Raw genomic sequence first — 111,325 nt, forward strand, 5'->3', positions numbered from 1 at the left:
AAATGAAGCCCAGCTTGATAGACGAATTAGCTTGCGCGAATGCGGTGCGGCTCCACAGGCTGCCGGCGCCGGCTGCGCTTGCGCCGCCCAGGGCGCCCAGCATCTTGAGGACGTTTCTGCGATCCATGTTCATGTCTCCTTTGCTTTGTTCTGTATTGTTCTGCTTTGTTGTGCGGGGCTCGCCCCAGGGAACTTCAGATCAATCAGGCCTATGTCATGCGATGCCGATGTCGCCCGCGCCTCCAAACGCGGACCAGCCGCCATCCACCGGCAGGGTTGCCCCCGTGATGAAGGATGACCATTCCGAGGACAGGTACGCCGCGGCATGCGCGATCTCCCTGGGATGGCCGAGGCGGGCCAGCGGTGTCCGCCGTTCTATCTGTCCGGTGTTCACCTTGTTTTCGCGTATCAGGGTCTCGACCAAGGGCGTGCGGATATAGCCGGGAGCGATGCAGTTCACGCGGATGCCCAGGCTGCCCCACTCGCTGGCCAGCGATCTGGTAAGCATGATTACGCCAGCCTTGGACGCGCCATAGGCGTTGCGGCGGGGAAAGCCGCCCAGGCCGACGATGGACGAGATGTTGATCATCGATCCAGAGCGGCGTTGCGCCATGTGTGCGCCCACGGCCTTGCACATGAGGTAGGTGCCGGTCAGGTCTACATCCACGATCCGCTGCCAGGATTGCGTGCTTTGCTCCAGGGTCGGGGTGTAGGTGTCGGGTATGCCGGCGCAATTCACGAGCACGTCGATGGCTCCCATGGCGGTCATGGCTTCCGCCGTGGCGCGCAGGCAGTCTTGTTCCACGCAGACGTCCGCCTGGAGCCGGGTAACGGTGTCCCGTTCCACGGCGTCGAGCGGCTGGAGGTCGGCCGAACTCACTTGCGCGCCGAGTTCCAGGAACAGATCGACCACCGCCGCTCCGATGCCGCTGGAGCCGCCGGTTACCAACACATTCTTCCCGGTCAGGTCAATTGAGGGCATGTCAGGCATTGGCTCCGGACCACTTGTAGATGTTGTTGCGCTGGACCGCGGAGGAGCCGCCGATGATGGGCAGCAGCAGGGCGTCCCGGACGTAGCGCTCCGCGTCGAAATCCTTGACGTAGCCATAGGCGCCGAAGATGGTCTGGCATTCCAGCGCGACCGAGCGGGCGGTTTCCGTGGCAAAGAGCTTCGCCATGGATGTTTCGACCCCGCAGCGCTGGTGTTCGTTGGCCATCCAGGCTGCGTGGTAGAGCACGAGGCGCGCGGCGTGCAGTTGCGTCTTCATGTCGGCCAGCTTGTGCTGAATGGACTGGTAGTGGTTGATGGTCTTGCCGAATTGCTGGCGTTCGCCCGCGTAGGCCCATGCATCGTCGAGCGCGGCCCGGGCGACGCCGATGCCGATGGCGGCGACTTCGAGTTTTTCCACGTCCAGTCCCGAACCCACGATCATCTGCCAGCCGTTATTCCAGCCGGCCTCGCCGCCCATCACATTCTCGAATGGCACCTCCACGTCCTCGAAGATCACGTCCGTGGTCGCGGCTCCTTTCATGCCCAACCCTTCGATGGGCGTGATCGTCACGCCTTTGGTGTCGGGCGGGATCATGATCATGGACAGATTCTTGTAGCGCTCGCCCTCGTTGCCGGAGCGCACCAGCGCGTAGATGTAGTCCGATATCGCCGCGCCCGAGCAGAAGCGCTTGGCGCCGTTGATCCGCACGGAGTCCCCCACACGTTCGGCGCGGGTCTTGACGCTGGCCAGGTCGGCGCCGGCATCCGGTTCCGTCCAGCCGTAGGCAAAGACGAGGGTACCGTCCACGACCTTGGGCAGAAGTTCGGTCTTCTGCGCCTCGGTGGCGCATTCGACCAGATTCATGCCCGCATAGCAGGCGCTCATGATGTAGGGCACCGATACCGCCAGGCTGCGCCTGGACAGTTCTTCGATGACAACCATGGTGGCGAGGATGTCGCGGCCCGCGCCGCCATACGCTTCGGGTACGGTGAGTCCCATGACGCCGAGGCGCGCGAGTTTGTCGAAGACCTCGCGCGGGAAGTGGTTGCGCTTGTCCCAGTCGGCGGCGGCGCCGCGCGGCATTTCCTTCTCGACGAACCGCTCGAGCGTATCGCGCAACTGCCGGATGTGGTCGGGTTCCGTGAAGTTCATCAGTGGTTCTCTACTTTCCAGAGAAGACCGGGATGCGCTTCTCGCGGAAGGCGTTTACAGCTTCTTGATGGTCCTGGGTGGCACTGGAGAGCGCCTCGTAGGCCAAGGAGGCGTCCAAGATCGTGTGCGCCAGTTGCTTCAGTCCGATGTTTGCGGACATCTTGGTCCATCGGATGGCCTTGGTCGCTCCCGCCGCCAGCCTGTCGGCGAACTGTTCGACGCGTTGCTCCAGGTCCGCCGCGGGCACCACGTGATTGATCAGGCCGATACGCGCCGCTTCGGTCGCTGTCATCAGGTCGCCCGTCATCAGGTATTCCTTGGCGCGCGCATAGCCGATCAGCTGCGGCCAGATCACGGCGCCGCCGTCGCCGGCCACGTAGCCGACACTGACGTGCGGATCGCCGATCTTCGCGGCGTCCGAGGCGAAGATCACGTCGCAGAACAGCGCGAGCGTGGCTCCAAGTCCTGCCGCGTGCCCATTCACTTTCGCGATGACGGGCTTTTCGCAATCCAGCAACGAGAACACGATCTGCTTGCCTTCGCGGGCCGTCTTTTCGAATGCGCCGGGCTGGTCGATCATTTTCTGCAGCCAGGCCATATCGCCGCCAGAAGAAAAGGCCCGGCCCGCTCCCGTCAGGATCACGACGTCACATTCCGGGTCGGCGGAAACATCGACGAAGACCCGGGCCAGTTCTTCGTGCATGGCCTCGTCGACCGCATTGAGCTTCTCGGGCCGGTTCATCGTGATTTCCAGGACGCGCTTGCGGCGTTCGAACGTCAAGCTCTTGTACTCAGCAAAGTTCATCTAGACCTCGTTTGGAGTAGCAGGAGACGCCAGGTGTCTCTTGCTTGGGGGGGCGCCTGGAATAGCCGGCGCACGCGCTGCGTTGCGGCTAGCCGTTAGGCGGTTGACTCATTCTGGCAAAAAATGAACGATGAGTCATTATTCATTTTTGTTTTTTTGATGAGTGTTTTCCCTAGGGGCGCGCCGGCGCGGGCCAGACGTCTCCTTGCCGCTGCGGTATGCCCGGCACGGCGCTTTTAGCGCCTGATTCGCTTGTTCCGTGATTTACGCGGCCGACCAGACCGCCACGCGATTCCGTCCCGCATGCTTCGCCCGGTACAAGGCCTCATCGGCCTTTGCCATGACCTTGTCGATGTCGGCATCATCCGATGGCCACAGCGCGATGCCGATGGACACCGTGACATGTCCCACCGCCTGCGGCATGGTGTGGTCCGCCGTCGCCGCCCGGATGCGTCCGGCCACCCTTTCCGCCGTGTCGCGCGAGGCGTTGGGCATCAGGATCAGGAACTCTTCGCCACCGACGCGACACGGCGCGTCTTCTGCCCGCACACAGGTCTTGAGGATGGCGGCCAGCGCGATCAGCACCTGATCGCCGGCCGCGTGGCCGTAGGTGTCGTTCACGCGCTTGAAGTGGTCCAGGTCTAGCGCGAGCGCCGCGAAAGGCTGCCGGGTCTGGCGCAGCGTGGCGATCTGCAGCGCCAGGCCCCTGCGGTTGAAGAGGCCCGTCATCGGATCGGTGATGGTGTCCGTGTTCAGCTTATCGAGCCGCCGGGTCTGGGAGCTTTGGCTCATCGTCACGGCGTTCCGGAGGCGGGCCGCCTCGTAGTACCAGCCCTTGATCCGGTGCAGGTCGCCAGCCGACGCGCCGGGCTGATCCCGTTCGATGACCTGGGCCAGCTCCTCCAGCGGCCGCGAGATCCAGCGGCCGAGCAGGTAGATGGCCAGGAACATGATCAGCCCCACCGGCAAGGCGTAGAGCACGATCCTGCTGGTCAGGCTTTGCAGCGGGCGCAGCGTTTCGTCCAGCGGGCGTTGCGCCACGACACCCCAGCCGGCGTTCTTGAGCGCGGCGTAGCCGGCCAACAGGTGCGCGCCGCGGGTGTTGACCACGGGCATCGCACCGGTCTCGCCCCGCAGCACGGCTTCGACCACGGCATTGCTTCTTTCGCTGGTGCCGATGCGATCCTTGTCCTTGTGGTAGATGATGGTGCCGTCGCCATCGACGACATACAGGTAGGAGCCGTCGCGGTAGAAGTGCTCGCCCACGAGTTTGTCGAACTCGTTGCCCTGCCGAAGGTGGATGGCCGCGAGGATGGTGCCGGCATGGTTGCCCTTGGCATCACGGAAAGGTTCGGAGAACGCCAGTATCAGCCGGCCCTCCATGCCCACGTAGGGCGTCGATATGTGGCCCTTCAGATGTTGGGCGCCTGTGGTCAGTTGCTGGCGTACCAGCGTCCTGCCTTCGAAGCCCGCGTCGGCGGGAGCGGTGGCGAGGATGGTGCCGCTACTGTCTGCGATGGCGGCCGTCATGACGCCGTCCGTCTGCTGCACCAGGCGCGCGAGCTCGTCTTCCATGGCGGGTTTCGAACCCAGCAGGCCAGGCGCCCGCTCGGCGGACAGGAGCAATTGCCGCTGTATGGATTCGATGTAGATGTCGGTGACTTCCGCCAGCTTGATCGCGTAGGCCCGGTTGGCCTCGAGGGTGTTGGCGATCAGCTGCTCGCGCTGCACCAGGTAGGCCGCGTACAGCGTGTTGACGAAGGCGATGAGTCCGCTCGCGAGCGCCAGCACGGTGACAAGGCGGCGCAGCTTCAGTCTGGGCATCGCGGCAGTGGTCAATGCGGAGCTCCTTCAATCATTCACTCTGACCATTGAATCGGGGCCTTCCGCGCTTGGCCAAGCCTGGGCGCGTGTAGAACTTCAGTTTTGCGGCAAGCCTGCGGCAAGTCAAGAATCGCGTGAACGGGCGCCCGCGGATAGCGCTTCGATCAGGTGCTCGATGAAGGCGGCCGTCGCCTCGGGCAAGCGGGCGTGGCTGGCGGTCTGCACCTGCAGCGTGCGTTCGGCGAAGACGGCTTGCTGCAAGGACACGGCCACCAGCGCGCCGCTGCGCAGCGGCTCGGCGAGTGTGATCTCGCCGGCCAGCGTGACAGCATGGCCGGCCTCGACGATGGCGCGGATGACCGATGACGAGTTGCTCGAATAGGCGATGTCGAAAGGCGGCCCGTCGTTGCCTGCCGCCGAGCTGTCGAACAACAGGCGCACGGTGGTGCCGGAGTCGGTCAGCGCGATCGGGTAGCGGCGCAGGTCGTCCAGGGACACGCTGGCGCGTTTGGCAAGAGGATGGCCCGGGACCATGATGGCGCGAACGGGCGAGACGATTTCGTAGCGCACGGCGATGCCGTTGCCCGCGTTCAGGCTGAAGGCCAGGCCCACGTCGATGCTGTTGTCGCGCAGGCGTTGCGTCACGACGCCGGGCGAAGCGATGTGTACCTGGAACGCCACATCGGGATGCAGGGCGCGGTACGCGCCCAGGATGGGCGGCAGCACGTTGCGCGCCACGGCTTCGTTGGAGCCTATGCGGATGGTGGTCAGCTCCGCGTGACGCAGGCTGCGGATATCGCGCAGCACGTGCTCGGCATCCATGGCGACGCGGCGTGCATAGTCGGCCAGCATTTCGCCGGCGCGGGTCAGCTCCATGCCGTGAGGCCGGCGTTCGAACAGCGCCGCGCCGCAGTCATCCTCCAGTTTGGCGACTTGCCGGCTGATTGCCGAAGGCGCCACGTGGAGGGTGGCCGCGGCGTCCTTGATGCTGCCTGCGCGTACGACTTCCAGGAAATAGCGGTGCGCGGTGCTGAGCATATTGATTCTCAAAATGGCAATTGGCGTGCTAATTATTGATATTGATTGCCGCAAAGGCAATTCCTAGAATGGGCCGGTCAGGGCCGCCAGGACACATGGGCAACAGACCCGGCCGACGGCTCTTCAACCAAGGGGAATCGCATGGCTAGTGTTGTATGCAAATCGGGCCGCGCCGCCGCGCGCCCGCAGGGACTCGGCATTCTGAAGCGCGCCTTTGCCGCGCTGGCGTTATCGGCGGCTACCGGGGCGGGGGCGGCCGATTTTCCGCAGCGCTCGCTCCAGCTGATCCTGTCGTTTCCACCGGGCGGCGCGACCGACGTGCTCGCTCGCGAACTCAGCCAGAAGCTGGGCGACTCGCTGGGCCAATCTGTGGTGGTGTTGAACCGCCCCGGCGCGGGCGGCTTGATCGGCATGCAGGCCGCTGCGCGTTCCGAAGCCGACGGCTACACGCTGTACATCTCGTCGGTGATGTCCAACTCCATTTACGAAGCGCTCAACGGCAAGCAGCAGGTGTCGCTGGACGGCGACTTCGATGCGGTGGGCGCGATAGCCAGCGCCCCGCACATCCTGGTCACGCCGGCGACGCTGGGCATCAAGGACTATGCCAGCCTGGTGGCCTATCTGAAGGCGGCGCCGGGCAAGTACAACTACGCGTCGATGGGCGCGGGCACCCTGTCCAACCTGGAGGGCGAGATCTTCAAGGAGCAGGCGGGCGTGGACGCGTTGCAGATCCCGTACAAGGGCAGCAGCCAGGCCTTGCCCGAAGTGATCTCGGGCGCGTCGGTCTTCATGTTCGATAGCGTGACCAGCTCGCTGCCGCATAAGCAGGGCGGCCGCATCGACGTGCTGGGCGTGGCCTCCGCCAAACGTCTGCCGGTCATGCCGGACGTGCCCACGCTCAAGGAACTGGGCGTACAGGGCCTGGAGGCAGAGAACCTGTTCGCGTTGATGGCGCCCAAGGGAACGCCCAAGGACCGCCTGGACATTGTGGCCCGCGCGCTGTCCAAGGCGCAGGGCGATGCAGGATTCCGCAAGGCCATCGAGGCGCAGGGCTTCCAGATCAGCGAGATTCCGGCCCAGACTCTGCCCAAGTTCATCCTGGACCAGCAGGCGTTCTGGCGCGACAAGGTCAAGGCCTTGAACATTACCGCAGGCAAGTAGCGGCCGCCCCGGCTTTCTTCCTGGCCGCCCGCGGGCGGCTGGTCCCAAACTTCCGACCCGACTCCCATGCCCATTCCGAACGATCCCTTCTGGCAGCTGCCCTACGCATCGCAACGCATGCCTTTGCTCGCGGACAACGTGGTCAGCACGTCGCAGCCGCTGGCCAGCGCTGCCGGCCTGCAGATGTACGCAAGGGGCGGCAACGCGATCGACGCGGCGCTGGCCACGGCCATCGCGCTGACCGTCGTGGAGCCGTGCATGAACGGGATCGGCGGCGACATGTTCGCCATCGTCTGGCATGGCGGGCGCCTGCATGGGCTGAATGCGTCGGGGCGCGCGCCGGCCGCCTGGGAGACGGCCAGGTTCGCGCATCTGGATGGCATGGACCCGATAGGCTGGGGCAGCGTGACGGTACCCGGTGTCGTGTCGGGTTGGCGCGCGATCTGGGAGAAATTCGGTTCGCTGCCGTTCGAGGATTTGTTCGAGCCCGCCATACGCTACGCGCGGGACGGCTACCTGGTTTCGCCCACGGTGCATCGCCAGTGGCAGAAGCAGGTGCCGCGCCTGAGCGGGCAGCCGGGCTTTGCCGAGTCCTTTGCGCCCGGGGGCCGCGCGCCCTTGCCCGGAGAGCGCTTCCGCAGCCCCGGCCAGGCCGCCACGCTGGAGAGCATCGCCCGCAGCAAGGGCGAGAGCTTCTACCGCGGCGAGCTGGCCGCGGCGATTGCCGCCCACGCGCGCAACACGGGCGGCTATATCACCGAGGCCGACATGGCCGGCCATACGGCCGACTGGGTGGAGCCGATAGGCATGCGCTACCGCGACCTGGAACTCTACGAGATCGGTCCCAACGGCCAGGGCATCGGCGCATTGATGGCCTTGGGCATGCTGGAACGTTTCGACCTGGCGGGCTGCGGGCGCGACAGCGGCCGTGCGTTGCACCTGCAGATCGAAGCCATGCGCCTGGCGTTCGCGGACCTGTACGAACACGTGGGCGATCCGGCCCATATGCAGGTGTCGAGTGCGCAGCTGCTGGATCCCGCCTATCTGGCGGAACGGGCGAAACTCATCGATCCGGACCGGGCGGGCGAACCCCGGGCCGGCAATCCGCATAGCGGTGGAACGGTGTATCTGACGGCGGCAGACCGGCACGGCACCATGGTGTCGTTCATTCAATCCAACTTCAAGGGATTCGGTTCCGGCGTGGTGGTGCCGGGAACGGGTATTGCCATGCAGAACCGGGGCTGGGGCTTTTCGACGAAGGCGGGGCATCCCAATGTGGTGGCGCCAGGCAAGCGGCCGTTCCACACCATTATTCCCGGCTTCCTGATGAAAGGCGGACAGCCTTTGATGAGCTTTGGCGTCATGGGCGGCTCCATGCAGGCGCAGGGCCATCTTCAAGTGACCAGCCGGCTGGCCGACTTCGGCCTGAATCCGCAGGCAGCCAGCGATGCGCCGCGTTGGCGCATCAAGGATGACAACGTGGGCGTGGCGGTGGAATGGAACTGCCCGCCTGAAGCTATCGAGCATCTGCGCGCATGCGGCCACAGGGTCGACGTGGCGCCGCGCTTCGATCTGGAGTTCGGCAGCGCGCAGATGGCCTATCGGCTGGAACAGGGAGGCTATCTGGCCGCGTCGGATCATCGCAAGGACGGCTACCCCATGGGCTATTGACGCCGTCTTCCTGGACGATGTTTGGTCGAGGAAAATCCCCGTTTCGTCGAAAACTGCGTGATGTCTCGGGGCCGGTTGATGACAATCGGCACATTTCCGGCCCGAACCGATGCTGCAGCGGTCTTATCCCGGGGCTGGCCCGTCGCGTCAGCGCTGCGCCACCGCGCGCCGCAGGCGCTGCGACGCGACCCGTCCCAGCACGACGGGGGCAACGCCGTTGTTGAACGCGACCTCGGTCTGCGCGCCGGGAAGCTGCGAAAGATGGGAGACATGTTCCAGATTCATGATCACCGAGCGAGACAAGGCGCAGAAGGGCGGACTGGGCAGTTGGGCCGCCAGGCGCTTGAAGGTGATGTGCATCAGCTCGTTGGCGTGCGCGGCGCTGCAAAGCATCACGTAGTCGCCTTGCGCCTGCGCCATGGTCAGTTCATGGATCTTGATGAGCTTGGTGCCGTTGCGCGTCCGCAGCGTCAGGTGGCCGCCAGCGCGCGGGCGCAGCCGCGCCAACGCCTGTTCGAGCCGGCCCGGCCGCACGGGCTTGAGCAGGTAGTCGACGGCCTGGACGTCGAAGGCGCGGGCGGCGTAGTCGCTGTGCGCGGTGACGAAGACGACGGCGGGCGGAGCGTCCAGCTGGTCCAGCAGATCGAAGCCGGTGGCGGCAGTCAGTTCGATGTCCAGGAACAGGGCATCAGGACGATGCTCGCGGATCAGCGCTCGCGCCTGTTCCAGGCTTTCGGCTTCGCCCGCGACATGGACGTCGGCCGAGGCTTCCAGCAGCCGGCGCAGGTAGCGCCGCGCCGGGGCTTCATCGTCGATGACAAGCACACGCAGCATTTTCCTCCCTGGCGCCATGGTGTGGCGGGTATAGTCGTTCGGTCTGGCACGCGGGTAAATATAAGGCCTATGCAGTTTCCAGAGAACCCTTTGCCCGTCCGGGGAGCGCATCCATGAAGTTCGCATCGATCGGCCAGGGCTTGAGCCCAGGGGAGTCCTCGCTTGGCTTCTGGCGGGCGCAGACGCTGGGTTGGCTCTTTCTTGCGATCGTGGGTTTCTTCATCCGGCTGGCGGTGTTCGGCAATGCCACCGCGGCCTTTTGGCTTACCGTGGCGCTGGAGCCGCTGGCCTTCGTCCTGACCAGCGGGGCGGCCGTGCTGCATGGCCGCCGTGCGGGAAAAGGCGATCCTCCCTTGCTGGTGCTGGTTTGCGCGGTGTTGTTCTGCCTGACCGCCTCGGCCTTGCTGGCCTCGATCGCCTACGGCATCCATAGCCTGTTTTTGCCCGGCGCGATCCGAGTGTTGCCGGGCAACCAGTACCGGCTGGGCTTTCTCTACTACATGGGCATGCTCTCCATCTGGACGCTGATCTATTTCGGCGTGTCGGCCGAGCTGAACGCGCGCAGTGAGCGCCTGTCCAAGATGAAGGCCGAGACGCGCTCCTTGAGGCTGGAGCTCGAACATCTGCAGCTGCAGATCGAGCCGCACTTCCTGTTCAACTCGCTCAATACCATCGTGGCCGAGATCGCCGAACGTCCCGCCATCGCGGAGGAAATGACCCGCAGCCTGGCCGAGTACCTGCGCTATTCGCTGGACCGGCGCGGGCGCGGCCTGTCCATACTGGAGGAGGAGATCGAGGCCGCCGAAGCCTATGTGCGCATACAGGCGCTGCGCTTTGACCAGCGGCTTGAACTGCGCAGCCAGATCGATCCGGCCACGCTACGGATCAGTGTTCCGCGCATGACGCTGCAGGGCCTGGTGGAAAACGCGATCAAGCACGGCATGCGTTCGGAACACGCGCATTTTCCGATCTGCATACGCACGCGTCTGCAGGGCGATGAACTGCTCATTGAAGTGGACAACCCCGGCCGGCTGCACGCGCCCTTCGATCTGGCCAGCGGCGGAGGCGGGCTGGGAAACCTGTGCCGGCGGCTGACGCTGAGGTATCCGGACAGGCATCAGTTCGTGCTGGAGCAGCGCGGGGAAAGAACTGTCGCGCAGATCAGGCTGCGGGGCGAGCCGGTGCCGGCCTAGCGCGCAGGCTTCAGCGGTACGTCGCGAGCAGGATGCTGGTTTCGGTGGCCGCGATGCCCTTGATCAGGCGCACGCGCTCCAGCACCTTGGACAGATCGGCGGTGGAATCTGCGCGTATTTCGGCCAGCAGGTCCCAGCGGCCGTTGGTGTCGTGCAGCTGCTCTACGCTCGGCTCGCCCAGCAGGCTGGCCAGCACGGCGCGCGTCTGGTTGCCGTCGACGGTAATGCCCATCCAGGCGCGCAGGCCGCCTTGATCGGAGTCGGGACGCAGCTTGAGCGTGTAGCCGGCGATGACCCCGTCCGCCTCCAGCTTGCGCAGACGGTTGGAGACCGTGCCGCGCGACACGCCGGCCTTGCTGGCCAAAACGGAAAGCGGCGTGCGCGCGTCGCGCCGCAGGATGCCGATCAGTCGGGTATCGATTTCATCCATGACAGGTCCCGCTTTCAATGCTGCCGGAACAGCCGGCCGTAGCCGTCCATCCGGTCGTGGATCCCCGCCAGCCGCAGGCAATGCCACATGCTGGCCTGATTGCTGCCGATCACGGGCTTGCCCAGCCTGTCCTCCAGACGCTCGATGACGGCGGTGGAGCGCAGCGCGCCGCAGCTGATGAAGACGGCGTCGGCATCGGGGCGATCCACGGCGCAGGCGAATTCGTACAGATAGTCAGGCGAAACCCGGTTCATGGTCTCGTCATCGGGCAGGGCCAGCCCCTGTAGCGAGACGACTTCGTGGCCGATGCTTTCGAAGTAAGCGCGCTCCAGTTGGTTGACGGCATCGTCATAGGCGGTGGCAACCGCCAGGCGGCGCGCGCCGACCGCGGCCAGCGCCTGCGTGACGCCGTCCAGCAGCGTGGCCACGGCCGCGCCGGGGCGGGCCTGCGCGAGCAGCGCGCGCACTTTGTCGTTGCCGATCACGAAGCTGCCCGCGGTGCAGTTGTAGCAGACCACATCGATATCGCGGCGTCCCGGCGCCAGGCCGCCCAGGGCCTCAAGCAGTCCGTCTTCCATGCCGGCCAGGCTTTGCACGGTGCAGGCCGTTGCCATGGCCACGCGGGCAAAGCTCAGGCCCACGCCCTCGGGCGCCATGGCGTGCATCTCGCCCTCGGTCAGGCCGGCGTTGGCCACGCACAGAAAGGCGAGACGCGCGCGGGGGTAGGGGCCGGCGTCGTAGCGCACGGGATTCATTCCGTCATCCCCGCGGCGTCGAAGCACTCGCGTATGACGGTGGCCGCCTTGACGAAGTTGGGGTGTCCGACCATGGCGTAGTTGCGCGGGCGCGGCAGATCGATGTCGACGGTCAGCGCCACGCGGCCCGGCCGCTTGCTCATCACCACCACGCGGTCGGACAGGAACACCGCTTCGGAGATGCTGTGGGTAATGAACATGACGGTCTTCTTGCTTTCCAGCCATACCCGCTGCAGCTCCAGGTTCATGGCTTCGCGCGTCATCGCGTCCAGGGCGCCGAAGGGCTCGTCCATCAGCAGGATGTCGGGGTCGTGGATGAGCGCGCGGCACAGCGCCACGCGTTGCTGCATGCCGCCGGACAACTGGTGCGGCAGGCATTTTTCAAAGCCCTCCAGTCCGCTCAGCTTGATCAGTTCGCGCAGCCGGGTCTCATGGCGCGCGGCCGGAAGTTTGCGCATCTCCAGCTGCAGCGAGATGTTCCCGACGACGTCGCGCCACGGCAGGAGCGCCGCACGCTGGAACACGATCCCCACGTTGGCGCCCGGCTCGGTCACGCGCTCGCCCAGCACGCGGATCTCGCCGGCAGTGGGCGGCGTCAGGCCGGCGACCGCTCGCATCAAGGTGCTCTTGCCGCAGCCGGACGGGCCGAGCACGGAGAGGAACTGGCCTTCGGGTATGGCAAGGTCGATGCCGTCGACCGCGACATAGGAACCGAAGCGCTGGACCATGCCGCGGATGTCGATCGCGGTATCGGGCGCGCCCGCTGCGGGAGCGAGCGCCAGGGCTGCGTGCTGTGCCATGTCTATTCCCTGTTGTAGTCGTTGGTGTAGAGCGTGCTGGTCGGCACCGGGCTCGCGATCTGGTTCGATTGCACGAACTGATCGACCATGACCTGCCAGTCCTTTTCCGCGGAGACGCCGAACGGCAGTCCCTTGGTGTTGGGCGTGCCTGCGGCCTGCAGTGAGAGCTGCAGCTGGCGCACCAGCTGATCGCGGTTGCGCGCCTGTTCCGGCCGTTGGCGTACCAGGGCGTCGACCGAGGCGGCCGGATCGGCCTGGGCGGCCTCGTAGGCCTTGCGCGTGGCGCGCAGGAAGCGCCGCGCGGTGTCGGGATTGGCCTCCAGCCATTTGGTATTGGCTGCCAGCCCGCCTTCCAGCGCGTTGACGCCAAAGTCGGCGTAGAAGAAGTAATGCACCTTTGCGCCCTGCGCTTCCAGCGGAGGGATATGGAAGTAGGTCACGCCGGTGATGGCGTCCGCGCGGCGTTGCAGGAACAAGGCGGTCTTGGTGCCCACGGCGGGGGCGATGACATTGATCTTCTTCTGGTCCACGCCGTTCAGGGCGGCCAGCACCGGGAACATCTGCGCCGTCGACTCGGATGCGCTCATGCCCAGCACCTTGCCTTCCAGGTCCTTGGGCGCGCGCACCGGGGCGTCCGCGTGGCTGATGATGACCATGGGCGAGCGCTGGTGCACGGCGAAGATGGCCTTCAGCGGCATGCCCGCGGCGACGCCCTTGAGCATGGTGCCGTAGTCCATGAAGCCGACGGGATCGATGCCCTGCGCCACCAGCTTCGCGGTGTTGCTGGAGCCGCTGCCTTCGCCGATGCTCAGGTCTATGCCTTCGGCCTTGTAGAGGCCTTTTTCTATGCCGTAGTAGAGTGGTGCGTGCGTGCCGTAGATGCTGTAGTCCAGGCGCAGGCTCAGTTTTTCCTGGGCGCTGGCCGCGCCTGCGGCCAGCAGGCAAGCCAGGGTCCAGCCAAGTCGGGTGGTGAATTTCATGGTGGTGTCTCCGGAGGGCGGGGTCAGACAGAGGGCAGGGCGTCGCTGCGCACGCTGATGTGCCAGGGAATGAGGAAGCGTTCGGAAAACTCGACCAGGTAGTAGAAGACCAGGCCGATGAGCATGAGCGCGACCAGCACGGCGAACAGCAACGTGGTGTCGAGGTTGGCATTGGCGGACAGCAGCACGTAGCCCAGGCCGCTTTCGGCGCCTACCCATTCCCCCACCACCGCGCCGACCGTGGCGAAGGCTATGGCGACCTTCAGGCCGGAGAAGATCTGCGGCAGCGCATAGGGCAGCCGGATCCGCAGAAAGGTCCGCAGGGCGCCCGCCAGCATCGAGCGGGCCAGATCGTTGAGGTCCGCGTCCACTGAACGCATGCCCGCCACCGTGCTGACCACGATGGGGAAGAAGGCCACCGAGAATGCGATCAGGATCTTGGGAAACAGGCCCAGGCCGAACCAGATGATGATCAGAGGCGCGACCGCCACCTTCGGAAACGCCTGCGACACCACCAGCAGCGGCATGATGGCGCGCTCCAGCGGGCGCGACCACACCAGCAGGATGCCCAGCGGTATGCCGACGGCGATGCTCAGCAGAAAGCCGCCCAGGGTTTCGACGGACGTGACCCAGGAGTGATGGCCCAGGAATGCCCAGTCCGTCCACAGCCGTTCGAGCACGCTCAGCGGCGGCGGCAGCAGGTAGGCCGGCAGGCCGAACAGCGGTATCGCGAAATGCCACAGAAGCAGCACTCCCATGACCGCGGTGGTTGGATACATCCAGTTCTTCAACACGGCAATTCCCCTTGTATGTTGTTGGCGCGCCGGTCTTGTTGTCAGGCGTCGATTTCGATCAGCTCTCGCGGATAGCGGGTGAGCACCTCGCAGCCGTCCTCGGAGACGGCCACGCTTTCGCTGGCCATGAAGCCGCCTTCGGGCATGAACAGCGACGGCACCAGGTGGAAGGTCATGCCGGGCTCAAGCACCGTGGGGTCGCCCGGACGCAGCGCCAGGAAGCGGCCTTCGGCCCAGTTGGGAGGAAAGCCGATGCCGATGCCGTAGGCGGTGCGGTGATCGAAGTACTGCCCCAGCCCGGCCCGTTCGAAGACCGCGCGGCAGGCCTGGTCCACCTGGGCGGAGGTGACGCCGGGTCGGATGGCGTCGATGGCGGCGTCCAGCGCGGCGATGACGGTGCCGGCGAGGAAGCGCTGCCGCTCGGAGGCGCGGCCCACCACGCAATTGCGCGAGATCATGGCGTGATAGCGGTTGATGTTGGCCGCGGCCTCCAGGAACACCAGGTCGCCCTGCTTGATCTCGCGGCGCTGCCAGGTGGTGAAGCAGACGCCGCTGGCGCGGCCCACGGCCACCAGCGGCACGCGGGTGTATTCGCTGCCGGCCTTGGTGGCGCCGTGCAGCATGGCGGCGGCGAGGTCGTTTTCGGTGGCGCCGACCGCGATCGCGCGCACCGCCGCGTCGATGCCGGCGACCGCCGCGTCCGCGGCCTGGCGCATGAAGCCCAGCTGCGCCGGGGTCTTGATCTTGCGCGCCTCTTCCATCGGACCTTGCCAGTCGGCCAGGCGTGCCCCCAGACGGGCTTGCAGCTGCTTGTAGGCGGCCACGCTGAGGTAGCCCGAGGCGGTTTCCAGGCCGACGCGGCCGCTGGGCAGGATGTCCTTCAGATAGCTTGCCAGCACCTCGACCGGATCGCTGATGTCATCGATGGCGACAAAGCGCGCGATGTTGCGGTTGCCGGTCGCCACGGCGTGGTTGACCTGGCGCGAGACCATGGCAATGCCGCCGTCGGCCGAGACCACCAGGCACTGGAAGGTGAAGTAGCCGATGGAGCGGTAGCCGGTCAGCCAGTAGATGTTCTCAGGGTCGAACAGGATGGCCGCCGACAGGCCCTGGGCCTGGATGTCCCGTGCCAGCAGCGAGAGGTTCGCGGCATAGGTTTCCGGGCCGAACGGCAATTCCATGGGTGCGTAGTTTTCCGACACGATGGGTCCTGGATGAAAGTCGAGCGTTCATCCTAGGAACAATCTACATAACTGCCTAATACCAATAATTGCCATGTCTATAGCTAAATAGTTATAGTCTGCGCATGAACGTGCGAGAGATAGAGATCTTCAGGGCGGTGATGCGCGAAGGCTCGGTGTCGCGGGCGGCGCAGGTGCTGCTGATTTCACAGCCCGCGGCCAGCAAGTACATCGCCCAGCTGGAGCGCCGCGTGGGCGTGGCGCTGTTCGTGCGCAAGGGCGGGCGTCTGCTGCCCACGCCCGAAGGCCGGGCGCTTTACGGCCAGGTCGACCGGCTTTTTTCTGGCCTTTCGCAGCTGGATAGCTTCATCAAGGACCTGGGCAGCGAAAAGCAGGGCCACCTGACCGTCGCGTCCTTGCCCTTGCTGTCCTTGACCGTCATGCCGGATGTGCTCGCCAGTTTCATGGCGGACCGGCCGAATATTTCCGTGGCTTTGCAGACGCGCAGTTCGGCGCGCATCGTCGAATGGGTGGCGGCGCGCCAGGTGGATATGGGCGTGTGCTTCTACGGGGGGCAGCATCCGGGCGTCGTGGCCGAGCCGCTGGTGAGCCTGCAGCTATATTGCGCCATTCCTCCCGGCGACCCTCTGGAAAAGTTCGACACCATCCGCGTGGAACAACTGGCAGGCCGCGATCTCATCATCTACGACAACCTGGACCACACCCGCTTCTGGCTGGAAGCGCTGCTGGAGCAGCAGAAGGTCTACGCGCGGCGGCGCGTGCAGGTGTTCTGGACCTCGGTGGCGATGGAGCTGGTGATGCGCGGCGTGGGCATCGCGCTGGTAGACCGGCTGACCGCCGCGCGCATTCCGGGCGGACTGGATCAACTGCGGCCGCTGGAGCCGGGCGCCTCGTTCGACCTCAGTCTGGTATGGCCCGAACATTGGCCGTCTTCGGTCATCGCGCTTTCATTCGCTGACGCGTTGCGCGAGCATCTGCGCGATCACGCGGCCTAGCGCGCCGCGCCCGCGGCCAGGAAAACTGGAGGCGCGGGCTGGAATCGAACCAACCTCTGCGGATTTGCAATCCTGCTGCATAGCCACTCTGCCACCGCGCCGTTTGTTTTGTCCTAGGACAGATATAATTATGTTCGAGTACAGACTAAAGCGCAAGCGGCAACCCATAGACAGAGGACAGCAATGCAGTTCCAGTTTCCCATCGTCATCATCGACGAGGACTTCCGCTCGGAAAACACGTCCGGCCTGAGCATCCGGGTATTGGCCGAGGCCATCAAGGCCGAGGGCTTCGATGTGCTGGGAACGACCAGTTACGGCGATCTCAGCCTGTTCGCGCAGCAGCAGAGCCGTGCCAGCGCTTTCATCCTGTCCATCGACGACGAGGAACTCGCCCAGGGAGAGGGGGTTGCGCCTGCGCTGCTGGCGTTGCGGGAGTTCATCAGCGAAGTGCGGCGGCGCAATGCCGACGTGCCGATCTACGTGTACGGCGAAACCAAGACCGCGCGGCACATTCCGAACGACATCCTGCGCGAACTGCAGGGCGTGATCCATATGTACGAGGACACGCCGGAATTCGTGGCGCGGCATTTGATCCGCGAGGCCCGGGCCTATCTGGAAGGCGTCAAGCCGCCGTTCCTGAAGGCGTTGCTGGACTACGCCGAGGACGGTTCCTATTCCTGGCACTGCCCGGGCCATTCGGGCGGCGTGGCGTTCCTGAAAAGTCCGGTGGGCCAGATGTTCCATCAGTTCTTCGGCGAGAACATGTTGCGCGCGGACGTCTGCAATGCGGTGGAGGAACTGGGGCAGCTGCTGGACCACAATGGCGCCATCGGCGCGAGCGAGCGCAATGCCGCGCGCATCTTCAATGCGGACCACTGCTATTTCGTGACGAACGGGACCAGCACCAGCAACAAGATCGTGTGGCACCACATGGTGGCGCCGGGCGACGTGGTGCTGGTGGACCGCAACTGCCACAAGTCCATCCTGCACAGCATCGTCATGACGGGGGCGATTCCCGTCTTCCTGCGTCCCACCCGCAACCATTTCGGCATCATCGGTCCGATTCCGCGCAGCGAGTTCGACGTCCAGGCGATCCGCGAGAAGATCCGCGCCCATCCGCTGCTCAAGCACCTGGACGCCGATGAGGTCCGCCCGCGGGTGATGGCGCTGACGCAGTCGACCTACGACGGCATCATCTACCAGACCGAGGAGATCAAGGCGGCGCTGGATGGCTACGTGGACGCCTTGCACTTTGACGAAGCCTGGATGCCGCATGCGGTGTTCCATCCGTTCTATGGCGCCTACCACTGCATGGGCAAGCAGCGCGCGCGGCCCAGGGAATCACTGGTTTTCTCCACGCAATCCACGCACAAGCTGCTGGCCGGGATCAGCCAGGCCAGCCACGTGCTGGCGCAGGACTCCCTGACGCGGCAGCTGGACCGGCATCTTTTCAACGAAGCCTATCTGATGCATACCAGCACCAGTCCCCAGTACGCCATCATTGCCAGCTGCGACGTGGCGGCGGCCATGATGGAGCCGCCCGGCGGAACGGTGCTGGTGGAGGAGAGCATCGCCGAGGCCTTGGACTTCCGGCGTGCGATGCAGGAGGTCGGCACGCATTTCGCCGACGGCGACTGGTGGTTCAAGGTCTGGGGGCCGGAGACGCTGGCGCCGGAGGGCATAGGCTCGCCCGAGGACTGGATCATCCGCGGCGGCGATGGCGATTCGTCCTGGCACGGATTCGGCGCGCTGGCGGATGGTTTCAACATGCTGGATCCGATCAAGTCCACCATCGTGACGCCCGGGCTGGACCTGGATGGCAACTTCGCGGACAGCGGCATTCCGGCCTCCATCGTCACCAAGTTCCTGGCCGAGCATGGCGTGATCGTGGAGAAGACCGGGCTGTACAGCTTCTTCATCATGTTCACGATAGGGATCACCAAGGGCCGCTGGAGTTCGCTCCTGACGGCGTTGCAGCAATTCAAGGACGACTACGGGCGCAACCAGCCCATGTGGCGGATCCTGCCGGAGTTCTGCCGCAAGTATCCACGCTACGAGAACATGGGCTTGCGCGATCTGTGCCAGCATGTTCATGCGACCTATGCCAGGCATGACATCGCCCGGCTGACCACGGACATGTACCTGACCGACGTCACTCCCGCGATGAAGCCCTGCGATGCCTATGCCTGCATCGCCCAGCGGCGCACCGAGAGGGTGGAGATCGACCATCTGCAAGGCCGCATCACCACCAGTCTGATCACACCCTATCCCCCGGGCATACCTTTGCTGATCCCGGGCGAGGCATTCAACCGGACCATCGTCGATTACCTGAAGTTCTCGCGCGAGCTGAACCGGGAGTGTCCCGGGTTCGGCACGGACATCCATGGCTTCGTGGAGCTGCGCGACGCGGACGGAAACTTGCGCTATTACGTGGATTGCGTGCGGTAGGCACGCTTTATGCGGACCGGGAATCCATGTCAAACTTACGCGGGGAGTTGGCCCGGCCAGGAGTTGGCCCGGCCGGGAGTCGGCCCCATTGACTTGACGCGGCCCGGCCGCTGTCCGTGCCAGGAACGGAATTGTCTTAGGACGCTATGAAAATACAAGGAAAGACCGCCGCTGAGATCTTCGATTGCGTGCGCGGGCTGGCTCAATCGGGCCAGCTGCCGCCGGGCCAGGCGTTGCCGCCGGTGCGCGATCTGGCGGTCGAACTGGATATCAACCGTAATACGGTTGCCGCGGCCTACAAGCGGTTGGTGACGGCGGGCATCGCGCTGACCCAAGGCCGCCTGGGCACCATCATCCGCGACCAGTCCGGCCCGGGCGAACAGGAGGGCGCGCTGTCGGACTCGCCGTTGGCCGACCTGGCCAGCGGCAATCCCAATCCGGCCTGGCTGCCGGACCTGAGCGCCGCCCTCGCCATCCGGCCCTATCAGCCGCGTCTCTATGGCGAACCCACAGTCAACGCGGGGCTGGAAAGCTATGCCCGCGCCTGGTTCGCGCGAGACTGCCCGTCGCCTTTCGAGATCAACCTGACCCACGGCGCGGTGGACGCCATTGAACGGCTGCTCAGCTCGCACCTGGTGGCTGGGGATAAGGTGGCGGTCGAGAATCCCTGCTTCCTGAGCAGCATCAACATGCTGCGCATCGCCGGCCTGCAGGCGCTGGGCGTGCAGGTCGACGCCGAAGGCATGCAGGCGGCAGCGCTGGAAGCGGCGCTGGCCAAGGGCGCGCAGGCCGTGATCCTGACGCCGCGCGCCCACAACCCCACGGGCTGCAGCCTGAGCGAAAAGCGGGCGAAGGCGCTGGCGCGGGTGCTGGCCAAGTATCCCCATGCCATGGTCATCGTGGACGACCACTACGCTTTGCTGTCGGGCAAGGAATACCACTCGGTGCTGCCTGCGGGCACGCAGCGGTGGGCGCTGGTGCGCTCGTTCTCCAAGACGCTGGGTCCCGATGTGCGCTTGGCCATGGTGGCCAGCGATGCGGCGACGTCGCGCCAGTTGCGCCTGCGGCTGGCTTCCGGCACCAGCTGGGTCAGCCATCTGCTGCAGGACATGGTCGAGGTCACGCTGGGCCGGCCCGAGGTGGCCAAGCAGATGGCCCAGGCCCGCAAGGATTACGCGCAGCGGCGCAAGGCCCTGGAAAGCGCCTTGCTGGAGCAAGGCGTGCCGTGCGCCGCGGACGGCGACGGCTTGAACCTGTGGGTGCCGCTGGATACCGACGACCAGGCGGTTGCGCTGGCTCTGGCCCATCGCGGCTGGCTGGTGCGCCACGGCGATGCCTTCGGGGTCCAGGAGCCGGTCAGGGGCCTGCGCATCACCATCTCGGCGATCGAACCCGGCCAGTGCCGCAAGCTGGCGCGGGATATCCGGGAAAGCATGCTCTAGCCACGGCCGGGCTCAACGCCGGTCGGCCATGGCTTGTCCCAATCTGACGGCGCGCCCTGTCTTCCAGCCGGGATGGAAGCGCCAGGCGCTGCCCGGCATCAGCACCACCACGGTCGACCCCAACTGGAAATGTCCCATCTCGGCGCCTTGCGGCAAACGCAAGGGAGCCAGGCTGCCGTAGTCCCATTGCTGGATGCGCCGGCCATGCGGCGCCACTTGGCCATGCCAGGCCGTGGCGATGCTGCCGACGATGGCGGCCCCCACCAGCACCATGGCGTAGACGCCATGGAGGGGATGCTCGAACCAGCAAACCAGCCGCTCATTGCGCGCCAGCAGGCCATCCATGCCCTGCACGATCTCCGGCCGGACGGAGTACAGCGTCCCTGGCACATGGCGCATGCCCAGCAGGCGTCCCTCGCAGGGCATGTGCACCCGGTGATAGTCGCGCGGACTCAGGTAGATCGTGGTGAACCAGCCGCCTCCCAACGCGCGCGCCAGGTCCGCATCGGCCAGCAGCGCAGCCGCGCTGTATCGGCGCTGCTTGGCCTGGATCAGCTGTCCCAGGCTGATGCGGCCGAACTGGCTGACGGTGCCGTCCGCGGGGCTGGTCCAGTCCGCATCGGCCAGCTTGCGCGCGCCCGGGCGCAGGGCGCGCGCGAAGAAGGCATTGAAGCTGGCATAGGCCTTCGGGTCGGCGTGCAGCGCTTCGTTCAGATCGATGCCGTACCACTTGGCGTAGCCGCGTATCAGCGGCTGGGCTACCCATGGCTGGCGGCATGAGGCCAGCCGGCCGGCGCAACGCGTCAGCCAGCGCTTGGGCGCGATGCGGTGGACAAACAGGGAAAGAGAGGTCGACATGAAACTCGCGGCTGTGCGTGATGGCGGCTATTGTCCTGAATCATAGTGTAGTATGGCATAGGACAAAATACACAGTAAGAATCCCGTCGATCGCTTACCGAGAGGCCGCTGCCGCAACAACATGGTTTCCCTACACAGCCCGCGCGTTGAAACCTTGTCGCCCTATGTGCCTGGAGAGCAGGCTCCGGGAAACGGATGGATCAAGCTCAACACCAACGAGAATCCCTATCCGCCGTCACCGGCCGCGATAGCGGCCATCGCCGCGGCGGCTGCCGATGGCCTGGAGCGCTATCCGGACCCGCAAGCCGGGCATTTGCGCGCGGCCATCGCGCAGTACCACGGAGTGCCGCTGGAGCAAGTCTTCGCCGGCAACGGTTCCGACGAAGTGCTGGCGCTGGCGTTCTGCGCGTTCTTCCAGCACGGTGTCCAGCCCTTGCTGATGGCGGACGTGACCTACGGCTTTTATGAGGTGTATTGCCGTCTGTTCGGCATACGCTGTGCGCAGATCGCGGTGGACGAGCGCTTGAGGTTGGACCTGGACGGATTCGCGGCGCTGGGCGCCGCGGATGCCGGCATAGCCGGCATTGTGATCGCCAACCCGAACGCGCCCACGGGAGAGTGCCTGCCGCTGGATCGCGTGCAGCGGTTGCTGGAGATCCAGCCTCGCCGGCTGGTGCTGGTGGACGAGGCCTATGTGGACTTCGGCGGGCAATCCGCCATTGCGTTGGTGGAGCAATATCCGAACCTGCTGGTGGTTCAGACGCTGTCGAAGTCCAGGGCGCTGGCCGGCCTGCGCGTGGGGTTCGCCATCGGACAGGCGCCGTTGATCGCCGCGCTGGAGCGGGTGAAGAACAGCTTCAATTCCTATCCGCTCGGGCGGCTGGCCCAGGCGGGCGCCGCAGCGGCGTTTCAGGACCGGGCCTATTTCGAGGAGACGCGGCAGGCCATCATCGGCACCCGTACGTTGCTCTGCGCGCATTTGCGGCTGATGGGCTTCGAGGTCTTGCCGTCACAGGCGAACTTTCTGTTCGTCCGCCATCCGCGCTTCGACGCGCGGTCGCTCGCGGCCGGCCTGCGGGACGCGAAAATACTGGTGCGCCATTTTCCGCGGCCGCGCGTGGAGCAATACCTGCGCATTTCCGTGGGCACCGAGGAGCAGGCGGCCTGTCTGGTGCGCGCGCTGCGCGCCCAGGTCCAGCCATAGCCGCACGGGCTGGGCCCGCGGCGCCTATTGCGGACGCGGCGCGGGGCAGCTTTCCGCGTTGCACTCGCCGCGGGCGGGATCATCTGATGCGGCCGCATGTTCCGCAGGAGCATCATTCTCCGCCAGCAGCCTGCCGATGGCCGCGCCCAGGGCCAGGTCGTCGATGCTGCCAAAGTGCTGCAAGCGCACGCGTCCCTGGCGGTCCAACAGGACCAGGCTGGGCGTGCCGCGCAAGCCGTAGGCTTGCATGGTCATTGGGATGGCGCCCGTCGCCGCTGGCCGGTCGATGCCGATGGGAAAGCTCCAGCGGTACTCGTGATTGAAGGCCCGCAACGCGGCCGGACCCATGACGTCGTGGTGTTCGAACACGGTATGCAGGCCGATGACCGCGACATCCTGGCCGCGGAACATCCGGTGCACGCGTTCGGCTTGCGGCAGTCCATGCGACAGGCACCCGGGGCATAGCATCTGGAACGCATGCAGCAGCACGACCTTGCCGCGCAGGGCGGCGAGGTCGATGGGACCATCCGCATTCAGCCATTCGTCCGCTTGCAAGGGCGGGGGCAGTGCGTCGGTGTGGGTGTCGGATCGTGGCATCAGAAGACTCCAGTGAGGCGGCCGGCGTAGCAATCACGCGCCGCCGGCCGCGGTTGCCCTGCTACGCGGCGCGGCGCAGTTTCACGGCCGGGAAATCCACCGGCACGGCAAACGCCACGTTGACGTAGTTGGTGAACAGGTTGAGCGCGACGTGCGCCAGAATCTCGACGATCTCCTGGTCGCTGTAGCCTGCCGCGCGCACGGCCTGCACGTCGCCGTCGCTTACTTGCCCGCGCGCTTCCACCAGCTTGAGCGCAAAGCGCAGCGCCGCGGCGGTCTTGGGATCGGCGGCGTCGCCGCCTTGCGCGGCCGCCATTTCTTCGGCGCTGGCGCCGGCCTTGCGGCCCAGGGCCGTATGGGCCGCAAGGCAGTATTCGCAAGCGTTGCGGTCGGCTACCGCCACCGCGATCTGTTCGCCCAGCTTGGCGGGAATGACGCCGCCGCCCAGCGCGCCGAAGGCGCCCCACATGCTCTGCAGCGCCGCCGGCGAATTGGCCACGGCCTTGAACATGTTCGGCGTTGCGCCAAAGGCGCCGTGGATCTGCGTGAGCAGGGCCTTGCGGTCCGCGCTGGCGCTGCTGGCATCGATAAGAGGGACTCGGGACATGTCGGTAACTCCTGGAAATGAAAAAAAGGCCGCCGGTTTCGGACGGGCTGGAGAAATCGTACGTAGAATGCCTGGACGCAAGGTGTTTTTTAATCCTGAAAAATTGTCATTTCGTCCAAGATATGAGCGATCCTCTTCCTCTCCAGGTTGACCGGCTGTCGGCGCTGCTGGACCGTTTCCGGGTGCGTGCCACGCTGTTCCACACCGGTGCGCTATGCGGCACCCAGGCCTTCGAAGCCGTGCCGGGGCGCGGCTTTCTGCACGTGCTGCGCCGGGGCGAGATGGAGGTACGGCATCGGCCGGGCGAGACCGCCACGCCACGCCTGCGCCTGGCCGAGCCGACCCTGCTGTTCTACCCGCGCGCCGTGCATCACGAGTTCGTGAACCCGCCGCGGGACGGTTCCGATTTCACCTGCGCGGCGTTGGATTTCGACGGCGGCGAACGCAATCCCATCGTCCAGTCCTTGCCGTCCGTGGTGCGGATCCCGCTGGATGCGGTCGAAGGCTTGCGGCCCGCGCTGGACCTGCTGTTCGCCGAGGCGGATCACGTGCGCTGCGGCTCGCGCCTGTTGGCCGACCGCCTGTTCGAGGTGGTCCTGATCCAGCTGCTCCGGTGGATACTCGACCATCCGGAGGAAGTGGGCGTGACCAGCGGCCTGGTGATGGGCCTGTCGGATCCCCGTCTGGCCAGGGCGCTGGTGGCGTTGCACCGCTCGCCGTATGAAGACTGGTCCCTGGCCAGGATGGCGGCGATGGCGGGCATGTCGCGCAGCGCCTTTGCGGCAGCCTTCAAGGACGCTACCGGCGCCACGCCTGCGGCCTACCTGACCGACTGGCGCCTGAGCCTAGCGGCGTCCATGATGCGGTCTGGCCGCGCGGTCAAGCTGGTGGCGGCGGAACTGGGATTTGCCAGCGCCTCGTCCCTGTCCAAGGCGTTCCGGCAGCGGATGGGGGTTTCACCGCGCGAGTGGCTGGCCGCCAACGCGTAGCATCAGCCCGCTTCGCGCCGGCGTGATAATATTGACCTATGACAAAACTTCAGACGGCATAAGCGTAATGGAAAACGCCTGCCGTTGTTCCTCCGCGAGGTTCAGGCATGAGCGAGCAAGACCCTGGGCAAGACAAGGACACCCAGACACAGCATGACCAGCATGGCCGCTGGCCGCAGGCGCAGTCGGTCGAGGACTTTCGCCGCAATCTGGCCACGGTCAACGGACGCATCGCCGATGCCGCGCGCCGCGCCGGGCGCGATCCGGCCACGGTGCGGCTGCTGCCCGTGAGCAAGACGGTGGAGGAAGCGCGCATCCGGCTGGCCTACGAGGCCGGCTGCCGCTATCTGGGCGAGAACAAGCTGCAGGAAGTGTCGAGGAAATGGGAAGCCATGGCCGACCTGACCGATCTGCGATGGTCTGTCATCGGCCACCTGCAGACCAACAAGGCCAAGCTCGTGGCCCGCTATGCGGCCGAGTTCCAGGCGCTCGACAGCCTGCGGGTCGCCGAAGCGCTGGACCGCCGGCTGCAAGCGGAAGGCCGCCAGCTGGACGTGTTCGTGCAGGTCAACACCTCGGGCGAAGCCAGCAAGTACGGGTTGCAGCCGGACGAGACCGCGGCCTTCCTGCGCGAACTGCCTGCATTCTCGGGGCTGCGGGTGCGCGGCCTGATGACCCTGGCGCTGTTCTCGGCCGAAGCCGCGCGCGTGCGCGAGTGCTTCGTGCTGTTGCGCACGCTGCGCGACCAATTGCGCCAGGACGCGCCGGCGGGCATCGGCCTGGATGATTTGTCCATGGGCATGTCGGGCGATTACGAGATCGCCATCGAGGAAGGGGCCACGGTGGTCCGCGTCGGTCAAGCCATCTTCGGCGCGCGCAACACGCCCGATTCCTACTACTGGCCGACCGACAACGGCGCGGAATCGCGCGCGTCCGGCTCCCAGGAGTAGCGCGCATGCCGGTGTACCGACTCATCATCAAGCGCGACGGCCGCCTGATCGGCCATTTCGAGTCCACTGCGGCGTCCGCGCTGGACGACAGCCGCGACATCGCGGCGCGCCTACCGGCCAAGGACGGCTATCAGCTCAGCTTGCAGGTTGCCGAAGGCGAACGGCGCCTGCTGGAAAGCACGCCGCAAGGCATACGGCTGCTGGCGTCGGAAAACCTGTTCGTCTCAACCCCCGAAGGCTTGCTGGGCGGGCTGGACCGCCATCCGAGCCCGCAATAGGAGTCCCTGGAATGAGCCTCAGCGCTTTGGCGATCCGCCATGTTTCCTTTGAAGACCTGGGCATATTGGCGCCGGTCCTGGCTGATCGCGGCTATAGCGTGCGATACCTGGAGGCCGGCGTCGACGCCATTGACGCCGCCACCCTGGCCAACGCTGACCTCGTCGTGATCCTGGGCGGCCCCATCGGCGTCTATGAAACCGGCCGCTATCCCTTCCTGGAGCAGGAGCTGCGCGCCATCGCGCAGCGTCTGCGCCAGGACAAACCGACCCTGGGCATCTGTCTGGGCGCGCAACTCATGGCGGCGGCGCTGGGCGCGGACGTGGTGTCCACCGGCCGCGCCGAGATCGGCTATGCGCCGTTGACGCTTACGCCGCAAGGGCAGGATTCCGTGCTGAGCGCGGTCGAGTCCGTGCCTGTGCTGCATTGGCATGGGGACCAGTTCGCCATCCCCGAAGGTGCGGCGCGCCTGGCCGAAACGCCGGGTTTTCCGAACCAGGCGTTCGCGCTGGGACCCAGGATACTGGGCCTGCAGTTCCACCTGGAGGCGGATTCCGCGCAGATCGAGCGTTGGCTGATCGGCCATGCCTGCGAACTGAGCCTGCGCCAGATCGATCCCGCGGTCATCCGCGAGGACGCGCGGCGTTATGGTCCGCAGCTTGAACACGTCGCGCGCCAGGCGATGGAGCAGTGGCTGGACCAGCTCTGAGTCCGTCCCATGCCCTGGCGCCTGCCGGCGGCCAGGGCGCTTCGCAACCGTAGCCTTGCATAGGCGCAAGGGCCGCACCGCGCCCCGTTCCAACCCGCCGCGGCCTGCGGCTCTCGGCGTTTCTTCCGCTCGCCATCTCTCCCGCTGAATCTAAGGGTTAAACCCAGTAGCCGCTTTGGCATGCGATCAATAGGATCCCGTTTTATGCAAATGGGATCCCATTTGTGGTTGTCACTTTTCTTTCTTCAGGACGGACAGCACATGAGCAGCATCGACACCATCACAGGCAAGAAGATCATCAACGAGGGCGGCCGCGGCGGTCCGCTGACCGAGGACCATCAGGGCATGCGCGCCCGCCACGAGGACGACCTCGAGTGGACCAACCTGCGCTACGAAGGCCAGTTCGCGAAGATGATGTTCCATCCGACGGCGGAGGATCCGACCATTCCGAACGCCGGCATCGTGCGCTACGAAAAGGGATCGGGACACCCGCTGCACAACCATTACTTCGCGCAGATCTGGTACATCCTGGACGGCAAGTTCCTCATCGAAGGCAAGCTCCACGGCAAGGGTTCGATGATCTTCCATCCGGATCCCCATTTCGAAAGCAAGCTGGAAACCATCGAGGCCGGCACGATCCTGTACGTGCAGTACGTCGGCCCGCACACCCGCCAGGGCGCGATCTACGAAGGCCGCTTCAACGTCAGCGAGCGCAAGAGCCTGGCGGAAGAAACCACCGCCGTGTAGTCGGGCGCAAAAAAAAAAATAAGGGAGACCGGGATGAACGCCATCTCACAACAGCCGTCCTCGCGCTCGAAGAAGCACTACGTGACCGCGGGACTGTCCAGCATGATCGGGACCACCATCGAGTGGTATGACTTCTTTCTTTACGGCATTGCGGCTGCGCTGATTTTCAACAAGATCTACTTTCCCGCGATCGATCCCATCAGCGGGACGCTGGCGGCCTTTGGCACCTATGCCGTCGGTTTCATTGCGCGCCCGCTGGGCGGCATCGTCTTCGGGCATTTCGGCGACCGCGTCGGCCGCAAGTCGATGCTGATGATCAGCCTGATGCTGATGGGCGTGCCCACCATCCTGATCGGACTTACGCCCAGCTATGAGACGATCGGCTACTGGGGAGCGGTGGCCCTGGTCTTCTTCCGTTTCCTGCAAGGCCTGGCGGTGGGCGGCGAGTGGGGCGGAGCCGTGCTGATGGCGGTGGAGCATGCGCCCGAAGGCAAGAAGGGCCTGTTCGGCAGCCTGCCGCAGGTCGGGGTCGCGCCCGGCCTGATTCTCTCGTCGCTGGCGATGGGCGCGGTCTCCAGGTTGCCGGAGGCGGACATGTTGAGCTGGGGCTGGCGGCTGCCATTCCTTGCAAGCGTGTTCCTGCTGCTGGTCGGTTGGTACATCCGGGCCAAGGTCAGCGAATCGCCGGAATTCAAGCAGGCGCAGGCCCAGCCGAAACAGGACGCGCTGCCCTTGAAGACGGTGCTCCGAGAGCACAAGGTTCCCGTGTTGACCGCGCTGGTGGCCTGCATCTCCGAAAAGACCTGGTTCTATACGCTGGCGACGTTCTCATTGACCTATGCCGTGGGTACGCTGGGACTGCCGCGTGAAACCATCTTGACGGGTGTCATTTGGGGAGCGGTCGGGGCCTTGTTCACCATCCCGCTGTTCGGGCTGCTGGGCGACAGGATCAGCAAGCGGGCGATATTCATCGCCGGCGCGCTGGGAATCTCGCTGTTCAGCGCGACGTTCTTCTCGCTGCTGGATGAGAAGACGGCCTATCACACGAACATCGCGATGCTGGTGGCGTTCGGCTTGGTATACGCCGCGATGTATGCGCAGGAATCCAGCCTCTTTTCCAGCATGTTCCCGCCGGACGTCCGCTATACCGGCATCTCGCTGGCCGTGCAGATAGGCGGGGCGATAGGCGGCGGCACCGCGCCGTTGGTGGCGACGTACCTGCTGTCCCTGGGCGGAGGATCGCCGCGGTTCATCGTGCTGTATCTGGCGGGACTGGGATTGGTCGCGGCGGCGTGCGGCGTGTTGATGCGTCCCTATGGGAAGCCGCAAGGCGCGAGCGGCGCAAAGCTGGCTAGCGCCGCGACTCCATCCATTCGATGACGAGTTCGGTCGTCCGGGATATGTGCGTGGCCATCGCTTCGCGAGCGGCGGGGCCATTGCGCAGGGTCAGCGCCGCGATGATGTCCTCGTGCTGCTTGATGTTCTCTTCCATCAGGCGGGGCGGCATCCTCGAGGCGAACCCCAGCACGTTGGAAACGATGCTGCCCTGCAACTCGGCGACCAGCTCGTGCAGACGTTCGTTGTGGCTGGCCTGGGTGATCAGGCTGTGGAATTTGGCGTTGAACTTCAGCCAGTCGGAACCGCTTTCGCTGCGCACGCGCGAACGCAGGGCATCGGCGTAGTGCTTTTGGTGCTGCGCCAGCAGTTCCAGGTCATGGTCGTCGATCCAGTCCACCGCCAGTTGCGCGGCCAGCCCTTCGAGTTCGGCGCGGATCTGGAAGGCTTCGCGGATGGCGCGGATGGATGGCACGGTGACCACGGCGCGGCCGGTACTGGTCAGCGTGATGGCGCGCCGCGCTTCGAGAAACCGCAAGGCTTCGCGGATGGGGGTGCGGCTGGTTTCGAACTCGGTCGCCAGCTCGTACTGGCTCAAGGCATCGCCGGGCAGGTATTGCCCGTTCCTGATCCGCCGCAGAATTTCTTCCGAAATCTCGATCGAGGATCTAGACGTGTTCCTGGTCTCGCTCATGCTCGAATCCGTGTCGCTTCCTGTGCGGGTCGGCAGGCGCTCCACGGCTTGCGGGTGGCCAGGCTGATCCGTGTCCCTGGCGTCTGCGTTGCGCCCTTCCGCCGGCATGGTAGCACGTGGCTTTCGGCCGAATCGAGGGCGCAGCTACCGTGGCGGCTTGCGGCCTGCGGGACGCTTTTGCAGCCAGTCCACCACGAACTCGCCGGACTCATGGATATGCGTGCGCATGGCTGCGCGCGACGCTGCGGTGTCGCGCGCTGTCAGCGCCTCGACGATGGTGGCATGATGTTCGACGTTCTTCTTCATGCGGGTCTCGTACATGCCCAGCACGGTCATGTTGAGGATGTTCTTGGTGTAGTCCGTGTGCAGGTCCTTGATGATGCGCTCCAGCGACGGATTGCCGGCGGCGCGGAAGATCAGGGCATGGAACTCCTGGTTCTTGACCACCCAATGCCGCATGGGCGCGGCGGCCTGGCGCGGCGCGGCCGCGCCGCCGGCGTTGACCTCGGCATACAGCGCGGCGACCGCCTCGGCGCATTCGGCGTGCGCGCCCTGCAGTCTTTGCAGATCGGCGTCGGATATCCAGCGCGCCGCCAGCTCGGCCGCCATGCCCTCCAGTTCGCCACGCAGCCAGTAATTCGCGCCTATGTCCTTGAGGGTCGGCGCCACCACCGTGGCGCCGTAACGCGGCTGCTGTACGATCAGGCCCTTGGTCTCCAGCTGCCGGAACGCTTCGCGCACCGGCGTGCGGCTGACGTCGTATTCTTCGGCCAGGGTCTCCTGCCGCAGCTTCTGCCCAGGCGCGTAGGCGCCATTGAAGATCTTCGCGGAGATCGACTCCACCAGATGCTGCACCAGTTCTTCCGCGGCGGGATATATGCGATCCATGGCCCGACTCCCCTGTTCTTGACGGCTGCGGCTATTCTCCGCGGGCTACTTCCCGGGCTCCGCGGAGAATACCAGGCGCCACTTCTGCTGTTCCTGGCGCATGCGCTCCAGAAAGACCTGCGATCCCGCAGGCATGGGCTGGCTGCCTTGCGCATGGAGCTGCGCCATGCCCTCGCTTTGCGCCACCGCCTGCATCGCCTGTTCCAGCTTGTCGAGGATGCTCTGCGGCGTGGCGGCGGGGGCTACCAGTCCGGATATCGAGCCTACATCGAAATCGCCGCCCAGGGCTTCGCGGGCCGCGGGCACGTCAGCCAGGTTCGACACCCGTTGTGCCGAGGTCACGCCCAGCGCGCGCATCCTTCCGGACTGGATGAACGGCCCGACCACCACGGTCTCGACCGCCGTCACGTCCACCACCCCCGAAAGCAGGGCGGTGGCGGCTTCCGCGCCGCTCTTGTAGGGCACGTGCATGAGCGTGGCGCCGGTCTGCTGCTGCATCAGGGCGAATACCTGGTGTATCGAGGTGCCTTGTCCGGCGCTGGCGAAGGAGACGGCATCCGGCCGGCTGCGGGCCCGCGCCACCAGCGCCGGCAGGTCCTGGATCGGCGAGCTTTGGGGCACGACCAGGGCCAGCGGTGTATTGGCGATCATGGAGACGTAGGCAAAATCCTTGAGCGCGTCGTAGTTCAGCTGCTTGTGGATGAGCGGATTGACCGCGACCATGCCGTTGGTGATCACCATCAACGTGTAGCCGTCGGGCTTGGCCCGGGCCACGATGTCGGCGGCGATGTTGCCGCCGGCGCCGGGCTTGTTCTCCACGACTACCGGCTTGCCGAGCTCGGCCTGCAGCTGTTTGGCCACGGTGCGGGCAGTGAGGTCGGTGATGCCGCCGGCGCCGAACGGCACGACCAGCGTGATGGGGCGCTCGGGCCAGTCGACTACTGCCTGGGCCTGGGCCTGAGCCTGAGCGGCAAGCGAAAACGTCAACGACGCGAGGCTGGCGCGCAGAAATCGTGCGTGCATGAGGGTTGTCTCCTTGGAATGTTCTATTTCTTGGTGGGCGGGCCGGTCTTGACAGTCCTGCCGTGGGCGGCTGCCAGTCCTGGCTGCCGCCCGGGGAACCGCGTATCAGTGCTCCAGATCCTGCGCGGTGATCGCGGGCGGCTCGCCCTTGATGTTCATGCGGCCTTCGTACACCGGCCGGCCGCCGGTCGTGGGACCCTGATACTGGACGAAGAACAAGGTGCCGCCCGTCTCGGTGCTGAGGGCCTCCTCGATGTGCGGGTCCGGATGGAACACCACGGTGCCGGGGCCGTACATCTTTCCGCCCATGTTGAATTCCCCTTCGATCACGTACCAGACCTGGGCGAAGTCATGCTTGTGCAGACGGAAGCCCGCGCCCGGTTCATAGCGCAGAAATCCCGCGTTGGGTTCGGTGGGGCGTTCTGCCCGCGTGTGGAAGAGGAACTTCGTCTTGTTCTTGAACCGGCCCATTTCCCATTCCATGTCCTCCGGCCTGCGGTACTCCGGCATGTGGTGGGTCTGCGCGTGGTCGAGAACGTCATTGCTGCTCATGGCTTGCTCCTTGGTGAGTGGCCGGGAAAGTCTATCGGCCTTGCGCGGGAATTACTGGATACAAGATTCGCCCGCGCGGCAGCGCGGGCGGGAGCTATCAGGCGCCCTGGAAATAGGTATTGGACCGGCCGGGGCGGCCTCCCTAGACTGCAAGCCGACATGGAGAACGAGCGATGCACTTGAAGGGAATCATCGGCTACCTGCTGACGCCTTGCGATGAACGCGGGCGGGTGGACCACGCGCTCTTGGAAGCGCACGTAGAGCGCCTGATCGGCGAGGGCGTGCATGCGCTGGCGCCGCTGGGCAGCGTCGGCTGCCTGCCTTACCTGGACGACGGCGAGCGCGAGGCCGTCATCGACACCGTCATCCAGGCGGCGCGCGGGCGGCTGCCCGTGCTCGCGGGCGTGTCCAGCCTGAGTACCGCCAGCACGGTGCGCCACGCGCGCTACGCCGAACGCGCGGGCGCCGCAGCCTTGCAGCTATTGCCCAGCACCTACTGGAAGCTGACCCAGGACGAAATCCACGCCTACTACCGCGAGGTCTGCGTATCGGTCTCCACACCGGTGATGGTCTACAACAATCCGTTCACCACGGGCATGGACCTGCCCGTGGAGTTCCTGGCCCGGCTGGCCGAGCTGCCCAACGTCACCATGATCAAGGAAAGCAGTCCGGATCCGACCAAGATCGCGCGGCTGCGCGCGGCCTGCCCGGACCGGACAGCGGTGTACATCGGCCTGAATTGCATGGCGCGGACCGGGTTCGCGGAGGGGGCGGCGGGCTGGTGCACGGCGTCGGCCAACGTCAGCGCGTCATTCGCCCTGAACCTGTATCGCTGCGCCATGGCCGGCGACGCGCGCGGCGCGGACGAATGGTTCGGCCGCCAGATCGATCTCTTGAACTTTCTCATGGACCACGGCCTGCCGCGGACGGTGGCCGCAGGCCTGCGCTTGCGCGGCCTGGACAGCGGTCATCTGCGCGCGCCGCTGGCGCCGCTGGCCCCGGACCTGGAACGACGGCTTCTTGAAATCCTCAAAAAAATGGAGATAACGCGATGAACAAGGGATTGCGCCGCTGCATGGCGGCTGTGTTGGGTGTAATGCTTCCGGCTGCGGCATGGGCGGGGCCATATCCCGACCAGCCCATACGCCTGATCGTGCCGTTCGGCGCGGGCGGCGTGACCGACGCCACGGCGCGGGTCTTCGCCGAGGGGCTGACGCGCGAACTGGGCCAGCCGGTGGTGGTGGAGAACCGCGGCGGCGCGGGCGGTTCCATCGCCGCGGGCGCGGTGGCGAAGTCGCCCGCCGACGGCTACACGCTGCTGGTGATCACCAACGGCATGGTCGCGGTCAATCCGCTGATCTACAAGAAGCTGCCCTACGATCCGAAACAGGACTTCACCTACGTCGCCATGCTGGCCAATACGCCCACGGTGCTGGCCGTGGGCGCGGACAGCCCGTATGCGTCGCTGCCGGAAATCATCAAGGCCGCGTCGATCCAGGCCGACAAGATCGCGTTCTCCACGGCGGGTGAAGGTTCCGACAACTATCAAGTCCTGGAGCTGCTGCAACAGGCGACCGGCGTGAGGATGCTGCATGTGCCTTACAAGAGCGGATCGGAGTCCATGACGGCGGTGATGAGCCGCAACACGGATCTGACGGCCGTTTCCGCCGTCACCGCGGTGGGATTCGTCGAGGCCAAGCAGATTCGGCCCTACGCGGTGACTTCGTCGCGACGCCTGGCCAACCTGCCTGACATTCCTACGGTCAAGGAGGTGCTGGGCAAGGACGTGGAAGGCGGGTCGCTGTCGGGCATTGCCGTTCCCAAAGGCACGCCGGCCGATGTGGTTGCGCGCCTGAACACGGCCATCGCCGCGGTGGCAAAAAGCCCGTCTGTGCAGGACAAGATCTACGCGCGCGGCAGCGAACCCGTGGATGGATCGCAGGCGGCGTTCGAGCAGCGGGTCGTGGCCGAACAGAAAAAGTGGGCGGGCATTCTTTCGCGACCGGCGCAGTAAGCCACGGGGGCCTCAGGCAGATTGCGTACCCAGCACCTCGTGGGCCAAGTCGATGAACCAGCGGACCGCCGGATTCATGGACTCGGCGGGCGCCGCCAGCGCCATGGCGTAGGTCAAGGGCGCGCCGGCCACGTCCATGAGGTCCACATAAGCCACGTTGTCGATGGCGATCCGGCGCAGCGCCGCCGGGACGATGGCGACGCCCAGGCCCGCGGCGATGAGCGGCAGGCTGATGAGGGCGTGGGACGATTCTTGCAGAACTCGGGGATGGAGTCCCGCACGCTGGCAGGCCGCGACGATCTCTCCTGCGAATCCCGGGCTGTCGGAGTGCGCCAGGGTCACCAGCGTTTCGTCCGCCAGGTCCGAGAGCCTGGCGCTATTCAGGCCCGCCATCCGATGGCCGGCAGGCACGGCCAGCGTCAGCCTCTCCCGCCGCAAGGCCGTGATTGCGATGCCCGGCACCCCGGACGCGGGCGGCACCAGGAATGCCGCGTCCAGCTCGCCGCGCTGCAGTCCCGCCAGGATGCCGACGGTGCTGCCGCTGGTCAGTCGCAGGCGTATGTGCGGAAAGCGCTGTGCGAATTCGGGCAGGATGCGCGGCAGCAGGTTCAACGCGGCGCTGGGCACCGCGCATACCCGCAGCGTACCCATGCGTCCTTCGGCCGCATCGCGTGCGGCCTGCAGTGCGGCGTCGGCGCCTTCCAGCAGGCGCTTCGCTTCGCGCAGAAAGGCGCCGCCAGCGACGGTGAGGCGCACGCCCAGGCGGTCCCGCTCGAAGAGGTCCGCGCCGATCTCGGTTTCGAGCCGCTTGATGGCGACGCTGAGCGGAGGCTGGGTCATGTGCAGCCGGGCGGCCGCCTTGCGATAGTTCAATTCCGTGGCCAGAACCACGAACTGCCTGAGCTGCCTGAAATCCATGCCAGTCTTCCCGTGTCTTTTTTAGGGCTGCCGCGCCGGCTTCAGCCTCGCGTGCGCTGGAAGTCCGTCATGAAATCGGCCAGCGCGGCCGCCGCCGGCAGGTCGACCGCGTTGTAGAGACTGGCTCGGACGCCGCCGGTGTGGGAGTGTCCCTTCAACCCCATCAGCCCGGCGCTCTCGGCCTGGCGCAGAAACAGGGGCTCCAGGGCGGAATCGGCCAGGAAAAACGGCACGTTGTTGATGGACCGGAATTCCGGCCGGACCTTGTTGAGGTAGAAGCCGCCGCTGGCGTCGATGGCGCGGTACAGCAGCCCGGCCTTGGCCTGGTTGGCCTGATGGATGCGTTCCATGCCGCCGGTCCGGCGGATCCAACGCAGCGTCAGCCCGGTCAGATACCAGGAGAAGGTGGCGGGCGTGTTGAGCATCGAGTCCGCCCGCGCGGCGTGCGCATAGTTCAACACATCGGGCGTAATGGGCAGCGCGCCGTCCAGCAAGGCTTCGTCCACCACCACGACCGTGACGCCCGCCGGCCCCATGTTTTTCTGTGCGGCGGCGTAGATGAGACCATGCCGGGACACGTCAATCGGCTTGGACAGCAGGCTGGAGCAGGCATCGCACACCAGCGGGACGGATGCGTCCGGCGCGGCCTGGAACTGCACGCCATGCACCGTCTCGTTCTCCGTGTAGTGCAGATAGGCCGCGTCGGCGTCAAGCCGCCATTCGCCGGGCGCGGGGATGCGGTCGAAGTCCGATGCCTCGCTGCTGGCCGCGACGCGAACCTTGCAGTAGCGCCGCGCCGCCTCGATGGCCTTGCCGGACCAGAGTCCAGTGTGCAGATAGTCCGCCGACGCCTTGCCGCGCAGCAGGTTCATCGGCACCTGCGAGAACTGCAGCGAAGCGCCGCCTTGCAGGAACAGCACCTTGTAGCGGTCGGGGATCTGCAGGATGGCCCGCAGGTCCAATTCCGCCTGGCGCGCGATATCGATGAACACGCGCGAGCGGTGGCTGATTTCCATCACCGACATGCCGGTGCCCGCGAAATCGAAGAACTCTTCGTGCGCTTCCTGCAGCACTTCCAGCGGCAGCGCCGCCGGACCTGCGCTGAAGTTGTATGACCTTGCCATGTTTCCCGATCCTGCCGCGCCTGGCGCGGGCTCCTGCATGGTTGCGCCCGCGGTTGCCGTGGCGAAGGGGTGAGTCTACGGATAGAATGGCCGGCCCGGACAGGCCAGTTTTCTTCTTGTGAGCAGACCGCATGCCTAAGACCTTCGAGCTGGATACGCTGAAGATGCGCATGAACGATGCAGAGCTCCAGCGCCTGGAGCTGCATCAGAGGATTCAGCGGGCGCTGCGCGCCCTGATCCTGGACGGCGCGCTGGAGCCGGGCCTCAGGCTGCCCGCGACCCGCGGATTGGCCAAATCGCTGGGTGTCGCGCGCGATACTGTGGAGAACGCCTATGTGCAGTTGCATCGCGACGGCTACATCGTGCGGCGCGAGGGCTCGGGCAGCTACGTGTCGCAGACCGTGAGCACCGAACTGCGCGGCGCCGCGCGCAGGCGTGCGAAGTTGGATGGCAAGCTGGGCGCGCTACCGGCAGGGGCGGGGCTGAGCCGGCGCGGGCGCATGATCCTGGACAGCGGCGGTGTGGCGGACCAGCAGGTCATCAAGGCGTTCGCCACGGGCCTGCCGGAAACCCGCACCTTTCCCACCGACGTCTGGGAACGGCTGCAGCGCCAGGTCCTGAAGGACTACCGCAGCCATGTGCTACTGCATGGCGACCCGCAGGGCGCCGAGCCCTTGCGCCGCGCCATCGCCGCCTACCTGAACCTGGAGCGCGGGGCCAAGGTCTTGCCCGAGCAGGTGCTGGTGTTGAGCAGCACCCGCCAGGCCCTGTTCCTGTGCGCGCAATTGCTGGCGGACGCCGGCAAGCCCATCCTGATGGAAAACCCCGGCTACTTTGGCGCCCGCAAGGCCTTCGAATCCGCGGAAACGCGCATCGTGCCCATTGACGTCGACGCGCAGGGCATACGCATGGACCTGCTGCGCGCGGACCGCAGCGGCGCCAACTGCGTGTACGTGACGCCGTCGCACCAATACCCCACCGGCGTGACGTTGTCGCTTGAGCGCAGGCTGGATCTGATCGGCTGGGCGGCGGAACACGGCAAGTGGATCATCGAGGACGACTACGACAGCGAATTCCACTACGACGGCCTGCCTACAGCCTGCGTGCAGGGGCTGGACATGCACCAGCGCACCCTCTACCTGGGCACGTTCAGCAAGACGCTGTATCCGGGCCTCAGGATGGGATACATGGCGCTGCCGCCCGGCCTGGTCGATGCCTTTGCCCGAGCGCGCAGCATCATGGACGGGCATACGCCGCAGATCCTGCAGCTGACGCTGGCGCGCTTCATGGACGACGGCCATTACAACTCGCACGTGCGAGCCATGCGAAAACTGTACGCGGGACGACGGCAGGTGTTGCTGGAGTCGCTGGGCAAGCAGCTCGGCGGCGTCGTGCAGGCCTACAGGCCTCCCGGAGGGTTGCAGATCCCATGCCTGCTCGAGCGCGGATGGTCCGAGGAACAGACCATCCGCCAGGCCGAGGCCGCAGGCCTGCGGCTGCCCGGACTGAGCCGGCTCTATGCGGGCGATCACAAGCAGCAGGGCTGGCTGCTGGGCTATGCCTCGCTGACGGCCTACGAGATCGAAGCCGCGGTGCTGCGGCTGTCGAATGCGTTGAAGCGCTAGGGCGCTTCAGTACGGCAGCGGGAAGCGCATGGCCAGCCCGGCCACGCCTTCGCGGATGGCGCTTTCCGTGCGGGTGTCGACGGCCCCGGCGCGCACGCCGCCCAGCAAGGCCAGGATCATGTCGCCGATTTCCTGGAATTCGGCGGGCCCCATGCCGCGCGACGTGCAGGCGGCGCTGCCCACGCGTATGCCGGAGGTGACGGCAGGCTTGGCGGCATCGTTGGGGACGGCGTTCTTGTTCAAGGTGATGCCAACCTGTTCCAGCGCTTGCTCCGCCGTATTGCCGGCCAACCCCCAGGGCCGCAGATCGACCACGCCCAGATGGCAGTCCGTGCCGCCAGACACGATGGACAGGCCGCCTTCGGCCAGCCGGCGGCACAGAACGCGCGCATTCTCGACCACGGCGTGGGCGTAGGTGCGGAAGGCGGGCTGCAGCGCTTCACCCAGGGCCACGGCCTTGGCGGCGATGATGTGCATCAGCGGACCGCCCTGCAGGCCCGGGAATACGGCCGCATCGATCTTGCGGGCGAGCTCGCTGTCGTTGGTCAGGATCATGCCGCCGCGCGGACCGCGCAAGGTCTTGTGGGTGGTGGTGGTCGTGACGTGCGCATGCGGCACCGGCGAGGGATATGCCCCGGCCGCGGCCAGGCCGGCGAAATGGGCCATGTCCGCCATGAAGATCGCGCCCACCTCATCGGCAATGGCGCGAAAGCGTGCGAAGTCCAGCGTGCGCGAGTAGGCCGAGCCGCCGGCGATGATGAGCTTGGGTCTTTCCTGGCGCGCGATGCGCTCGACCTCGTCCATGTCCACCCGGTGCGTGGCGGGATCGACGCTGTAGCTCAGCGCCTGCAGCCAGCGTCCCGACATGTTGACCTTGGAGCCATGGGTCAGGTGTCCGCCCGCCTTCAGGTCCAGGCCCAGGATCTTGTCGCCGGGCGCCAGCAGCGCCAGGTAGACCGCCTGGTTGGCTTGGCTGCCGGAGTGGGGCTGTACGTTGGCGTAGCGCGCGCCGAACAGACGCGTGGCGCGCTCGATTGCGATTTCCTCGGCCACGTCGGCGTTGACGCAGCCGCCGTAATAGCGGCGGCCGGGGTAGCCTTCGGCGTACTTGTTCGTCAGCACGGAGCCCTGGACTTCCAGCACCGCACGGCTGACGAAGTTCTCGGAGGCGATGAGTTCTATCGAGTGTCTCTGCCGGCGCCGTTCGGCGTCGATGGCGCCCCAGATGCCGGGATCGGCCTGCGCCAGGGGCTGGGCGTTGACACTAGGCAGCGCGAGGCTGTCGGGAAGATCGGTGTTCGTCACGGTGGTTCCTGTTTCGATTGGCAAGTGGCGACGGGAGGTCAAGAATTGGCGGCCAGCGCTCGCTGGCCCCCATGGATCAGCAGGTGCGCGGTCAGGCCGGCGACCAGGCCCCAGAACGCGCCGCCCACGCCCAGCAGCGTGACGTTGGCGGCAGTGGCCAGAAAGGTGATGAGCGCGGTTTCGCGGGTGCGGGCGTCGGCCATGGCATTGGCCAGGCTGCCGCCGATCGCGCCCAGCAGGGCAAGGCCGGCCAGCGTGGTGATGAACGCCTTGGGCAGCACCATGAACAAGGTCGCCAGCGTGACACCGAAGGTGCCCACCAGGATGTAGAACACGCCGCAGGCCAGGCCCGCGAGGTAACGCTTGGCCGGATCCGGATGCGCATCCCGGCCGGTGCAGATCGCGGCGGTGATCGCCGCGACGTTGAAGGCGTGCGCGCCGAAGGGCGCCATGATGAGCGAGCCCAGGCCCGTCACGGTGAGGATGGGATTCGCGCTGGTCTGGTAGCCGTCGTTGCGCAACACCAGCATGCCGGGCATGTATTGCCCTGTCAGCGTGATGATGAAAAGCGGCAAGGCGACGCCCAGCAGCGCCTGCAGCGAGAACCGCGGCATCTCGAATACCGGCGCGGCCAGACTGAGGTGGACCGCCGAGAAGTCGATGCGGCCTTGCGCGATGAGCAGCCCCAGGCCGATGACCAGGATGCCGACCACCGCGAAGCGCGAGGTGTAGCGCTTGAGCAGGGCGTAGGAGATGACCAGCACGATCACCAGCAGCGGATCGGCGCTGGCCCCGCCGAAGGCATTGACGCCGAATTGCAGCAGGATGCCGGCCAGCATGCCGGCGGCGATGCCGCCCGGAATCATGCGCACCAGCTTCTCGAATGCGCCGGACAGGCCGAGCACGATGAAGCCCAGCGCCGACAGGATGTAGGCGCCGATGACCTCGCCGTAGGGCGTGAACGGCATCACGGTCGCCAGGAACGCCACGCCGGGCGTGGACCAGGCCGTGATGACGGGCGCCTTGTAGCGCCAGCTCAGCAGCGCGCCGGTGATGCCGACGCCGATGGAAACCGCCCACACCCAGGACGCGGTCTGGGCCGGCGTCAGCCTGGCCAGCTCCGCCGCCTGGAACACCAGCACGAAGGTGCCACCGTAGTTCACCAGCACCGAGATCAGGGCTGCGACGGTGGGGGAAAAGAAATCGGCGGGTCTAAGGCCAGCCGGTGATGCGTTCATGGTTCACTCCGCGTTCGTGGTGGGGCCAGGCCGCGTGGCGGCCGGGCTTGAACGGGGAGTCTAGGGTGCTGGCGGTATGTCGATACCTGCCACATTCAGGAAAGTGAGCAGACCGCTTTCTGACGGGAACAGCGCTGCGCGGAATGCGGGACAGGATCAGCGCCAGGCTTGCCGCAGGGCTTGCGCGATCGCCGATGCCTGGCGCAGCCCGGCCTCGGCGGCGTCGGCGCGCCGCGCAGGGTCCAGCACGTTGTCGCCGATGGCCTGTACGCTGGCCGCGTCGGGCAGCACGGCGTGGACCAGGCTGCCGGCCTCGCACAGGGTCTGCAGTTCGCGCCGCAGATGGCCGCTGACAGGATTTCCTTCCCGATAACCCAGCGGCGCCAGCACCACGACCTGCTGGTAGCCGGCCGCCATATCGGCATTGGTCATGGAACGGATGCCGCCGTCCATGTAGGTCGCGCCGCCGATGGGCACGGCTGGCCAGGCGCCCGGCACGGCGCAGCTGGCGGCGATGGCATCGATGAAATCGACCTGGTCGGCGGCGCTGAAACTGCGCCCTTCGCCGGTGGCCGTGTCGACCGCGACCACCAGCAATGGACGGGAGGGCCAGTTGCTTGCGCCCAGACGGGAGGCGATGATGGCGCGGCGTTCTGCCAGTGTGGGCGTGGCGGAGCGCCGCGCATAGGCGCCGATGCGCCGGCGCGCCTGCCCCAGGTCAGCGCCCACTTTGCCGTACAGCTCGCGGTTCTTGTCGTCAGCCGCCTGTTGCGAGTACGGACGGTATTGTTCGGCGCCTGTCCCGCACAGCTGCGTCGCCAGCAGCTGCATGGGCGGGACGCCCAGCGCCAGTTGCGCGCCGGCGACGGAACCGGCGGAGCAACCGATGAACAAGTCCGCGCAGCAGAGGTCGACGTCGTGGCGCGCCAAGCCCGCCAGAATGCCGATCTCCCAGGCCAGCCCTGTCACGCCGCCGCAGCCCAGCACCAGGCAACGCTTCTTCTGCGCTTGGGGCATTCAGGCAATCTCGACGCGGTCGGATGCGGACGGCTCGGCTTCATTCACGCGAGACGCCGGGCGGTAGTGGTAGTCGCCCATGTCCGTCTTGCGCAGCATGTGCCAGTAGTCGTCGTTGCGGAACGGGGTGGGCGCCACCACCTTGCCATGCGCGTTGCGATACCAGTTGCTCATGCCTTTGTGGGTCCAGATCATGCGGTCGTGGGCGGCCTGGACGCGGGCGTTATAGGCGTCGTGCCTGTCCCTGCGGACTTCAATCTCGAAGCGTCCGCCGGCCTTGTCCAGTCCTTGCTGCAATAGGCCCATGACATAGCGCACCTGGGTCTCCAGCAGGGCGACGACGCTGCCGCCATGGCCCAGCGCGGTGTTGGGACCGGCCAGGATGAACAGGTTGGGAAAGCCGGGCGCCGCGACTCCCATGAAGGCCTCGGCTCCCTTTTCGTCCCAGGCCTCGCGGATCGAGCGTCCGCCGCGGCCATAGAGCTTGAACGAGGACAGCAGATTGATCGCGTCGAAACCGGTGGCGACCACCAGCACGTCCAGTTCGTGCGCCTGGCCGTTGTCGCTCACCACTGCGTTTTCCGTGACCCGCGCGATGCCGCCAGTGACCAACTCGACATGGTCCCGCGCCATGGTTCGGAACCAGCCGTTGTCCATCAGCATGCGTTTGCCGAAGGGCGGGTAGTCGGGCAGAACGTCGGGCAGCAGATCCTGGCGTTCGCCGAGTTCCGCCTTGATGTAGCTGGTGAAGTGTTCGCGGTGCTTGTCGTTGATCTCATTGATGGCGCGCTCGGGGTGCGGCCATTGCGGATCGATTTGCAGCGTCGCGTGGACCCGGTCGTTGAAGATCCAGGCCAGGCGTTGGCGATACCACTCCTGGTAATACGGTACCTCGCGCAGCAGGAAGCGGACGTCCTCTGGCACGGGCTTCTGGAATTTCTCGAACGGCGCGGCCCATTGCTTGGAGCGCTGGAACACGGTCAGGGAGCGGACCTGGTCGGCGATGGCGGGCACGACCTGCATGGAGCTGGCGCCGTTGCCGATGATGCCCACGTTCTTGCCGCGCAGGTCCAGGCCTTCCGGCCAGTTCGCCGTATGGAAGCAGGGGCCCTTGAAACTCTCCAGGCCGGGTATGGGGGGCAGCTTGGGTACGTTCAACAGACCGACCGCGCTGATGACGATGTCCGCCACATAGTCCTGGACCTGGCCGTCCTGCCCGACCGTGCGTACGTTCCAACACAGTGCGGCTTCGTCGTAGCGGGCGGACTCCACGCGCGTGTTGAAGCGGATGTTGGAGCGCACGCCATGCTGGTCGGCGACGCTTTCGAAATAGCCCTGGATCTCGCCTTGCAGGGCGAAGTAGCGCGACCAGTCGTGCTTGGCGAACGAGTACGAGTAGATGTGGTTGGGGGTGTCCACGCCCGCGCCGGGGTAGCGGTTCTCGTACCAGGTGCCGCCGACTTCGGCGTTCTTCTCGATCACGACATAAGGAATGCCCGCGCCTTGCAGGCGGATCGCGGCGCACAGGCCGGCCACGCCGGCGCCGATGACCAGGACCCGATAGCCTCGCGGCACCCGGAACGCATTGCGTTGCTCCAGCGCGAAGTCCGGATCCAGTCCCAGCCAGGCGGCGATCATGGGGCCGTACGAGTCGGGAACGATTTCCCCGATGCTGGTGCGCAGCATCGCGACCAGCTGTTCGTGCGTGGGGGCGGGCAGTCTGGGCGGGTGGCCGCTGCGGCTGCGCAGGATGGCCGAGTACGCGGCTTCACGGATTTCCTCCTGCACGGCTTGCGGCAGCCCGCCGGGGTCGTTGTCTTCGAGGCCACGGATGCGCGAACACTGGTAGCGTTCGGACAGCCACTGCGTGTCGCCCGTCAGGTGCACCAGCACCATGAGCAAGGTGGGGATGTTGGCGCTGGCCAGCGCGCGCTTGAGCGTGGCCTCCCACACGTCGTTGCCGAGCGGTTTTGCCGGGGCCGGAGTATCGCGATGCATGTAAGGGTCCTTCCTGGAATGGCGTGGGGGTTGGGGGTGTCGGCCTACTCGGCGGTTGCGCCGGACTTCTTGATCAACTCGGCCCATTTGGCGCTGTCGCTGACGATGAAGGCGCCGAAATCGCCCGGCTTGGTGAACAGGGCGTCCAGGCCCATTTTCTTGAACTGCTCTTGCACGTCGGGCGCCGCCTTCATCTTCTGCAGGGATGCTTGCAGCCTCGCGACGACCGCGGGCGGCGTGCCGGCCGGGGCCACGATCCCCAGCCAGGGCATGGCGTCGTAGCCGGGCAGGCCGGATTCCTCGACCGTGGGCAGGTCGGGCAGCACCGAGGACCGCGTCTTGGTGGTGACGGCGAGCGGCCGTACCTTGCCGCTGTCGAGAAAGGGCTGCGCGGCCGCGATGTCCACGAACAGCATGTCGACTTCACCGCCTGCCAAGGAGGTCAGCGCCGGAACGCTGCCCTTGTAGGGGATGTGGGTCATCTTCAGGCCGGTCAGCGCGGCAAACAGCTCGCCCTCCAGGTGGTTGGACGTGCCGTTGCCGGAAGAGGCGAAGGTCGCCGACTTGCCGTCTTTCTTGAGCGTGGCGATCAATTCCTTCACGCTGGACGCCTGCACCTGCTTGCCCGTCACCAGCACGTGAGGCACGCTGGCGATTAGCGAAACGGGCTGGAAATCCTTGACCGGGTCATAGTTCGCGGTGTTCTTGTACAGGCTGGGAGCGATGCCCAGGGACGATGCCGCCATCAGCAGCGTATAGCCGTCGGCCGGCGCCTTGGCCACATAGGCCGAGGCGATCATGGTGCCGGCGCCGGGCTTGTTGACCACTACCACCGGTTGGCCCAGATCTGCCTGCAGCTTGGCCGCGACCTGCCGGGTCATCACGTCGGTGACGCCGCCCGGCGTGAAGGGCACCACGATGTTGATGGGCTTGTTGGGATAGTCCTGGGCGTGGGCGGCTGCGCCCGTGCAGATCAGGGTTGCGGCCAGGCAATGCGATAGCCATTTCATGGATTGTCTCCTGTGGTTTTCTAGGTGGGGTGTTCAGATGGCGCCTGCGCTGAGGTTCCGGTGCCGGATCAATCCCCAGACCGTGTTGGCGTGGGGCATGTCCAGGTTCAGCTTTGCTGCGATCTCGATCATGGCGCCGACAATGGCGTCGATTTCCAACGGCTTGTTTTGCAGCGCGTCCTGCAACATCGAGGTCTGGGCGGCGCCCGCGGTGGCGGCTGCCTGCATGCGTTGCTCGACCGTCACCGGCAGCGCAAGCCCGAGCGCCTGGCCCAGCGCCAGGTACTCGCCCAGCATGGCGCGCGCCAGTTTGCCGAGATGGGGATCGCGAACCATGGCCTCCATGGTGGCGTGGGCCAGCACGCTCAAGGGGTTAAAGGTGGCGTTGCCCATCGCCTTGACCCAGACGGCTTGGTGGATGTCGCCGCTGACCTCGCATTGCAGGCCTGAAGCTTGCAACAGTCCGGCGAGCCGGTCGGCCCGCGCAGACCTGAAGCCGTCCGGTTCGCCGAGTATGAGAGTGTTGCGTGCGTTCTGGGCCGCGATGCCAGGCGCGGTGGCGTTCGCCGCGATGTACACCACGGCGCCCAGCACCCGCTCCAATGGCAGCGCTTGCCTGAGGGCACCGCGGCCATCCACCGTTTGCAGCGGCATGTTGCCCAGCGGGCTGTCCAACGTGGGCAGATACCACCAGGGGATGCCGTTTACGGCCGGCACCACGGCGCCTTGCGGCGCCAGCATCGGCGCCAGGTGCGCGGCGATATCGTCCAGCGCCTGTTGCTTGACCGCAAGAATCAGGTAGTCCGCGCCGCGCACCTGACGCGGATCGTCGGTGGCGCGCACCGGGTAGTGGCGCGTGGCGCCGTCAGCCGTCAAGCCGACGCCATGCTGCCGCAGGGCGGCCAGCGTTTGTCCGCGGGCGATCATGGTCACCTCGCAGCCAGCCTGGGCCAGGCGCGCGGCGAGCAGACAGCCGATCGCGCCCGCACCATATACCGCGACGCGGCATTGATGAGCATCTTCCATTTCTACTCTACGAAAAGTGGCCGCCAGGGGCGGCGCGGTTGCCGCTATTCCTGGTATTCGGGCCGGATGCGTTGCAGCAGCCGGAGCAGGGGAGGCCAGTGCTTGTGGCGGGACGGACGGTCGAGGCGGTCGAACTGGCGGCCGACCTTCTCGGCAACTGCGGCGGAGGGTGTTACCAGCGGCAGGCCGCCGGCCAGCGCCGCGACCTGCGCCTGGCAGGCGCGCTCCAGATAGAACATGGCGTCGAAGGCGTCTGGCACGCTGGCGCCGCAGACCAGCAGGCCGTGATTGCGCAGGATCATCGCGCTGTGGGGGCCGAGATCGGCGATCAGGCGCTGCTGTTCGTCCATGTCGAGCGCGACGCCTTCGTAGTCGTGGTAGCCGATGCGGTTGTGAAAGCGCATGGCATGCTGCGAAATCATGAGCAGGCCGGCCTCTTGCGCGGATACCGCGATGCCGGCCGCGGTATGCGTATGCATGACGCAGGCCGCGTCGTGGCGGACGCGATGGATGGCGCTATGGATGACGAAGCCGGCGGGGTTGATGCCCAGGCCGGTCTGGTCCAGCAGGATGCCGCCGTCTATGTCCACCTTGACCAGGTTGGACGCGGTGATTTCGTTGAACATCAGCCCGTAGGCATTGATCAGGAAGTGCGGCTGGGCGCCGGGAACCCTCGCCGAGATATGCGTATAGATGTGGTCGGTCATACGCATTTCGACAGCCAGGTTATAGGCTGCGGCGAGGTCTACGCGCACTGCCCATTCCTCGGCCGAAACCTGGTCCTTGATCGATGCCTCTTGCACGGCAGCTCCTCCAGTTTTGCATTCTTCTTGGTCTGGCCGGCGCTTCTGCTGCGTGGCCTCTTTGAACCGGAGTATAGGTTTTCCGACTGCTGGCGACTAAGCAAACATTTTGATGGAAAAGCATAAATCCCATCAATCATTCAGCCTTGCCGGCATGCATGAAAAACCTTGATGGATATGCATAAAAACGTTTAGCTAGTGCCGCGAAATGCCGCTACCTATACTGATTTTCCTACTCATGGGCGCAGCCGCAAGGAGCCGGCGCGCCGTTGAAAAATCAGAATAGCCGGAGGCTGGATGGACGCAGCAGGAAACCGCGGGATCACGGATTTGCTCGATGAACAGGCGCTGTGCCACGGGCATAAGCTGGCGATCGTGCATGAGTACCAGAACGGCGACATCAGCCAGTTGAGCTTCATCCAGTTGCGCGAGGCGGCCCGCGCATTCGCCGCGGGCTTGCAGGCGCGCGGCGTGCAGCCGGGCGACCGCGTATTCGTTTTCATGGGCAACACCGCAGAGTACGTGCCGCTGTGGATGGGCCTGATGCTGGCGGGCGCCGTCATCGTGGCCGGCAACATCCATCTCACTGCGCCGGAAGTAGCCTATCAGCTTGAGCATTGTCAGCCCGCGCTGGCGCTGGTCGAGCCCGCGCACGAAGCGTTGATCCGCGAAGTCCGCGACGCGATGGATCAAGGCCCGGAAATCGTGCCGGTGGCGCGCGGCAGCCTGGGGCCGGAAGGCGTGAGCGGCGCGCTGGCGGCGACGTCCGCGGATTACCGCGAGCCCGAGCTATGCAGCGACGACCTTGCGCAGATCCTGTACACGTCGGGTACTTCGGCGCGGCCCAAGGGGGTGATGCTCACGCACGCCAACCTGCTCTGGTGCGGCCAGGCGGGCGCGGCCAACAGCGGCATAGGCCGCGCTGACCGCGTGTTCAACAACAAGCCGCTGTTCCACGCCAACTGCCAGGAAACCGTGCTGTCCTGCCTGACCGCGGGCGCCACCGCGGTGATCGGGGAACGCTATAGCGCCACGCGCTACCTGCGCCAGCTCATCGAACACCGCATCACGATATGCAGCCTGTCCGGCATGCTGTGCCGAACCTTGTTGAACCAGCCGCCCACGCCTTTCGATACGGCGCATCAGGTGCGGTACGCGGGCTATGCCATCAATATTTCGGAAGCCGAGATCGCGGCGTTCATCGAGCGTTTCCGTATCCCGTTGCGCAACGGCTACGGGCAGTCCGAGACCATGCTTTACATCACCTTGCAGCCGCATGCCTCGCCCTCGGCCTATCCGTCCATCGGGCGCGCCACGCCCGACCGCGAAGTGTTCGTGGTCGACGACGACAACCGGCCGGTGGCCGTGGGCGCAGTCGGCGAGATCGTGGTGCGCGGACGTCCTGGGCGCACGCTGACCCTGGGCTACTACCGCGACCCGGCGGCGACGCAGGCGGTGTTCGAGGGCGGCTGGCTGCACACGGGGGACCTCGGCTACCAGGATGCCAAGGGCAACTTCTTTTTCTTCGGCCGCAAGAAGGAAGTGATAAAGCGGGCTGGCGAGAACATCTCGGCGGCGGAGGTGGAAGAGGCCTTGATGGGGCATCCCGCCGTGCGCGACGTGGCCGTGGTGGGCATACCCGATCCGGTGCGCGACCAGTCGGTCAAGGCTTTCGTCGTGCTGCACGCCGGGCACCAGGCGGATGCGGATGCCATCAAGACCTATTGCGCCGGGCGGCTCGCATATTTCAAGGTACCCGAGCACGTGCAGTTCATGACTGAGTTGCCGCGCAACGCCAGCGGCAAAGTGCAGAAGCGCGCGCTGCTCGACGCCTGAGCGCGGCCGCAAGTCATCAGGCGTGGCCGGTAGCCGCCTTGCCCAGGCGGGCAAGGGCTTCGGCGACCTGATGGACGACGGACTGGCCCTGGTTGCGGTGGATGGCGATGGTGAACTCCAGCGTCAGCGGCGTCTGCGCCGGGTCCACCAGCACCAGAGTGCCGGCGCGAACTTGTTCGGCCACCATCATTTCCGGCAACTGCGCGATGCCGCCGCCGGCCTCGACGACTTCGATCAGGCTGTTCAGGCGATTGCAGCTGCAGATGTTGTCCAGGTTGGCGCCCATATCGCGCAGCTCGTCCTGCGCCGGTCCGAAGAAACCCGACGGGCGCGATACGCACCACAGCGGCTCGGTTTGCAGTAGCGATTGCATGGTGCGAGGCTGGCCTTCAGCGTTGCTCAGCAGCCGGGACGAGACCATCCACGACATGCGGGTCGTACCCAGCGACTCGCAAATGAACTGGTCGTCGCGCAGATGATTGGCCATGATCGCGATGTCCAGCGCGCCGGACGTCAGGTGCTCCTGCAGCTTGACCGCGAGGTCCAGCTCGATCTCGTAGGAAACGCGCGGCAGGGCGCGGCGCAGCTCGGGCACTACGCGTGAAAACCAGGTCATGGAAATCTCGCCCATGCCGATGCGCACCGTGCCGGCAGCGTTATTGACGGCCTCCGCGTCGGTGAAGGCGTCTTCCACTGCCAGCAGCAGCGGTTCCACGCGTTCGACGAAACGGCGCGCGGGCACCGTAAGTTCCAGCCGGCGACCGCGCTTCTCGAAGAGAGGAAAGCCCAGCGACTGCTCCAGCTCCTTCATGCGCGCCGAGACGGCGGGTTGGGAAGTGTGCAGCCGTTCGGCTGCGGCGCGGAAACTGCCCAGCTTGGCGATCTGGCACAGGGTTTCGGCGTTGGTCAGATTCGGACGGGGCATGGGCGCATGGTGTGGTTTTTGGGCGGTATGTTAAGGCCAAAGGACGCGGACGGGCTGTCCGCGCCGCGGTTTCATTCGGATTTCTGGCTCTCTTCGCGCAGTATCTGGCCCAGGCGGCGCGCGCCAGGTCCTGCTGCGTCGGGATCGGGGTAGACCAGGTACAGCGCGCCCCAGCGCTGCGCGCCATCCAGCAGCGGCAGCGGCTTCAATTCGCCCGAGGCCAACTGTTCGCGGATCCAGTCCTGCGGATACCACGCGAAGCCCATGCCCATGCACGCCGCGCGTATCGACGTGCTCTTGTGACTGACGGTGATGCGCTGCTCGGCGACGTCCCAGACGCTGGGCCGCACGCGCTGGCGGCCGCTGTCGCGGATCACCAGATGGCGATGCGCCTTGAGGTCTTCGAGCGACAGCGGACGGTTCATCTGGTGCAGGGGATGCGACGGCGCGGCCGCGGCGATCGCGCAATAGCGCAGCAGCGCGTCGCCGACATGGCCGGCCGGAATGTGATCGGCGCAGATGGCGAGGTCGGCCTCGCCCGAGAGCAACAGTTCATCCGTGCCGCCGACCACTGATTCGTGAAGTTCGATGCGTGTCTCGGGGAACTCGCCGGCAATCCTGTCCAGGCAGCGCAACAGCAGGTCCGTCGGGAACAGGCTTTCCACGGCCAGCGTCAGCATCTGCTCCCGTCCCTTGGCCAGATTGGCCGCCGCCCGTTCCAGGCGTTGGGCCTCGCCCACCAGCGACTTGCCGCGCCGGTAGAGGATCTTGCCGTCGTCCGTGAGCAAGGCCTTGCGCCCGTCCATGGCGAACACGGCCACGCCCAGCCGCTCCTCGATCTGGCGGATCGCGTAGCTGATGGTCGACTGCGATTTGCTGAGCGCGTCGGCGGCCTGGGCATAGCCGCCCGCGTCCACCACGGCGACCAGGGCCTGCCATTGCTCCAGCGAAATCCGAGGCGGCATATATATCTACCAGTTAGATAGGTTTTAACGAAATATTGAACTATTTTATCTGATGGGTAGATGATTCAATGGCTCATCGTCATCGCGACACAAAGGGCCGACATGAACATCCTGGTTATCGCCGCCAGCGCGCCTGCTGGCTCTTACTCCGCCACGCTTGCCGAGCGCTACGTGGCCGGCGTCCTGGCTGGCGGCCGGGCCCGCGTCGTCTGGCCGGACCTGGACGCGGAGTCCTTCGACCCGCGCATGACCGCGGCCGACCTGGCCTTCTATCGCGGCAACGGCAACTTGCCCGGCGACGCGCGGCGTGAGCAATTGCGGGTGGAGGCCGCCGACCTGATCGTGCTGGCGTTCCCGGTCTACTGGTGGAGCATGCCGGCGCTGGTCAAGGGCTGGATCGATCGCGTGTTCACCAAGGGATGGGCTTTCGGCGTCGGCGACGGGCAGCCCGGCCGGCTGGCCGGAAAGCGCGTGCGCCTGATCGCGACCGGCGGCGCCGGCGCGCAAGCCTATGACGGACACGGCTACCGCGCCGCGATTGCCACGCAGATCGAACACGGGGTCTTCCATTACAGCGGCGTGAGCGATGTGCGCACGCACCTGTTTCTTGATGTCGAGAGCGGTGACGACGAGGCGCGCGTGCGCGGCCTGTCGGATGCGCACGCGCTCGGCTTGTCGTACGCGGCGCCTGGCTCACGAGCCGCGCGCTGACCCTTTCTCTTCCTACTCTTTTCAATGAGGTCCGCCATGTCCATCGCCACCCGGGAAATCCACTTGAAGCATCGCCCCACGGGGCTGCCCACGCCAGCCGACTTCGCGCTGGTCGAAACAACGCTGCCCGCGCCCAAGCCGGGGCAGATCCTGGTCCGCAATCTGTGGATGTCGGTAGATCCGTACATGCGCGGCCGCATGGATGAACGCAAGAGCTACATCGATCCGTTCGCGCTGGATCAGGTGATGGACGGCGCGGCGGTCGGCGTGGTCGAGCAGAGCGCCGATCCGCGCTTCGCCGCAGGCGACCGCGTGGTGCATTTCGCCGGGTGGCGCGAGCACGCGCTGATCGACGCGGCGCACGCCACCCCTGTCGCCGACGACGGCATTCCCTTGCAGACCTATCTGGGCGCGCTGGGCTTTCCGGGCTTGACGGCCTACGTGGGGCTGACGCGGATCGCCAACGCGCAAGCAGGCGAGACCATTTTCGTGTCCGCAGCCAGCGGCGCGGTCGGCAGCGTGGTGGTCCAGATGGCCAAGCAGATGGGGTTGCGCGTGGTGGCGTCCGCGGGGTCGGAGGACAAGGCGCGCTGGCTGCGCGACGTGGCCGGGGCCGACGCGGTCATCGACTACCGCAACGCGCCTGACCTGACCGCGGCGCTGGCGCAGGCCGCGCCGCAGGGCATCGACATCTACTTCGACAACGTTGGCGGCGACCACCTGGACAGCGCGCTGGCGCTGGCTCGCGATCATGCGCGTTTCGTGTTGTGCGGCATGATCTCGGGCTACAACGAGGGCAAGCCGGCCGTCGGCGTGCGCAACCTGTTTTCGGCCATTGAAAAGCGCATCAAGCTGCAGGGCCTGATCGCATCCGATCACATCGACGTACTGCCGGAATTCATCCCCCGGATGAGCGCGTGGATCAAGACCGGACAGGTGCAGCTGCGGGAAACGGTGGTGGATGGGCTGGAGCGTGCGCCCGAGGCTTTCATCGGGTTGTTCAAGGGCGCCAACACGGGAAAGATGCTGGTCAGGCTGACCAAGTCCTGAAGATCCAGCCGGCACATGCGGGCGGATGGCTCGGTGAAATCCGCCATTTCCCGCCGCCAGGCCTGCCGATACACTGGCCGCTCGCCATCCTAACGAGACAGCCATGAGACATCTACTTCCCGCCCTGGGCGCCGCGCTTGCCTTTACGTTCGGCGCGCAGGCATCGGCCCAGCAAGCCCAGCCCGCGGCCTCCGTGCCGCGCGATCCGTTCTTCTGGCTGGGCGAGATCAACAAGGCCACCGCCGTCATCAACACGGACGAGGGGCTGCTGGACAAGTCCATGGCGCCGCGACTGGCGGCCGGCGTGGCCAAGGTGATCAACGACGGCAACCAGCCCGGCGCCAAGCGGCCGGCCAGCGTCATTACCTTCGAGCCGCTGCTGATCAAGGCGGCGGGCGAGGACGTGACGCTGCTGCACGCGGGGCGCTCCAGCCAGGACATGCACGCGACCTACCGCAGCGCCATCCTGCGCGACAAGCTGCTGGACCTCGCGGCCCAGTTGAACGCCACCTCCACCACTCTGGTGGAACTGGCGGGCAAGCATGCCGCGACCATCGTGCCGAACTACACCAACGGCGTGGCCGCGCAGCCCAACAGCTATGGCCACTATCTGCTGGGGCAGGCCGCCGGCCTGGCGCGCGACGCCCAACGCATCCGCGAGGCCTACGTGCGCATCGACCGTTCGCCCATGGGCACGACGGTGCTCAACGGCACCAGCTGGCCGCTGGACCGCAAGCGCATGGCGCAATACCTGGGCTTTGCCGCGCTGGTCGACAACGCCTATGACGCCTCGCAGATCTCGTCCATGGATCAGCCCGTCGAAGTCGCGTCCATCGTCACCAGCATCGCGCTGCGCACGGGCAATTTCGTCGAGGACGTGATGACGCAGTACGCCCAGCCGCGTCCCTGGATCCTGCTGGAAGAGGGCGGCGGCAATACCTACGTGTCCAGCGCCATGCCGCAGAAGCGTAATCCCGGCTTGCTCAACGACACCCGCAGCGATGCGTCCACCGCCGTGACGCTGGCCATGGGGCCGGTAGTGCAGACGCACAACATCACGCCCGGCATGAGCGACCCGAAGGACGTGAAGCAGAATTCCGCCATGGTGGACGCCGGCATTTCGGCGCTCAAGCGCTGGGACCGGGTGCTGAAAGCGATGGTTCTCAGCCCCGAGCGGGCGCTGGAGGAACTGAACAGCGACTGGACCGCCTCGCAGGAACTGGCCGACGTGCTGATGCGCAAGTACAAGCTGCCGTTCCGCGACGGCCACCACTTCGCGTCCGAGGTCGTCAGCTACGCCAAGACCAACAACATCAAGCCGCTGGACTTTCCGTACGAACAGGCGCGCCGCATCTATGCGGACGCCATGAAGGACTCGAAGTACGGCAACGAACTGCCGATGAGCGAGGCGGAGTTCCGCTCGACGCTGGACCCCGTGGCCATCGTCAAGAACCGCGCCACTTCGGGCGGTCCGCAGCCGGCGGAAATGGACCGCATGCTGAAGGAGGCGCGCGCGCAGCTGGCCGAGCAGGACGCCTGGATCAAGGCGCGCCGCGCCTACATCAATGATGCGCTGGCGGAGCTGGACAAGAAATTCGGCGCGCTGGTGGCCAGCGCGCCGAAGCAGTAGAACCAGCAGGAAGGGCGCTTCCCGGCGTCTGCCGGGAAGTCCCGCTCAGCCGCGGGCCGGGAAGGGCGCCGCGAAGCGGCGCAGCCGCAGCGCGTTGCTCAGGACGAACACGCTGGACAGGGCCATCGCGCCCGCCGCGAACACCGGCGACAGCAGGCTGCCATTGACCGGGTACAGCAGGCCCGCCGCTACCGGGATCAGCGCCACGTTGTAGGCGAAGGCCCAGAACAGGTTCTGCTTGATGTTGCGGATGGTGGCCTTGGACAGGGCGATGGCGTTGGGCACGCCGCCCAGGTCGCCCGACATCAGCACCACGTCGGCGGCTTCGATGGCGATGTCCGTGCCGGTGCCGATGGCCAGGCCCACGTCCGCTTCGGCCAGGGCCGGCGCGTCGTTGATGCCGTCGCCCACGTAGGCGATGGGGCCGTACTGCTGCTTCAGGCGCTGCACCGCCGCGACCTTGCCGTCGGGCAGCACTTCGGCGACGACTTCGTCGATGCCGAGCTGGCGGGCGATGGCTTCGCCGGTGCGGCGGTTGTCGCCGGTGATCATGGCGACCTTCAGGCCCAGGTCATGCAGGGCGCGAATGGCGGCGGCCGTGGTTTCCTTGATGGGGTCGGCCACGGCGATCATGGCGGCCAGCTTGCCGTTGATGGCAGCGTACAGCGGCGTCTTGCCTTCGTCGCCCAGGCGCGCGGCGTCCGAGCCGAAGGATTCGACGCTCAGGCCCAGTTCGCGCATGAAACGGTCGGCGCCGATCTCGACCAGGTCGCCGTCGACACGGGCGCTGACGCCAAAGCCGGTGATCGATTCGAATTGCGAGATCGTGCCCAGCGCGATGTTCTCGGCGCGCGCCGCGTCCACGATGGCTTGCGCGATCGGGTGTTCGGACTTGGCTTCGACGGTGGCGACCTTGCCCAGCACGGCGGCGCGTTCGAAGCCCGGCGCGACGATCAGGTCGGTCAGCTCGGGGCGGCCCTTGGTCAGCGTGCCGGTCTTGTCCACGGCCACGACCTGGGCGTCCTTCAGCGACTGCAGCGCTTCACCCTTGCGGAACAGCACGCCCATCTGCGCGGCGCGGCCCGTGCCCACCATGATGGAGGTCGGCGTTGCCAGGCCCATGGCGCAGGGGCAGGCGATGATCAGCACGGCCACGGCATTGACCAGCGCGAAGGTCAGGGCGGGGTCGGGGCCGAACGTCAGCCAGATGATGAAGGTCAGGACGGCGGCCGCCATGACGGCAGGCACGAACCACATCGTGATGCGGTCCACCAAGGCCTGGATCGGCAGCTTGGAGCCTTGCGCCTGTTCGACCATGCGGATGATTTGCGCCAGCAGCGTGTCGCCGCCGACCTTGGTGGCGCGGAACGTCAGCGCGCCATTCTGGTTGACGGTGCCGCCGACCACTTCGGAGCCGGGCTGCTTTTCGACCGGCACGGGTTCGCCGCTGATCATGGACTCGTCGATGTAGCTGTTGCCTTCCACGACCTCTCCGTCCACCGGGATGCGCTCGCCGGGGCGGACTTCGATCAGATCGCCCGCCACCACTTCCTCGATGGCGAGTTCCAGCGTCGTGCCGTTACGCACGACGCGCGCGGTCTTGGCTTGCAGGCCGAGCAGGCGCTTGATGGCTTCGGACGTATTGCCCTTGGCGCGCGCCTCCATGTAGCGGCCCAGCAGGATCAGCGCCACGATGACCGCGGCGGCCTCGTAATAGACGTTGACGGTGCCGGCGGGCAGCAGCCAGGCCGCGAAGGTGGCGACCACCGAATAGGCATAGGCGGCGGAGGTGCCCACCGCGACCAGCGAGTTCATGTCGGGCGCGCCGCGCAGCAGCGCGGGGATGCCCTTCTTGAAGAAGCGCAGGCCGGGGCCGAACAGCACGATGCTGGCCAGCACGAATTGCAGGTACCAGCTGTTCTGCGTGCCGATGGTTTCGGCGATGACGTGGTGGAACGCCGGCACGATGTGCGCGCCCATTTCCAGGATGAACACGGGCAGCGCGAAGATCGTGGCCACGGTCAGGGCGCGCTTGAGCGACTTCAGTTCCGCGGCCTGGCGTTCGGCCACGGCGTCGGTGTCGCTGGCTTCGGCGGCCAGCGGCTTCGCTTCGTAGCCGGCCTTGGCCACGGCCTGGATCAGGGCGCTGGCGGGCACGCCGCCGGCTGCGGTGATGCTGGCGCGCTCGGTGGCGAGGTTGACGCTGGCGCTGCTGACGCCGGGCACCGCCTTCAGGGCTTTTTCGACGCGGCCCACGCAGGAGGCGCAGGTCATGCCGGTGACCGACAGTTCGATCGTGGTTTCGGCGACGGCATAACCCGCCTTCTGCACCGCCTGCACGGCGGCGGCAACGTCCGGCGTGCCTGCAAACGTGATGTCGGCGCGTTCGGTCGCCAGATTGACGCTGGCCTGGTTGACGCCCGGCACGGCCTTCAAGGCCTTTTCGACCCGGCCCACGCACGAGGCGCAGGTCATGCCTTCGATAGGCAGGCTGACCGCGACGCTGTCTGCTGGGATGGCACTCATATCCGCTCCTTGAAAACTTGGAATTTCCTGCTGATGGGTGTCACTATAAAGATTCCAATGATGTCAAGGTCAAGCGTTTGATCGGACGGGTTTTGACCTGGCTCAGCCCAGATTGCCCAAGGCGGGGAAGGTCAGCAGCATCCAGATGGCGAAACGGGCCAATTGGCCGGTGGCGATGGCCCAGCCCATCACGATCAGGATCAGCCCGGTCAGGATCCGCAGGATCCGGCCGGCGCGCTTCAAACCCTGCATGCGGCGCAGGAACGGACTCATGAACCAGGCTGCGGCTAAAAAGGGGACGCCTAACCCCAGCGCATAGACGCCCAGCAGGGCCACGCCCTGGCCCACGCTGGCTGACGCCGCGCCCAGCGCCAGGATGCCGGCCAGGATCGGGCCGATGCAAGGGGTCCAGCCGAAGCCGAACGCCAGGCCCAGAACGGCGGCGCTGCCGGGGCTGCCCTTGCCCGCCGGATCGAACCGGTAGTAGCGTTGGGTCCAGGCGGGCAGGCGCAGCACGCCCAGCAGCATCAGGCCCGCCAGCGCAATGATGGCGCCTGCGGCCAGGTTCAGTTCGTAGCGGTAGGACAGCAGCAGGCGGCTCAGCGCCGTGACGCTGGCGCCGAAGATGACGAAGACGGCGGAGAAACCGGCCACGAAGCAGGCCGCCAGCCCCAGCATGCGCCAGCGCAGCGTGCGGCCATCGTCCGCGGACGCGCCGGATCCGCCCGCGATGTAGGACAGGTAGCCTGGCACCAGCGGCAGCACGCAAGGCGACAGGAACGACGCGGTCCCCGCGATGAAGGCAGTGGCGAAACCGACGAGGGACAGGTCAAGCATGACGCGCCGCCGCGGTCATGGCGCCGCGCCTTCGCGCTGGCGCTCGCGGGCCAGCGCGATGCCCTCGTTGACCGTGCGCGCCATGTCGCTGCCGGCAGGCAGCCTGGCCAGCAGGCGCTGCCAGAAATCGATGGCTGCCGGGAAGTCGCGCTGGTCGAAGCGGCTTGCGCCCGCCAGCATCAGGGCCAACGGCTCCTCGGGGTTGAGGTCCAGCGCGCGCCGCAACAGCTGGTCAGGCTGCCCGCCGAAGCCCCGGTTGGCGCTGAGCACCAGGGATTCGGCGTATTCGGCCAGCGCTGCCGGGTTGCTGTCCACCACCGGCGCGGCCCGAGCAAAGGACTGGACCGCGTCGGCGTGCCTGCCGAAGTAGCGGTGGGACCGGGCCAGCATCAGCCATCCCTGATAGTCGTCGGGATTGGCGGCCAGCCGGGCCTCCAGTTTGGCCACCATGGCCTGGATGTCGGCGGCGGTGACTTGGGGCTGGGCGGCAGGCGCTGGGGGCGGCGCGATGGCGCCAGGATTGCCCAGGGCGACATAGACCAGTATGGCTGCCAGCGGCAGCGCGATGGCCAGGCTGGCGGGCAGCAGACGGCCGCGGCCGGGCGCGGGTGCATGCCCTTGCGCCTGGCTGGCTTCTTCCAGCGCCAGGCGCTGCAGTTCGGTGCGCGCTTCCACGAAGGCGTCTTGCGACAGGATGCCGTTTGCGCGGTCCCGTTCAAGTTCGTGCAGCTGGTCGCGCAGCACCGCCACGTTCGCCGCCCGGCGCTTGTCCGCGGCGCTGGCGGCGGGCGTGCGCCGCAACGCGGCGATCAACCATAGGGTCACGACGGCGGCCATCAAGGCGGCCGACAGATAGAAAAACTGCATCATGTTCCAGGTCCTTTTTCAGCGTCGATGCCGAGCAGGGCGTCGGCGGCTCGGCGCTCCGCAGGCGTCAGCGCGGGGCGGTGCTGGCGCAGCCTGCGCCGGCGCAAGGTCAGGGCCAGCGCGGCCAGCCCGGCGGCCAGCAGCGCGGCGGGGCCGAACCAGAGCAGCAGCGTGGAGGCTTTCAGGCGCGGCCGGTAGAGGATGAAGTCGCCGTACCTGGCCTCCATATAGGCCAGGATGTCGGCCTCGGACTTGCCGGCGTCCAGTTGCTGGCGGATCTGACGCCGCAGATCGACGGCGAGGTCGGCGCGCGAGGCGGCGATGGATTCGTTCTGGCAGACCAGACAGCGCAGTTCCGAGGCGATCTCGGTGACGCGGCGGTCCTCGGGCGAGCCATGGGCGGCCGCGCCGTGGCCCAGCGCCAGCGAGAGCGCGAATACGCGCAGGAGTATCTTCATTGCAGCCCCCGGATCAGCGGAAGCAGGGTGTCGCGCAGGGATTCGCGCGTCACCGGGCCGATGTGCTTGTAGCGGATGGTCCCGGCCTGGTCGATGACGAAGGTCTCCGGCACGCCGTAGACGCCATAGTCGATGCCGACCTTGCCGTCGGTGTCGGACACGGAGGCCTCGTAGGAATCGCCGTTGCGCGCCAGCCAGGCGATGGCTTCGTCCCGGATGTCCTTGTAGTTCAAGCCTATGACAGGCACGCCGTGCTGCGATGACAACTCCTGGATATAGGGGTGTTCCGTCAGGCAGGCATAGCACCACGACGCCCAGACGTTCAACACCCAGACCCGGCCTTTCATGCTCTCAGGCGTGAAGGTCTTGCGGGGTTCATGCAGTTCGGGCAGGGCGAAAGCGGGCGCGGGCTTGTCGATAAGTGGAGACGGCACTTCGGACGGGTTGAGGGTCAGGCCTATTCCCAGAAAGAACACCAGCACCACGAAGCCCGCCAGGGGCCAGATGTAGCGGCTCATGGCCGAGCCTCCACCGGCGCCTGCGGTGCTGTGCGTTGCGGCTGCTTTTTTTCGCGGCGTTTCAGGCGGTAGCGCGGATCGCTGATCGCCAGCAGGCCGCCCAGGGCCATGAGGATGCAGCCGCCCCAGATCCAGTCCACGAAGGGCTTGTAGTACAGGCGCACGCTCCAGGCGCCTTGCTCCATGGGTTCGCCCAGGGCGACGTAGACGTGGCGCAGGCCGTTGGCGGCGATGGCCGCCTCCGTCATCGGCAGCGCCGAGGACGCATAGGTGCGTTTTTCGGGATGCAGGTCGCGCAGGCGCTTTTCACCGCGGTAGAGCGCGAAGGTACCCATATCGGATTCGTAGTTCGGGCCGCGCACGCGTGCCACGCCCATGAACTCGACGCGGTAGGAGGCCACCGGCGCGCTTTGCCCGGGTTGCAGCAGCAGATCCTGTTCGGTCTCGTAGCTGCCTACCAGCGCAACCCCGGCGACGAATACCGCCACGCCCAGATGAGCCAGATGCATGCCCAGCCAGCTGCGAGGCTGGCGCCACCAGCGGTCGCGGGTCGCGCGGATGCGCTTGGCCACGTCCGCGGCGATGGCGGCCGCCAACCACACGGCCAGTCCCAGCCCCAAGGCCGCGCCCGCGGACCAGCGGCCGAAGAGCAGGGGGGCGCCCGCGGCCGCCAGCACGGCCAGCAATGCGGGAATCGCAAGGCGCTTGAGCAGGCTGGCGGCATCGGCCGATTTCCAGTTGGCGATAGGCCCCACCGCCATGAGCAACAGCGCGGGCACCATCAGCGGCACGAAGACCGCGTTGAAGTAGGGCGGTCCGACCGACAGCTTGCCCAGGCCCAGCGCGTCGATGATCAGCGGATACAGCGTACCCAGCAGCACGCTCGCGGCGGCAACCGCGAGCAGCACGTTGTTGACCAGCAGGAGCGACTCGCGCGATACGAACGCGAACTGGCCGCCGTGACCTATCCGGGGCGCGCGCAAGGCATACAGGAACAGGGAACTGCCGACCGTGACCGTGAACAGCGCCAGGATGAAAACGCCGCGCGCCGGATCCGTGGCGAACGCGTGCACCGAGGTCAGCACGCCCGAGCGCACCAGGAACGCGCCCAGTAACGCCAGCGAGAACGTGCCGATCGCCAGCAACACGGTCCAGCTCTTGAAGCTGCCGCGCTTCTCGGTCACGGCCAGCGAGTGGATCAGCGCCGTGCCGGCCAGCCAGGGGATGAAGGAGGCGTTTTCCACCGGGTCCCAGAACCACCAGCCGCCCCAGCCCAGCTCGTAGTAGGCCCACCAGCTGCCGACCGCGATGCCCAGGGTCAGGAACAGCCAGGCCGCCGTGGTCCAAGGCCGCGACCAGCGGGCCCAGACCGCGTCCAGATTGCCCGACAGCAGCGCGGCGATGGCGAACGCAAACGCCACCGAGAAGCCCACATAGCCCATGTATAGCAGCGGCGGGTGGAAGATCAGGCCGATGTCCTGCAGCAGCGTGTTCAGGTCCAGCCCGTCGGCCGGGGCCGGGACCAGGCGCTCGAACGGATTCGACGTCAGCAACACGAACAGCAGGAAACCCGCGCTGATCAAGCCCAGCACGCCCAGCACGCGCGCGACCATGGCGTCCGGCAATTGCCGCGACAGCAGGCTGACCGCGCAGGCCCAGCCGGTCTGCATGAACAGCCACAGCAGCAGCGAGCCTTCATGCCCGCCCCAGGTCGCCGCGATGCGGTAGAACAAGGGCAATTGGGAATTCGAGTTGTACGCCACATAGGCCACCGAATAGTCCTTGGCCGCGAACGACCAGACCAGCGCCGCAAGGCTGAAGGACACCAGCAGGAATTGGATCCGTGCGGCGGGCCGGGCAATGGCGATCCAGTCCGCACGGTCCAGGGCCGCGCCCCGCAGCGCGAGCGCGCCTTGCGCCAGTGCCACGAACAGCGTCAGGATCAGGGCGAAATGAGCGAGTTCCGGAATCATCGGGAGCGGGCCTCCTGGGGGGCGGTCTTCGGTGCGGCCTGCGATACGGCCTGATCGATCGCGTGCTGCGCCTCGGGCGGCATGTAGTTCTCGTCATGCTTGGCCAGCACTTCGTCGGCGCGGAACAGGCCATCGCCGTCCAGCCGGCCCTGCGCCACGACGCCCTTTCCTTCGCTGAACAGGTCCGGCAGGATGCCTTCATAGGCCACGGGGACGGTGTGGGCCGTGTCGGTCACGACGAAACGGACGGTCAGCGCGCCCGGCGTGCGCTGCACGCTGCCGGCTTCGACCATGCCGCCCACGCGGAAGGCGCGTCCTGCCGGCGCTTCGTTGTTGCTGACCTGGGTGGGCGTGTAGAAGAACACCAGATTGCTCTGGAAGGCGTTGAGCACCAGGGCGCTGGCTACGCCCACCGAAGCCAGGCCACCCAGGGCCAGCCACAAGCGCCGCGTCCGCTTATTCATCGTTGTCCTCCCGCCGTTCAGCGGGGTGTGGCCCCGCCAGGATCGCGCGGCGGCGGCGCGCCAGCAGCAGCTGCTCGCTGCCCAGCAGGAACGCCGTCATCAGCAGCGATCCCCACACGTAAACCGCGTAACCGCCCATGGCGAGGAACTCGCCCAGACTGGACCAGTGCATCATTCGCTACTCCATTGTTCGCGGATCCAGGCCGCGTGCCGCTCGCGTTCGAGCACGATGCAGCGCAGGCGCGCCAGCGCCGTTGCGATGCTGTACATCCACGCGGCCAGGGACATCAGCAGCATGCCGGCGAGCATGATGCCGGCCATGCTGGGCGCTGCGGTCAGCGAGACCGAAGCGCCCTGGTGCAGGGTGCTCCACCATTGCACCGAGAAATAGATGATGGGAATGTTGACCACGCCGGCCAGCACCAGCACCGATCCGGCGCGGTCGGCACGCTGCGGATCGTCGATGGCGGCCTTCAACGCGATGTAGCCCGCGTACAGGAACAGCAGGATCAATTCCGAGGTCAGACGCGCGTCCCAGACCCACCAGGCGCCCCACATGGGCTTGCCCCACAGCGCGCCGGTCCATAGCGAAAGAAACGTGAACAGCGCGCCGGTGGGCGCCAGCGCGGCGATCATCATGGCCGACAGTCTGCTGTTGAAAACCAGGTGGATCAGCGCCCAGAACGCCATCACCAGATAAACGAACATCGACATCCAGGAGACCGGGACGTGGACGAAGATGATGCGGTAGCCCTGGCCCTGCTGAAAATCGGCAGGCGCGGCGATAAAGCCGATATAGAGGCCGGCCGCGGCCAGCAGGACCGTGGCCGTGGCGAACCAGGGGATCGCTTTTCCGGCCAGGGGATAGAAGGCCTTGGGCGAGGCATAGTGAAACCAGCGGATCATGGGCTCCTCATTCAAGCGAGATGCGTATGGCGGCCGCCGCGCCCAGCGGCGCGAGGAACAGGGACAAGGCCAGCACGGCGCCCAGCAGCGACAGGTGCGCATTCGCGCCCAGGCCGCTTTGGGCGGCCTGTACCGCGCCCGCGCCGAATACCAGAATGGGAATGAAGAGGGGCAGCACCAGCAGGGCCAGCAGCGCGCCGCCGCCGCGCGCGGTCAGGGTGAGCGCCGCGCCTATGGCGCCGATCAGGCCAAGCGCGGGCGTGCCGATGGCCAGGCCCAGCGTCAGGATCAGAAGGGCGGCGGCATCCAGGCCGAATTGCAGGCCCAGCACGGGCGCAAGCAGGGTCAGCGGCAAACCGGACAGCAGCCAGTGGGCCGCGACCTTGCCCAGCACGATCACCGGCAAGGGCGCGGCGGACAGCATCAACTGCTCCAGCGAACCGTCGCGATGGTCTGCCTCGAACAGGCGGCCCAGCGACATCAGGCAGGACAGCAAGGCCATCACCCAGAGCACGCCTGGCGCAATGGCGCGCAGCATTTCCCGTTCGGGGCCGACAGCCAGGGGGAACAGGCTGGCGGCCACCAGGAAGAAGGCCAGCGGTGTCAGCGTGTCGCTGGCGCGCCGTTGGGCGATGCGCAGGTCGCGCAGCGCAATGGCTGCGAACGATTTCGTCATGGAACTCATGCGCTAGGGGCCAAGCCGGATCTGCTGGTGCGCATGGTCCAGCGCGATCTCCTGATGACTCGTCGCCACGATCGCGCCGCCATCGCGCAGATGGCGATCCATGGCGCGTGCCAGCCATGAGTGGGCGGCGGCGTCCAGGGCGGTCACGGGTTCGTCGAGAATCCAGAGGGGGCGGAAATCGGCAAGCAAGCGAGCGAGGGCTGCCCGCCGCCTCTGGCCAGCCGACAGGACACGGATCGGAAGATGCTGCCTGCTTTCGAGGCCTGCGTCGCGCAGCGCGGACGCAATCGCCGCGGGACGGTCCGCGTCTCCGCTTGCGGCCTGCAGCGCCCGCAGATTCTGGATGGCGCTGAGTTCGCCACTGAGGCCGTCGGCATGGCCCAGATAGAAGAACTGGCTGCGATACCTGCTGCCGGATTGCGAGATGCCGAGTCCCTGCCACAGCACCTTGCCGCGGGCGGGCCGCGCCAAGCCCGCCAGAATGCGCAGCAGGCTGGTCTTGCCGCTGCCGTTGCGTCCGTGGACGAACAGGCATTCGCCGGGCGCCACGCGCAGGGTCAGCTGCTTGAACAGCGGGCGCTCAGCGCGCATGCAACCCAGATCCATCGCTTCAAGCATTGCCGCCCCGCCGCTGTGTGGACAAAGGGGAAACTATAGGGAGGCGCGTCTGACCGCCAGATTGCTGGCGGTTTACATTCCTGTAATGTTCGAGCGGAAATGGCCGTGTTTCAGCACAGCTTGCGCGGATGCGGGCGTAGCAGTTGAAAAAGTTCTGACCGGCGCCGCGAATCGCGGCGCCGGCGATGCTTAGAACCAGATGCGCACGCCGGCCAGGATCGCGCGTTCGGAACGGCTTTCTCCGGCTTCGCTGGCGTAGCTTGCGGTCTTGCCGAACTTGCGTCCGAACGACACGCCGACATAGGGCGCGAACTCACGCGTGACTTCGTAGCGCAGCCGCAAGGAGAACGAGGCGTCGGACAGTCCGGAACCCACGCCGCGCGCTTCGTCATTCTTGCCGTACAAGCTGGCTTCGATCTCGGGCGTGAGGATCAGGCGCTGGGTAAGCAGCAGATCGTATTCCGCCTTCAGCGCCAACGCGGTCCTGCCGGATCCGCCGACATAGCCGGTGATCTCGGTTTCGATGCCATAGGGCGCCACGCCCTGCACGCCGAACGCGGCCCAGTTGCGTTTCGGACCCGTGCCGAAATCGCGCCGCGCACCCAGCTGCAGATCCCAGAACGGAGAGATCGTGTGACTCCAGAAGGCCTCGATCTTGGCGTCCGTGCTGCCGTTCAGCCGATCGCCTTCGCTCTTGATCCAGAGCTTGTTCAGGTCGCGGCCGATCCAGAACTGGCCGTCCCATTGCAGGCTGGTTTGTTCGTTGCGGTCGTAGGCGACGCCGAGCTTGTCGAACAGCAGGTGGCTGGTGACGACGTTGTCCATCATGTGCGGATGGATGCGATAGGCGGCGTAGCGCTGCTCCGTGCTGCCGTCGCTGGAGGGCAGCGAACCCACCGGCGGGCCTTTGGGCGGGGCTTCGTCCATGCCGGGCATGGCGCTGTGATCCATGCCCGGCATCGAGCTGTGGTCCATACCCGGCATCGTGCTGTGATCCATGCTCTGCTTCGCGGCTGGCGCCTGGCTTTGCATCGATCCATGATCCATGCCTTGCATCGAACCATGGTCCATGCCGCTCATGGTTCCCGCCGGCGTCTGCGCCACGGCCAGTCCGGATGCGGCGGAAAGAAGGGCGGCGCCCGCGACGAGCCCGGGCCAGTGCTTTCTGGAAGTCGTTGTTCTCATTATTCCTCCTATTCCACGACGACCGCGCGGAACATGCCGGCCTCCATGTGGAACAGCAAGTGGCAGTGATAGGCCCAGTTGCCGCGCGCGTCCGCGCTGACGCGGTAACTGAGGCGCTGCGCCGGGTTCAGGCTGATCGTGTGCTTGCGCACCTGGAAATTGCCATCGGCGGATTCGAGGTCGCTCCACAAGCCATGCAGGTGGATGGGGTGCGTCATCATGGTGTCGTTGACCAGCACGAAGCGCACGCGCTCGCCGTACTTGAGCACGATGGGCTTGGCTTCGGTGAACTTCAGTCCGTTGAACGACCACATGTAGCGGTCCATGTTGCCGGTCAGGTGCAGCTCGATCTCGCGGGTCGGCGGGCGGTTGTCGGCGGGTTCGACCATGGAGTGCAGGTCCGCATAGGTCAGCACGCGGCGGCCGTTGTTGCGCAGGCCCACGCCGGGATCGTCCAGCCGGGTCGAAACGATGTCGGGCACCATGGAGTTGGCGGGACTGTATTCGGCGGGGTAGGGGTGCTTGACCTCGACCATGCCGCCTTCGTTGCCGCCCGCGCCATGGTCCATGCCTGCCATGGAGCCATGATTCATGCCGCCCTGGGCGCCATGGTTCATCGCGCCCTGTGCGCCGTGGTCCATGCCGCCGGCCTGCGAGCCGCCCATGTCCATGCCGGGCATGTCGTGCGCCATGCCCATGTCCATCATGGTCAGCACCTGCACCGGATCCAGCGCCGGGATCTCGGCCTGCATGCCTTCGCGCGGCGCCAGCGTGCCGCGGGCATAGCCGGAGCGGTCCATGGCCTGCGAGAAGATCGTGTAGGCGCGCTCGTCTTGAGGTTCGACGATGACGTCATAGGTCTCGGCCACCGCGATGCGGAATTCTTCCACTTCCACCGGGCGCACGGCCAGGCCGTCGGCGGCCACCACCGTCATCTTCAGGCCGGGGATGCGCACGTCGAAGTAGGTCATGGCAGACCCGTTGATGAAGCGCAGGCGGATCCGTTCGCCCGGACGGAACAGGCCGGTCCAGTTGCCGGCTGGCGACTTGCCGTTGGTGAGGAAGGTGTAGGTCGCACCCGAGACGTCGGCCAGGTCGGTCTGGTTCATGCGCATCTTCTGCCACATGAGCCGTTCGTTCAGCGCGTTCTTCCAGCCGGATTTCTCGGCGTCGTCCATCAGGCTGCCGACCGTGGGCTGGATGTAGTTGTAGTAGTCGGGCATCACCTTGAGCTTGCGGAACACGCTCATGGGGTCCTCGTCGGTCCAGTCGGACAGCAGGACGACGTAATCGCGGTCCGCGCGTACCGGGTCCGGGCGCTTGGGATCGATGACGATGGCGCCGTACAGTCCCGTCTGCTCCTGGAAGCCGGAATGGCTGTGATACCAGTACGTGCCGCTCTGGCCCACGTCGAACTGGTAGGTGAAGGTTTCGCCTGGCGCGATGCCGGGAAAGCTCAGGCCGGGCACGCCGTCCATGCCGGTGGGCAGGATGATGCCGTGCCAGTGGATCGAGGTATCTTCGCGCAGGCGGTTGGTGACGCGCAGCGTGACGCGGTCGCCTTCGCGCCAGCGCAGCGTGGGCGCGGGCAGCATGCCGTTGACCGTGGTTGCGATGCGGGGAGCGCCAGTGAAATTGGCGGGGCTCTCGCCGATCTCCAGGTTGAACTCGGTGCCCGACAGCACGCTCTGCCGGGCGGCGCCGGACTGCGCCCATGAGGACGGACTCCACAGACCCATGCCGGCCAGCGCGCCGCCCGTGGCCAGGCCCTGCACAAACCGGCGGCGCGGATTCGAAACTGCTCTACTCATGCTCTATCTCCCCGGTAGCCGGACCGGCATCCCGGCTGTGGATTACTTGACGGAAACCGCGCCCTTCATGCCGGCGGGATAGTGTCCGGGTTCGAGGCAGGCGAAGGCGACGGTGCCCGCCTTGTCGAAGGTCCAGACGATGTCGCCGGCCTTGCCCGCTTCCAGCGACACGGAGTTCGGTTCCTCGTGGCGCATGCCCGGATCCTTGAGCATCATCTGGTAGTGGCTGTTCAGGTCCGCCGTGGTGCCCAGCACCATTTCGTGGCGGATCTTGCCGGAATTGCTGACCTTGAAACGGATGGTCTCGCCTGCCTTGACGTCGATCTTGTCCGGCGTGAAGCGCATCGCATCCGTCATGTCGACCACGATCGTGCGCGAGACCTTGGCGGGGTTGCCGGGCTTGCCGATGGGGGCTGCGGCTTCATGGCCGCCGCCGTGGCCCGCGCCGTGGCCGGGGGCAGCCATGGCGCCGAAGGAAAGCAAAAGGGCGCCCGCGGCGACGGCGCCCTGCGCGAGTTTCACCAGTTTCTTCATGCGTATCCTCTAGACTCGAATTGGGGGTAGGAGGCGCCACTTTAGTGACGCGCTCCACACCGCAACCTGTCGGGAGGATTACTTTCCTGTAATGTTCGGCGTCCGGGACAGCGTGAAGCCGACCTCGGTGCCCTGGCCGCCGCAACGGGCGAACGCGTTGCCGCCGTGCATGCGGGCAATGGCGCGGACGATGGCCAGGCCCAGGCCGTGTCCGTCGGCGCGCCGGCTGCGGGCGTCGTCGCCCCGGTAGAAACGGTCGAAGATGCGCGGCAGCGCCTCCGCTGCGATCGGCGCGCCGGGGTTCCTGACCCTGATTTCGATCTCGTCCTGCCGGGTGATGCAATAGAGGTCGATGCCGCGTCCGTGGGGCGTGGCGCGGATGGCGTTGCTGAGCAGGTTGGCGATGGCGCGCCGCAACAACCGCGGGTTGGCCATCAGGGTGGCGGCGCCGTGCGCGGTCAGGGAAACGCCGGCTTCGTCCAGCGCGGCCTCGTAGTATTCGGCCACGCGGGCGACCTCCCGGCGCACGTCCACTTCCTGCAGGTCCCCCGCCGGTTCGCCGCCGTCGGCGCGGGCCAGGAACAGCATGTCGTTGACCAGCGCCTTCAGCCCTTCCAGTTCCTCCAGGTTGGATTCCAGCACCTCGCGCAGCTCCTGCTCGGAACGCGGGGACGACAGGATGACCTCGGCGCCGCTGATCAGCGTGGCCAGGGGCGTGCGCAGTTCGTGCGCCACGTCGGCGTTGAAGCCTTCCATCTGCTGGTAGGCCGTTTGCACCCGGCCCAGCATGCCGTTGAAGGTATGGGTAAATTCGCGCAGCTCGCGGTCTATGCCCTGTTCCGGCAGGCGCACGGCAAGATTGTCCGGCTGGATCCGGGCGGCCTGCTGCGACAGGCGGCGGATGGGCGACAGCGAGCGCCGCACGGCCCACGCCGACAGCACCAGCGTGGCGCCGACCCAGATGGCGCAGATCAGGACCAGCGCGGTGGCAAAGGCATACAGGAACTGCGTGCCGGGACGCAGGTTCACGGCCACGGTGAGCTCGGCGCCAGGCAGCAGCGTGCCTTCCAGCGGCACGCGCAGTCCGCGCATGTTCCAGCCGTCCTGGGAGTGCAGCCTGATCTCGCGGCCGGATAGGGGGCGTACGTCCACGGGCGGCGCGTCGCCGTAGAACACGCTGCCGTCGGCGAGCGTGATCCAGGTCTTGAGGTTGCCGTGACCGACCATGATGTTGTCCAGGGCGCCGCGCAGATCCTGCATCTGCGCCAGCGTGGCCTGCATGCCGATGAGGTGGTTGATGAGCTCCAGCTTGCCCGCCACCTCGGTGATCTCCTGGCGCTGCACCTCGCGCTTCAAGGCCCAGAACAAGGTGTAGCCGGCGACGCTGGACACCACCAGCGCAATGACGCCGAGCAGCAGCGTGAGCCGGATTTCCATGGACGCGATGCGCGGCAGCTTCATTTTTCACGCAGCTCCAGCACGTAGCCCATGCCGCGCACGGTATGCAGCAGCTTGGTCTCGAACGGATCGTCGATCTTTGCCCGCAGGCGCCGCACGGCGACTTCAATGACGTTGGTGTCGCTGTCGAAGTTCATGTCCCATACCTGTTCGGCCAGCACGGTACGGGACAGCACCTGGCCATGGCGGCGCAGCATCAGCGTCAGCAGCGTGAATTCCTTGGCGGTCAGGTCCAGGCGCATGCCGCCTCTTTGCGCCTTGCGTCGCGCCAGGTCCATCTCCAGGTCGGCAAGCCTGAGCAGCGTCGATTCCTGCCCGCGGCCGCGGCGCAACAGGGCCTGGATCCGCGCCAGCAGCTCGGAAAAGGCGAAGGGCTTGACGAGGTAGTCGTCCGCACCGCCCTCCAGGCCGCGCACGCGGTCTTCCACCTTGTCGCGCGCGGTCAGCATCAGGACCGGCGTTTCCTTGTGCTTGCGCAGGTCCGCCAGCACGCCGAAACCGTCGACGCCCGGCAGCATCACGTCCAGCACCACCACGTCGTAGTCGCCTTCGATGGCGGCATGCCGTCCGTCGACGCCGTCGCGGGCGATGTCGACCACGTAGTTGTGCTCGGTCAATCCTTTGCGGACGTAGTCCGCCAGCTTTCTTTCATCTTCGATCAAGAGGATACGCATGGGGCGCCTCGCTTTCCTTGCATAAATGTAATGAGTCGGTCCGGCTTCTGTAATTGCCGACTGCGTAGAGTTCAGCGGGTCAGCCAAGTTCCTGCTTGGCGGCGCTGAAATGCAAGGAACGATCCGTGAGTGCTCGAAAATCTTTCTCGAAGAGCTTGGCAACGGCCAACGATGAAATTGCCGTTGCCGCGCATTATGCATCCTGCGCGCCAAAATGTGCATGGCGATATGCGCGGATGCCTGCCGGCGGGGCTGGTCCGTCCAGGATCTGAACAGGCGTTCCGCGATGAAGATCCTGTACACCAATTTCCATCGCGGCGACGGCGGCGGGCACACCACGTATGTGCTGTCGCTGGCCCGCGCGCTGCGCGGCGCGCACGATATCGTCGTGGCGGCGCCGCCAGGCAGCCGGTTGTTCAACGCGGCCTTGGCGATGCCAGGCGTGCGGGCCGAAGCGCTGGATTTCCGCGGCGGCCTGCTGGCCGCCCTGCCCAATGCGCGCCGCCTGCGGCGACTGCTGGTGCAGGAGCGTTTCGACATCGCGCACGTCAACGGCTCTGCCGACCACCGCGTGTGCATGCTGGCGGGCTTGGGTCTGGGAGCGGACAGCCCCGCGGTGGTGTACACGCAGCACAACGACCGTACCGCCAGCAGCTTGGGCACGATGCTGCGCGCCCGGCTGGCGACGGACCGCGTCATCTGCGTGTGCGAGCACACGCGCCGCAAGCTGGCGGGCAGCGCATTCGGGCGCTGCGGCCTGCGCACCGTGCGCAACGGCGTGGACGTGGAGCGGTTCAGGCCGCCCTCGCCGCAAGCGGTGGATGAAGCCCGCCGCCGTTGGCTGCCGGCCGCGCATGTTGGCCGCCTGGTGGTCGGCAGCAATGCAGGCACCGCGGACTACAAGCGTTGGCCGGACATGGTCGAGGCGGTGTCCTTGCTGCCTGCCCAGTTGCGCGCGCGCATCGTCGTCATGATCGCTGGCGAGCCGCCCGGTGAACATCAGCGCCGGCGGGTGCGCGAACTGGGCATGGAGGATCAAGTGATCTTCACAGGCCTGCTGGATGACGTGCGGTCCTTCGTGGCCGCGCTGGACGCGGGCTTTGTGCTGTCCTCGGAGATGGAGACCATCTCGTTCGCGTGCCGGGAGATGATGGCCATGGGCGTGCCGGTCATCGTCAGCAATGCCGGCGGGCTGGCCGAGAACGTGCATGCGGGGCTGGACGGCTGGGTGGTTCCGGCGCGCGCGCCCGAGGCCGTGGCGGGCGTGCTGCGCGAGATCCTGGCGCAACCGCAGCTATTGGGTCCCATGGGGCGCGCGGCGCGGGAGAAAGCCCTGCGGGACTTCGCCCTGTCGCGCTTCGTGGCGGACACGCACGCGGTCTACCTCGAGGCGCGGGCGCAGGCCCAGCGTCCGTTGCGGCTGGCGTGAATGGCAACGGACCCCGGCTCACGGCCTCAGACCATCGCTTTGCCGCTACGCCTGGCCGCGCGGATGTCCTGCCATAGCGTCACGCACAGCAGCGCCAGGATGAGGGCGGAAATGGCCGGCCACACCAGAAAATAGAACGTCAACCACATATCGGTCTCCTTGTTGCGGGATGGATGCTCAGCCTTGGGCTGGCTGGACTTCGGGGCGTTGCACGGCAGGGGCGGACAGGGCGTCCTGCGCTTCCTGGAAGGAAGTCACGCGGTCGGCCAGCAGGCTGAAATCGAAGCGTTGCTGGTTGCGCAGGCTGAGGCCGGCGCAGACCGTGGCGCTGACGCCGTAGGCGGTCAGCGAGCCCATCAGGACGATGTATTCGCGCAAAGTGCCCACGAACAGGGGCAGCATGACCAGCATGCCCAGGGCGCCCACGGCGAGCGCCGCGGAGCGGCCGAAGAACCCGAAGGTCATGAGGCCCAGCACCACGCCGCCGCCGATGGCCGAGCAGATCTCGAAGAACACGGCGACGGCGCCGGTGATGGGCAGCAATTCAAAGCGCACGACGGTGAACAGGAACACGGCGCTGAGCACGGCGCTGACGAAGGCGCGGTTGTCGACGCGGTCCCTATAGAAGCTGGCGATGACGGGGAACACGATGGCGCCCCACAGCGCGCCGACGAACACCAGCATGACCAGGATATCCAGGCGCAGGCTGGCGAAGATCACGCCCACCATCGTGGCGACGATCATGGTGATACGGCCCCACCACAGCATGCGGCGCGGATCGGGGCGGCCGCCAGCCAGGTTCTTGGCGTACACATCGGTCATGACGATGGCCGACAGCGCGGCCAGGTCGGAGTCGGCGGTCGAAGACAGCGAGCCCACCACCAGCAGGAAGAACAGCGCGATGCCGAAGGGCGGCAGATAGGTCGACGCCATCTGCGGGATGATGTTGTTCATGTCGCCGTTGGCGGGTTCCAGGCCGACGAAGAGCGCCAACAGACCCAGCATGCCCAATCCGATCACGACGGCGCCATATCCCGCCGTGGCCGTCAGGAAGGTGGGCTTGATCAAGTCTTCGCGTACCGCGAACAGGCGCTGCGCGATGGTCTGGTTGCCGATGGCGTAGGCCAGCACGGCCACGAAGTAGGGCGCGCCCTGTTCCAGGATGGCGCGGGTGGAATAGAAGTCCGCCTGGTCGGCGCTCAGCCGCCACATGTTGGCCGACAGCACGTCGGGTCCGCCCGCGTTGAAGAAGATGAGCGGGATGATGACGACCGCCGCGATGATCATGGCGGCCAGTTGCGCGAAGTCCGTCATCACCGAGGTGCGGAATCCCGACCACAGCGTGTAGGACAGCACGCCCAGGCCGGCGATGAGCACGCCCTGGATGAAGCTGAGCGGACTCAGGATCGAAACCAGCGCGCCGGCCGCGGTGAAGTTCACCATCAGGCTGATGCAGCTGCCGACGATGTTCGACACCGCCATGATCATCTGGCTGGAGGTGCCGTGGCGCGCGTGTATGACCTCGGCCAGCGTATGGGCCTTGGGCGCCAGCTTGCGGAAGCGCTTGCCGAAGGGATAGATGAAGAGAATCATCAGCGCGCCCCAGAAGCCATAATGCAGCGGGCCGGACAGGCCGTATTTGTAGCCCGAGGTGGCGCTGGCGTAGAACGACGCGGCCCAGATCCAGGTGGCGATCATGCTGGCGGTGGACAGGCCGAAGCCGACCGCATTGTTCGACACCATGTAGCCGTCTACGTTCTCGTTCTTCTGGCTGATCAGCAGCGACATGAGGAAGGTCACCCCATAGAACCCCACCAGCAACAGGATGGCTGTGGTGGCGGATAGCTGAAAGAATTCTGTTTCTTGCATCGTCTTCGTCCTTTCTCCTTGACAGCGTGTTCATGACGGACAGTCATGGCTGCATGAAGGCCGTTTCCGCGGGATGCGATGGGCGGCAAACCCCTGTGACGCAGCCGAAACACCAGGCGAGCGGCCGTAGGCGCGATCGCATGCCTGCCCGGCGCGGACGTGATTGGACACGCCCTCGGACGGACAGCAATAAGGCACACCGTATAGGTGTCTTACTGCCGCATAGCGCAGAACGCTGGTTGCTTTTTTACGTTGCCCGATGCGGCGAGCGATGGTCCTGCCTGGTAAGCAGGAGTTTTGTTCCGCAGCCTTTACGGCTGGGTATGGGTGTTTCGGCGTTACACGCCGGGCCGCTGTGCGCGGCCGTGTGATGGATGCTTCCAGCGATGTGCATCGTCTGGCTGCATGCGTAATGAACTACAACAGGCGCAAAGTATAGGGACATACCCCGCGCTAGTCCAGCATGCGTCCATCAGGTGTGCATGCGCGGGTATCGCGATTCGCATTGACGGGTATCGCAACACTTAATTGGCCGCGGCGCGAGTCCTCCGATAAGGTGTACGCAAGCCCGGGCCATGCGTACGGCATGGCCGCGCAAGACCGAGACGACACATGACTGACCGCGTATACCTCAACGCCGTGGGAGCAGACGGCAATCCCCTATTCATGCACGTGCGCGATGGCCGCATCTTGGCGCTGGGCGCCGAGCCGCCTGCCGCGGGCGCAGCGCAGGTGACCGACCTGCGCGGACACCTGGTGCTGCCGGGCTTTGTCGACGGCCATATCCACCTGGACAAGAGTTTCGTCGGCGACCGCTGGCGGCCGCACCGGCCCGCAACCAGCCTGCGCGAACGGCTGGCCATCGAGAAGCAGGAACTGGCCGCCGCACCGCCCATCGAAGGGCGCGCCGATGCTCTCATCGCGCAAGCCGCGGCATTCGGCACGATGGCGATGCGCTGCCATGTGGACGTGGACGCTACGACCGAACTGGCCAATCTGCATGCCGTCATGACGGCGCGCGAGAAATGGCGCGGCATCGTCGACATCGAACTGGTGGCCTTTCCACAGGCCGGCGTGATGTCCTGTCCAGGCACGCCGCAATGGCTGGAGGCGGCTGTGCGCGAAGGCGCCGAGGTGGTGGGCGGCATCGATCCGTCGACATTGGATGGCGATGCCGAAGGCCAGCTGGATTGCATTTTCGGCATTGCCGAGCGGCTGGGCGCGAAGATCGATATCCACCTGCACGAGCCGGGCGTACCGGGCGTCGCGCAGATTGCCCGCATCGCCGCGCGGACGCGGGCGCTGGGCCTGGCGGGCCGGGTCGCCATCAGCCACGCCTATGCGCTGGGCGACGTCGACCAAGGGGCGCTGGATGACGTGGCGCGCAAGCTGGCCGACGCCGGCGTGGCCATCATGACGAACGCGCCGGGCGACCGGGCTTTTCCGCCGGTATTGGCGCTGCGCGCGGCGGGCGTGCAGGTATTCACGGGCAACGACAACATCCAGGATTGCTGGTGGCCTTATGGCAATGGCGACATGCTGCAGCGCGCGATGCTGATCGGCTACCGCTCGGGCTTCTACACGGACGACGACCTGTTGACGGCCTTGCACATGGCGTCGCATGCGGGTGCGGCGGTGCTGGGCCTGGACGGCTACGGCCTGCGGGCGGGCAACGAGGCGAACTTCGTGGCGTTGCCCGCGCCAAACGGCGCGGCAGCGGTTGCTGCGGTGCCGGCGCAGCGCTTTCTGTTCCGCAAGGGCGAGCCCGTGGGCGAGGCGGCGCAAGCTTACGCCAGCGTCACGCCGGCGGCGTGACCTGCGCGGCGCGCTGCGTGCAAAAGTCCGTCAGCGCGCGGCGCAGCGCGTGGCCCGCGTCGCTGAGCCGTGAGCGCGCATACAGCGACAAGTGCAGGCCGCGTGGCGCCGGAAATCCTTCTTCTGGCGTGAGCAGCCGGTGTTCGGCGGTGGCACAGGCGGCGGGCAGCAGGCTGATCCCCAGTCCCGCCGCGACGGCGGCGCTCAGGCTGGGGAGGCTGGGGCTGGAGAAGCGCACGTGCCAGGGCTTGCCGCTGGTTTCCAGCATGGCGGTCATTTCCTGACGGTACAGCGCGCCGGACGGAAAGGCCACCAGCGGCACTGCGGTGTCGGGCGCGGGCGGCGGTGCGCCTCGGGCGGTGATCCAGCACAGGGGTTCGGGCCAGTGCGCATCGCAATCGGCGTCCACTTCCCATTGCTTGACCAGCAGCAGGTCCAACTCGCCATCGCGGTAGCGCCGCAGCAGCTGATGGCTGAGGCCGCCTTCTACTTCCACGCGCAGTCGCGGATAGGCCGCTTCCACGGCGGCCAGGGTAGGCATCAGCGTGGCGCCCATGAAATCCTCGGGCGCGCCCACGCGCACCACGGCGCTGGCCTGGGCAGCGGCCACGTTTTCGCGCGCTTCCTCAGCCAGCCGCAGGATGCTGCGGGCATAGCCCAGCAGTCGTTCGCCTTCCTCGGTGGGCAGGACATGGCGCTGCGTGCGGTCCAGCAGGCGGCAGCCCAGGTTCTCTTCCAGCCGGATGACGTGCTGGCTGACGGTGGATTGCGTCAGGTGCAGGTGTTCGCTGGCGCGGGTGAAGTTGCCCGTGTCCACGACGGTAAGAAAGCTGCGCAGCAGAACCGGATCTAGCATTGGGATGTCCACTCGAATCTATCAAGCCAATTAATTTCATAATACTTGGGCCGGCCGCCATACTTGGAATCTCACGAGGCCGCGAGTCGATGCGCCGAGCCTCAGGCTGTTGATCTGGAGGAAATACCAATGTCTATCTTTCGCGCGGTCCGGCTTTGGCTGGCGGCATTCCTGTTGGGCATGGGGGGCGTGGCCGCGGCCGCGGACCCGGACACCGCGCTGTTGACCGCCGCGGGCAATGGCGACGCAGCCCGCGTCAAGCAGCTGCTGGGGCAGGGCGCCGCCGTGGATATGCGCGATGCGGACGGCAATACGCCGCTGCTGCGCGCGACCCAAGGCAATCATGTCGAAGCGGCGCGCGTCCTGATCGAGGCCGGCGCCAACGTCAATGCGCAGAACGCGATCCGCGACAGCGCCTATCTGCTGGCTGGCGCCCGTGGCTATCGCGAGATCCTGGCGCTGACGCTGGCGCATGGCGCCGACCTGAAAAGCACCAATCGCTACGGCGGCACGGCGCTTATTCCCGCCTGCGAGCGCGGCCACGTCGAAGTGGTGGACATGCTGCTGCGCGCCGGCGTGGACGCGGATCATGTGAACAACCTGGGTTGGACCGGCCTGCTGGAAGCCGTGATCCTGGGCGATGGCGGCGCGCGCCATCAGGCCATCGTCAAGCGGCTGATCGAAGCCGGCGCCGACGTCAACCTGGCTGACGGCAAGGGGGTTACGCCGCTGCGCCATGCGCGTGAGCGCGGACAGACCGAGGTCGTGCGTCTGCTGGAAGCGGCGGGAGCGAAGGGCTGAGGCGCGGGCGCCGCGCAAAAAAACGGGGCTCTCAAGCCCCGTTTTTCATGCCGCCGACCGCCGGCCGGTTTAGAAGCCCTCGCGCGGCACGTGGACGCGGCCTTCCATCAGCACGCGGGCGCTGCGGCTCATGATGGCCTTGGTGACCTTCCATTCGCCGTCGACCAGCTTTGCCTCGGCGCCGACGCGCAAGGTGCCGGACGGATGGCCAAAGCAGACGTTGTCGCGTTCGCCGCCGCCCGCCGCCAGGTTGACCAGCGTGCCAGGCACCGCCGCGGCAGTGGCGATGGCGACGGATGCGGTGCCCATCATGGCGTGGTGCAGCTTGCCCATGGAGAGCGCGCGCACCAGCACGTCGATGTCGCCCGCGCCGATCTTCTTGCCGCTGGAGGACACGTATTCCTTGGGCGCCGCCACGAAGGCGACCTTGGGCGTGTGCTGGCGGCTGGCGGCCTCTTCCAGCGTCTTGATCAGGCCCATGCGCAGCGCGCCGTGGGCGCGGATGGTCTCGAAGCGCGCCAGCGCGGCGGCGTCGCCGTTGATGTCGTCCTGCAGTTCGGTGCCGCGGTAGCCCAGGGCCTCGGCGTCCAGGAAGATCGTGGGGATGCCGGAATTGATCATGGTGGCCTTGAAGGTGCCGATGCCAGGCACTTCCAGGTCGTCCACCAGCTTGCCGGTGGGGAACATCGAGCCGCCGTCGCCTTCCTCGGCCGGGTCCATGAATTCCAGGCGCAGCTCAGCCGCCGGGAAGGTCACGCCGTCCAGTTCGAAGTCGCCGGTTTCCTGCACCGCGCCGCCCGTCATGGGCACGTGCGCGATGATGGTCTTCTGGATGTTGGCCTGCCAGATGCGCACGACGGCCACGCCGTCCTGCGGCACGCGGGCGGAGTCGACCAGGCCGTTGGTGATGGCGAACGGGCCGACGGCCGCGGACAGGTTGCCGCAGTTGCCGCTCCAGTCCACGAAGGGCTGGTCGATGGAGACCTGGCCGAACAGGTAGTCCACGTCGTGGTCCGGGCGCGTGCTCTTGCCGATGATGACGGTTTTGCTGGTGCTGGAAGTGGCCGCGCCCATGCCGTCGATCTGCTTGCCGTAGGGATCGGGGCTGCCGATCACGCGCATGAGCAGCGCGTCGCGCGCGGCGCCGGGCGTGCGCGCGGACTCGGGCAGGTCATCGAGCTTGAAGAACACGCCTTTGCTGGTGCCGCCGCGCATGTAGGTGGCGGCTATCTTGGTCTGGGGTGCATGGGTCATGGGGCAGTCCTGATGATGGGTGTTGGGGCGGGCGCCGCGGCGCCCGCCCGGCCGATGGCGGATCAGCCGGCCTTTTTGTCGGCGCCGGAAGCTTCCAGGAAGTCCTGGGCGAAGCGCTGCAGCACGCCGCCGGCTTCGTAGATCGAGACCTCTTCCGCGGTGTCCAGGCGGCAGGTCACGGGGACTTCGACGGTTTCGCCGTTGCGGCGGTGGATCACCAGCGTCAGGTCGGCGCGCGGCTTGCGCTCGCCGATGACGTCATAGCTTTCGGTGCCGTCCAGCCCCAGCGTCTTGCGGTTCACGCCCGCTTTGAATTCCAGGGGCAGCACGCCCATGCCGATCAGGTTGGTGCGGTGGATGCGCTCGAAGCCCTCGGCCACGATGGCTTCCACGCCGGCCAGGCGCACGCCCTTGGCGGCCCAGTCGCGCGACGAGCCCTGGCCGTAGTCGGCGCCCGCCACGATGATCAGCGGCTGCTTGCGGTCCATGTAGGTTTCGATGGCTTCCCACATGCGCATGACCTTGCCTTCGGGTTCCACGCGGGCCAGCGAGCCCTGCTTCATCGTGCCGTCCTCGTTCTTCACCATTTCGTTGTAGAGCTTGGGATTGGCGAAGGTGGCACGCTGCGCGGTGAGGTGGTCGCCGCGATGGGTGGCATAGGAGTTGAAGTCCTCTTCGGGCAGGCCCATCTTGTGCAGGTACTCGCCGGCGGCGCTGTCCATCAGGATGGCGTTGGACGGCGACAGGTGGTCGGTGGTGATGTTGTCGCCCAGCACGGCCAGCGGCAGCATGCCGCGCAGCGTGCGTTCGCCGGCCAGTGCGCCTTCCCAGTACGGCGGGCGGCGGATGTAGGTGCTCTGTGCGCGCCAGTCGTACAGCGGGCTGACGGCGGCCTTGCGGTCGTCCTGGATGCCGAACATGGGGGCGTAGACCTTGCGGAACTGCTCGGGCTTGACCGCCGACTTGACCACGGCGTCGATCTCTTCGTCGCTGGGCCAGATGTCCTTGAGGCGGATCTCGCGGCCGGCGGCGTCCGTGCCGAGCACGTCGCGCTCGATGTCAAAGCGGATGGTGCCGGCAATGGCATAGGCCACGACCAGCGGCGGCGAGGCCAGGAAGGCCTGCTTGGCATAGGGATGGATGCGGCCGTCGAAGTTGCGGTTGCCGGACAGCACGGCGGTGGCGTAGAGGTCGCGATCGATGATTTCCTGCTGGATGACGGGATCCAGCGCGCCCGACATGCCGTTGCAAGTGGTACAGGCGAAAGCGACGACGCCGAAGCCCACCTGTTCCAGTTCCGGGGTCAGGCCGGCTTCGTCCAGGTACAGCGAGACGGCCTTGGATCCGGGCGCCAGCGAGCTCTTGACCCAGGGCTTGCGGGTCAGGCCGGCGCGGTTGGCGTTGCGCGCCAACAGGCCCGCGGCGATGACGTTGCGCGGATTGCTGGTGTTGGTGCAGCTGGTGATGGCGGCGATGATGACGGCGCCGTCGGGCATCTGGCCGGGATTGTTTTCCACCACGCCGGAGATGCCGCGCTCGGCCAGGTCGCTGACCGGCAGGCGGCGGTGCGGATTGGACGGGCCGGCCAGGGTGCGCACCACGCTGGACAGGTCGAAGCGCAGCACGCGCTCGTATTCGGCGTGCTTCAGGCTGTCGGACCACAGGCCCGTGGTCTTGGCGTAGTTCTCGACCAGGGCGATCTGTTCGTCCTCGCGGCCGGTCAGGCGCAGGTAGTCGATGGTCTGCTGGTCAATGGAGAACATCGCGGCCGTGGCGCCGTACTCGGGCGCCATGTTCGAGATGGTGGCGCGATCGCCCAGCGTGAGGCTGGCGGCGCCTGCGCCGTAGAACTCCAGGTAGGCGCCCACGACCTTCTCCTTGCGCAGGAATTCGGTCAGGGTCAGCACGATGTCGGTGGCGGTGATGCCGGGCTGGGCGCGGCCGGTCAGCTCCACGCCGATGATGTCGGGCAGGCGCATCCACGAGGCGCGGCCCAGCATGACGTTCTCGGCTTCCAGGCCGCCCACGCCGATGGCGATCACGCCCAGCGCGTCCACGTGCGGCGTGTGGCTGTCGGTGCCGACCAGCGTGTCGGGGAAGGCCACGCCGTCCTGCGTATAGATGACGGGCGACATCCGCTCCAGGTTGATCTGGTGCATGATGCCGTTGCCCGGAGGCACGACTTCGATGTTGCGGAAGGCCTGCTTGGTCCAGTCGATGAAATGGAAGCGGTCCTCGTTGCGGCGGTCTTCCACGGCGCGGTTCTTGGCGAAGGCGTCGGGATCGTCGCCGCCGTACTCCACGGCCAGCGAGTGGTCGACGATCAGCTGCACCGGCACCACCGGATTGACCTTGGCGGGGTCGCCGCCCTTGTCGGCGATGGCGTCGCGCAGGCCGGCCAGGTCCACCAGCGCGGTCTGGCCGAGAATGTCATGACAGACCACGCGCGCCGGAAACCACGGGAAATCCAGGTCGCGGCGGCGCTCGATCAGCTGCTTGAGCGCGTCCGTCAGCATGGCCGGATCGCAGCGGCGCACCAGGTTTTCCGCCAGTACGCGCGAGGTGTAGGGCAGGCGGTCGTAGGCCCCGGGCGAAATCGCCTCGACGGCGGCGCGGGTGTCGAAGTAGTCCAGGCGAGTGCCGGGCAGGGGCTTGCGGTAGTTTTGGTTCATGCCTCGGTGCGCTGCAGGTTGCCCTGCGCGATCTGCTGTTCGATGTTGAGACGGGATGCGCGGATGTGGCGGCGCATCAGGATTTCAGCCAACTCGCCATCGCCGTCGGCGATGGCGTCCAGAATGCGGTGATGTTCGGCGTAAGCCTGCCGGGGGCGGTTGGGGGTGGTCGAATACTGGATGCGGTACATCCGCGCCAGCTGGTAGAGCTCGTCGCAGAGCATGCGGAACAGCATCTGGTTGCCGCTGCCCTTGACGATGCGGTAGTGGAAATCGTAGTCGCCTTCCTGCTGGTAGTAGCCCAGCCCGGCCTGGAAGGCTTCATCGCGTTCGTGCGCTTCCAGCACGGCGCGCAGCTCGGCGATTTCCGAGGGCGGCATGCGTTCGGCGGCCAGGCGGCAGGCCATGCCTTCCAGCGATTCGCGGATTTCGTAGAGTTCGGACAGTTCCTGCTGCGACAGCGACACCACGCGGGCGCCGGCATGGGGCACGCGCACCAGCAGCTTCTGGCCTTCGAGCCGGTGCAGGGCTTCGCGCAGCGGGCCGCGGCTGACGCCGTGGATGCGGGCCAGCTCGGGTTCGGAAATCTTGCTGCCGGGGGCGATTTCACCCTTGACGATGGCGGACTGGATCTTGCGGAAGATGTGTTCCGCAAGCGTCTCGTTATCGGCGGGGACGGCGCCAGGCAGGGTCAGCACCTTACTCATTGTGTTGACAATCTGTCCTGAAAATATAAAAAAATAGGGGGGTTGAAGCGGTTGCTTCATAAGATTGTCAACAATTTACCCGCGCTGGCCGTCAGGCGCAAGCGCGGATGCGGCTTTTTCAGCCGGCGGCCTCAAGCGCCATCGCCTGTTCGGCCTGCAGGCGTTTCTGCACCCACGAGGCTTCGCGCCTGAGCATGGCGACGATGGCGGGGATGCGTTCGGGAGGCATGCGCGCATGGAAGGTCGACAGGCTGAACGCGGCGAAGGGCGTGCCGTCGCCGTCCAGGATGGGCACGGCCACCGTGCGCACGTCAATGCCGTGGATATCGCGCTGGGCGTAGCCCTGCCGGGCGAATTGCGCCAGTTCTTCGTAATAGCGTTCGTCTGGCGCCTGCTCGAACAGCGCGATGGTCCTGGCATTGGCGTCGAGGATCTCGCGCGCTTCAGCGGGCGGCAGCGCCGACAACAGCGCCAGACTGCTGCCGCCCACGCCCAGCGGGCGGCGCACGCCGACGTCCAGCACGAAGGCCTGGGACGGGTGGGTGCCTGAGCGCCGGTCCACGCAGACCATGTCCAGGCCGCTGCGCCGCGAGGCGAACACGGTGTCCTCGCTTTCGGCTGCCAGGCGGCTGACGGACGCCCGGAACAGATCGCTGGTGTCGTAGCGCGCCGCGGCGGTCAGGCCGAACTCGGCGATGACCTGCCCCAGGAAGTAGCGCTTGCTCTCCCGGTCCTGCGCGACCAGGCCTTCGTGCATCAGTCCGGCGAGTATCCGGTGCACCGTGGGCTGGGCCAGGGCGGTGGCTGTGGTGATGTCCGTCAGCCTGGCGCCGGCCCGATTGTGGTGGCTGACGATGCGAAGTATCAGGACCGCTCTTTCCAGGCTTTGCGCGCCAATCATAGGTTCTCCATATAGTGGAATATAAATAGGTATTTATCGGCTTAATTTTTTATTGACACTGCTTTTTTACGGGAATAGTCTGTGATTTCATTGATTTACCCGCTTTAATTAACTCCATAATATGGACTTTATTTGGAAAAGGCAATGAGCAATATGCACAGCACCCCCACTACCCCCGGCGCCCGTTTCCGTGCCGCCTTGCAAGAAGAATCTCCGCTGCAGATCGTCGGCGCGATCAATCCCTACACCGCGATGATGGCCAAGACGTTGGGGTATCGGGCGCTGTACCTGGCCGGCGCCGGGGTTGCCAATTACTCGCACGGGCTGCCGGACCTGGGCATCACCACCTTGAACGATGTGCTGGGCGATCTGCGTCGCGTGACCGACGCCTGCGACCTGCCCGTGCTGGTGGACGTGGATACGGGCTTTGGCGGCGCCTTCACGATTGCGCGGATGATGAAAGGGCTGATCAAGGACGGCGCGGCGGCGCTGCACATGGAAGATCAGGTGCAGCTCAAGCGCTGCGGCCACCGTCCGGGCAAGGAGATCGTCAGCAAGGAGGAAATGCTGGATCGGATCAAGGCGGCGGTGGATGCGCGGACCGATCCGTCGTTCTTCATCATCGCGCGCACCGACGCGCTGGCGATCGAAGGGTTGGACCGGGCCCTGGACCGCGCCGAAGCCTACATGGAGGCCGGGGCCGACATGATCTTCGCCGAAGCCTGCACCACGCTGGACGAGTACCGGGCTTTCGTCACCCGCCTGAACCGCCCGCATTCGGTGTTGGCCAACATCACCGAATTCTCCAAGACGCCGAACTTCACGACGGATCAATTGGCGGACGTGGGCGTATCGGCCGCCCTGTATCCGCTGTCCGCGGCGCGCGCGATGAACGCCGCTGCCTTGAAGGTCTATGAAGCGATCCGCCATGAGGGCACGCAGAAAGACACGTTGGGCATCATGCAGACGCGCGAAGACCTCTACAAGTTCCTGGACTACCACTCCTACGAAGCGCGCATCGACGCGCTGTTCTCGAAAGCAAAATAAGACGGGCGTCCGACCCGTCCCTGGAGGAGACAGAAAATGATCACAGCAATGCTCAGGCGGTTCGGCCTGGCCGCGCTGCTGGGGGCGGCGGTCGGCGCGCCAGCGGTTGCCGCCGAGCCCGCCTATCCCGCCGGCCCGATCCGGCTGGTGGTCCCGTTCGCCACGGGCGGGGGTACCGACGTCGTGTCGCGGGTGCTGGCCAAGGAGTTGACGGGTTCGCTGGGCAAGACCGTGTTCGTCGACAACAAGCCGGGCGCGAACGGCACCATCGGCACCATGTCCGCGCTGCAGGCCGCGCCAGACGGCTACACGCTGCTGCTGGCCATCGAGGCCACGGTCGCCATCAATCCCGGCCTGTACAAGTACGTCAAGTACCGGCCGGGCGACTTCGAGGCGATCTCGCTGGTGTCCAAGCAGCCTTACCTGATCGTGGCCAATCCTGCGCTCAAGGCCGGTTCGCTCGCCGAGCTGGTCGCGCAGGCCAAGGCCGAGCCCGGCAAGCTGAACTACGCCACCGGCGCCAGCGCCGCCTTCCTGGCGGGCGAGCTGTTCAAGTCCACGGCCGGCGTCGACATCGGCAACGTGCCCTACAAGGGCTCGGGCGAAGCGATCACCGACGTGCTGGGCGGCCGTGTGGAGCTGATGGTGGCCAGTCCCGTCTCCGTCATGCCCCAGATCAAGAGCGGCAAGCTCAAGGTGCTGGCGGTCACCAGCGCGCATCGCTACGCGTTGTTGCCGGACGTGCCCACCGTGGCCGAACAGGGATACCCGGGGTTCGACGCCGAGGGCTGGTACGGCCTGGTCGCGCCCAAGGGGACGCCGGCGCACATCGTCGCGATGCTGAACGCCAAGATCGCGGCGGCGATGCAGTCGCCGGAACTGCAAGCCCAGTTCCAGACCGCCGGGGTCGAACCCGCGCAAAGCGGCGCTGCCGAGTTCGCCGACTACATGCAGTCCGAGTCGGCGCGCTGGGCGGGCGTGATCAAACAGGCGGGCATAGAACCGCAATGAGGCGCCGGGGCTCAGGCGCAAGCACATTCAACCTACGAATCAAGGAGACCACCGTGCCGCACGCATGGATCGAATACAGCGCGAACATTCAGCAGGAACCCGAAGTGCAGGCCTTGAAGCAGACCCTGCGCGACGCGATCGTGGAAGCGGGCATCTTTCCGCTGGCGGGCGTGCGCATCCGCGCCGCCGCCATCAACGACTATCTAGTGGCTGACGACGACCCCGAGAACGCCTTCGTGCACGTGGTGCTGCGCGTGGGAGCGGGGCGCGACGAAGCCACCCGCAAGAAGGCGGCCGACGGCATCTTTGCCCGCATCACCGCGGCGCTGGCGCGCCTGAGCGCCGCCGGCCCGCTGGCCATTGCCTTCGAAGTGCAGGAAATGGACGAGCTGCTGAACTACAAGGCCAACAACCTGCACGACTACCTGAAACGCCGCGCCGCCGCGTGACGGTCTGTTCCAACCTTACTTTCATCCTATGACTATGCAATTCGTTTCCTATCTGCGCGATGGGCAGGCCGGTTTCGGCCTCATGTCCGGCAATGGCCAGGGCATCATTGAACTGGGCGCCCGGCTGGCCGAGGCCGATTGCGCGACGCTGCGGCAAGCCATCGAAACCGATCGCCTCGACGCGCTGGCTGAAAAATACGGCGCGCGCGCGGCCGACCTGGACGCCGCCGCCGTGACGCTGCTGTCTCCGGTACCTCAGCCCGACAAGATTCTCTGCGTGGGCGTCAACTACGGCGAACGCAACGCCGAGTACAAGGACAACTCCGACGCGCCCAAGTACCCCAGCCTGTTCCTGCGCACGCCGGGCACGGTCGTGGGTCACCGGGTTCCGCTGGTCAAGCCGGCGGTGTCCGAACAGTTCGACTACGAAGGCGAGATCGTCCTGGTCATCGGCAAGGAGGGACGTCACATTCCCGAAGCCAGGGCGCTGGAGCACGTGGCCGGCCTGAGCATCGCCAACGAAGGTTCGGTGCGCGACTGGCTGCGCCACGGCAAGTTCAACGTGACGCAGGGCAAGAACTTCGAGCGCAGCGGCAGCATCGGCCCCTGGATGACGCGGGTCGGTTCGCCCCAGGACCTGCAAGGGCTGACCGTCAGCACCCGCGTCAACGGCGAACTGCGCCAGCAGGACACGACGGACAACATGATGTTCCCGTTCGCGCGCCTGATCCACTACATCTCCACGTTTGCGCGGCTCCTGCCCGGCGACCTGATCCTGACGGGCACGCCGACCGGCGCCGGCGCCCGCTTCGATCCGCCGCGTTATCTCAAGGCAGGCGACGTGGTCCGGGTGGAGGTGTCTGGCGTCGGGGCGCTGGAGAACGAAGTGGTGGACGAGGCCGCGCCCGCCGCGGCGCGCTGAGCATCCAGCACGCCCGGCGGCCGCGCTGCCGGGCGTCTAGCGCTTGTGATGCACCTCTTGCAAGCCGTAGACCTGCACGGGCATGCCGACCTGCCGCGCCTTCAACTGCAGCGACAGGTACTGCGAGTAGTGCCGCGACTGGTGCAGGTTGCCGCCATGGAACCAGAGCGCCTCCTGCTGCGTGGGCTTCCACATGTTGCGCTGCTCGCCCTCCCAGGGGCCGGGGTCCTTGGTGGTGTCCGAGCCCAGGCCCCAGCACTTGCCAACCTTGTCGGCGACTTCGCGGTTGATCAGGTCGGCGGCCCAGCCGTTCATCGAGCCGTAGCCGGTGGCGTAGACCACCAGATCCGCGGGTAGCGTGACGCCGGACTTCAGCACCACGGCGTCGCGCGTTAGGTGGCTGACGTCGGTGCGCGACTGCAGCTTGACGCTGCCGTCGATGATCAGGTCGCAAGCGCCGACGTCGATGTAGTAGCCGGAGCCGCGCCGCAGGTACTTCATGAACAGGCCCGAACCGTCATCGCCCCAATCCAACATGAAGCCGGCTTCTTCCAGCTTGGCGTAGAACCCGGCGTCGCGTTCGCGCATCTGGTCATAGAGCGGGATCTGGAACTGCGCCATGATCTTGTAGGGCAGCGAGGCGAACGTCAGGTCGGCCTTGCGCGTGGTCATGCCGTTGGCCAGCGCCTGCTCGGAATACAGGCCGCCCAGGCCGATGTCCATCAGCGTGTCGGAACGCACGATATGGGTGGACGAGCGTTGCACCATGGTGACGTTGGCCCCGCCTTCCCATAGCGCCGCGCAGATGTCGTGCGCGGAGTTGTTGGCGCCGATGACGACCACGTTCTTGCCGCGGTAGGCGTCGGGGCCGGGGTGTTGCGAGGAGTGCTGCTGTTCGCCCTGGAATTCATCCTGGCCGGGGAAGCTGGGTACATTGGGCTTGCCGGACATGCCGGTGGCCAGCACCAGCTGCTTGGGCCGCAGCACCACGGGCTTGCCCTCGCGCAGTACCGTGACCTCCCATTCCTGTTTCTGCTCGTCGTAGCGCGCCGACTGGCAGACGGTGGAGGTCCAGTAGTTCAGTTCCATGATCTTTGTGTACATCTCCAGCCAGTCGCCGATCTTGTCCTTGGGCGCGAAGACGGGCCAGTTCTCGGGAAAGGGGATGTAGGGCAGGTGGTCGTACCAGACCGGGTCGTGCAGGCACAGGGACTTGTAGCGCTTCCGCCAGCTGTCGCCGGCGCGTGCGTTCTTTTCGATGATGATGGTCGGCACGTCCAGTTGGCGCAGGCGCGCGCCCAGCGCGATGCCGCCCTGGCCGCCGCCGATGATGAGCACGTAGGGCTGGGTCTGGTAGCCGAGTTCGGCGGCTTCCTGCTCGCGCTTTTCCAGCCAGGTCTGGCGAGTGCGGCTGCTGCCGTGCTCGGCGCCCTTGGGGCGGCGCAGGCCGCTGGGTTCCTCATGCCCCTTGAGTTCGGACATGGTGGTCAGCAGGGTCCAGATCTTGCCGTCCTGGACGCGGATGTGACCGTAGCCGCGGGCCCGGTTGGTCTCGATCTCGATCCAGCCTTGCAGCAGGCCGGCGTCTTCCGATACGGCTTCCTTGGGATCCAGGCTGAAGCGCACCGGCTCCACTTGCGGCAACTGGTGTTGCAGCATGTCGCGGATCTGGCCATGGCCTTCGAGCGTGCGGATGTTCCAGGTGAACAGCACCAGGTCGCGCCAGTAGCAGTCGTCCTGGAACAGCGCCGCGACGCCATCGATGTCCTTGTTGCCCAGCGCCGTGTTCAGGCGCGCGAGCACGGCGTCCAGGGCGGCGCCGGCTTGATCGGTCTGCATGTCTAGTCTCCTTGCCCGTGGCGGGCGATCGTTGTCGTGGCGGACCGGGGCATGGTCCGCTGGCGGCCCCGGCCTGTGCCGGCCGGTGGGCGTCGATAACGATCAAGCAATCGGCATGCCAGCCCCGGCGCACAGGAGGACGGGGGCGGGATGCCGTGGCGTCGCGCCACACCTGTGGCGCCCGGGTGTGGCACCCAGCTGTGGCGCCCGGCCGTGGGCCTCAGGAGCGCGAGGCCAGGCCGTGGCGCCGCATCTGGCGATGCACGGTGGAGCGGTCCACGCCCAGGCGCCGCGCGGCTTCGGAGACGTTGCCGCCGCAACTGGCCAGCATGGCGCGCAAGGCCGCCTCCGCGGGACTGGCGGCGGCTGCCGCGGGCGCCAGCGCGTCGGGAAGGTCGGCGGGTTCGATCACGCCGTTTTCGCACAGCGCGGCGGCGACCGCGATGACGTTGGCGAGTTCGCGGATGTTGCCGGGCCAGGCATGCGCCTTCAACGCCATCAGCGCGGCAGGCGCCAGTACCGGGGCGCCGGACTCGTCCTGGTGGCGCGCCAGCAGGCGGGAGATGAGCCATTCCAGGTCGGCGCGCTCGCGCAGCGGCGGCACCGTCAGGGTGGCGGCATTGATGCGGTAATAGAGGTCTTCGCGGAAGCGTCCCTCGCGCACCAGCGCGGCCAGGTCACGGTGCGAGGCCGACACCAGGCACAGGCGCACGGCGCGCGGAGCGTTCGCGCCGATGGGCGTGACCTCGGATTCGGCCAGCACGCGCAACAGGCGGCTTTGCAGCGCCAGCGGCATGTCGCCGATCTCGTCCAGGAACAGCGTGCCGCCGTCGGATTCCTCGATCAGGCCCTTGCGGCCCTTGGCCGCCGCGCCGGTGTAGGCGCCGGGCAGGTAGCCGAACAGCTCGCTTTCGATCAGCGATTCGGGAATTGCTGCGCAATTCACGGCGACGAAGCGCCCGGCGCGCTGGCTGCCGTCGTGGATGGCGCGGGCCAGGTATTCCTTGCCGACTCCGGTTTCCCCTTGCAGCAGTAGGGGCAGCCCCTGCCGGGCCAATTTGGCTGCGCGCGTCAGCAGGGCCGCCATGCGGGCGTCGCCGCCATCCAGGCCGCGCAGCGCGGACGGCGCGCCGCGCACCGCGACCGAGGCGCCGCGCGCGTGCCGGTTGGGTTCGATGGCGTGCGCGAACAGCGCGTTGCCGTCGCGGGCCGCGATAAGGCGTTGCTGCGGCGCATGGGCGCGGGTGTAGCGCGGCAGGTCATCGAGCTGCAGGTCGAAGAAACGGGTGACGGGCTGGCCGATCAGGCCGGCGGGATTGCGCCAGTCCAGGCCGGCGGCGCGCGCCAGCAGTTTGGCGCCGGTATGCGTCATGCCCAGGATGCGGCCGGAGCCGTCCAGCGAGATCGCGGCCTCCGGATCCACGTCCAGGAATTCCGGTGAACGCGCGAAGCGCAGCACCCATTCGTTGCTGGTGCGCGCCATCAGGTTGGCCATCTCGATGCGCCGCGTGGTGCTGGTGACCAGATGCAGCGCCAGGTTCTGGCTGGCTTTCAGAATGGGCGAACTCAGCAGCGAGATGTCCAGCACGGCCGCGAGTTCGCCGTCGGCGTTATAGATGGGCGCGGCGGTGCAGGACAGGGGGGTGTGGGTGTTGTCGAAGTGATCGGTCTGGTGGATGGTGAGGGCTTCGCCGCTTTCCAGGCAGGCGCCCACGGCGCAGGTGCCGGCGCGGCGCTCCGACCATTCCGACCCCAGATACAGCCCAGCCTTGCGCAGGCTGGCGGTCTGCTGCGCATCGCCCAGGAATTCCACGGTGACGCCCTGGCGGTCGGCCAGCAGCAGCACGTAGTTCTGGCCGGCGACCTGGCGGAAAAGATGGTCCAGGCCGGACCGTGCAATGGAAATCAGCGCTTCGGACTGCTGGCGGTGTTCGCGCAGCCGGCCATCCGGCACGATGTAGGCCTCGCAGGCCTGGGCGGGATCCAGCCGGTACTGGTCCAGGCAGCGCAGCCAGCTGCTGACCACGTGCGCGTCGCGCTGGGTGGGGCGGCCCTGGCCGACTTGTTCGATCTCGCGGATATGGGCGGAGTGCAGGGATTCCTGACTAGGCATGTCGTCTCCATGTTGCGCCCGATCTGCGCCGGATCAACGGGCAGCATGCACAGAGGACGACATGCCTGTAAATGCTGGTTATCCAGCATCGGGACGTATGGGGACGCTACAGGTCGACCTTGACCTTGCCGGCCTGCACCAGCCCCGCCACGTCGCGGATTTCCGCCAGCAGCGCCTGTTGCAGCTGCGCGGGCGTGCCGCCGGTGGGCTGGAAGCCCTGTTCGCCCAGCTTGGCGCGCACCGTCTCGGTCTGCAGCGCGCGGTTGATGCCCTGGTTCAGCGCCGCAATGGCGGTTTCCGGCGTGCCGGCCGCGCAATAGGTGCCGAACTGGATCTGCGCCGAGAAGCCGGGGTAGCCGCCTTCCGCCACCGTCGGGATGTCCGGGTACTTGGGCAGGCGTTCCGGGCTGGTCACGGCCAGCACGCGCAGGCGTCCGCCCTGCAGATACGGTTCCACCGCCGCCACGGTGGCGACCACCACCTGGATCTGTCCGCCCAGCAGGTCCGTCATCATCGGGCCCGTGCCGCGGTATGGCACGTGCAGCATGTCGATGCCGCAGGCGGCCTGCAGCAATTCGGTGGCCAGATGCTGCGGCGTGGCGTTGCCGGGGGAACCGAAGGTCAGTCCCTTGGGCTCGCGCTTGGCCTGGGCGACGAGTTCGCCCAGGGTCTTGGCCGGCAGGTCGGCGTTGACCGCCACCATATAAGGCGAACGGGCAATCGGGCAGACGGGCGCCAGTTGCTTGAGTACGTCCTCGGGCGGCTTGGCGTAGTAGCGCACCGAGGGCACCAGGCCGGCGAACAGCAGCACGCTGCCATCCTTGGCGCCGTTGGCGGTGTAGTCGGCGCCCAGCATGCCGCTGGCGCCGGGCTTGTTCTCAACTACCACCGGGCGGTCGAGCGCGCCTTCCAGCGTGGCGGCGATCACCCGGCCCAGCACGTCGGTGCCGCCGCCGGGCGGGAAGGGCACGATGACGCGCAAGGGGGCTTCGCGCGCGCTGGCGGCGCCGCCGAGCGCGGCGCCCAGCGGCGTGAGCGCCAGGGCCGCCATGTTCTTCAGGATGGTTCTGCGATTCATATTGTTTGTCTCCGTATCCACTCTACGCGGGCTAGGCCGCGCTTGGCGCGCCGGCAGCCGGCAGAAAAAACTCATGCAGCGCCGCCGCCACGATGGCGGGCTCTTCCACCGGCAGCATGTGCCGCTGGTCCGGCACCACCTGCGCCTGCGCATGGGGCAGCGCCTTGGCCAGTTCCCGCGTCATGCGCGGGGTCGAGCCGACGTCGAGCGCGCCCGTCAGCACGAGGGCGGGGCAGGCGATATCGGGTGCGGCCTGCGCCAGGATCGGGTCGCCCTGCGCGAACACGCGGTAGGCGGCCAGGAAGCTGGCGCGGTCGTTGTCCAGCAGGCGCTGGCCGATGCCGGCCACGCGCTCGGGACGCCGGGCCTGGAACGCGGGCGTGAACCAGCGCTGCAGCGAGACCTGGGCCGCGGCTGCGGGATCCTGCGTGGCCGCCGCTTCCAGCCGCGCCAGCACGGCACGCGTTTCGTCCGCGCTGCGGCGGAACACCGTGCTCAACAAGGCCAGGCGGGTGACGCGCCGCGGGCGGGCGGCGGCATAGGCGCCCGCGATCAGGCCGCCCATGGAATAGCCCAGCAGATTGGCGCTTTGCCAGCCGGCGCGGTCCAGTTCCGCGTCCAGCTGCGCAACGTAGTCCTGTACCGTCACCCCATCGGCGACGGCGGGGGCGCGGCCATGGCCCAGCATGTCGTAGCGCAGCACCTCGAAATGCGGTTCCAGTAGCGGCGCCAGATCGTCCCACAAGGTGTGGTCCAGGCCGACGCCATGCAGCAGCACCAGCGGCGCGCCGCGGCCCGAACGCCGAACATGCGCGCTCATTTGGCTTGCGCCTCGCGTTCCAGTTCCTGCAGGTCGGAGTAGCGGTTGCCGATCCGATGATGCGGACGGCCCGAGGTCGCCGCGCCCAGGGCGATCACGATTTCGTCCGGCGCGGGCGCGTCGTTGATGGTGGTCTGCACGGTCAGGTAGTGCGAGCGCAGGCCTTCGTCGAGCTTGTGCATCAGCGGCACGGTGATCACGCAGCCGGGGCCGCCGCGCATATTGGTGAAGCTCAGGTAGCTGGTGCCGCCGACCGCGCCGCGATAGGCATTGCCAAAGCGCAGCGTGTGGATCAGGGCCGAGGCGTGTTCGACTTCGCCGGCAGTGCCCACGACCGCCGCCTTGCCATAGGCTTCAACCTGGTCGGCCGAGCCGGCCTGGCGCAGGATTTCCGCGACCAGCAGCTCGCCCAGCGGCGGCGCGGCTTCCAGGATCTTGGGCCTCAGGTCTTCCTGGAACGGCAGGCCGGCCCAGGGATTGCGGATCACGGCCGCGGCGATGACCATCACCAGGGGGCGCTCGGCGGCGCGGCCGCCTTCGATCAGGGTTTTTTCCACATAGCTGACTACCTTGCGCACTTGCAAAGACATAACCGCTGCTCCAGTACCTGTAGGAATGAAAGACGCGGCCATTGTTGAAGGCGAAGCGGATTTTTGACAATCCAAATTAACTCAAGTTAATTTCGGAAAATCCGAATTTTCTGCAGCCTTCAAGCCATGTCCGCGCCCTTGAAAATCCAGCATCTGCGCCAGTTCCTGTTGGCGGCCGACCATGGCAGTTTCCGCCTGGCGGCCGAAGGCACGTTCCGCTCGCAGGCAGCCGTGTCGGCGGCCATGCAGGATCTGGAGCAGCAGCTGGGCGCGCCGCTGTTCGAACCCGGCAAGCGCGCGCAGCTCACGCCCCTGGGCATTGCCGTGGCCCCGCTGTTCCGCGAACTGCTGTCCACCCACGACCGGGTGCTGGACGCGGCGCGTCAATTCGGCCTGGGCAGCCAGGGACCGGTGTCGCTGGCGGTGATGCCGTCGCTGGCCGACGAGTGGCTGCCGCGCCTGCTGGAGCGCTACGCGCGCAGCCACCCCGCGATCCGCATCCGCGCCGTCGACGAGTCCTCGCAGGACGTGCACCGCCTGGTGCTGAGCGGCGAGGTCCAGGTAGGGGTGGCGGGACAAGTACCGCGCACCGCGGAAGTGGCGTTCGCGCCGGTGGCGCGCGACGCGTTCGGCCTGGTGTGCCGCAAGAGCCATCCGTTGGCGCGGCGGCGCGGCTCCGTGCCCTGGTCGGCGTTGGCGGACGAACGCCTGATAGGCAATGCCACCTTCGACACGCTGAAGAACCGGCAACTGGGCAGCGCCATCGAGGACCCGTTCATGGTGGTGTCGAACCGCGCGTCGTTGCTGGCCAGCGTGTTCAGCGGCCTGGGCGTGACCGTGCTGCCGGTGCTGGCGCGGCCGGCGGCCGCGACCGGCCTGGCCTTCGTGCCGCTGGCCGAACCCACGGTCGAGCGCATCGTCGGCGTGCTGACCCGCAAGGAAGAAACGCTGCTGCCGTCCGTGGCGGCCATGCATGCGCTGGCCCTGCGTTCCTTGGCCCAGTTCACGCGCCGCAAGGGCGCGATCCTGGTATAGCGGCCAGGCGTGCTGCGGCGCTAGACGCCGCAGGCGTAGATCATGAACTGGCGGAAGGCCTCGGCGGGCTTGGCCAGCCGCGCTTGCGGATGCCAGAGCAGCCCGGCCTCCATGGGCGGGACGGCGTCGGTAATGGGTACGGCCTCGATCTTGCGGCCTTCCAGCGACCACGGACGGTAGACCATGTCCGACAGCATCGTGACGCCGAAGCCATGCGCAACCAGCCCGCGCAGCGCCTCCATCGAACGAGTGCGGAACGCGATGTCAGGCTGCAGGCCATGGGCGCGCCAATAGGCCAGCGCGGAGCGCTCGCCTTCGTCCATTTCCAGCAGGATGTAGGGATAGCCGGCAATATCGGCCAGCGACGGCGCCGACGCCTGCGCCAGCGGATGGCCGGACGCGGTCCATAGCTGCCGCCGCGAGCGCACCAGCACCTGGTTTCCGAAGCGCTCGCGCCGTTCCACGTTGGACAGCAGCGCCACGCCCAGTTCGACCTCGCCGCTGGTCACCGCGGCTTCGATCTCGGGCCGGTCCAGGTCGACCAGGTCCAGCTCCACGTCGGGATAGCGCCGCCGGAAGCGCGCCAGCAGATCTGGCAGGAAGTAGCCCAGCACCGTGTAGGACGCGGCGATCCTCACTGCGCCGCGCAGCGCATAGCGCTGGAAGCCGGGCTCGCGCAGGGCGTCGTCCAGCGAATCGAGCACTTCACGTGCGCGCTGGTGGAAGTTATGCCCTTCGGGCGTCAGGGTGACGCCATGCGGATGGCGGTCGAACAGGCGCACGCCCAGTTGCGCCTCCAGCGCCAGCACGGCATTGGTGACCGCGGATTGGGAGACATGCTCGTCGGCGGCGGCCATGGAAAACCGGCCGGTCCGGGCGGCGGCCGCGAAGTAGCGCAGCTGACGCAGGGTGACGTCGTTAGCCATCTGTTTATCGCATACCTGATACATGAATATATGAATATACGATAACCAGCCAGGTTCCTACACTGCGGCAAAACACCAAGAACCGGAACGCAGGAGACAAGCGTGGACACCCCCCTTTCCGCAGGCGCGGCCGATACCCATGGCCTGACGCTGGACGACAAGTACACCCGCAGCCACGGGCGCATCTATCTGAGCGGCACCCAGGCCCTGGTACGGCTGCCGCTGCTGCAAAAGCAGCGCGACCTGCAGGCCGGCCTGAACACCGGCGGCTACATCTCGGGCTACCGCGGCTCGCCGCTGGGCGGGCTGGACCAGGCGCTGTGGAAGGCCAAGCGCCACCTGCAGGCCAACGACGTGGTGTTCCAGCCGGGCGTGAACGAAGACCTGGCCGCCACGGCGGTATGGGGTTCGCAACAGCTGAACCTGTTTCCGGGCGCGGCGCGCGATGGCGTGTTCGGCATGTGGTACGGCAAGGGGCCTGGCGTGGACCGGTCGGTGGACGTGCTCAAGCACGCCAACTCCGCCGGCAGCTCGGCGCATGGCGGCGTGCTGATGCTGGCGGGCGACGATCATGCCGCCAAGTCCTCGTCGGTGGCGCACCAGTCCGAGCACGTGCTGATCGCCAGCGGCATACCGGTGTTGTATCCGTCCAATGTGCAGGAATACCTGGACTATGGCTTGCACGGCTGGGCCATGAGCCGCTACACCGGCCTGTGGGTGGCGATGAAGTGCGTGACCGACGTGGTCGAATCCAGCGCTTCGGTGGAAGTGGATCCGGACCGGGTGCAGATTGTGCTGCCCGAGGACGCCTTGCCCGAAGGTGGACTGAACATCCGCTGGCCTGACACGCCGCTGGCGCAGGAGGCGCGGCTGCTGGATCACAAGTGGTATGCGGCGCTGGCCTATGTGCGCGCCAACAAGTTGAATCGCGTGGTGCTGGATTCGCCGCAGGCGCACTTCGGCATCATGACGGCCGGCAAGGCGTATCTGGACGTGCGCCAGGCGCTCAATGACCTGGGCCTGGACGAGGCCGCCTGTCGCGAGGCCGGCATACGCGTGTTGAAGGTGGGCTGCATCTGGCCGCTGGACGCGCAGGATGCGCGCGAATTCGCCACTGGCCTGAAAGAGATCCTGGTGGTGGAGGAAAAGCGCCAGATCCTGGAGTACGCGCTGAAGGAAGAACTCTACAACTGGCGCGACGACGTGCGGCCGCGCGTCTACGGCAAGTTCGACGAGCGCGACAATGGCGGCGGCGAATGGTCCACGCCGCGCGGCGGCTGGCTGCTGCCCGCGCGCCACGAGCTGTCGCCGGCCCTGATCGCCCGCGCCATCGCCGCGCGCCTGGAGAAAGCCGACCTGTCGGACGCGCTGCGGGCGCGCATCGCGGCGCGGCTGGCGGTGATCGACGCCAAGGAGCGCGAGGCTGCCCGCCCCACGCTGGTGGAAGAGCGCAAGCCCTGGTTCTGTTCGGGCTGTCCGCATAACACCTCCACCCGCGTGCCCGAAGGTTCGCGCGCGGTCGCCGGCATCGGCTGCCATTACATGGCGATGTGGATGGACCGCAAGACCGACACCTTCAGCCAGATGGGCGGCGAAGGCGTTGCCTGGCTGGGCCAGAAGGACTTCACCACTGAGCGCCACATCTTCGCCAACCTGGGCGACGGCACCTATTTCCATTCGGGGCTGCTGGCCATACGCGCGGCAGTCGCCGCGCACGCCAGCATTACCTACAAGATCCTCTACAACGACGCCGTCGCGATGACGGGCGGGCAGCCGGTGGACGGCGTGCTCACGGTGCCGCAGATCGCCGCGCAGATGCAGGCCGAAGGCGTGGTCCAGACCGTGGTGGTGACCGACGAGCCGGAAAAGTACGCCGGCGCCGCCGCGCTGCCGCAGGGCGTGGCAGTGCACCACCGCAAGGCGCTGGACGACGTGCAGCGCGCCTTGCGCGACGTCGCAGGCACGACGGTGCTGATCTACGACCAGACCTGCGCCACCGAGAAGCGCCGCCGCCGCAAGCGCGGCGAGTATCCCGACCCGCAGCGCCGCGCCTTCATCAACGAGTCGGTCTGCGAAGGCTGCGGCGATTGTTCGGTGCAATCCAACTGCCTGTCGGTCGAGCCGCTGGACACGCCGCTGGGCACGAAGCGCCGCATCAACCAGTCGTCCTGCAACAAGGACTTCTCCTGCATGGAGGGCTTTTGCCCCAGTTTTGTCACGGCGGAAGGCGCGACGCTGCGCAAGCCGGGCACGGGCAGGAATCTCCCCGCGTTGGCCGAACCGCCGCAGCCCGACCTGGCGGAAATCCGCCCGCCAGGGGCCTACCGCGTGGTGATAGCGGGCGTGGGCGGCACTGGCGTCGTGACCGTCGGCGCGCTGCTGGGCGCGGCTGCGCATCTTGAAGGCAAGGGCGTGACCGTGCTGGACATGGCCGGGCTGGCGCAGAAAGGCGGCGCCGTGCTCAGCCACGTGCAACTGGCCAATCGTCCCGCGGACCTGCATGCCACGCGCGTGGCGCTGGGCGAGGCGGATCTGGTCATCGGCTGCGATGCGCTGGTGGCGGCGTCGCCGGAAGTGCTGTCGCGCCTGCGGCCGGACCATGGCCGCGCCGTGGTGAACAGCAGCGCCGCGCCGACGGCGGCTTTCCTGTCGCAGCCGAGCTGGCGGTTTCCCGGCGCGCAGGCCGAAGCCGCGCTGGCGCGCAGCACGGGCGGCAATTGCGACTTCATCGAGGCCGGTCCGCTGGCCGAAGCTCTGCTCGGCGACACCATCTACGCCAACCCGCTGCTGCTGGGCTACGCCTGGCAGCAGGGCGGGCTGCCGCTGGCGCTGGACAGCCTGCGGCGCGCCATCGAACTGAACGGCGTCTCGGTCGAGAAGAACCTGGCCGCCTTCGAACTGGGCCGGCAAGCCGCGCATCATGGCGCCGCCGCGCTCAAGCCGGCGCCGCGGGCGCAGGTGATGGCCCTGCCGGAGTCCCTGGACGGCCAGATCCAGCGGCTGGCGCAACACGTGCGCGCCTACCAGGACGAGGCCTACGCCGCGCGCTTCCTGGAGGCGGTGGCGGCGGTGCGCGCGCGTGAGGCCACGTTGGCGGATCCGCAGCGTTTCGAAGTCACGCAGACGGTCGCGCGCAATCTCGCCAAGCTCATGACCTACAAGGACGAATACGAGGTAGCCCGTCTGTACGTGGACCCCGCCTTCAAGGCCCGGCTGCGCCAGCAGTTCGAAGGCGAGCCTGGCCGCGACTACCAGCTGCGCTATCACCTGGCTCCGCCCGCGCTGGCGCGCCGCGATGCGCGCGGACGCCTGCAGAAGCGCGCCTACGGTTCGTGGATGGGGCTGGCGTTTCGCGCGCTGGCGCCCATGAAGCGGCTGCGCGGCACCTGGCTGGACGTGTTCGGCAAGACCGCCGAACGCCGCATGGAGCGTCAGCTGGCGGCCGACTATCTGGCGCTGGCCGGGGAGTTCTCGCGCACGCTGGACGCGGCCAATCGCGCCACGGCGCTGGAACTGGCCGCGCTGCCGGACACGATCCGCGGCTATGGCCATGTCAAGGAGAAAAACGTCGAAGGGGCGCGCGCGCGGGAAGCCAGGCTGTGGGAACAGTACCGCGCACCGGCGCGGGAAACGCTGGCGGCCTGAGTGGCTCGTGGCGTCAAGCCATCTGTTCGAGCAGCACGCAGTTGCGGCCGGTCAGCTTGGCCTTGTACAGCAACTCGTCCGCGCGGCGCGACAGGTTCTCCAGCGCCGCCGTATCGCCGCCGCGGGCATGGGCGACGCCGAAACTGGCGGTCATGCTGAAGGAGGAACCGCCGTCGGCGCGGATCCGCGTTTGCGCGATGCTCAGACGCATGCGTTCCGCAATGTCCCGGACGCGGTCCGGATTGCGGCTGCGACACAGCACCGCGAATTCTTCGCCGCCCACGCGCGCGACCACGTCGGATTCGCGGAAGGTCGTGCGGCACAGGTGGGCCACGGTCTTGAGCGCTTCGTCGCCAGTGGCATGGCCGTGCGTGTCATTGATGGACTTGAAGTGGTCGATGTCGAACAGGATGAAGCCCAGGCCGTCCTGCGCGTCGTTGCGGATGTCGTCCAGCGAAGCTTCCAGGCGCTTCTCGAAGGCGCGGCGGTTCAGCAGGCCCGTCAGGAAATCCGTTTCGGCCATGATGGCGAGGTCTTGAATCAGGCGGTCGCGTTCGAGCTCCAGCTTGCGCACGGCGGCGGCGTTGTCGTTGAGCACGTTCAAGGCCTTGAACATGCCGTTCACTTCGCCGCGGTATTGGTCCGCCGGAATGGCCGGCACGTCGCCGCCTTTTGCGATCGCGCCGATGATGTTCGTGGCGCGCACGAAAGGCCGGATGACGCGCTTGCGGAACATGGACAAGCCGATGATCAACGCGGCGGTGAGCATCGCGGCGGCCGCCAGGGTGGTCAGCAGCACGCGGATCGCGGCCTGGCGGTTTTCGCCGATGCGCCGCTCCACTTCATTGAGCATCAGGTCGCGGAACCGGAGGATGGACTTCATGCGCGGCACATAGTTCGCGCCCAGTTCGTACATCGATACCAGGGATTCTTCGGGCACCCGTTCGGCCATGGCGCGCACGCTGTCGAGGTAGTTCATGCCGTCGCCGAAGTACTGCTGCTGCAGTTCGCGGTAGGCGAGGGAGGAGGCGTATCGCGGCATGCTGGCGATGTTGGCGTCGATCAGCGCGCGTAGTTGGTCGATGCGGCCGATCACGCGTTCTATCCGCAGCTGGTCGCTGGCGGTCAGCGTGCGGCGCTTGCTGAGGGCGGGCGCGAACGTGGAGCCGAGCAGGCCGGCCTGTTCGCGCAGTTCGCCGGCCAGCAGCGCCAGCGACAGCAGGTCGAAGTCTTCGCCCTGGTTCCGGGCGATCAGGCCGATGCCGTCGGACATCGCGGCGCGCAGTTCGGGAACCACCGCGACCATGTCGCCGACCACTGTCGACAGGTTGTGGCCGGAGGTGTGGGCGCGGGGCGCGGCGATGGCTGCGTCGGCGCTGGCGCGGGCGTTCAACAGGGACTCGCGGATGCGCTGGATGTTGGTGAATTCGGGGGCGCCGTTGGGATTGAGGGGCGCGCGGTAGAGCGCAAGCAGGTCGGCGATCTGCGCATTGGTGTGCTGGCGGGCTTGGTCCAGCGCGTGCAGGATGTTTTCAGGGACCGGCAGGTCGGAACCCAGCGCCGAGTTCATGGGGCCGCGTTCGGCGGATACGGCCTCCATCGTCATCAGGGTCGTGCGGACCACGACGAAGCCTCTCAGGGCGTCGTCGGTGGCGGCCAGCGACCGCCAGTTCTGCTGCACCACGATCACGGTCAGCATGGAAACCGGCAGCGCTACGCCTGCAGCCAGTGTCAGGAAATACCTTTCAAGGGATTTGAGAGCAAAGACATTGCGGAACATGCGTAAACATCGGCTCGGAACAATGACTGGTGGCCGGAGGTTACTTGAAATGCGCTACGCATAAGCATTGTTTCCCCTCCACATTCCGACAGGTGGAAGTTTGTATCGCATTAAATCGCATAGTCTCATTTCCGAGCGCATTGCATCACTCTATTGCGAGTCATCACATTGCGTTCGCCGCCCGCGCGCGGCGGGCGGGTCACGGCCGCGCCACGGGCAGCTTTTCCAGCGCGTCCTTGAAGTCGGGGTACTCCTTCAGGAAATCCAGGTTGCGCCCGAACCGCTTCAGCAGCTGTTCGTCCACCGTCAGATTGAGCACGGTTGCGCCGTCCCACAGCCTGGGCCGCTTTTTCACATGGATCAGCACCTTCTCCGTGAACTCGCGGTAGGAATCGTGCGGCTCGCATTGGTCGTAGTCCGTGGCGACGCGTTGCGCCAGTCCGGCCTCCAGGCCGGCCTGGCGCGCCTTCTCCTGCAGCCACGAAGCCGGCAGCGTTTGCAGGCTGCCGTCGCGGTAGCCGCCACCGACGTCCGAATGGGCGCCGATGAACCAGCGCTGCTCGACCGGATGGTCGGGCGGGCGCGGCTCGGAGTTGGCCAGACGGGTCCACAGGGTCGGCGCATACGGTTCGCGGAACTCGTTGGTGGCGATGGCGTGATAGGCGTGATGGACGTGGTTGCTGAGTTCGGTGTCGTGGAAGTTGTAGAACCTGGAGAAGCCCGGAAAAGGAATGCCGCCCACCGGTATGCCCAGGCTGCCGACCGTGTCCCAGACACCGACGAAATGCACGTCGGTCTCGCGCGAAAAATTCAGGCGGAAGGTCGCGGCTTCCAGCGAGGAGGGGATGCAGTCGTCGCGGTAGAGCGCATAGGCTTGTTCCACGTTGCTGTCGGAAGGATCGTTCAGCAGGCCGCATTTGCGCACCATGCCAGCCAGGCTGCGGGCGGAGTAGGCGCCGCGGCTGAAGCCGAGCAGGAAGATGCGGTCACGCGGTTCGTAGCGTTGGCAAAGCCAACGGTAGCCCGCGCGGATGTTGGCCGACAGCCCCGCGCCAAAGGCGCCGCCGGCGAACTTGTCGATGGCCGCCCACAGGCCCTGGCCCTGCGTGCCCACGCCTTCGATGTAGAACGTCTCCTGCGTGGAGGTCTCGGGCGCCGCCTTGTAGAGTTCGTAGACGTTGGTGCGGTCATTGGGTTCGTTCCAGGTCCCGTCGAAGAATACGGCTAGATTCTTCACCATGATCGTTCTCCACAGATTGAGTCTTGCAATGAATCTGCTTGCTGGCATGGCCCGCGTCGTGCGCGACGGTAAGCTAGCACGGCGTTCAGACGCCGCCGGGTGCGTGGTTTCCCTGCTGAACGGACATACACCGCTTTTTTGACTAGCTAATTGGTAGCAATCCATCGCCCCGGCCAGGTTTGCAGGGCGGCGCGGGTGCAGCAGGAAAGTTTCACTACATCAAAAGTTGCAATCCTCATGACAAGCATGGCTAGGCCCGCATGCGTTGGCGGCCTCGGCGCGCATGGAGTATGTTGCGGGCAGGGCGGCCGCGGGCCGCGCATTACCTGAGTAGATGTACATGGGACGTTTAGCCATATTGGGCGCCTTGCACGAAGAGATCGCCGACCTGCTGGCGGCGATGGACCCGGGCGCCGCCATCCATCGCATTGCCATGCGCGACTTCCACGTCGGCACCTTGTGGGGCACGCCTTGCGTGATTGCGTTGAGCCGGATCGGCAAGGTGGCCGCGGCTGCGACCGCCTCCATCGTGATCCAGGAGTTCCAGGCGTCGCGGGTGATCTTCACCGGGCTGGCCGGCGGCTTGCATGAGGATGTGGCGGTGGGCGACGTGGTCGTGGCCAGCGGGCTGATGCAGCACGACATGGATGCGCGGCCGCTGTTCGGGCGGCATGAGATTCCCTTGTTGGGGCGCGAACGCTTCGATGCGGATCCGGTTCTGAGCGGGCGGTTGCTGGAAAGCGCAGGGCAGTTCGTGCGCGGCCATGCCGGCTTGCCGGCGGAGCAGGGCGCACGGCCGCCGCGGGTGCATCATGGACTCATCGCCACCGGCGACGTCTTCGTCAACAGCAATGACTATGCGCACCAGCTACGCCAGCGCCTGCCCGATGCGCTCTGCCTGGAAATGGAAGGCGGAGCGATGGCGCAGGTCTGCTACGAATTTGGCGTGCCCTTCGCGGTGCTGCGGGTGATTTCGGATCAGGCCGATCACGCCGCGAAGGCCGACTTCACTGACTTCCTGGTGAACCTGGCGCGGGTCTACACCGCCGGCATCCTGGCGCCCCTGCTGAAGTCGGGCGCGCTGCGGGAAGCCTAAAGCTGGCGCTTGTCAGCGGCCGGTGTCGGGGTAGTTGGGGCCGGCGTCGTGGAAGCCGCCCTCGCTGTACGGATTGACCGCGCCGGGATGGGGCGGGCCGCCATTGCCTTGCGCGCAACCGGCCAGGACCAGGGCCGTGGCCATGAGAGTAAGCAAGCGGGTCAGGGCGGATTTCATGATGGTCTCCTGCGCGTACCGCTGTTGCGGGGCGCTGCTGGTCTGTCTTGGTTATTTTACGCCTCGGCGCCAGTGGCGGACCTGGTCTTGCGTTTGGTCTGCGGCGCCGCGCAGCGCTGCTGATAGGCCTGCACCTCGCGGGAGCTCGCCGCCTGGAAGTAGGGGTGCGGATGGCGGGCTTCGCGCAGCGCGTCGTGCATGCGCCCGCCCCACACGCATTGCGCCTCGGCCTGGTTCCAGAGCCGGGTGGCCAAGCCTTGCTGGCCGTGGCGCCACAGCGCCAGGCCGTAGTCGGCCACGATTTCCTCGTCGCGCGGAATCTCGCGGTAGGACTGCTTCAGCAGGTCCAGCCCGCCGTCGATATCGCCCTTCAGGGCCAGGATCCAGCCCAGGGTTCCCAAGTTGTAGGGGAGCGGGCCGGCGGTGGCTATCGATTGGCGCGCTTGGGTTTCGGCTTGCGCCAGGTGATCGGGAAAATCCGCCAGGTAATAGGCGATGCTGTTGGCCCAGTCGGGTTCGTCGCGCAGCGGCGTCTCGGCCTGGCGGCGCTGCAATTCCAGCGCGTCCTCCAGCGCCAGGGCGGGCATGCCCAGCAGGCGTTCCAGCTTGAACCGTGCGCGCAGCACATCGCGATCCACGGGCGCGGATCCTGAGCGGGCGCGTTCCAGCCATAGGCGCGCCAGGTCGGCGCGGCCGGCCATCAGCAGCAGGTTGGCCATGTCCAGCTGTTGCTGCGGCTCTGCGCCGCAGGCGGTGGCATCCACCAGCTGCAATGCGCCCTCGGCATCGTCCTGGCTGAACTTGCGGTTGATGGCGTCCAGCTCGTCGAAGCACTGGCGGTTTTCCGCCGCGCTCGCTTCGGTGGATATCGACAGCGTGGCAGCGGGCTGGTCGTGGGTGAAATAGGCGGTATTGCCCTGGGCGGTGGTGTACCCAAGGTCCACCCATTGCTCGCCCCAGCGCACATGCATGGTCGTGACGTAAGGCCAACCTCCCAGCGGCTCCTTATCCCCGCCGCGCTGCAGCTGGAACACACTGCCCCAGGCGCCGCTGCCTATGCGCCGGATCAGGGTGAAGTCATCGGCGGAATGCGCCTCGCGGGTCCAGATCCAGGCGCTGCGGCCCAGCGCGTCGGTGACGCCGTGCACGATGCCGTCGTGGTCGGGCGTACCCTCGATGGACTGGTCTTTATCTGTCAGGAACAGGCGGTATGGCGTATTGGGAGCAATGGCGCCGCCGCGGCTGTTGTCCAGCCTCAGGATCAGGTAGCGGCCATGTTCTCCCTTGCCATACTGCGGCATGCCCTGGGGCGGGGCCGCGGGCGTGCTGCGGGTGGCGGGTTTCCGGGAGGACGAGCCGGCGCAGGCATAGGCCGGCAGAGCCACCTGGGCAAGCGCGAGCGCGCCGGACAACAGCAACGGGTACAGCCTGGATTGCGGAAGCGTCATGGGTGCTGCTTGAGGTCTGAGCGAGAGAGCCTGAGAGACAGGCGGCATTCTCTCAGAGAACGCGTTGTGCCGCTGGTTCGCGCGCAAACACGGCGGCAGCGAAGGATCGGATGCGGCGGACGCGGTCCTGTGGCATTCTTGCGCCCGCACCCCGCCGCCGCATGCGGCGCATTCCCGTTCCATGATGCCGAGAGTCTTCCTGCGGTTCTGTGATTTCCTGCTGCTGTCCGCCGCGGCGGCGCTGTTCGGCGCTTGCCTGACTTCGGTGCTGAAGACCGATGCCTACGGCTGGATGATTCCGGACGCGCCGTACCTGTACGGGCCATTCGAGTTCTATGTCGATGCCGCCTTGGCGGGGCTGGCGGGCCTGCTGACGCTGGCGCTGGCCGAGCGCGCGGCGAGGGTGCGCCGCTCGGCCGCATGGCGGACCGCGGCGACGCTGGCCGCCGCGTTGGTCGCGCTGTATCTGGCGCCGCCCGAGCCTCAGGTGTTCGGCAACACCTGGGCGCCGGGCGAGGCCACGATGGAACTGTTCGTGGCGCAGTGGCGCATGGTGCTGCCGATTGCGTTCGCCGTGCTGGGGTTGCGCCTGGGATTGCGGCGCGTGCTTGCGCGGTCCGCGGCCTAGCCCTGCTCCAGCCGGTAGAACTGCTGGCTTGCGATCAGCGTCGCGCCGCAGGATGTCTTCATGCCTTCCAGCGCGGTGCGGCGGTCCGAACTGACGGCAGCCGCGCCTTCGACGATGGTATGCGTGCCGCTGCACTTGGGGCAGGTGACGCGATCGCCCAGCCGGGCCATGGGCTGGCCGAAGATCATGACTGTTTCGTCGCCCGTGACGACCACTCCGCCATGCGAGGTGCGGTCGCCCTTGCGTATCACCGATAGCTGCGCCATGGCTGCCTGTTGCCCTGTCAGTTTGGTTATGTGTGCTTACAGATAGGTGCCGTCCGGGGCCTGCCGCGGCGTGCCGGTGACGAAGGTGCCGTCGGGCGCCATGCGGACCGGGCCGTCGCCGCCCAGGTAGCGGCCGTCAGGCGCGCGCTGCGGCTTGCCGGCAACGTAAGTGCCGTCCGGCGCGCGCGTGATGGGCCCGCCGTCGCCGACGTAGGTGCCGTCGGGGCAGCGGCGCGGCTTGCCATTGATGAAGCGGCCGTCGGGCATCATGTGGAATGACTTGTTCATCGCGCATCCTTGTCCTGGGGAACCCGCATGATATCCAGGGTCCGTGATGCGTTTTGTAATAGGACGTGTCATCTTCAAACGCAACGTCGTTACAGATATGGGAGGATCGGTCCTCTTATCGCCGCCCGCCGCTGGCCCGGCGGCCGCGATCCTGCCATCCGACCAGATATATATGAGCGATATCGACACATTGCTGCAGCCCATTGCGGGCGAGGCGCCCTGCGGCGTCGACATGGTGTTTTCCGCCGAATTCGACGCCATCCGCGAAGCGCGCCGCCACGATGATCCGAACCTGGACCAGGGCGACTGGGTCATCGACATCAAGGAGGCCGACTGGCCGGAAGTCATCCGCATCTGCACCACCGTGCTGCGAGAACAGAGCAAGGATGTGCGCGTGGCGGCCTGGCTGGCCGAAGCCTGGGCCAAGACGCGCGGCTTCGTTGGACTGCGCGACGGCTATCTGTTGGTGGACGGCCTGTGCCGCCATTACTGGGACGGCCTGCATCCCGTGCCGGACGAAGGCGACGTGCAGCAGCGCGTGGGCAATCTGGCCTGGCTGCTGGCACGCTCGCAACAGCTGATCCGCGAGCTGCCGCTGACGCAGTCCGAGGGCGGGCGCTATGGCGCGGCCCTGTGGGACAGCGCCTCGCAATTGGCCAACGCGGTCAAGCGCGCGCCGCAGAACGCGGCCGAGATCACGCGCGGCAAGCTTACGCTGGACCAGTTCGACGCCGCGCGCCGCGACACGCCGCCGGCCTTCTACTCCGAGCTGGAAGGCAATCTGCAAAGCTGCTTCGCGGCGTTGGATACGCTGGAACAGACGTTGGCGGAGCGCCTGGGCGACGAGGGCCCTGCCTTCTCGCCGGTGCGCGACGCGTTGCGCGACGTCACCGAGCTGACCCGTCGCTTCGCTCGCGACGCCGGGCTGCTGGTGCGCGCGGATGCCGCGGCGGCGGCCGCTGCCCCCGCTGCGCCCGCAGCCACCCGGATGGAGCCGACCTTGTCCGCCGACGCCCCTGATTCCGCCGCGCCCGCAGCCGCGCGCGGCCCGCTGCAAACGCGCGAGCAGGCGCTGGCTCAGCTGCGCGAAGTGGCGGAGTTCTTCCGCCGAACCGAGCCTCACAGCCCCGTGGCCTATCTGGCCGACAAGGCCGCCAGCTGGGGCGAGATGTCGCTGCACCTGTGGCTGCGCACCGTACTCAAGAACGGCGATGCGCTGTCCGGCCTGGAAGAGCTGCTGGGGGTGCCCAAGCCGCCGGACCACAACGGCTGAACGAAAAGTCCCCTTGGCGAGCCGGCCCTTGCGGGCCGCCCTGGCGCCTAGCGGCTGGCGCGGAACTCGATGCGGCGGTTCTTGGCGCGGCCTTCGGCGGTGGCGTTGGTGGCGACCGGCTGGTCCGGCCCCGCGCCCAGCGTCTCGAAGCGCGCTGGCGGCAGGCCCTTGTCCACCAGATAGGTCCTGACCGCATCGGCGCGCGCCTGGCTCAGCGCCAGGTTGGTGCTGCGGCTGCCGGAACTGTCGGTGTGGCCGATGATCTGCACCTTGTCGCTGTGCAGCTTGGGCACCACGTCCGCCACCTTGTCCAGCAGTTCACGGCCGCGCGGCGTGAGCGTGGCGCTGCCGGTCTCGAATTCCACCACGCGGTTGGTCAGGACCTGGTCCAGCAGCCCCTGTTCGTCCTTGCTGGCGGATACGCGCAGGCCGTTGACGATCTTGTAGGTGGGATTGAGCGAGGTCGCGAAGGCGCTGGCGATTTGCTGGCGCGAGGCTTCGTTCTGCACTTCGCCGCGCAGCCGGATCTGGGTGCCGTCGATTTCCAGCTGGCCGCGGTTGATCTGCTTCAAGGGCTGGCCGATCAGTTTGCCGACGTGTTCCGACCAGTTCGGCGGCGCGACCACGCCGCCCACGTCGATCTGGTCGATCACGTTGCCCACGCCGTACACCTGCTGCAGCCGCGCCAGCACGTCGGCCTTGGCGGCTTCGTCCGGCACGGCGCCGCTGGCCACGACCTGGCCGGGCTGGGGGATGACGTTGGCGGGCACTACCGTGGCCGCGTCCTGGGCCGCGGCCGTGCAGGCATACAGCGCCGCCATGAGCATGAAGGAAAGGCGCATGGTCAGGCTCCGGTAAAGACTTCAAGAAAGGTATCCAGCGCCAGGCGCAGGGACAGGCGCGGCTGGTCCAGGTAGCTGGACAGCTTGGCCAGGCCATGGCTGGCGGACACGTGGTTGCGGACCCAGGGCGCGTCCTCCAGCACGATGTGCTGTTCGGCATACGCCTGGGGCGTGGACAGCAGACTGGCCAGCGTCTGGGGCGAGGCGCCGCGGAAATCCACGGCCAGCCGGTGCTTGCCGGCAATGCGGCCGATGAAGAGGGTGATCTCGAAGTCCGCGCGCGACAGGAAGGGCGAGATCAGCGTCATCCAGTAGGCGGCCACCAGGTTGATGTAGAGCGGATCGTCCGGCAGCGGCAGCGACAGTCCCTTGTCCAGCTGCGAAGAGCCGCTGGACATCACCGGCTCCAGCAGGATGCCCAGCGCCAGGATGATGTCGTGCACGCGCGCGGCGTGGCCGTTGCCGCGCAGCATCGCCTCCAGCCGTTCCACGGTTTGCAGGTCGACGAAGGCATCGAAGCCGTCGTCGGCGGCCGTGCGGATTTCGCCTTCCAGTTCGTTGAGCGTCTGCAGCGCCGAGGCGGGATCGCCGTCCTGCATCAGCAGGGCGGCGGCGCCGCTCATGCGGTTCCACATGCGGCTGAAGGCGATGGGGCTGCGGGCAATGAAGGCCAGCGGCTTCTGCACTTCCACCGAGGTGGCCGAGAGGAAGGGGTAGCGGCGGCCCGACAGGTCCTGGCTGGGCTGCAGATGCCCCGCGATGGCCAGCTTGCCGCGCGACCCCAGGATGGCGAACGGCATGGGCTCGGCCTCGTCGTACAGCGCCTTCCAGTGCGGCTCCTGCGCCAGCATCTCCATGGTGCTGGCGACCCAGGCATCCAGCGTGGCCATCAACTGCGGATGCGAGGTGTTCTTCACGAAGTCGCCGCGGCTGGGAATCTTGCCGAAGTAGGCCGTGCGGAACAAGGGGGACTGCGGGTTGCTCATTGCGGCGCTCCGGGTTGCGTCTGGGCGGAGGATTCGGAAGAGGCGCCGATCACGGACGAGGGCAGGCGCAGGTTGCGCAGGCCCTGGCTGCCGCCGGGCTCGCTGCCGCCGGCGCCGGGCGCCTGGGCGTTGCTGATGATGCGCAGCTTCACCGGCACCGTCACGTTGGATTTGCCCCAGCTCATATTGAAGCTGCCGTCGGCGTTGGCGGTGCGCTGGGCCGTGGAGATCAGGCGTTCCAGGCCGAAGCGGCCCGGTTCGTTGACGATCTCGACCACGCTGCCGTCGAAGGTGGTGGCGGTGATGCGTGCGCCGGGGGCGCCCTGGGCGTTGGGCCACACGAAATTGACCCACTGCGGCGGGGTATTGCGGTAGCGCAGCTGCTGGCCGTCGATCTCGATGGTGTACTCGGTCACGCCGGCCGCGGGCTTGGGCTGGATCTGGAACAGCGTCTGCGGCTGGCTGGCCGCGCCGCTGCCGGCCGCGCCACCCGAGAGCGGCGCCACCCACTGCGCGAAGTTGGCCGTAAAGGTGGGTTGCAGGCTTACGCCCATGTCGCCCCAGGTGCGCGCCGTGAGGATGTCGCCGCGGCGCACGGTCAGCGGGCCCAGCGTGTCGTTGACGTACTTGGCGATGCTGCCCTGGGGGCCGAATACCTGGCCGATCTCATCGCTGCTGGCTTCGACGCTGGCGCGGCTGGCGAAGGGGTACTTCTCCGCCAGGGTCTGGTTGAACGGGCGGTAGACCTGCGCGTTCCAGACCTTGTTCAGCTCGGATTCCGCCGGCTGCATGGTCACGGCGTAGGCCTGGATCAGCGGGCGCACCAGCAGCGGGCGCAGGGTCTCGCGCTGCGTCGCCGACATGCCCGCCAGCATCTGCTCGTCCACCAGCTTCAGCGCGTCGGCCAGTTCCGAGTCCTTGCCTTCCAGCGTCTGGCGCATCAGCGTCAGTGCGCCGGGGCCGGGGTCGCCCTGGTTGTTCAGCAGGTTGAAGCGGGTGCGTATCTTCGACAGCGCGCCCATGTAGTTGCCCAGCAGCGACTGGTTGTCGCGCGTGACCACCAGGCGCGCCACGTCGGAGAATTCGCGTCCCACCGGCCCCATCGGAATCGCTTCGCCGTTGGCGGCGGTGGCGGGCGCGGGGGACGGCGGCGTCTGGCGCAGGATGACGCGCTTGAACCAGCCGACCACGCCGCTCTGGGCCTGCTGCAGCCCGGCGTTGATCAGCGAGGGATTGTCCCAGGAGGTCTGCTCATAGGTGGTGTTGATGAGCTTGGCGATGGGCGAGGTCTGCGGATCGCCCAGGCGGTTCATTGCGCCCACCGATTGCTCGAAGCTGGTGAAGGGCTTGATCGTCACGCCGCGCAGGAACTTCTGCCACTCCTCGGCGTACTCGGTCTTGTACATCGTCGCCAGGCTTTTCTGGATCTGCTCCGGGCTGCCTTCCAGCGTCAGGTCGTCGCGCGCGTTCACGCCCAGCACCCAGTCGCTGGTCTGCACTTCCTTCTTGGCGGCCTCGCCGATGGCGGGCTGGATGTACTGCTCCCAGGCTTCGCGCGTGAACGTGCCCGGAATGGCATAGCTGCCCGCGACCACGCCCGCGTCGTTCTCGCCGACGATGCGCGCCACGGTCATGGCCTGGAAGCGCGTCGCGGCGCGGGCCTTGAGCGTGGCGTAGGCGCGTTCGCGCGCCGGCATGCCCTGCATCACGGCGCGCAGGCTGCCGCGGGTCTTTTCGACCAGCGCCAGATTGGTGTCGATCTGCGGCCAGCCTTCGTCCTGCGCGCGGCCGACATAGAACGAGATCAGCCGCTCGGCGCTGCGGATCAACTGGTCGCGCGGCATGGCGCCGCGGTTGGTTTCCAGCCAGCCGCGCCAGAAGCGCGTGATCTGGTCGGACAGGTGCGTGGGGTCCACGTGCTGATGGTTGGCCATCATCAGGTAGGTCTTGAGCGCGTTGTAGGCGTCGTCGGCGTTGGTGGGCGAGGCGTCCTGGAACAGGGTGTCGCCATTGGCCGCGTGCGCGGCGCGGGCTTGCTGCGGCGCCGGTTGCGGCGCGCTGCCGCTGGCTGCGGCGGCGGAGGTGTCGACCTTGGCCAGGAAGTCTTCCAGGCTGGCCTTCACCGGCGTCAGCATGAACTGGCGCGCGCCGTTGTAGTACTCGGCCAGCAGCCGCTCCTTCAGCACGTCGCCCTGGTACAGGCCCAACCCCAGCGACCACGGGCGGCTGGAGGAATAACGGTCCAGCTGCTCGATGCGGTCCTGCAGGATCTCCATCGCTTCCAGCCTGCTTTGCAGGTCGGTGCGCTCGCTTTGCAGGCGCACCACCTTGTCCAGGTCGGCCTGCACGTTCTGCGCCAGTTGGCGGTTGCCCAGATAGGACCAGCTCCAGCCGCCCAGCACCAGGCCCAGCGCCAGCACCAGGCCGAAGAAGGCCAGGTAGCGCATGCGCGTCTTGGCGGGGCTGGCGTGCTGGCGCACCAGTTTCTTGTCCGCGAAGATCACGCTGGAGAACAGGTCGCGCAGGAAGAAGCCGTTATTGGAGGTGACGCTGCGCGACTGCGCGCGCGCGGCGGGACGCAGCTCGAAGCGTTCGGCCAGCCGTTCGGTGGAAGTGCTTTGCGTCACGCCCTCCTGCAGCGCGCTGGTGAAGTAGAAGCCGCGGAACACCGGCTTGTACTGGAACGGATTGGTCTCGAACAGCGTGGACAGGAACGTGCGCAGCGCCGGCTTGATGCCGGCGAATTCCAGCGGGAAGGTCAGCAGGCCGGGCGGCAGGTCGCGGCTGTTGCGCAACGAGATCTGCGCCGTGCCCATTTCCTTCAGGCCTTCATACAGTTCGTCGAAGCGGCTGTCGAACAGCGCCAGCACGTCGCGGTTTTCCTCGGCGCCGTAGGGCAGGGTCGCGCCCCAGACGCGGTCGCGCTCGCTCTGGTCGCTGTCGGAGAAGAACTCGCTGAAGCCCGAGATCAGGTCGGCCTTGGTGAAGATGATGTAGACCGGCGCGAACACCTCCAGGCGGTCGGTCAGCTCCTGCACGCGCTGGCGCAGGTTCTTGGCCAGGTTGATCGCGAATTCCGGGCCCGCGCCCGTCAGCTCGTCGATGCTGGCGGCCACGATGATGCCGTTGATGGGCGCCTTGGGACGATGCCGCTTGAGCAGGTCCAGGAAACCCATCCATTCGTTGCGATCCTCTTCATGCACCGAATAGCGTCCGGCGGTGTCCAGCAGGATGCCTTCGGTGGTGAAGAACCAGTCGCAGTTGCGCGTGCCGCCTACGCCGCGCACCGCCGCGCCGTTCTTGTCCGCAAAGGGAAACTGCAGGCCGGAATTGATCACGGCGCTGCTCTTGCCGGCCGCGGGGTTGCCGATGACGATGTACCAGGGCAGCTCGTACAGGGCCTCGTTGCCCGAGGTCTGGCCGATCTTCGAGGTCTTGATGGTGCGCACCGCCTGGGTGAGCCGCGTGCGCAGCGCTTCCACGTCGTTGCGGTTGGCGGCGGCGCCGGTCTGCACCTGCTGCTCCAGCATGTCGCCCAGGTTCCTGTTGGCGCTGCGTGCGCGCCGCCGGCGCCACAGATAGGCGCACAGCCACAGCAGCACGCATACGCCCAGCGCGATGCCCGCCCAGACCAGGCCGATCTCCACCGTGTCGGCGAACAGGAACAGGAATACCACCAGGGCCACCAGTCCGAGCGCCATGAAGGTGCGCGGATTGGCCAGCGCGCGCGAGGACCAATGTCGGCCTTCGCTGATGGCGCGGGAGGCGCCGGATAGGAGATCGGAGGGGCTGCGCATGGTTTGAGCTATGTTCTTGTGGGTCAGGCGGGAAGGGTTTCGGAAGGCGACACCAGCGCCAGCGTCCGCAGCGCCGGGTCCTGGGTCATGAGGGCGAGCACGGGCGCGCCGGCCTGGGCGCAGGCGACGCCCGCGACGGCCACGGTCAGCAGATGCGCGGCCGCGCCGGTGTGGCCGCAGCCGGAACCTACCGCAAGGCAGTCCAGGTTCGGGTCCAGCGCCGGGAACAGCGCGGTAGCCAGGCCAGCGCTTTCCAGCGGGCGGCTGCCGCGATGGTCGGCGTCGCTGATCAGCGCGGCCACGCCATCGGCGGGCTGGCCTTGTTCGGCCAGGAACTGCGTGGCCAACTCGGTCACTCGGGGCTCATGCAACGCGCCGCGCGCGTCGGCGTCGATCGCGCGCCGTGTTTGTGCAGACAGGATCAGGGTCAGCGCGGAATCGGCGCGTGCGGACTCGCCGCCAGGCGCATGGGCGGCCAGGTCCAGCAACAGGCCCGCCGCGGCTTCGCCTGGCACCTGGCCTTGAGGATTGGCGTTCGACATGAGGCGGCCGGCGGCGTCCCATTGCTCGACGCGCGCGGCATCGATGTAAGAGTCGGCGACGGCGACCAGGCGCAGCGTGGCGCTGCGCGCGGTCAGGGGTTCCTGCGCCAGTTGACGCAGCAGGCCGTCGCAGGCGAGCGCGTTTGGCGCGGCGTGCAGGCGCTGCGCGATGCGGCTGGCTGGCCACGCCGCGGCCGCGCGCGCCTGGTCGGCTGCGTGGTCGCGCACGGCGTCAGGCCATTCGGCTGGCAGCAGCAGTTCCAGCTGCAGCAGCGGCCAGGCTTCGTCGCGTTGCGGTTCGCCTTGCTTCAGTACGATGGCCCGTGCCTCCAGCGACAGCGCTTCCACCACCTCTGCCAGCAGGGAGTTTGCGCGTACGCGTTCTTCTTCGAGCGCGGCGGCCGGAGCATGCGCCTCGCGCGCTGCGGCGCGCAGCGCATCGGTATCGAGCTGCGGCGCCCGCGCGCTGAAGATCGGAAAGCCTTGCGTGTTCTTGAAGGAGGGATCCAGATCCGGGCGCTGCTGCGCG

The 111,325-nt window shown here is 66.8% G+C and carries 102 protein-coding genes and 1 tRNA gene (1 of these 103 running past the window's edge); 32 read left to right on the forward strand and 71 right to left on the reverse strand.

Going from position 1 to position 111,325, the window contains the following annotated elements; all coding sequences use genetic code 11:
* The 6 genes from N5C88_RS14825 to N5C88_RS14850 form a co-directional block, all read right to left on the reverse strand.
* Positions 1-127: the 5' end (the start) of an ABC transporter substrate-binding protein gene (locus tag N5C88_RS14825; protein WP_187774078.1), read on the reverse strand. Its footprint begins 1,142 nt before the window's first position; 127 of the gene's 1,269 nt are visible here — the first part of the coding sequence; the start codon lies at positions 125-127; its stop codon lies off the left edge, out of view.
* Between the two features lie 87 nt (positions 128-214).
* Positions 215-982: an SDR family NAD(P)-dependent oxidoreductase gene (locus tag N5C88_RS14830; RefSeq protein ID WP_059373878.1), complete on the reverse strand. Its 768-nt coding sequence runs from the start codon at positions 980-982 to the stop codon at positions 215-217.
* 1 nt (position 983) lies between these two features.
* Positions 984-2,144 (reverse strand): acyl-CoA dehydrogenase family protein, encoded by a 1,161-nt coding sequence (locus tag N5C88_RS14835; protein ID WP_059373877.1) that lies wholly within the window; start codon positions 2,142-2,144, stop codon positions 984-986.
* A 10-nt stretch (positions 2,145-2,154) separates the two neighbouring features.
* A complete protein-coding gene (locus tag N5C88_RS14840; protein WP_223283278.1) occupies positions 2,155-2,925 on the reverse strand; it encodes an enoyl-CoA hydratase-related protein in 771 nt (256 codons plus the stop codon).
* 288 nt (positions 2,926-3,213) lie between these two features.
* Positions 3,214-4,788 (reverse strand): sensor domain-containing diguanylate cyclase, encoded by a 1,575-nt coding sequence (locus N5C88_RS14845; RefSeq protein WP_280015614.1) that lies wholly within the window; start codon positions 4,786-4,788, stop codon positions 3,214-3,216.
* 108 nt (positions 4,789-4,896) lie between these two features.
* A complete protein-coding gene (locus N5C88_RS14850; RefSeq protein WP_059373874.1) occupies positions 4,897-5,811 on the reverse strand; it encodes a LysR family transcriptional regulator in 915 nt (304 codons plus the stop codon).
* A gap of 141 nt (positions 5,812-5,952) precedes the next feature.
* On the opposite strand from N5C88_RS14850, the gene N5C88_RS14855 reads away from it, so the two are divergent.
* Together N5C88_RS14855 and N5C88_RS14860 are read left to right on the forward strand one after the other, a co-directional pair.
* Entirely contained in the window at positions 5,953-6,972 is a 1,020-nt protein-coding gene (locus N5C88_RS14855; protein ID WP_118931523.1) for a tripartite tricarboxylate transporter substrate binding protein, read from the forward strand.
* Positions 6,973-7,038: 66 nt separating this feature from the next.
* Positions 7,039-8,643 (forward strand): gamma-glutamyltransferase family protein, encoded by a 1,605-nt coding sequence (locus tag N5C88_RS14860; RefSeq protein ID WP_280015616.1) that lies wholly within the window; start codon positions 7,039-7,041, stop codon positions 8,641-8,643.
* A 147-nt stretch (positions 8,644-8,790) separates the two neighbouring features.
* Here N5C88_RS14860 and N5C88_RS14865 read toward each other — a convergent pair whose 3' ends face one another.
* Entirely contained in the window at positions 8,791-9,477 is a 687-nt protein-coding gene (locus tag N5C88_RS14865; RefSeq protein WP_118931525.1) for a LytTR family DNA-binding domain-containing protein, read from the reverse strand.
* A gap of 113 nt (positions 9,478-9,590) precedes the next feature.
* On the opposite strand from N5C88_RS14865, the gene N5C88_RS14870 reads away from it, so the two are divergent.
* Positions 9,591-10,670, forward strand: a complete 1,080-nt coding sequence (locus tag N5C88_RS14870; protein ID WP_059373871.1) for a histidine kinase — start codon at positions 9,591-9,593, stop codon at positions 10,668-10,670.
* A gap of 10 nt (positions 10,671-10,680) precedes the next feature.
* Here N5C88_RS14870 and N5C88_RS14875 read toward each other — a convergent pair whose 3' ends face one another.
* Genes N5C88_RS14875 through N5C88_RS14900 form a run of 6 tightly spaced genes read right to left on the reverse strand, consistent with a single transcriptional unit; the run spans position 10,681 to position 15,631 of the window.
* Positions 10,681-11,100, reverse strand: coding sequence for an Lrp/AsnC family transcriptional regulator (locus tag N5C88_RS14875; RefSeq protein WP_280015617.1), 420 nt, complete (start codon positions 11,098-11,100; stop codon positions 10,681-10,683).
* Between the two features lie 14 nt (positions 11,101-11,114).
* Positions 11,115-11,855: an arylmalonate decarboxylase gene (locus tag N5C88_RS14880; protein ID WP_280015618.1), complete on the reverse strand. Its 741-nt coding sequence runs from the start codon at positions 11,853-11,855 to the stop codon at positions 11,115-11,117.
* Positions 11,852-12,655 carry an ABC transporter ATP-binding protein gene (locus N5C88_RS14885; RefSeq protein ID WP_280015619.1) on the reverse strand — a complete coding sequence of 268 codons (804 nt, stop codon included), beginning with the start codon at positions 12,653-12,655 and terminating at the stop codon, positions 11,852-11,854. The genes N5C88_RS14880 and N5C88_RS14885 overlap by 4 nt, the downstream gene beginning before the upstream one ends.
* A gap of 2 nt (positions 12,656-12,657) precedes the next feature.
* Positions 12,658-13,635 carry an ABC transporter substrate-binding protein gene (locus N5C88_RS14890; protein WP_280015620.1) on the reverse strand — a complete coding sequence of 326 codons (978 nt, stop codon included), beginning with the start codon at positions 13,633-13,635 and terminating at the stop codon, positions 12,658-12,660.
* Between the two features lie 23 nt (positions 13,636-13,658).
* On the reverse strand, positions 13,659-14,414 hold the full coding sequence (locus N5C88_RS14895) for an ABC transporter permease (RefSeq protein WP_280015621.1): 756 nt from the start codon (positions 14,412-14,414) through the stop codon (positions 13,659-13,661).
* A gap of 56 nt (positions 14,415-14,470) precedes the next feature.
* Positions 14,471-15,631, reverse strand: coding sequence for a Xaa-Pro peptidase family protein (locus N5C88_RS14900; protein ID WP_280015622.1), 1,161 nt, complete (start codon positions 15,629-15,631; stop codon positions 14,471-14,473).
* 104 nt (positions 15,632-15,735) lie between these two features.
* Here N5C88_RS14900 and N5C88_RS14905 point away from each other — a divergent pair, with 104 nt between their 5' ends.
* Positions 15,736-16,626 carry a LysR substrate-binding domain-containing protein gene (locus N5C88_RS14905; protein WP_280015623.1) on the forward strand — a complete coding sequence of 297 codons (891 nt, stop codon included), beginning with the start codon at positions 15,736-15,738 and terminating at the stop codon, positions 16,624-16,626.
* Positions 16,627-16,652: 26 nt separating this feature from the next.
* On the opposite strand, the gene N5C88_RS14910 is transcribed toward N5C88_RS14905, so the two are convergent.
* A tRNA-Cys gene (locus tag N5C88_RS14910) sits at positions 16,653-16,727 on the reverse strand.
* 82 nt (positions 16,728-16,809) lie between these two features.
* Here N5C88_RS14910 and N5C88_RS14915 point away from each other — a divergent pair.
* Both N5C88_RS14915 and ptsJ read left to right on the forward strand, forming a co-directional pair.
* A complete protein-coding gene (locus N5C88_RS14915; RefSeq protein ID WP_280015624.1) occupies positions 16,810-19,074 on the forward strand; it encodes an Orn/Lys/Arg decarboxylase N-terminal domain-containing protein in 2,265 nt (754 codons plus the stop codon).
* A 146-nt stretch (positions 19,075-19,220) separates the two neighbouring features.
* Positions 19,221-20,516 carry a transcriptional regulator PtsJ gene (gene ptsJ / locus N5C88_RS14920; protein WP_280015625.1) on the forward strand — a complete coding sequence of 432 codons (1,296 nt, stop codon included), beginning with the start codon at positions 19,221-19,223 and terminating at the stop codon, positions 20,514-20,516.
* Positions 20,517-20,528: 12 nt separating this feature from the next.
* Here the strand turns inward: ptsJ and asd are convergent, their stop codons facing one another.
* Positions 20,529-21,374 carry an archaetidylserine decarboxylase gene (gene asd / locus N5C88_RS14925; RefSeq protein WP_059373861.1) on the reverse strand — a complete coding sequence of 282 codons (846 nt, stop codon included), beginning with the start codon at positions 21,372-21,374 and terminating at the stop codon, positions 20,529-20,531.
* 121 nt (positions 21,375-21,495) lie between these two features.
* Between asd and hisC the strand changes: the two genes are divergently transcribed.
* Positions 21,496-22,578 (forward strand): histidinol-phosphate transaminase, encoded by a 1,083-nt coding sequence (gene hisC / locus N5C88_RS14930; protein WP_280015626.1) that lies wholly within the window; start codon positions 21,496-21,498, stop codon positions 22,576-22,578.
* Positions 22,579-22,602: 24 nt separating this feature from the next.
* Here the strand turns inward: hisC and N5C88_RS14935 are convergent, their stop codons facing one another.
* Both N5C88_RS14935 and N5C88_RS14940 read right to left on the reverse strand, forming a co-directional pair.
* On the reverse strand, positions 22,603-23,175 hold the full coding sequence (locus N5C88_RS14935) for a redoxin domain-containing protein (protein WP_280015627.1): 573 nt from the start codon (positions 23,173-23,175) through the stop codon (positions 22,603-22,605).
* A 61-nt stretch (positions 23,176-23,236) separates the two neighbouring features.
* Complete coding sequence (locus N5C88_RS14940; RefSeq protein WP_059373858.1) at positions 23,237-23,782, reverse strand: carboxymuconolactone decarboxylase family protein; 546 nt, start codon at positions 23,780-23,782, stop codon at positions 23,237-23,239.
* 122 nt (positions 23,783-23,904) lie between these two features.
* Between N5C88_RS14940 and N5C88_RS14945 the strand changes: the two genes are divergently transcribed.
* The 6 genes from N5C88_RS14945 (at position 23,905) to N5C88_RS14970 (ending at position 28,833) form a co-directional block, all read left to right on the forward strand.
* Positions 23,905-24,771, forward strand: a complete 867-nt coding sequence (locus tag N5C88_RS14945; protein ID WP_059373857.1) for an AraC family transcriptional regulator — start codon at positions 23,905-23,907, stop codon at positions 24,769-24,771.
* 107 nt (positions 24,772-24,878) lie between these two features.
* On the forward strand, positions 24,879-25,721 hold the full coding sequence (locus tag N5C88_RS14950) for a YggS family pyridoxal phosphate-dependent enzyme (RefSeq protein ID WP_280015628.1): 843 nt from the start codon (positions 24,879-24,881) through the stop codon (positions 25,719-25,721).
* Positions 25,722-25,726: 5 nt separating this feature from the next.
* The gene (locus tag N5C88_RS14955; RefSeq protein WP_054452121.1) at positions 25,727-25,999 is read left to right on the forward strand and encodes a hypothetical protein; all 273 of its coding nucleotides are present in this window, start codon (positions 25,727-25,729) and stop codon (positions 25,997-25,999) included.
* 11 nt (positions 26,000-26,010) lie between these two features.
* Positions 26,011-26,706: a glutamine amidotransferase gene (locus N5C88_RS14960; protein ID WP_280015629.1), complete on the forward strand. Its 696-nt coding sequence runs from the start codon at positions 26,011-26,013 to the stop codon at positions 26,704-26,706.
* Between the two features lie 261 nt (positions 26,707-26,967).
* Complete coding sequence (locus N5C88_RS14965) at positions 26,968-27,453, forward strand: cupin domain-containing protein (RefSeq protein WP_280015630.1); 486 nt, start codon at positions 26,968-26,970, stop codon at positions 27,451-27,453.
* Positions 27,454-27,486: 33 nt separating this feature from the next.
* Complete coding sequence (locus N5C88_RS14970) at positions 27,487-28,833, forward strand: MFS transporter (RefSeq protein WP_280015631.1); 1,347 nt, start codon at positions 27,487-27,489, stop codon at positions 28,831-28,833.
* Here the strand turns inward: N5C88_RS14970 and N5C88_RS14975 are convergent.
* From N5C88_RS14975 to N5C88_RS14990, 4 genes are all read right to left on the reverse strand, one after another.
* Entirely contained in the window at positions 28,805-29,482 is a 678-nt protein-coding gene (locus N5C88_RS14975) for a GntR family transcriptional regulator (protein ID WP_280015632.1), read from the reverse strand. The genes N5C88_RS14970 and N5C88_RS14975 overlap by 29 nt on opposite strands.
* Before the next feature lie 144 nt (positions 29,483-29,626).
* Complete coding sequence (locus tag N5C88_RS14980) at positions 29,627-30,370, reverse strand: GntR family transcriptional regulator (RefSeq protein WP_251878986.1); 744 nt, start codon at positions 30,368-30,370, stop codon at positions 29,627-29,629.
* A gap of 45 nt (positions 30,371-30,415) precedes the next feature.
* Positions 30,416-31,393 carry a tripartite tricarboxylate transporter substrate binding protein gene (locus N5C88_RS14985; protein ID WP_280015633.1) on the reverse strand — a complete coding sequence of 326 codons (978 nt, stop codon included), beginning with the start codon at positions 31,391-31,393 and terminating at the stop codon, positions 30,416-30,418.
* Between the two features lie 105 nt (positions 31,394-31,498).
* Complete coding sequence (locus N5C88_RS14990; RefSeq protein ID WP_059373850.1) at positions 31,499-31,945, reverse strand: cupin domain-containing protein; 447 nt, start codon at positions 31,943-31,945, stop codon at positions 31,499-31,501.
* Positions 31,946-32,118: 173 nt separating this feature from the next.
* On the opposite strand from N5C88_RS14990, the gene N5C88_RS14995 reads away from it, so the two are divergent.
* Entirely contained in the window at positions 32,119-33,000 is an 882-nt protein-coding gene (locus tag N5C88_RS14995; protein ID WP_059373849.1) for a dihydrodipicolinate synthase family protein, read from the forward strand.
* Positions 32,997-33,959: a tripartite tricarboxylate transporter substrate binding protein gene (locus N5C88_RS15000; RefSeq protein ID WP_280015634.1), complete on the forward strand. Its 963-nt coding sequence runs from the start codon at positions 32,997-32,999 to the stop codon at positions 33,957-33,959. The genes N5C88_RS14995 and N5C88_RS15000 overlap by 4 nt, the downstream gene beginning before the upstream one ends.
* Before the next feature lie 12 nt (positions 33,960-33,971).
* On the opposite strand, the gene N5C88_RS15005 is transcribed toward N5C88_RS15000, so the two are convergent.
* Together N5C88_RS15005 and serC are read right to left on the reverse strand one after the other, a co-directional pair.
* Positions 33,972-34,877 (reverse strand): LysR family transcriptional regulator, encoded by a 906-nt coding sequence (locus N5C88_RS15005; RefSeq protein WP_280015635.1) that lies wholly within the window; start codon positions 34,875-34,877, stop codon positions 33,972-33,974.
* A 41-nt stretch (positions 34,878-34,918) separates the two neighbouring features.
* Complete coding sequence (gene serC / locus N5C88_RS15010; RefSeq protein ID WP_280015636.1) at positions 34,919-36,001, reverse strand: 3-phosphoserine/phosphohydroxythreonine transaminase; 1,083 nt, start codon at positions 35,999-36,001, stop codon at positions 34,919-34,921.
* A 131-nt stretch (positions 36,002-36,132) separates the two neighbouring features.
* Here serC and N5C88_RS15015 point away from each other — a divergent pair, with 131 nt between their 5' ends.
* Complete coding sequence (locus tag N5C88_RS15015) at positions 36,133-37,626, forward strand: PLP-dependent aminotransferase family protein (RefSeq protein ID WP_251878993.1); 1,494 nt, start codon at positions 36,133-36,135, stop codon at positions 37,624-37,626.
* A 6-nt stretch (positions 37,627-37,632) separates the two neighbouring features.
* Here N5C88_RS15015 and N5C88_RS15020 read toward each other — a convergent pair whose 3' ends face one another.
* From N5C88_RS15020 to N5C88_RS15050, 7 genes are all read right to left on the reverse strand, one after another.
* Positions 37,633-38,898 carry a serine hydroxymethyltransferase gene (locus tag N5C88_RS15020; protein ID WP_280015671.1) on the reverse strand — a complete coding sequence of 422 codons (1,266 nt, stop codon included), beginning with the start codon at positions 38,896-38,898 and terminating at the stop codon, positions 37,633-37,635.
* A gap of 71 nt (positions 38,899-38,969) precedes the next feature.
* Positions 38,970-40,169, reverse strand: a complete 1,200-nt coding sequence (locus tag N5C88_RS15025) for a benzoate/H(+) symporter BenE family transporter (RefSeq protein WP_280015637.1) — start codon at positions 40,167-40,169, stop codon at positions 38,970-38,972.
* A gap of 156 nt (positions 40,170-40,325) precedes the next feature.
* On the reverse strand, positions 40,326-41,186 hold the full coding sequence (locus N5C88_RS15030) for a patatin-like phospholipase family protein (protein WP_280015638.1): 861 nt from the start codon (positions 41,184-41,186) through the stop codon (positions 40,326-40,328).
* Positions 41,187-43,184: an NAD(P)/FAD-dependent oxidoreductase gene (locus N5C88_RS15035; protein ID WP_280015639.1), complete on the reverse strand. Its 1,998-nt coding sequence runs from the start codon at positions 43,182-43,184 to the stop codon at positions 41,187-41,189.
* A gap of 44 nt (positions 43,185-43,228) precedes the next feature.
* On the reverse strand, positions 43,229-44,194 hold the full coding sequence (locus N5C88_RS15040) for a tripartite tricarboxylate transporter substrate binding protein (protein ID WP_118931549.1): 966 nt from the start codon (positions 44,192-44,194) through the stop codon (positions 43,229-43,231).
* Between the two features lie 33 nt (positions 44,195-44,227).
* Positions 44,228-45,220, reverse strand: coding sequence for a 2-dehydropantoate 2-reductase (locus tag N5C88_RS15045; protein ID WP_280015640.1), 993 nt, complete (start codon positions 45,218-45,220; stop codon positions 44,228-44,230).
* A gap of 44 nt (positions 45,221-45,264) precedes the next feature.
* Positions 45,265-46,023 (reverse strand): class II aldolase/adducin family protein, encoded by a 759-nt coding sequence (locus tag N5C88_RS15050; protein WP_059371205.1) that lies wholly within the window; start codon positions 46,021-46,023, stop codon positions 45,265-45,267.
* Between the two features lie 297 nt (positions 46,024-46,320).
* Here N5C88_RS15050 and N5C88_RS15055 point away from each other — a divergent pair, with 297 nt between their 5' ends.
* Positions 46,321-47,859, forward strand: a complete 1,539-nt coding sequence (locus N5C88_RS15055; RefSeq protein ID WP_118931551.1) for an AMP-binding protein — start codon at positions 46,321-46,323, stop codon at positions 47,857-47,859.
* Between the two features lie 16 nt (positions 47,860-47,875).
* Here the strand turns inward: N5C88_RS15055 and N5C88_RS15060 are convergent, their stop codons facing one another.
* Together N5C88_RS15060 and N5C88_RS15065 are read right to left on the reverse strand one after the other, a co-directional pair.
* Entirely contained in the window at positions 47,876-48,784 is a 909-nt protein-coding gene (locus tag N5C88_RS15060; RefSeq protein ID WP_059371207.1) for a LysR family transcriptional regulator, read from the reverse strand.
* A 71-nt stretch (positions 48,785-48,855) separates the two neighbouring features.
* Entirely contained in the window at positions 48,856-49,749 is an 894-nt protein-coding gene (locus N5C88_RS15065; protein ID WP_118931552.1) for a LysR family transcriptional regulator, read from the reverse strand.
* 102 nt (positions 49,750-49,851) lie between these two features.
* Here N5C88_RS15065 and N5C88_RS15070 point away from each other — a divergent pair, with 102 nt between their 5' ends.
* The 3 genes from N5C88_RS15070 to N5C88_RS15080 all read left to right on the forward strand — a co-directional run bounded on the left by N5C88_RS15070 (position 49,852) and on the right by N5C88_RS15080 (position 53,140).
* Positions 49,852-50,460 carry an NAD(P)H-dependent oxidoreductase gene (locus N5C88_RS15070; RefSeq protein ID WP_280015641.1) on the forward strand — a complete coding sequence of 203 codons (609 nt, stop codon included), beginning with the start codon at positions 49,852-49,854 and terminating at the stop codon, positions 50,458-50,460.
* Positions 50,461-50,496: 36 nt separating this feature from the next.
* Positions 50,497-51,510, forward strand: a complete 1,014-nt coding sequence (locus tag N5C88_RS15075; RefSeq protein ID WP_280015642.1) for an NADP-dependent oxidoreductase — start codon at positions 50,497-50,499, stop codon at positions 51,508-51,510.
* Positions 51,511-51,613: 103 nt separating this feature from the next.
* Positions 51,614-53,140, forward strand: coding sequence for an argininosuccinate lyase (locus N5C88_RS15080; protein ID WP_059371211.1), 1,527 nt, complete (start codon positions 51,614-51,616; stop codon positions 53,138-53,140).
* 45 nt (positions 53,141-53,185) lie between these two features.
* Here N5C88_RS15080 and N5C88_RS15085 read toward each other — a convergent pair whose 3' ends face one another.
* The 16 genes from N5C88_RS15085 to N5C88_RS15160 form a co-directional block, all read right to left on the reverse strand.
* Positions 53,186-55,666: a heavy metal translocating P-type ATPase gene (locus tag N5C88_RS15085; protein ID WP_280015643.1), complete on the reverse strand. Its 2,481-nt coding sequence runs from the start codon at positions 55,664-55,666 to the stop codon at positions 53,186-53,188.
* Positions 55,667-55,768: 102 nt separating this feature from the next.
* Positions 55,769-56,503, reverse strand: a complete 735-nt coding sequence (locus N5C88_RS15090; protein ID WP_280015644.1) for a cytochrome c biogenesis protein CcdA — start codon at positions 56,501-56,503, stop codon at positions 55,769-55,771.
* Between the two features lie 15 nt (positions 56,504-56,518).
* Positions 56,519-57,373 (reverse strand): c-type cytochrome biogenesis protein CcmI, encoded by an 855-nt coding sequence (ccmI, locus tag N5C88_RS15095; protein ID WP_251879017.1) that lies wholly within the window; start codon positions 57,371-57,373, stop codon positions 56,519-56,521.
* The gene (locus tag N5C88_RS15100) at positions 57,370-57,828 is read right to left on the reverse strand and encodes a cytochrome c-type biogenesis protein (protein WP_118931559.1); all 459 of its coding nucleotides are present in this window, start codon (positions 57,826-57,828) and stop codon (positions 57,370-57,372) included. Before N5C88_RS15100 ends, ccmI begins: the two co-directional genes overlap by 4 nt.
* Positions 57,825-58,346 carry a DsbE family thiol:disulfide interchange protein gene (locus N5C88_RS15105; protein ID WP_251879021.1) on the reverse strand — a complete coding sequence of 174 codons (522 nt, stop codon included), beginning with the start codon at positions 58,344-58,346 and terminating at the stop codon, positions 57,825-57,827. Before N5C88_RS15105 ends, N5C88_RS15100 begins: the two co-directional genes overlap by 4 nt.
* Complete coding sequence (locus N5C88_RS15110) at positions 58,343-60,319, reverse strand: heme lyase CcmF/NrfE family subunit (protein WP_280015645.1); 1,977 nt, start codon at positions 60,317-60,319, stop codon at positions 58,343-58,345. The genes N5C88_RS15105 and N5C88_RS15110 overlap by 4 nt, the downstream gene beginning before the upstream one ends.
* Complete coding sequence (gene ccmE, locus N5C88_RS15115) at positions 60,316-60,783, reverse strand: cytochrome c maturation protein CcmE (protein ID WP_251879025.1); 468 nt, start codon at positions 60,781-60,783, stop codon at positions 60,316-60,318. Before ccmE ends, N5C88_RS15110 begins: the two co-directional genes overlap by 4 nt.
* Positions 60,776-60,958, reverse strand: a complete 183-nt coding sequence (gene ccmD, locus N5C88_RS15120) for a heme exporter protein CcmD (protein ID WP_316253428.1) — start codon at positions 60,956-60,958, stop codon at positions 60,776-60,778. The genes ccmE and ccmD overlap by 8 nt, the downstream gene beginning before the upstream one ends.
* Entirely contained in the window at positions 60,955-61,689 is a 735-nt protein-coding gene (gene ccmC, locus N5C88_RS15125) for a heme ABC transporter permease CcmC (protein ID WP_280015646.1), read from the reverse strand. The genes ccmD and ccmC overlap by 4 nt, the downstream gene beginning before the upstream one ends.
* Positions 61,690-61,696: 7 nt before the next feature.
* On the reverse strand, positions 61,697-62,365 hold the full coding sequence (gene ccmB, locus N5C88_RS15130) for a heme exporter protein CcmB (protein WP_059371220.1): 669 nt from the start codon (positions 62,363-62,365) through the stop codon (positions 61,697-61,699).
* Between the two features lie 12 nt (positions 62,366-62,377).
* On the reverse strand, positions 62,378-62,992 hold the full coding sequence (gene ccmA / locus N5C88_RS15135; protein WP_280015647.1) for a cytochrome c biogenesis heme-transporting ATPase CcmA: 615 nt from the start codon (positions 62,990-62,992) through the stop codon (positions 62,378-62,380).
* Between the two features lie 189 nt (positions 62,993-63,181).
* A complete protein-coding gene (locus tag N5C88_RS15140) occupies positions 63,182-64,024 on the reverse strand; it encodes a copper resistance protein B (protein WP_223283284.1) in 843 nt (280 codons plus the stop codon).
* A 161-nt stretch (positions 64,025-64,185) separates the two neighbouring features.
* On the reverse strand, positions 64,186-65,988 hold the full coding sequence (locus N5C88_RS15145; RefSeq protein WP_118931566.1) for a copper resistance system multicopper oxidase: 1,803 nt from the start codon (positions 65,986-65,988) through the stop codon (positions 64,186-64,188).
* Between the two features lie 42 nt (positions 65,989-66,030).
* The gene (locus tag N5C88_RS15150; protein WP_059371223.1) at positions 66,031-66,522 is read right to left on the reverse strand and encodes a cupredoxin family protein; all 492 of its coding nucleotides are present in this window, start codon (positions 66,520-66,522) and stop codon (positions 66,031-66,033) included.
* A 78-nt stretch (positions 66,523-66,600) separates the two neighbouring features.
* On the reverse strand, positions 66,601-67,983 hold the full coding sequence (locus N5C88_RS15155) for a heavy metal sensor histidine kinase (RefSeq protein WP_118931567.1): 1,383 nt from the start codon (positions 67,981-67,983) through the stop codon (positions 66,601-66,603).
* A complete protein-coding gene (locus N5C88_RS15160) occupies positions 67,980-68,654 on the reverse strand; it encodes a heavy metal response regulator transcription factor (protein ID WP_118931568.1) in 675 nt (224 codons plus the stop codon). Before N5C88_RS15160 ends, N5C88_RS15155 begins: the two co-directional genes overlap by 4 nt.
* Positions 68,655-68,940: 286 nt before the next feature.
* Between N5C88_RS15160 and N5C88_RS15165 the strand changes: the two genes are divergently transcribed.
* Positions 68,941-70,083, forward strand: coding sequence for a glycosyltransferase (locus tag N5C88_RS15165; RefSeq protein ID WP_280015648.1), 1,143 nt, complete (start codon positions 68,941-68,943; stop codon positions 70,081-70,083).
* 26 nt (positions 70,084-70,109) lie between these two features.
* Here N5C88_RS15165 and N5C88_RS15170 read toward each other — a convergent pair whose 3' ends face one another.
* Complete coding sequence (locus N5C88_RS15170; protein ID WP_217278763.1) at positions 70,110-70,232, reverse strand: putative transporter small subunit; 123 nt, start codon at positions 70,230-70,232, stop codon at positions 70,110-70,112.
* Positions 70,233-70,260: 28 nt separating this feature from the next.
* Positions 70,261-71,952: a sodium:solute symporter family protein gene (locus N5C88_RS15175; RefSeq protein WP_280015649.1), complete on the reverse strand. Its 1,692-nt coding sequence runs from the start codon at positions 71,950-71,952 to the stop codon at positions 70,261-70,263.
* 612 nt (positions 71,953-72,564) lie between these two features.
* Here N5C88_RS15175 and N5C88_RS15180 point away from each other — a divergent pair.
* Positions 72,565-73,767 carry an amidohydrolase family protein gene (locus tag N5C88_RS15180; protein WP_280015650.1) on the forward strand — a complete coding sequence of 401 codons (1,203 nt, stop codon included), beginning with the start codon at positions 72,565-72,567 and terminating at the stop codon, positions 73,765-73,767.
* On the opposite strand, the gene N5C88_RS15185 is transcribed toward N5C88_RS15180, so the two are convergent.
* Entirely contained in the window at positions 73,751-74,623 is an 873-nt protein-coding gene (locus N5C88_RS15185; RefSeq protein ID WP_059371229.1) for a LysR family transcriptional regulator, read from the reverse strand. The genes N5C88_RS15180 and N5C88_RS15185 overlap by 17 nt on opposite strands.
* Before the next feature lie 129 nt (positions 74,624-74,752).
* Between N5C88_RS15185 and N5C88_RS15190 the strand changes: the two genes are divergently transcribed.
* Positions 74,753-75,424: an ankyrin repeat domain-containing protein gene (locus N5C88_RS15190; RefSeq protein WP_280015651.1), complete on the forward strand. Its 672-nt coding sequence runs from the start codon at positions 74,753-74,755 to the stop codon at positions 75,422-75,424.
* A 69-nt stretch (positions 75,425-75,493) separates the two neighbouring features.
* Here N5C88_RS15190 and prpF read toward each other — a convergent pair whose 3' ends face one another.
* From prpF to N5C88_RS15210, 4 genes are all read right to left on the reverse strand, one after another.
* A complete protein-coding gene (gene prpF / locus N5C88_RS15195) occupies positions 75,494-76,678 on the reverse strand; it encodes a 2-methylaconitate cis-trans isomerase PrpF (protein WP_280015652.1) in 1,185 nt (394 codons plus the stop codon).
* Positions 76,679-76,740: 62 nt separating this feature from the next.
* Positions 76,741-79,350, reverse strand: coding sequence for a Fe/S-dependent 2-methylisocitrate dehydratase AcnD (gene acnD / locus N5C88_RS15200; protein ID WP_280015653.1), 2,610 nt, complete (start codon positions 79,348-79,350; stop codon positions 76,741-76,743).
* Entirely contained in the window at positions 79,347-80,057 is a 711-nt protein-coding gene (locus N5C88_RS15205) for a GntR family transcriptional regulator (protein ID WP_118931575.1), read from the reverse strand. Before N5C88_RS15205 ends, acnD begins: the two co-directional genes overlap by 4 nt.
* 118 nt (positions 80,058-80,175) lie before the next feature.
* Positions 80,176-80,958: an IclR family transcriptional regulator gene (locus tag N5C88_RS15210; RefSeq protein WP_280015654.1), complete on the reverse strand. Its 783-nt coding sequence runs from the start codon at positions 80,956-80,958 to the stop codon at positions 80,176-80,178.
* A gap of 153 nt (positions 80,959-81,111) precedes the next feature.
* Here N5C88_RS15210 and prpB point away from each other — a divergent pair, with 153 nt between their 5' ends.
* Genes prpB through N5C88_RS15230 form a run of 4 tightly spaced genes read left to right on the forward strand, consistent with a single transcriptional unit; the run spans position 81,112 to position 84,387 of the window.
* Positions 81,112-82,005: a methylisocitrate lyase gene (gene prpB / locus N5C88_RS15215; protein ID WP_280015672.1), complete on the forward strand. Its 894-nt coding sequence runs from the start codon at positions 81,112-81,114 to the stop codon at positions 82,003-82,005.
* 36 nt (positions 82,006-82,041) lie between these two features.
* Positions 82,042-83,016 carry a tripartite tricarboxylate transporter substrate binding protein gene (locus tag N5C88_RS15220; protein ID WP_280015655.1) on the forward strand — a complete coding sequence of 325 codons (975 nt, stop codon included), beginning with the start codon at positions 82,042-82,044 and terminating at the stop codon, positions 83,014-83,016.
* Between the two features lie 53 nt (positions 83,017-83,069).
* Positions 83,070-83,465 carry a 5-carboxymethyl-2-hydroxymuconate isomerase gene (locus N5C88_RS15225; protein ID WP_280015656.1) on the forward strand — a complete coding sequence of 132 codons (396 nt, stop codon included), beginning with the start codon at positions 83,070-83,072 and terminating at the stop codon, positions 83,463-83,465.
* 34 nt (positions 83,466-83,499) lie between these two features.
* Complete coding sequence (locus N5C88_RS15230; protein ID WP_280015657.1) at positions 83,500-84,387, forward strand: fumarylacetoacetate hydrolase family protein; 888 nt, start codon at positions 83,500-83,502, stop codon at positions 84,385-84,387.
* 36 nt (positions 84,388-84,423) lie between these two features.
* On the opposite strand, the gene N5C88_RS15235 is transcribed toward N5C88_RS15230, so the two are convergent.
* The 5 genes from N5C88_RS15235 to N5C88_RS15255 all read right to left on the reverse strand — a co-directional run bounded on the left by N5C88_RS15235 (position 84,424) and on the right by N5C88_RS15255 (position 90,827).
* Complete coding sequence (locus N5C88_RS15235; protein WP_059371234.1) at positions 84,424-86,226, reverse strand: NAD(P)/FAD-dependent oxidoreductase; 1,803 nt, start codon at positions 86,224-86,226, stop codon at positions 84,424-84,426.
* A gap of 220 nt (positions 86,227-86,446) precedes the next feature.
* Positions 86,447-88,339: a sigma-54-dependent Fis family transcriptional regulator gene (locus N5C88_RS15240; protein ID WP_280015658.1), complete on the reverse strand. Its 1,893-nt coding sequence runs from the start codon at positions 88,337-88,339 to the stop codon at positions 86,447-86,449.
* Between the two features lie 106 nt (positions 88,340-88,445).
* Positions 88,446-89,417, reverse strand: a complete 972-nt coding sequence (locus tag N5C88_RS15245) for a tripartite tricarboxylate transporter substrate-binding protein (RefSeq protein WP_280015659.1) — start codon at positions 89,415-89,417, stop codon at positions 88,446-88,448.
* A gap of 31 nt (positions 89,418-89,448) precedes the next feature.
* The gene (locus tag N5C88_RS15250) at positions 89,449-90,237 is read right to left on the reverse strand and encodes an alpha/beta fold hydrolase (protein ID WP_280015661.1); all 789 of its coding nucleotides are present in this window, start codon (positions 90,235-90,237) and stop codon (positions 89,449-89,451) included.
* The gene (locus N5C88_RS15255; RefSeq protein ID WP_280015662.1) at positions 90,234-90,827 is read right to left on the reverse strand and encodes an amino acid synthesis family protein; all 594 of its coding nucleotides are present in this window, start codon (positions 90,825-90,827) and stop codon (positions 90,234-90,236) included. The genes N5C88_RS15250 and N5C88_RS15255 overlap by 4 nt, the downstream gene beginning before the upstream one ends.
* A 126-nt stretch (positions 90,828-90,953) precedes the next feature.
* Here N5C88_RS15255 and N5C88_RS15260 point away from each other — a divergent pair, with 126 nt between their 5' ends.
* Positions 90,954-91,862, forward strand: a complete 909-nt coding sequence (locus tag N5C88_RS15260; protein ID WP_280015663.1) for a LysR substrate-binding domain-containing protein — start codon at positions 90,954-90,956, stop codon at positions 91,860-91,862.
* A 20-nt stretch (positions 91,863-91,882) separates the two neighbouring features.
* Here N5C88_RS15260 and N5C88_RS15265 read toward each other — a convergent pair whose 3' ends face one another.
* A complete protein-coding gene (locus tag N5C88_RS15265) occupies positions 91,883-92,788 on the reverse strand; it encodes a LysR substrate-binding domain-containing protein (RefSeq protein WP_280015664.1) in 906 nt (301 codons plus the stop codon).
* Between the two features lie 102 nt (positions 92,789-92,890).
* Between N5C88_RS15265 and N5C88_RS15270 the strand changes: the two genes are divergently transcribed.
* Positions 92,891-96,433, forward strand: coding sequence for an indolepyruvate ferredoxin oxidoreductase family protein (locus tag N5C88_RS15270; protein WP_280015665.1), 3,543 nt, complete (start codon positions 92,891-92,893; stop codon positions 96,431-96,433).
* Between the two features lie 13 nt (positions 96,434-96,446).
* Here N5C88_RS15270 and N5C88_RS15275 read toward each other — a convergent pair whose 3' ends face one another.
* Positions 96,447-98,132: a diguanylate cyclase gene (locus N5C88_RS15275; protein WP_280015666.1), complete on the reverse strand. Its 1,686-nt coding sequence runs from the start codon at positions 98,130-98,132 to the stop codon at positions 96,447-96,449.
* Between the two features lie 280 nt (positions 98,133-98,412).
* Positions 98,413-99,453 (reverse strand): DUF2235 domain-containing protein, encoded by a 1,041-nt coding sequence (locus tag N5C88_RS15280; RefSeq protein ID WP_280015667.1) that lies wholly within the window; start codon positions 99,451-99,453, stop codon positions 98,413-98,415.
* Between the two features lie 340 nt (positions 99,454-99,793).
* Between N5C88_RS15280 and N5C88_RS15285 the strand changes: the two genes are divergently transcribed.
* On the forward strand, positions 99,794-100,549 hold the full coding sequence (locus tag N5C88_RS15285) for a 5'-methylthioadenosine/adenosylhomocysteine nucleosidase (protein WP_059371476.1): 756 nt from the start codon (positions 99,794-99,796) through the stop codon (positions 100,547-100,549).
* Between the two features lie 12 nt (positions 100,550-100,561).
* Here N5C88_RS15285 and N5C88_RS15290 read toward each other — a convergent pair whose 3' ends face one another.
* Together N5C88_RS15290 and N5C88_RS15295 are read right to left on the reverse strand one after the other, a co-directional pair.
* The gene (locus N5C88_RS15290) at positions 100,562-100,726 is read right to left on the reverse strand and encodes a hypothetical protein (protein ID WP_165867768.1); all 165 of its coding nucleotides are present in this window, start codon (positions 100,724-100,726) and stop codon (positions 100,562-100,564) included.
* A gap of 56 nt (positions 100,727-100,782) precedes the next feature.
* Positions 100,783-102,174, reverse strand: coding sequence for a hypothetical protein (locus tag N5C88_RS15295; protein ID WP_251879091.1), 1,392 nt, complete (start codon positions 102,172-102,174; stop codon positions 100,783-100,785).
* Positions 102,175-102,355: 181 nt separating this feature from the next.
* Here N5C88_RS15295 and N5C88_RS15300 point away from each other — a divergent pair, with 181 nt between their 5' ends.
* Positions 102,356-102,802, forward strand: coding sequence for a hypothetical protein (locus N5C88_RS15300; protein WP_306635395.1), 447 nt, complete (start codon positions 102,356-102,358; stop codon positions 102,800-102,802).
* On the opposite strand, the gene N5C88_RS15305 is transcribed toward N5C88_RS15300, so the two are convergent.
* Positions 102,799-103,068, reverse strand: coding sequence for a PAAR domain-containing protein (locus tag N5C88_RS15305; RefSeq protein WP_042795237.1), 270 nt, complete (start codon positions 103,066-103,068; stop codon positions 102,799-102,801). The genes N5C88_RS15300 and N5C88_RS15305 overlap by 4 nt on opposite strands.
* A gap of 36 nt (positions 103,069-103,104) precedes the next feature.
* Positions 103,105-103,356 carry a hypothetical protein gene (locus N5C88_RS15310; protein WP_059371245.1) on the reverse strand — a complete coding sequence of 84 codons (252 nt, stop codon included), beginning with the start codon at positions 103,354-103,356 and terminating at the stop codon, positions 103,105-103,107.
* A gap of 172 nt (positions 103,357-103,528) precedes the next feature.
* Here N5C88_RS15310 and tssA point away from each other — a divergent pair, with 172 nt between their 5' ends.
* A complete protein-coding gene (tssA, locus tag N5C88_RS15315) occupies positions 103,529-104,629 on the forward strand; it encodes a type VI secretion system protein TssA (RefSeq protein ID WP_280015668.1) in 1,101 nt (366 codons plus the stop codon).
* A gap of 47 nt (positions 104,630-104,676) precedes the next feature.
* Here tssA and N5C88_RS15320 read toward each other — a convergent pair whose 3' ends face one another.
* The 4 genes from N5C88_RS15320 to N5C88_RS15335 all read right to left on the reverse strand — a co-directional run.
* On the reverse strand, positions 104,677-105,471 hold the full coding sequence (locus N5C88_RS15320; protein WP_059371247.1) for an OmpA family protein: 795 nt from the start codon (positions 105,469-105,471) through the stop codon (positions 104,677-104,679).
* A gap of 2 nt (positions 105,472-105,473) precedes the next feature.
* Positions 105,474-106,457 (reverse strand): type VI secretion system-associated protein TagF, encoded by a 984-nt coding sequence (gene tagF / locus N5C88_RS15325; protein WP_059371248.1) that lies wholly within the window; start codon positions 106,455-106,457, stop codon positions 105,474-105,476.
* Positions 106,454-110,158 (reverse strand): type VI secretion system membrane subunit TssM, encoded by a 3,705-nt coding sequence (gene tssM, locus N5C88_RS15330; protein ID WP_280015673.1) that lies wholly within the window; start codon positions 110,156-110,158, stop codon positions 106,454-106,456. The genes tagF and tssM overlap by 4 nt, the downstream gene beginning before the upstream one ends.
* A 119-nt stretch (positions 110,159-110,277) precedes the next feature.
* Positions 110,278-111,325: hypothetical protein (locus N5C88_RS15335; RefSeq protein ID WP_280015670.1), on the reverse strand; the 1,048-nt coding region annotated here is incomplete at its 5' end.

The organism is Achromobacter sp. GD03932 (assembly GCF_029839485.1).
Classification (GTDB): domain Bacteria; phylum Pseudomonadota; class Gammaproteobacteria; order Burkholderiales; family Burkholderiaceae_B; genus Achromobacter; species Achromobacter bronchisepticus_A.

Excerpts from the sequence above, each read along its gene's own strand:
- N5C88_RS14830 (WP_059373878.1), bottom strand. The coding sequence starts at position 982 with ATGCCCTCAATTGACCTGACCGGGAAGAATGTGTTGGTAACCGGCGGC.
- N5C88_RS14835 (WP_059373877.1), bottom strand. The coding sequence starts at position 2,144 with ATGAACTTCACGGAACCCGACCACATCCGGCAGTTGCGCGATACGCTC.
- N5C88_RS14850 (WP_059373874.1), bottom strand. The coding sequence starts at position 5,811 with ATGCTCAGCACCGCGCACCGCTATTTCCTGGAAGTCGTACGCGCAGGC.
- N5C88_RS14855 (WP_118931523.1), top strand. The coding sequence starts at position 5,953 with ATGGCTAGTGTTGTATGCAAATCGGGCCGCGCCGCCGCGCGCCCGCAG.
- N5C88_RS14860 (WP_280015616.1), top strand. The coding sequence starts at position 7,039 with ATGCCCATTCCGAACGATCCCTTCTGGCAGCTGCCCTACGCATCGCAA.
- N5C88_RS14865 (WP_118931525.1), bottom strand. The coding sequence starts at position 9,477 with ATGCTGCGTGTGCTTGTCATCGACGATGAAGCCCCGGCGCGGCGCTAC.
- N5C88_RS14870 (WP_059373871.1), top strand. The coding sequence starts at position 9,591 with ATGAAGTTCGCATCGATCGGCCAGGGCTTGAGCCCAGGGGAGTCCTCG.
- N5C88_RS14875 (WP_280015617.1), bottom strand. The coding sequence starts at position 11,100 with ATGGATGAAATCGATACCCGACTGATCGGCATCCTGCGGCGCGACGCG.
- N5C88_RS14880 (WP_280015618.1), bottom strand. The coding sequence starts at position 11,855 with ATGAATCCCGTGCGCTACGACGCCGGCCCCTACCCCCGCGCGCGTCTC.
- N5C88_RS14885 (WP_280015619.1), bottom strand. The coding sequence starts at position 12,655 with ATGGCACAGCACGCAGCCCTGGCGCTCGCTCCCGCAGCGGGCGCGCCC.
- N5C88_RS14890 (WP_280015620.1), bottom strand. The coding sequence starts at position 13,635 with ATGAAATTCACCACCCGACTTGGCTGGACCCTGGCTTGCCTGCTGGCC.
- N5C88_RS14895 (WP_280015621.1), bottom strand. The coding sequence starts at position 14,414 with ATGTATCCAACCACCGCGGTCATGGGAGTGCTGCTTCTGTGGCATTTC.
- N5C88_RS14905 (WP_280015623.1), top strand. The coding sequence starts at position 15,736 with ATGAACGTGCGAGAGATAGAGATCTTCAGGGCGGTGATGCGCGAAGGC.
- N5C88_RS14915 (WP_280015624.1), top strand. The coding sequence starts at position 16,810 with ATGCAGTTCCAGTTTCCCATCGTCATCATCGACGAGGACTTCCGCTCG.
- ptsJ (WP_280015625.1), top strand. The coding sequence starts at position 19,221 with ATGAAAATACAAGGAAAGACCGCCGCTGAGATCTTCGATTGCGTGCGC.
- asd (WP_059373861.1), bottom strand. The coding sequence starts at position 21,374 with ATGTCGACCTCTCTTTCCCTGTTTGTCCACCGCATCGCGCCCAAGCGC.
- hisC (WP_280015626.1), top strand. The coding sequence starts at position 21,496 with ATGGTTTCCCTACACAGCCCGCGCGTTGAAACCTTGTCGCCCTATGTG.
- N5C88_RS14935 (WP_280015627.1), bottom strand. The coding sequence starts at position 23,175 with ATGCCACGATCCGACACCCACACCGACGCACTGCCCCCGCCCTTGCAA.
- N5C88_RS14940 (WP_059373858.1), bottom strand. The coding sequence starts at position 23,782 with ATGTCCCGAGTCCCTCTTATCGATGCCAGCAGCGCCAGCGCGGACCGC.
- N5C88_RS14945 (WP_059373857.1), top strand. The coding sequence starts at position 23,905 with ATGAGCGATCCTCTTCCTCTCCAGGTTGACCGGCTGTCGGCGCTGCTG.
- N5C88_RS14950 (WP_280015628.1), top strand. The coding sequence starts at position 24,879 with ATGAGCGAGCAAGACCCTGGGCAAGACAAGGACACCCAGACACAGCAT.
- N5C88_RS14955 (WP_054452121.1), top strand. The coding sequence starts at position 25,727 with ATGCCGGTGTACCGACTCATCATCAAGCGCGACGGCCGCCTGATCGGC.
- N5C88_RS14960 (WP_280015629.1), top strand. The coding sequence starts at position 26,011 with ATGAGCCTCAGCGCTTTGGCGATCCGCCATGTTTCCTTTGAAGACCTG.
- N5C88_RS14965 (WP_280015630.1), top strand. The coding sequence starts at position 26,968 with ATGAGCAGCATCGACACCATCACAGGCAAGAAGATCATCAACGAGGGC.
- N5C88_RS14970 (WP_280015631.1), top strand. The coding sequence starts at position 27,487 with ATGAACGCCATCTCACAACAGCCGTCCTCGCGCTCGAAGAAGCACTAC.
- N5C88_RS14975 (WP_280015632.1), bottom strand. The coding sequence starts at position 29,482 with ATGAGCGAGACCAGGAACACGTCTAGATCCTCGATCGAGATTTCGGAA.
- N5C88_RS14980 (WP_251878986.1), bottom strand. The coding sequence starts at position 30,370 with ATGGATCGCATATATCCCGCCGCGGAAGAACTGGTGCAGCATCTGGTG.
- N5C88_RS14985 (WP_280015633.1), bottom strand. The coding sequence starts at position 31,393 with ATGCACGCACGATTTCTGCGCGCCAGCCTCGCGTCGTTGACGTTTTCG.
- N5C88_RS14990 (WP_059373850.1), bottom strand. The coding sequence starts at position 31,945 with ATGAGCAGCAATGACGTTCTCGACCACGCGCAGACCCACCACATGCCG.
- N5C88_RS14995 (WP_059373849.1), top strand. The coding sequence starts at position 32,119 with ATGCACTTGAAGGGAATCATCGGCTACCTGCTGACGCCTTGCGATGAA.
- N5C88_RS15000 (WP_280015634.1), top strand. The coding sequence starts at position 32,997 with ATGAACAAGGGATTGCGCCGCTGCATGGCGGCTGTGTTGGGTGTAATG.
- N5C88_RS15005 (WP_280015635.1), bottom strand. The coding sequence starts at position 34,877 with ATGGATTTCAGGCAGCTCAGGCAGTTCGTGGTTCTGGCCACGGAATTG.
- serC (WP_280015636.1), bottom strand. The coding sequence starts at position 36,001 with ATGGCAAGGTCATACAACTTCAGCGCAGGTCCGGCGGCGCTGCCGCTG.
- N5C88_RS15015 (WP_251878993.1), top strand. The coding sequence starts at position 36,133 with ATGCCTAAGACCTTCGAGCTGGATACGCTGAAGATGCGCATGAACGAT.
- N5C88_RS15025 (WP_280015637.1), bottom strand. The coding sequence starts at position 40,169 with ATGAACGCATCACCGGCTGGCCTTAGACCCGCCGATTTCTTTTCCCCC.
- N5C88_RS15030 (WP_280015638.1), bottom strand. The coding sequence starts at position 41,186 with ATGCCCCAAGCGCAGAAGAAGCGTTGCCTGGTGCTGGGCTGCGGCGGC.
- N5C88_RS15035 (WP_280015639.1), bottom strand. The coding sequence starts at position 43,184 with ATGCATCGCGATACTCCGGCCCCGGCAAAACCGCTCGGCAACGACGTG.
- N5C88_RS15040 (WP_118931549.1), bottom strand. The coding sequence starts at position 44,194 with ATGAAATGGCTATCGCATTGCCTGGCCGCAACCCTGATCTGCACGGGC.
- N5C88_RS15045 (WP_280015640.1), bottom strand. The coding sequence starts at position 45,220 with ATGGAAGATGCTCATCAATGCCGCGTCGCGGTATATGGTGCGGGCGCG.
- N5C88_RS15055 (WP_118931551.1), top strand. The coding sequence starts at position 46,321 with ATGGACGCAGCAGGAAACCGCGGGATCACGGATTTGCTCGATGAACAG.
- N5C88_RS15060 (WP_059371207.1), bottom strand. The coding sequence starts at position 48,784 with ATGCCCCGTCCGAATCTGACCAACGCCGAAACCCTGTGCCAGATCGCC.
- N5C88_RS15065 (WP_118931552.1), bottom strand. The coding sequence starts at position 49,749 with ATGCCGCCTCGGATTTCGCTGGAGCAATGGCAGGCCCTGGTCGCCGTG.
- N5C88_RS15070 (WP_280015641.1), top strand. The coding sequence starts at position 49,852 with ATGAACATCCTGGTTATCGCCGCCAGCGCGCCTGCTGGCTCTTACTCC.
- N5C88_RS15075 (WP_280015642.1), top strand. The coding sequence starts at position 50,497 with ATGTCCATCGCCACCCGGGAAATCCACTTGAAGCATCGCCCCACGGGG.
- N5C88_RS15080 (WP_059371211.1), top strand. The coding sequence starts at position 51,614 with ATGAGACATCTACTTCCCGCCCTGGGCGCCGCGCTTGCCTTTACGTTC.
- N5C88_RS15085 (WP_280015643.1), bottom strand. The coding sequence starts at position 55,666 with ATGAGTGCCATCCCAGCAGACAGCGTCGCGGTCAGCCTGCCTATCGAA.
- N5C88_RS15090 (WP_280015644.1), bottom strand. The coding sequence starts at position 56,503 with ATGCTTGACCTGTCCCTCGTCGGTTTCGCCACTGCCTTCATCGCGGGG.
- ccmI (WP_251879017.1), bottom strand. The coding sequence starts at position 57,373 with ATGATGCAGTTTTTCTATCTGTCGGCCGCCTTGATGGCCGCCGTCGTG.
- N5C88_RS15100 (WP_118931559.1), bottom strand. The coding sequence starts at position 57,828 with ATGAAGATACTCCTGCGCGTATTCGCGCTCTCGCTGGCGCTGGGCCAC.
- N5C88_RS15105 (WP_251879021.1), bottom strand. The coding sequence starts at position 58,346 with ATGAGCCGCTACATCTGGCCCCTGGCGGGCTTCGTGGTGCTGGTGTTC.
- N5C88_RS15110 (WP_280015645.1), bottom strand. The coding sequence starts at position 60,319 with ATGATTCCGGAACTCGCTCATTTCGCCCTGATCCTGACGCTGTTCGTG.
- ccmE (WP_251879025.1), bottom strand. The coding sequence starts at position 60,783 with ATGAATAAGCGGACGCGGCGCTTGTGGCTGGCCCTGGGTGGCCTGGCT.
- ccmD (WP_316253428.1), bottom strand. The coding sequence starts at position 60,958 with ATGATGCACTGGTCCAGTCTGGGCGAGTTCCTCGCCATGGGCGGTTAC.
- ccmC (WP_280015646.1), bottom strand. The coding sequence starts at position 61,689 with ATGATCCGCTGGTTTCACTATGCCTCGCCCAAGGCCTTCTATCCCCTG.
- ccmB (WP_059371220.1), bottom strand. The coding sequence starts at position 62,365 with ATGACGAAATCGTTCGCAGCCATTGCGCTGCGCGACCTGCGCATCGCC.
- ccmA (WP_280015647.1), bottom strand. The coding sequence starts at position 62,992 with ATGCTTGAAGCGATGGATCTGGGTTGCATGCGCGCTGAGCGCCCGCTG.
- N5C88_RS15140 (WP_223283284.1), bottom strand. The coding sequence starts at position 64,024 with ATGCAAAGCCAGGCGCCAGCCGCGAAGCAGAGCATGGATCACAGCACG.
- N5C88_RS15145 (WP_118931566.1), bottom strand. The coding sequence starts at position 65,988 with ATGAGTAGAGCAGTTTCGAATCCGCGCCGCCGGTTTGTGCAGGGCCTG.
- N5C88_RS15150 (WP_059371223.1), bottom strand. The coding sequence starts at position 66,522 with ATGAAGAAACTGGTGAAACTCGCGCAGGGCGCCGTCGCCGCGGGCGCC.
- N5C88_RS15155 (WP_118931567.1), bottom strand. The coding sequence starts at position 67,983 with ATGAAGCTGCCGCGCATCGCGTCCATGGAAATCCGGCTCACGCTGCTG.
- N5C88_RS15160 (WP_118931568.1), bottom strand. The coding sequence starts at position 68,654 with ATGCGTATCCTCTTGATCGAAGATGAAAGAAAGCTGGCGGACTACGTC.
- N5C88_RS15165 (WP_280015648.1), top strand. The coding sequence starts at position 68,941 with ATGAAGATCCTGTACACCAATTTCCATCGCGGCGACGGCGGCGGGCAC.
- N5C88_RS15170 (WP_217278763.1), bottom strand. The coding sequence starts at position 70,232 with ATGTGGTTGACGTTCTATTTTCTGGTGTGGCCGGCCATTTCCGCCCTC.
- N5C88_RS15175 (WP_280015649.1), bottom strand. The coding sequence starts at position 71,952 with ATGCAAGAAACAGAATTCTTTCAGCTATCCGCCACCACAGCCATCCTG.
- N5C88_RS15180 (WP_280015650.1), top strand. The coding sequence starts at position 72,565 with ATGACTGACCGCGTATACCTCAACGCCGTGGGAGCAGACGGCAATCCC.
- N5C88_RS15185 (WP_059371229.1), bottom strand. The coding sequence starts at position 74,623 with ATGCTAGATCCGGTTCTGCTGCGCAGCTTTCTTACCGTCGTGGACACG.
- N5C88_RS15190 (WP_280015651.1), top strand. The coding sequence starts at position 74,753 with ATGTCTATCTTTCGCGCGGTCCGGCTTTGGCTGGCGGCATTCCTGTTG.
- prpF (WP_280015652.1), bottom strand. The coding sequence starts at position 76,678 with ATGACCCATGCACCCCAGACCAAGATAGCCGCCACCTACATGCGCGGC.
- acnD (WP_280015653.1), bottom strand. The coding sequence starts at position 79,350 with ATGAACCAAAACTACCGCAAGCCCCTGCCCGGCACTCGCCTGGACTAC.
- N5C88_RS15205 (WP_118931575.1), bottom strand. The coding sequence starts at position 80,057 with ATGAGTAAGGTGCTGACCCTGCCTGGCGCCGTCCCCGCCGATAACGAG.
- N5C88_RS15210 (WP_280015654.1), bottom strand. The coding sequence starts at position 80,958 with ATGATTGGCGCGCAAAGCCTGGAAAGAGCGGTCCTGATACTTCGCATC.
- prpB (WP_280015672.1), top strand. The coding sequence starts at position 81,112 with ATGCACAGCACCCCCACTACCCCCGGCGCCCGTTTCCGTGCCGCCTTG.
- N5C88_RS15220 (WP_280015655.1), top strand. The coding sequence starts at position 82,042 with ATGATCACAGCAATGCTCAGGCGGTTCGGCCTGGCCGCGCTGCTGGGG.
- N5C88_RS15230 (WP_280015657.1), top strand. The coding sequence starts at position 83,500 with ATGCAATTCGTTTCCTATCTGCGCGATGGGCAGGCCGGTTTCGGCCTC.
- N5C88_RS15235 (WP_059371234.1), bottom strand. The coding sequence starts at position 86,226 with ATGCAGACCGATCAAGCCGGCGCCGCCCTGGACGCCGTGCTCGCGCGC.
- N5C88_RS15240 (WP_280015658.1), bottom strand. The coding sequence starts at position 88,339 with ATGCCTAGTCAGGAATCCCTGCACTCCGCCCATATCCGCGAGATCGAA.
- N5C88_RS15245 (WP_280015659.1), bottom strand. The coding sequence starts at position 89,417 with ATGAATCGCAGAACCATCCTGAAGAACATGGCGGCCCTGGCGCTCACG.
- N5C88_RS15250 (WP_280015661.1), bottom strand. The coding sequence starts at position 90,237 with ATGAGCGCGCATGTTCGGCGTTCGGGCCGCGGCGCGCCGCTGGTGCTG.
- N5C88_RS15255 (WP_280015662.1), bottom strand. The coding sequence starts at position 90,827 with ATGTCTTTGCAAGTGCGCAAGGTAGTCAGCTATGTGGAAAAAACCCTG.
- N5C88_RS15260 (WP_280015663.1), top strand. The coding sequence starts at position 90,954 with ATGTCCGCGCCCTTGAAAATCCAGCATCTGCGCCAGTTCCTGTTGGCG.
- N5C88_RS15265 (WP_280015664.1), bottom strand. The coding sequence starts at position 92,788 with ATGGCTAACGACGTCACCCTGCGTCAGCTGCGCTACTTCGCGGCCGCC.
- N5C88_RS15275 (WP_280015666.1), bottom strand. The coding sequence starts at position 98,132 with ATGCTGACCGTGATCGTGGTGCAGCAGAACTGGCGGTCGCTGGCCGCC.
- N5C88_RS15280 (WP_280015667.1), bottom strand. The coding sequence starts at position 99,453 with ATGGTGAAGAATCTAGCCGTATTCTTCGACGGGACCTGGAACGAACCC.
- N5C88_RS15285 (WP_059371476.1), top strand. The coding sequence starts at position 99,794 with ATGGGACGTTTAGCCATATTGGGCGCCTTGCACGAAGAGATCGCCGAC.
- N5C88_RS15290 (WP_165867768.1), bottom strand. The coding sequence starts at position 100,726 with ATGAAATCCGCCCTGACCCGCTTGCTTACTCTCATGGCCACGGCCCTG.
- N5C88_RS15295 (WP_251879091.1), bottom strand. The coding sequence starts at position 102,174 with ATGACGCTTCCGCAATCCAGGCTGTACCCGTTGCTGTTGTCCGGCGCG.
- N5C88_RS15300 (WP_306635395.1), top strand. The coding sequence starts at position 102,356 with ATGATGCCGAGAGTCTTCCTGCGGTTCTGTGATTTCCTGCTGCTGTCC.
- N5C88_RS15305 (WP_042795237.1), bottom strand. The coding sequence starts at position 103,068 with ATGGCGCAGCTATCGGTGATACGCAAGGGCGACCGCACCTCGCATGGC.
- N5C88_RS15310 (WP_059371245.1), bottom strand. The coding sequence starts at position 103,356 with ATGAACAAGTCATTCCACATGATGCCCGACGGCCGCTTCATCAATGGC.
- tssA (WP_280015668.1), top strand. The coding sequence starts at position 103,529 with ATGAGCGATATCGACACATTGCTGCAGCCCATTGCGGGCGAGGCGCCC.
- N5C88_RS15320 (WP_059371247.1), bottom strand. The coding sequence starts at position 105,471 with ATGCGCCTTTCCTTCATGCTCATGGCGGCGCTGTATGCCTGCACGGCC.
- tagF (WP_059371248.1), bottom strand. The coding sequence starts at position 106,457 with ATGAGCAACCCGCAGTCCCCCTTGTTCCGCACGGCCTACTTCGGCAAG.
- tssM (WP_280015673.1), bottom strand. The coding sequence starts at position 110,158 with ATGGCGCTCGGACTGGTGGCCCTGGTGGTATTCCTGTTCCTGTTCGCC.